Below are 113932 nucleotides of genomic sequence, written 5' to 3' on the forward strand. Positions count from 1 at the left end.
GGCAGCGGCCCTCGGGCCGCTGCCTGAGAAGCGACGGTGCGTTTCTTCTTCATCGGCATATCCATGACTTTTACCTCACCTCTCATAATATGCCTCGCCCACAGAATTACGGATAGGTCCGGCGATGCAGCAGCTGAGCTGCCAGCCTACTGAGTCGGTTCAGAATTGTCGTATGGACGGTAGGTCGAATCCGCTTCAGGGTTGCTCCTTTTTCACGGAGGGGTAATGAGGCGCTCGCTAATAACATTTTTTTCAATTGCTGCCGCATCATCAACGGCATGGGCTGCTTCGGCTGATCTGGTCCGAACTGGGCCGATCCGAACGCCTTATGGGATGGCCACTGGATGCATGTACTTGACGGACGCAGGACAAACAGTGGTGCTGTCTGTCCCTGCGGGTTCTGGGTGCAGTCCGAGAATCTATTCGAGAGCGCCATCCATGGCTGAAAGCGCAAACGACTTCAACCGCGCTAGAGACGCTTCGTTGTCGAGCGGAACGACGGCACAAGGGATGATGATGGACAACTATCAGCGAAGCATGCACATTCAACAGTGCATGCAAGCCGGTAACTGCTAACAAAGGCTACGCAACACCGACCCCGCCAAAGCGGGGTTTACTCTTTGGTGTAGGCGCATCAACTGCATTACATGCCTCCACTGACGGCATTGGTTTCCGCCAACCCCCACACCTCCCCCGTGCTAGCATCATCAAACCACCATTCCGAACACGGCAACGGAGGCAGCCATGACTACCTTGGCGATAGACGGCGTGCGCTGGGTCAACGATCGCGTGACCAACGTGCGCTGGGGCAGCTTCGATTCCGCGACCAACGACTGGGCCGCGCCCACCACCATCGTGGAAGTGCAGGAGGTCGTGGACGCCATCAAGAGCGGCAAGGAGGTCCGCACGCTCTTTACCCTCGGCGGTCGCACTTTTCTCGGTCCGAAAGTCAGCTCGCTGCCCTACGCGAACGGCCATATCGGCATCGAAGCGCGCGTGCAAGACGGGCAGATCGAAAAATCGCTCGAGGATTTGCCGCCAGTCTGACGGCGCGCCGCACGCATTGAAAGCACACGGAGAAGGGCGTTGAACCGGGAGCAGGCGCTTCGCTTCGAAAGCGAATTCATGCCGCGTATCGCCGAGCGAGTGGCGGCGCTGCTTCACGGCGTGCGCGTCGATATCGTTCCCGGCGAATATCCGCACCAGCCTGCCAAATTGCACCTCAGCGCTCAAACTCCACCGCATGCGGACGACGAGCGCGCGCGTGCTTATCCGTTGCCGCTCAACATCTTTCTCACGTGGGACGACGAGGAGATCGAGCGTCTCATGCATCCTCACGGGGAGGCGCGCTTTATGCGCTATCTGGACGCACTCGACATCAAGTTCGCGGCCTGGCAAGGCGCACGCGATGTCGATATGGTCACGCGCTCGCAGGCCGAGACTTCCGTGCTGCTTGGCGGTCTGGATTTCGAAGCCTAAGCGACGTTCGTCGTCACCGCGCGTGTCGTGGTTCCACCAAGGAGGAGGTCAGGATGACATCGTCAAAAGAAGGCAACGTCCGCGCGTTCGTGCAGACGGCCGAGTAAGCGGGCGGATTCGTCTGGGTACTCGTGCTAGTCGATTTCGAAGCGCGCGAAGTGAGACGCGCGCTCGTATCGGAAGAGAACTTTGCTACCGCCGATGCCGCGCGCGACGCCGGCAACGATCAGCTAAAAGGCATGAGCAACGATCGCTGAGGCTAGCATTGGCAATACGCACGGTTCGCAGCCGTGCGCCGCTAAACTCGTTCGACAATTCCGCACGTTTTCCTCGATTTACCCGTACGGCATTGCTCGCAAAGCCCGCCATACTGCCTTCACACTGATCAACGTTCAAAGGAGAACGTCATGAATCGCTTCGAAGGCAAGACAGTTCTGGTTACGGGCGGCAACAGCGGCATTGGTCTGGCGGCGGCGCAGGCATTCGCCGCGGAAGGCGCGCGCGTCGTCATCACGGGTCGCGACGAAGTCTCTCTCGCCAAGGCGCGCGAGACGCTCGGCGCTAACGCCGTCGCCATACGCAACGTCACGGGCACCATCGCCGCCGCGCAGGAACTCGCGCGGCATCTCGGCGACGCGCACATCCGGCTCGACGCTGTGTTCGTCAATGCGGGCGTCGCCACGTTCGCTCCGTTCGTCGACATCGACGAGAAAGCGTGGGACGAAACCTTCGCGATCAACGTGAAGGGTCCGTATTTTCAGATTCAGGCGCTCGTGCCGCTACTGAACGAAGGCGCATCCATCGTGCTGAACGGTTCGATCAACGCGCATATCGGCATGCCCGCTTCGTCGATCTATGCCGCGAGCAAGGCAGCGCTCATCTCGCTTGCGAAGACGCTCTCGGCGGAATTGCTGCCGCGCGGCGTGCGTGTGAACGTGGTGAGCCCCGGTCCCATCGCGACGCCTTTGCACGACAAGCTCGGCCTCGCCGATGAAGCCGCCGCGCAACTGCAAAGCCAGATTCCGCTCGGGCGCTTCGGCAAGTCGAGCGAAGTGGCGGCGACGGTGCTGCTGCTGGCGTCGGCGGAGGCGGGGTTCATCGTGGGCTCTGAACTAGTGATCGATGGCGGGATGAGTCAGCTTTGAAGCCGGTGCGGTGATCGACGGCCGCGCGTGGTTGCGCGGTCATGTCGTGCTGCCTGCGAACCGGGACACGACGCGCCTCGGACTGCTGGCAGAATCGACTGTTCTCGAAGCCACGATCAAAATCAGCGTCACATGAGCCATCCACCCGAAGAAGACCACGGCAGCACCCGCGAAGCACGCTTTCGCCGCTACGACGCCGCGGGCGAAGCGTCCGTCCGCGCCGATCTCGACGAAGCCGCCACGAGCGACCCCGAAGCCGCATCCAAACGCGCGTGGTTGCACGGCAAGGAGGTCGCGCATCAGGACGAGCAGTTTCGCGCGATGTTCGCATCCGTCAATTCGGCCAACGACGCCGCGCAACTCGCCCGCGAATCCGCGCAGGCATCGCGCCGTTCGGCCTTTTGGACGATGATCGCGGCAATCGCGGCCACGGCCGGTGTGATCGTCAACGCGGCGATCGCGCTTGGCTGGCTCGACTGGCTCAAACGCTAAGGCGCTAAGGCGCGAAGGCGCGAAGGCGCTGAATCGTCGATGCCGAAGCTTAGGGCATCGCCGGCTGCAATTCGCCCCAGCTCACGAGAATGCTTTGGATGCTTCGTGCATAGGCATCGCGATGTTTCGGCGATTCCGAGTGATAAGCGCCAATCGCGCGCCACGTGTTGCCGTACTTGACCATCTTTTGCTTGAGCAGCCACGCCGCGACGAACACGTTTACGCACGGATCGGCGAGCGCGCGATGCGGAATGCCCTGGCGCGCCAGGTCGGGAAAATGAATCGAATTGATCTGCAACTGGCCGACATCGATGGAACCGTTGGCGTTGCGGTTGACTGCGCTGGCGTCGCCTTTCGACTCGCGCCAGGCAACCGCGCGCAGCACGAGCGGATTGACGCCCTGATACGCGCCCGCCAGTTCGAAACAGTCATCGGCGTGCACAGCGCCGGATGCAAGCGACAATCCGAGCGCCGCGCAGGCGGCGAGGGCAAGCCGCGTGGCGGCTATCGCTGGTGGAAACATGAATCGTGGCTCCCGTGTTGGTCTTATACGAAGCGGTCGATAGGCGTTTGTTGTCCGCCCATCTGGCGTTCAGCGGATCAACGCGGCGTCCAGCCGCTGTTCGATGTCTTTCATATAACTGCGCGATTCGCCCGATACCACGAGACGCGGTTCGGGACCGTCGCATCGGCAATCCGCGACCGGGCGCGCCTTTCTGCTCTTTTTCGCGGATGGCTTGGCGGGAAGTTCGTCGTCGCCGGTCGAAGGCGGCAGCATGGCGAGCGTCGGCAGCGGCGGATACACACGCGGCGAGCCGGGCATGAGCGCGGCCAAGGTTTGTACGCCGGGCGCGCTGACATCGAGCGGACCGGCGGATGCGGTCGCAAAAACCAGCAAGCCGCCGATGACCAAGAGAGTGCGTCGCATGATGTCAGCCTCCTTGCGTTGGTTTGATCGACACGCTGTACGGCTCGCGCGCGCCGGCGGTGCGGTTCTCGAGGCTCAGCCGGACGGTGCGTTTCGCCGGCACGCCTTTCCAGATCGCCTGATTGATATAGGGCAAATCCTGCGCGAGCGCGGTGACGAGAATGGTGGTCGGCTGCTTCTGCGCGGCTGCAAGCGAGCCGGCTTTGGTGAGAATTGCGCTGAGTTGCGCATCGCGGGCGCCGAGGGCATCGGCGGGAATCTCGAAACTGATGATGCCCGTGGCGACCGGCGGCTTATCGGTCTGCGCGACCGGATTAGCGGCCGGCAGCGGCGCGCAGCCGGTCAAGAAACTGACAACGACGATAGATAGAAAAGAAACGGCCCACTTCACAGGCGGCTCCCGAAAGGATCATGGTGATATGCAAGTTTTCGGCGTAGGGGCCGGTGGTCTTGATAGCCAGGCGCAAACGTTGAGCGATTTAGGAAGACTTGACTCGGGAAACCGGAATTTCGGGAATGAGACTCGTAGGAATTGCCGGGTTCGCGCGGGAAACGGCGTTCAACGCATCGGCTTGCATCGACGATCGGAGGATCAGAAACACCACCAGGCGCGCACGCTCGGTTCGCCGTCGAGTGCGCGCACGAAGTCGTCGGCGAAGGCATCGCTCGCGGCTTTCCATTCAGGCGTGCCGGTGGGCAGGTCGTTCGGATTCTTCAGCCCGCGCGCGTGACGGATGACGGCTACGGCTTCGCTGAGAGCGGCGATGGAGTCGAGACTGTGCGTGTTCATAACGCGGATTACGGCGCGTCGGAGCGAAACTTGAGGCCAGGCAAAGGTCGCTCAGGAGATCACCGCAAAAAACGCGGCCTTGATCTCGACGGCGTCGCTCCGAACCCAACACAGGACGAATCCGTCAAACCTTCCCCTTATGCCCCGACACGAGCGCTCCCGCATCGCGCTTGAGGCTGAACAGATCCACGACGCCGATCAATCCCACCAGCCCGACGATCAAAAATGCCACGCTGAAATCTTCCGTCGCGATGGACTGCGCGTCGTGCCCATGCAGCCATTCGGCAAAGCGCAGGGCAATGGCGCCGACCGCGACGCCTACGCCCATTGTCATCTGAAAGAGCGTGCTCGATAACGCCGATGCCGCGCTCATCTGCGATTTCGGCACATCCGCGAAACTCAGCGTATTGAGCGCCGTGAACTGCAAGGAGCGCGACAAGCCGCTCGCGAACAGCACGGCGACGATCACGAACGTCGGCGTCGATGCCGTGAGCAAGCTCATCACGGCAAGCGAAAGCGCGGCGATCACGCCGTTGACGATCAGCACCGGCCGGAAGCCGAAGCGCCGCATTACGGGCGTGGTGATGAGCTTCATCGAAAGATTGCCCGCGAACACCGCGAGCGTGAGCAGGCCGGATTCGAAGGCGTTCAGCCCGAAGCCGACCTGAAACATCAGCGGTAGTAAAAACGGCGCCGCGCTGATGGCGATGCGAAACAGCGACCCGCCGCCCATCGCCACGGCAAAGGTCCTTACCTTGAGCGCCGACAGATCGACGACCGGATGCGCCGCGCGCCGCAAATGCCACCACGACGCGACGCTCGCCACCACGCCGACGATCACGAGCACGCCGGCGTAGCGCCACGACGTCTCGTTGCGGCCGATCAACTCCATCGCATAGAGCAGCGTCGTGCAGGCGATTCCGCACAGCGCGAAGCCGACGAGGTCGAAGCGGCGCTTCGCATCCGCGCGCACGTTGTCGATGAAGCGCAGCGTGAGCAAGAAACCGATGATGCCGAGCGGCACATTGAGATAGAAGATCCAGCGCCACGACGAATACGTAGTGATGAAGCCGCCGAGCGGCGGTCCGATCACCGGCGCGACGAGCCCCGGCCAGGTGATGATGGCGATGGCGCGCATGAGGTCGTTCTTCGGCGTGGCGCGCAGCACGGCCAGGCGTCCGACCGGCACCATCATCGCGCCGCCGATGCCCTGCAAGACGCGCGCCGCCGCGAACGCGGGCAGGGTCGAAGTCGTCGCGCACAGCACGGAAGCGGCCGTGAAAACGGCGATCGCGCTGCCGAACACCGTGCGCAAACCGAAGCGGTCGGCGGCCCAGCCGGAAATCGGGATGAACACCGCGAGCGTCAGCAGATACGCGGTGATGCCGAGACTCATCTCGGCCGGATGCACGTTGAACGAATGCGCCATCTGCGGCAGCGCGGTCGCGATGATCGTGCCGTCGAGGTTCTCCATGAAAAACGTGGCCGCGACCAGCGTAATGATGAGCGATGAGCCTCGCTGCGCGCGTTCGTTGTCAGTTTGAGCAGCGGGAAAGGGCATCGGCTGAGACTTCCTTGTGCAAAATGGGTAGGTTCGGATGCGCTGCAAAGCCGTGACGCGGCCCGCTATTTTAGCCACGACAGCAGATCTCGCACGGCTATGGTAATTTTTGCGGTTGCGGCCCGCCGTTCGACTGCATCGCCGACGAAAGGCCGACAGGACGCCAACGCAACGCCAACACAATGGCAACAAGAGGGAACGCAATGAAGTATCGGAAGCTGGGAGATTCGGGTGTCGACGTGAGTCTGATCGGGCTTGGCACCATGACCTGGGGCGAGCAGAACACCGAGAGCGAGGCGCATGAACAGATCGACTACGCGCTCGCTCAAGGCGTGAATCTGATCGATGCCGCCGAAATGTATCCGGTCCCGCCGCGCCCTGAAACGCAAGGCCGCACCGAGGAGTACATCGGTACGTGGCTCGCGAGGAACGGCGGCAAGCGCGCCGATATCGTGCTTGCCACCAAGATCGCCGGGCCCGCGCGCCAGCCGCACAATCCGCGGCACATCCGCGGCGCGGGCAACCAGTTCGACCGCAAGAATATCGTCGAAGCCGTCGACAGCAGCCTCGCGCGCCTGCAAACGGATTACATCGATTTGTATCAGCTGCATTGGCCCGACCGCAGCACGATGACCTTCGGCCGCCCGAACTATCCGTATATCGACGATGAATACACGGTGCCGATCGAGGAAACGCTCGCCGCGCTCGGCAAACTCGTCAAGGCCGGCAAGATTCGTCATATCGGGCTGTCCAACGAAACGCCGTGGGGCGTCGCGCAATTCTTGCGCGCGTCGGAAAAGGCGGGCTTGCCGCGCGTCGTCAGCATTCAGAATCCGTACAGTCTCGTGAACCGCGTGTACGAACTCGGGCTCTCCGAATTCACGCACAAGGAAGGCGTGGGCCTGCTTGCTTATTCGCCGATGGCCTTCGGCTGGCTTTCGGGCAAATACGAAGGCGGTGCGCGCCCGGCCGGCGCGCGCATCACGCTATTCGAGCGCTTTCAGCGTTACAGCAAGCCGCAGGCAATCGCTGCCGTCACTTCCTATGTCGAACTGGCGAAGCGCCACGGTTTGACGCCCGCGCAGTTGTCGCTGGCGTTCGTCAACAGCCGTCCGTTCACGACGAGCACGCTGATCGGTGCGACGTCGATGGCACAGCTGAAGGAAAACATCGACAGCGTGAACGTCGAACTTTCCGACGAAATCATCGCCGAGATCGAAGCGCTTCATGAACGTCAGCCTAACCCGGCGCCTTGAACCGTCCTTCCGGTCACGCCTTTGCCGCGCCTTAAACCGTTTGCGAACAAGGCCTTGGCGCGAAACCTGATGGCCTGCGCGCGGATGTGTCACGATTGACCGTTCGCGCGCACGCAATATCGGCGATGCGCGCTTCGCTTACTTAGCCCTTGCCTTACTTTTGCAAAGCTTCAAGGATGCATTGCGTCCGTATCCTGCCGTAACGCCGCCGCTTGTCCGCGCCCCGGAATCACCGCCAGATAAGGGCGACGGCGCGCCCCACGTGTCACTTGCGATGCAGTGCCGGCTGTAAGGCACTACACTTGCTCGATGGTCCTGGTTGCCCGCTGCGGCGCCCTCAGCCACAGCGCGCCCTTAGCAAAGGAGTCGTCGCTCATGTCTCAAGCAACGCCGAAGTCTTCCGCCGATCTTGACACGCTCACGATCAATACCATCCGCACGCTGTCGATGGACGCCGTGCAGAAAGCCAATTCGGGTCACCCCGGCACGCCGATGGCGCTCGCGCCAGTCGCGTTTCACCTGTGGCAGAACCATCTTCGCTACGATCCCGACGCGCCGCTCTGGCCGAATCGCGACCGCTTCGTGCTGTCGGTCGGGCACGCGTCGATGCTGCTCTATTCGCTGCTGCATCTGTCCGGCGTGAAGGAAGTCGACGAGTTCGGCAAGCCAACCGGCAAGCCGGCCATCTCGATCGACGATATCAAGAATTTTCGTCAGCTCGACAGCAAGACGCCGGGCCACCCGGAATACCGCATGACGACCGGTGTCGAAACCACGACCGGACCGCTCGGTCAGGGTCTCGGCAACAGCGTCGGCATGGCGATGGCCGCGCGCTGGAAAGAAGCGCACTTCAACAAAAGCGATTCGCCGCTATTCGATTACCGTGTCTACGCGCTTTGCGGCGACGGCGACATGATGGAAGGAATCTCGCACGAAGCGGCATCGATCGCGGGGCACCTAAAGCTGTCGAACCTCATCTGGATCTACGACAGCAATCGCATCACGATCGAAGGACACACCGACCTCGCGTATAGCGACGACGTCGAAGCGCGCTTTCACGGCTACAACTGGAACACGCTGCACGTCGACGACGCCAACGACGCCGCCGCGCTCGAAGCGGCCATCAACAAGGCGAAGGCGACCACCGACAAGCCGACCCTGATCGTGGTGAAGAGCATCATCGGCTGGGGCGCGCCGAACAAGCAGGACACGGCGGCCGCGCACGGCGAACCGCTCGGCGCCGATGAGATCAAGGCTGCGAAGCGCGCGTACGGCTGGCCGGAAGACGCGCAGTTCCTCGTGCCCGACGGCGTGGTGCAACATTTCGCCGATGGCATGGGCGCGCGCGGCAAGGCGGCGCACGAAGCCTGGAAGAAGCAGTTCGATTCCTACGGCAAGGACTACCCGGATCTCGCGAAGCAACTCACGCTGATGCTCGAAGCGAAGCTGCCGGAAGGCTGGGAAAAGAGCATTCCGACCTTCGAGCCGGACGAAAAGGGAATCGCCACGCGCGAGTCGTCGGGCAAGGTGCTGAACGCCATCGCGCAGTCCATTCCCTGGCTGATCGGCGGCGCGGCGGACTTGTCGCCATCGACGAAAACCAATCTGAAGTTCGACGGCGCGGGCAGTTTCGAGGCAACGAGCTACGACGGCCGCAATCTGCACTTCGGCATTCGCGAGCACGGCATGGGCTCGGTTGCCAATGGACTCGCGCTGTCCAACATGCGGCCGTATGCGTCGACGTTCCTGATTTTCAGCGACTACATGAAGCCGCCGATCCGCCTCTCCGCGATCATGGAACTGCCGGTGGTCTACGTGTTCACGCACGATTCCATCGGCGTGGGCGAGGACGGACCGACGCACCAGCCGATCGAACAACTCGCTTCGTTGCGCGGCGTGCCGGGCCTCACCACGCTGCGTCCCGCCGATGCCAATGAAGTCGGCGAAGCATGGCGCGTCGCGCTGTCGTATCACAAGGAGCCGTCGTGCATCGTGCTGACGCGTCAGCCGCTGCCGACCTTCGATCGCAAGAAATACGCGTCGGCTGAAGGCGTGCGGCGCGGCGCTTACGTGCTTGCCGACACCGAAGGCGGCAAGACGCCCGAAGTGCTGTTGCTTGCCACCGGCAGCGAAGTCGCGCTGTGCGTGGGCGTCTACGAGAAGCTGAAGGCCGAAGGCATCGCGGCGCGCGTCGTATCGATGCCTTCGTGGGACCTCTTCGAGAAACAGGACGAAGCCTACAAGGAATCGGTGTTGCCGAATGCGGTGAATGCTCGCGTTGCGGTCGAACAGGCCGGCACGCTCGGCTGGGACCGCTACGTCGGCCGGCTCGGCACCGTGCTCGCCATGCATACGTTCGGTGCGTCCGCACCGTTGAAGGCGCTTCAGGCCAAATTCGGCTTTACGCCGGAACGCGTCTACGAGGAAGCGAAAAAGCAGATCGAACGCGTCAAACACAACGGCAAGGAGTAACGGACATGCAGATTGGCATCGTGGGACTGGGGCGCATGGGCGGCAACATCGGACGCCGCCTGATGCGCGACGGGCATCAATGCGTCGTCTACGATCACAGTCCGCAAGCAACCGACGCACTCGCGAGCGAAGGCGCGACCGGCGCGAAGGATCTCGGCGATCTGGTCGCAAAACTTGCCACGCCGCGCGTCGTCTGGCTCATGCTGCCCGCCGGCAAGATCACGGAGGACACGCTCAACGATCTCCGGCAGATTCTGAGCCCGGACGACGTGATCATCGACGGCGGCAACAGCTTCTACAAGGACGATATCCGCCGCGCCGCCGAGCTGAAAGCGCAGGGCCTGCATTACGTCGATGTCGGCACGTCAGGCGGCATCTGGGGCTTGGAGCGCGGCTACTGCATGATGATCGGCGGCGATGACGCGGTGGTGAACCGTATCGATCCGATTCTCGCGACCCTTGCGCCGGGACGCGGCGACATTCCCTTGACGCCCGGCCGCGACGGACGCGATGCGCGTGTCGAGAACGGCTACATGCATTGCGGACCGGTCGGTTCGGGACATTTCGTGAAGATGGTGCACAACGGCATCGAGTACGGATTGATGCAGGCGTATGCCGAGGGCTTCCATATTCTGAAGCACAAGGAGTCGACCGAGTTGCCGGAAAACGAGCGCTACACGCTCGATCTGGCCGACGTCGCGGAAGTCTGGCGGCGCGGCAGCGTGGTGTCGTCGTGGCTGCTCGATCTGACCGCGGGCGCGCTTGCGGGCGATGGTTCGCTCGAACGCTACTCGACCGAAGTGGCCGATAGCGGCGAAGGGCGCTGGACGATCGAAGCGGCCATCGAGGAAGCGGTGCCGGCGCAAGTGTTGTCAGCGGCGCTTTATACGCGCTTCCGGTCGCGCGATGCCGAAGCCTTCCCCGAGCGCATGCTTTCGGCAATGCGCTTCGGCTTCGGCGGCCACAAAGAGTTCGGCGTGAAGTAAATCCGTGGTTGTCTGTCGGGATAAAGGGCGATGATTCATCGCCCTTTATTTCATCATGCGGCGGCGAAACAGCCACGCGCACAGGAAGAACGGCACAACCGAATACGCCGCGAGTACCGCGAGATGCAACGCGAGTCCGTGCACGGGCCGGCCGAGCATGGCGGCGCGGATCAACTCGACCGCGTGATAAAGCGGCAGCGCCTGCGTCACATGCTGCGCAAAAGCAGGCAATTGCGCGACCGGAAAGAACACGCCGGAGAGCAAGAGCATGGGCGTGAGCGCGAGCGTCTGATAGAACATGAAGAAGTCGTAGCTCGGCGCAATGGCTGTGACGATCATCGCCGTGCTCGCGAATGCGAGTCCCGTAAGCACGATGATGGGCAGCGCGAGCAGCATCGACGGAAAACTCGCATAGCCAAGCGCGCCCGCCACCAGCATGATCGCCACGCCCGACAAGACCGATTTGCTCGCGGACCAGATCACTTCGCCGAGCACGATGTCGCCGAGCGTGAGCGGCGTATGCATGATCGCTTCCCACGTACGCTGCACGTGCATGCGCGAGAAACCGGAATACATGGCCTCGAAACTCGCGGACATCATCACGCTCGACGCCACCGTGCCCGCCGCCAGAAACGCGATGTACGACACGCCGTCGACATGGCCGACCATCAAGCCGAGACCGAGGCCTAGCCCGAAGAGATAGATCATCGGATCGGCGAGATTGCCGATCATCGATGCAATGGCGAGCTTCTTCCACACCAGATAATTGCGCCGCCATACCGACATCCAGTTGCTCGCGTTGGCGGGAAGCGCGTTGCTCATGGGCGAGAGCGTATCGGCGTGTTTGGCTCGCAGGCGTGTTTTCTCGATGCTTGCGCCTGATCGATCGAAAGTGTCCATCGCTTGATTAGTCCACCATCTCGCGCCCGGTCAGGCGCAGAAAAACATCTTCGAGATTCGCCGGACGATGCAGATAGCGCACGTCCGTCCGGCCCTTCACGCGCGCATGCACGGGCTGCGGGTCGTCGACATAGCAGAAAAGCGTTTCGCCGCTGATCTCCGTGCGCGCGACGAACGGTTCCAGTTCGGCGGCCAGCGCCTGTGGATCGGGTCCGAAGATTTCGATGACGTCCGAACCGATCACCGATTCGATCAACTCGCGCGGCCTTCCTTCCGCGAGCTTGCGGCCTTCCTCGATCACGCAAAGCCGGTCGCACAGGCGTTCGGCCTCTTCCATGAAGTGCGTCGTGAGCAGAATGGTTTTACCGCGCGAAAGCAACGAGCGCAGGCGTTCCCAGATCAGATGGCGCGCTTGCGGATCGAGACCGGTGGTGGGTTCGTCCATCACGAGCACGTCGGGATCGTTGACGAGGGCGCGCGCCAGCGTCAACCGCCGCCGCATGCCGCCCGACAGTTCGCCGACGCGCGCTTGGGCCTTGCTTTCGAGGCGCGCGAATTCGAGCAACGAAGGCACGATGGCTTCCATGCGCGCACCTGTCAAGCCGAAATAGCGGCCGAAGACGAGCAGGTTTTCGCGCACGGTGAAGTCGGGATCGAGGTTGTCGAATTGCGGCACGACGCCCACGCGTTGCCGCGCGAAGCGTGCGCGCGCTGGCACGGGTTCGCCGACGAGACGGATCGTGCCGCTGTCGGGCGATGTAATGCCGAGCAGCATCTTGAGCGTCGTCGTCTTGCCCGCGCCGTTCGGGCCAAGCAGGCCGAAACATTCGCCAGGCTGAACGTCGAACGACAAGCCATCGACGACACTTCGCTCGCCGTAATGTTTTCTGACTTCGCTGAATTCGATCGCTGGCGCCGCGTTCGAGTTCGCGCCAGCTCGGTGATTTATGTCGGTCATGCGGCGGTCCTGCGAGGAGAAAACTCAGCCGGCTAGTGTAATCCAATGCACCAGCGCGGCGCTTTGCATGCAAGCGCATGCATCGTTCCTGTGATCGAAGCGTGCATCGCGTCTTCCTGTTGTTTTGGCAAATGGCGCCGCGCGCTTGTCTGGCAAGGCGCTCAGGCCTCTGGCACGGTGTGCGCTAGCGCTTGTTGCCATGTAAGCGTTTTCCATCGTTGCCACGCATGAGGCGACCTACCATGATGAAGATGCGCCGCACTCGATTTGCCGACACCATCGGCTACGCGGCAGGGAGATCATGATGTCAGGCTATCGAAAAATCCTGTTGTGCTACGACGGCTCCAGAGAGGGCCGCAAGGCGTTGCGTCAGGGCGCGAATCTCGCGCTTGCCTTGAACGCGGAGACGCACGTGCTGGCGGTGGTGGATATGCGTTCGAGCATTGCGCAAAGCGCCGGTCTTCTGACCGACATGGCATGCGGACGGTTCGAGGATGCCGCACGCGATATCCTGCAAGAAGGCGTGGAGTGGCTGCGCGAACGCGGCTTGCAGGCGCAGGGCCATTTCGCATTCGGGCATCCGATCGATGAAATCGCCACGCTGGCGGAAAGTCTTAAGGTCGATCTGGTCGTGGTCGGCCATCGATGCCGCAGCGGTCTCGCGCGCTGGTGGATGGGCGCGGGCAACACACCGCTGCTCGATCGCGTGTCATGCAGCATATTGGTTGCGGTTTGTCAGGCAGGTGAGTCGGCCGAAGCGGAAGATGAGGCGGCTTATGCGGCGAAGCCGGACCGGGCCGAAGTAAGTGTTTGAGGATAGGTTTGCGCGATGAGGCTGGCCTGCGTCGGGCCAGTGCTGTTTTGCGCTATCAGCGCCAGTTGCCTTAGCCTTGAATGACGGCAGCGCACGCTTAACGCCGCAAGAAATCCATGAAGCGCTTACCGGCACTTTAATGGTTGTCCAACAACGAACTCACCCGTTCAAATCAACCGCGACCAGCTTCCACGTTATCAACCCGTACCGATGAAAGATCGCTGAGTACCGCGCATCGCCGGCACCGTGCTGGTAGGTCACCACGAACGTATCGAAGCTGCGATATCCGGCCGTGGTCTGCGGTGGTTGTCGCGGCGGTTCTTGAGTCGCAGCAATGCCCGATGCCGCTTCCGACGGCGGTGAACTCGCCGCCGCCTGACCGTCTCGAACCGGTGGCACGACATCCGGTGGATGCTCGCCTGGATCTCCCCGCGGCGGAATGCCATTCAAAATCGCGGCGACGCCTTCGGGCGTAGCGTAGGAATCCACCAGCGGCCCTACGAGCGCCGCGCCGATCATTGCACCGATGATCGCGAGCGGATTGCCGCTCTTCTGGATATCGACGCGCCGCGTCAGCAGTGCGCCGACTTGCTCTTTGAGACTTTCACGCAGTGCGGGGAAGTCGACGTATTCGTTGACGGTCTGTGCATTGCGTGCATCGGCCGCGTGCTTGACGCGGTTCAGCGCGATATAGGGCGACGCATAGACAAGGCTTAACCCTGCAACGATGAAGAGAATGACGAGCGCGGCGACGAAATAACGCGTAGTGCGGGACATGCGAAGGAACGACCCCTGGCGTGACATGGGTGACATGAAAGAACGATTGACCATGTTCACGCCGGATATATCCCGAGCTTCATTCCTTGCAGCCGATAGATTGCGGACTGCCTGCATTGCACATAACTCAAATTCACTCGGCAAACGCTCTACCGCGCTCAGGCCAGGATGCCGCTGCTAACGCCGGCGCGTTCCTCGTCGATACACCGGTCGATCATGCGCGACACCTCGCCGATATTGCCGACCATGATTACCCGCGACTCACTGCGATACACCCGCACCGGCGCGCGCTGTTCCGATTCCGCATGCACCGCGCTATTGAGCGACACACGGGCGAAGGCGGGTTGACGCGACGGCAACGCGGGCATCTCGTCGAAGAGATCGGGCGCCGCTTCAGGTCGCGCCACGGCGCATGAGATCAGCGAGCGCAAATGACGCAGACGGCCAAACTGACGAAAGGGCAGCAAACGGGCGAAACGTTCCATGATGACTCTCCAGACGGCGGACGACAGACGACAGACGATAGGACGCACCGCGGCACGCCGCGAGCGGTGGCCGTCATGCTTGTAATTTTCGAAACGTGCCGCGTCGCGCGAGGGCGAGGAGGCGAAGCGGGCGGCGATGTTGACGCGCCGCGCGCCCGAGTCGTGCGTTAGAACTCGCCGGAGCGGATGAGCCCGACCGCGATTCCTTCCAGCGCGAAGTCGCCGCTGCCGGAGCGCACGAAGATGTTTTCGTAGTCGGGATTCTCCGCGACCAATTCCACGCCATCTGGCCGGCGCTTCCAGCGCTTCACCGTGACGTCGTCGCCAATACGCGCGACCACGATCTGCCCGTCTTTCGCTTCATTGCGCTTCTGTACGGCAAGCAGGTCGCCGTCGAGAATGCCCGCGTCGCGCATGGACAAGCCGCGCACCTTCAGCAAATAGTCGGGCTTGCCCGAAAAGAACGCAGGGTCGCACGCGTAGTGTTGCGAAATATGCTCCTGCGCAAGGATGGGGCTGCCCGCCGCAACGCGCCCGACCAGCGGAAGCGACAACTGCATGATGCTCTGATGCGGCAAGGTGAACTGATGCGGAAGATCGTCCGAACGGTCGATGCGCGCGGAGCCTCCCAACAGGCGGATGCCACGCGACGAACCCGCCGCGAGTTCGATCACGCCCTTGCGCGCCAGTGCCCGCAGATGTTCCTCGGCGGAGTTCGCGGAGCTGAAGCCAAGCTCGGCAGCGATCTCGGCACGCGTGGGCGGAAAGCCCGTGCGGTCGATGGCTCGCTGGATGAGCTCGAACACTTGCTGCTGTCGCGCGGTAAGTTTTGAGGGTTTGGTCACTTGCTGGAGCCTCGGCGCACTGTATGGATGGACAGATGACTGTATTTTTATACAGTATTTCGCGCTTTTCAAGCTTTACTTGAAGTTCATCGCCAGATCCTTTACTGACAAGGCTGCAGCGCGCTCAAACAGTCGCTATTCGTCCCTCGGACTGCGAAAAACCTCGCTTTAGCACTTTTGCATCTAAAAAAGTGAGAAACAATTATTTCTAATCATATAAGCTCGCCTTTAGACTGATTCCGTCAATTCGATAAGACGGAGAACGGGGAATGCATAGCATCAGGGCTGGATTGAAGGGCGGCGCGAAACAAATCTTTGCCGCGCTGGCGATCACGGCGGCCAGTTTCGGAATCTCGGCCACCGCGCACGCGGACACGTCGTTTCTGAACGTCTCGTACGATCCGACGCGCGAGTTGTATCAGGACTTCAACCAGGCCTTTGCGAAGAAGTGGACGGCGGACACCGGCGAAACGGTCACCTTCAAGCAATCTCATGGCGGTTCCGGCGGCCAAGCGCGCGCGGTTCTAGACGGGCTTCAGGCAGACGTCGTGACGCTTGCGCTTGCATACGACATCGACGCGCTCGCCTCCAAGGGCATCGTCGGGACGGACTGGCAGAAGCGTCTGCCGGACAATGCATCGCCGTACACGTCGACCATTGTGTTTCTAGTGCGCAAGGGCAACCCGAAGGGCATCAAGGACTGGGACGATCTCACCAAGCCGGGCGTGTCGATCGTCACGCCGAACCCGAAGACCTCGGGCGGCGCGCGCTGGAACTATCTGGCGGCGTGGGCGTATGCGCAACACAAGCCCGGCGGCAACGAAGAGACCGCGAAGGAGTTCGTGACCAAGCTCTACAAGAACGCAGGCGTGCTCGATTCCGGCGCACGCGGCGCGACTACCAGCTTCGTGCAGCGCGGTCAGGGCGACGTGCTGATCGCATGGGAAAACGAGGCGTTCCTGTCACTCAAGGAATTCGGTCCGGAGAAGTTTCAGATCGTGGTTCCTTCGGTGAGCATTCTGGCCGAGCCGCCGGTGGCGGTGGTGGACAAGGTCGTCGACAAGCACGGCACGCGCAAGCTGGCCGAAGCGTATCTGAAGTATCTGTATAGCGACGAAGGCCAGCAGATCGCGGCGCGCAATTTCTATCGTCCGCGTTCGGACAAGGTGCCCGCCGAGCTGACCAAGCAGTTCCCCAAGCTCAAGCTCTACACCATCGACGACACCTTCGGTGGCTGGACCAAAGCGCAGAAGACGCACTTCGCGGACGGCGGCGTGTTCGATTCGATCTATCAGCCGCAGTAAGCAGGCAAGAGACCGGGCGCCGCGAGGCGCTCGAGTCGCAATGAAAGCGGCCGCAAAGACGGCCGCGCATGACGAGACTAAAAGACAGTGCGCTTATCCCCCGGCGCGAAGGCAGGACGATCAAGGATGAAGCAAAGATGACAACGTTCACTTTCCGAAAGCCGAGTGCGTTACCCGGCTTCGGGCTGACGATCGGCATCACGGTGGCTTACCTGAGCCTCGTGGTGCTGATTCCGCTTGCGGCGACCTTCGCCAAGACCGCGACGCTCGACTGGGCGCAGTTCGTTCGCGCCGTCACCGGGCCGCGTGTGCTGGCGTCGTATCGACTCACGTTCACGGCGGCGCTCGGCGGGGCGGTCATCAACGCGATCTTCGGCTTCCTGGTCGCATGGGTGCTCGTGCGCTACACGTTCCCGTTCAAGCGTGTCGTCGATGCCATCGTCGATCTGCCGTTTGCGCTGCCGACCTCCGTTGCCGGCATTTCGCTTGCCGCCGTGTACGCGAGCAACGGCTGGATCGGGCAGTATCTCGCGCCGCTCGGCATCAAGGTGGCGTTCACGCCGCTCGGCGTGCTCGTGGCGCTGACGTTCATCGGCTTGCCGTTCGTCGTGCGCACGGTGCAGCCGGTGCTCGAAGACTTCGAGCGCGAGCAGGAAGAAGCCGCCGCATGTCTCGGCGCCACGCGCTGGCTGACGTTTCGCCGCGTCGTGTTGCCAGCGCTCTTTCCCGCGCTTCTGACCGGTTTCGCGCTTGCGTTCGCGCGCGCGCTCGGCGAATACGGTTCGGTCATCTTCATCGCGGGCAATGTCCCAATGAAGTCGGAGATCACGTCGCTGCTCATCATCACCAAGCTCGAACAGTACGACTATGCCGGCGCGACGGCCATCGCCGTCGTGATGCTGTGCGTGTCCTTTCTCATGCTGCTTCTCATCAACACGCTGCAATGGTTCCTGCAACGCCGCACGAGCAAGACGGGCGCGGCGCCCGTGGTGGCTGCGGGGCCCTCGCTGCATGCCGGCACTCCGGGCGGAGGTCACGCATGAGCACGCCAAACAGCAAGGCGCTTCCCGTGAACACCGCCGCGCGCGGTGAGACCAACCGGCTCAATCCCGTCACCGAACCGCGCGCCGTGCGCTGGATACTCACGGGTATCGCGCTCGTGTTTCTCGCGCTGTTTCTGGTCGTGCCGCTCGTGGCCGTGTTCGTGCAGGCCTTCGCGAAGGGCATCGACTATTACTTCGATTCGCTCAAGGACCCGGACGCGTGGTCGGCCATCAAGCTCACGCTCTTGACCGCCGCGATTGCCGTGCCGCTCAACGTGGTGTTCGGGCTCGCGGCATCGTGGGCCATCGCCAAGTTCGAGTTTCGCGGCAAGGCGCTTCTGACGACGCTCATCGACTTGCCGTTCTCGGTGTCGCCCGTGATCTCCGGCCTCATCTACGTGCTCATGTTCGGCGCGCAGGGCTGGTTCGGACCGTGGCTGATTTCGCACGATGTGCAGATCATCTTCGCGGTGCCGGGAATCGTGCTCGCGACCATCTTCGTGACGTTCCCGTTCGTCGCGCGCGAACTGATTCCGTTGATGCAGGCGCAAGGCAACGACGAGGAAGAGGCCGCGCACGTGCTCGGCGCGTCGGGCTGGCAGATCTTCCGGCGCGTGACCTTGCCCAACGTGAAGTGGGGCCTGCTCTACGGCGTGATTCTCTGTAACGCGCGCGCGATGGGCGAGTTCGGCGCGGTCTCGGTGGTCTCGGGCCACATTCGCGGCCAGACCGACACCATGCCGCTGCACGTCGAGATTCTCTACAACGAATACAACTTCTCGGCCGCCTTCGCGGTGGCGTCGCTGCTTGCATTGCTCGCACTCGTCACGCTCGGGCTGAAGCTGCTCGCGGAGCGCCGCATGACGGCCACGCTGAGCGACGTGAAGGCAACCGTATAAATGGAAGGCGTGGATCAATCATGAGCATCATCGTTCGCAATCTGCAGAAGCGCTTCGGCACCTTCACCGCGCTCGACAACGTCACGCTGGATTTTCCGTCGGGCGAACTCGTCGCGCTGCTCGGACCTTCCGGCTGCGGCAAGACCACGCTCTTGCGCGTGATCGCCGGCCTCGAATATGCCGATGCCGGTCAGGTCGTGCTCAACGGCGAGGACGTTGCCGAAGTGGGCGCGCGTGAGCGGCAAGTCGGCTTCGTGTTCCAGCATTACGCGCTGTTCCGCCACATGACCGTGTTCGAGAACGTCGCCTTCGGCTTGCGCGTGAAGCCGCGCCGCGAGCGGCCAACGGAGGCCGTCATCCGCGAGAAGGTGCATGAATTGTTGAAGCTCGTGCAACTCGACTGGCTCGCGGAGCGCTTTCCGTCCGAACTGTCGGGCGGTCAGCGTCAACGTATCGCGTTGGCGCGAGCGCTTGCCGTCGAACCTAAAGTGCTGCTGCTCGACGAACCCTTCGGCGCGCTCGACGCCAAGGTGCGCAAGGAATTACGTAGCTGGCTGCGCCGTCTGCACGACGATCTGCATATCTCGACGCTCTTCGTCACGCACGACCAGGAAGAGGCGCTCGAAGTGGCGGATCGCATCGTCGTGATGAATCACGGGCGCGTGGAGCAGGTGGGCAGCCCGCAAGACGTGTATGACCATCCGCAGACCTCGTTCGTCTACGAGTTCCTCGGTGCGGCCAATCGCCTGCAAGGTCATGTCGATGCCAACGGCTTCGTCGCCGATGGCGCCACGCAGGCCATTGCCGTGCCCGCGCATTTCAGCGGCCGCGCGCTGGCCTACGTGCGTCCGCACGATCTGGCGATCTATCCCGTCGATGGCACGCATCGCGACGGCATCGTGGTCGGCGTGCGGCGCGTGGTGACGCTCGGCGGCTCGGTGCGCGTGGAACTCGAAGGCAACTCGGGGCGCATTCTCGAAGCGGAACTCGACCGCGAGTCGTGGCGCACGCTGCGACTCGACGTAGGCGACGGCGCGACCGCCGTGCCGCGCGCGTTGCGCGTCTTCCCGGCAGGCGATGCGAACGGGGCACAACAAACAAAAGCAACGGCATAAAGAGAGGCTGAAATGAACTTCCAGCAATTGCGCTTCGTGCGCGAAGCAGTGCGTCAGAACATGAATCTGACCGAGGTCGCGAACGTGCTCTATACGTCGCAGTCTGGCGTGTCGAAGCAGATCAAGGACCTCGAGGACGAACTCGGCGTCGATATCTTCATCCGACGCGGCAAGCGTCTGACCGGCCTTACCGAGCCTGGCAAACAGGTGCATCAGTTGATCGAGCGCATGTTGCTCGACGCTGAAAACCTGCGCCGCGTCGCGCGCCAGTTCGCGGATCAGGACAACGGCCATCTCGTCGTGGCGACGACGCACACGCAAGCGCGTTACGCGCTGCCGAAGGTGATCCGCCAGTTCACGGAAGTGTTCCCGAAGGTGCATCTCGCGCTGCGTCAGGGCAGTCCGCAGCAGATCGCGCAGATGATCATCAACGGCGAAGCGGATATCGGCATCTCGACGGAAGCGCTCGACCGCTATCCCGACATCGTCACCTTCCCGTGCTACTCGTGGCATCACACGGTCGTCGTGCCGAAGGGCCATCCGCTCGTCGGACTCGAGAACATCACGCTGGAACAGATCGCCGAGTATCCGGTCGTTACTTACGATCAGGATTTCACGGGACGCTCGCATATCGACCAGGCCTTCGCGAGCGCGGGTGCCATTCCCGATATCGTCCTCACCGCCATCGATGCCGACGTGATCAAGACGTATGTCGAGCTTGGCATGGGTATCGGCATCGTCGCGGCGATGGCGTATGACCCGAAGCGCGACAGCGAACTCGTCGCGCTCGATACGCAGCATCTGTTCGAGGCGAGCACGACGCGCGTCGGCTTGCGCAAGGGCGCGTTCTTGCGGGCCTACGCTTACCGGCTGATCGAGATGTTCGCGCCGCAACTCGACGAGGCGCAGATCGCGGCGCAACTGCGCGAAGCGGCTTGAGCGAGTTCAGGTTCATCCCGGCTGATTTACAATCGCCGGCATGAACACTTCTCTCGATACCTTGCCGCGCCTCGCCGTTCTCGCGACGGGCGGCACCATCGCCGGACAAGCTGGCGATGCATCCAGGACAGCGGGTTACAAAGCAGGCGTGGTCGGCGTCGACAAGCTGCTCGAAGCCGTGCCCGCGCTCGGCTCGGTCGCGCGCATTCACGCGGAACAGATTGCGAGCATCGACAGCAAGGACATGACGCCCGCGCTGTGGACGACGCTTTCGCGGCGGATCGATGCACTGCTCGCGCAAGACGATATCGATGGCGTGGTCGTCACGCACGGCACGGACACGCTCGAAGAGACCGCTTACTTGCTGCATCTGACGGTGAAGAGCGCGAAGCCGGTCGTCCTGACCGCGGCGATGCGGCCCTCCAGTGCGCTGTCCGCCGATGGTCCGTTGAATCTGCTCAACGCGCTCACGGTCGCCGCTTCGAGGCAGGCGGCGGGGCAGGGCGTGCTGATCGCGTTCAATAATTTGATCCACAGCGCACGCGAAGTCACGAAGACGAGCACCTATGCCGTCGATGCCTTCCGTTCGCCCGAAGCGGGCGCGCTCGGTTTCGTGCAGGACGGACGCGTCGAGTTTCAACGCACGGTCGTGCGGCCGCACACGCTCGCGAGCGAATTCACCGTGCCGCAAGACTGGCCGATGGTCGAAATCGTCGCGAGTTATGCGGGCGTATCGCGCGTTCCGGTCGATGCGCTCGTCGGCGCTGGCGTGAAGGGCATCGTGCTTGCGGGTACCGGCAACGGCTCCATGAGTTCGACGCTCGCGCAAGCCTTCGCCGATGCCATTGGGCGAGGCGTGGCGGTGGTGCGTTCGTCGCGCGTTGGCTCGGGTCATGTGATGCGCAACGGCGCCGCACCCGACGATGCGCTCGGCACCGTCAGCGCGGGCACGCTCAATCCGTACAAGGCGCGCGTGCTGTTGCAACTGGCGCTTGCGAGAGGCGTGAGCGATGCGCCCGGCCTGCAGCGCATCTTCGAGACATACTGAAACCGAAACGAAAAACGCGAACCGGAGTTCGCGTTTTTCGTTGCTTCAGCTTGCAGCCGGAATGCGTAGCACCTGTCCCGGATAGATCTTGTCCGGGCTCTTGAGCATGGGCTTGTTGGCTTCGAAAATGACATCGTTTTTCGCGCCGCTGCCGTAATACTTCTCCGCGATTTTCCAGAGATTGTCGCCGGCCACGACCGTATGAAATTGCGACTCCGGAGCGGACGATGGCACGGTCAGTTGGTCATCCACCTTGTCCACGTGCTGCACGTTGCCTGCCGCGACGAGGATCTTCTCCTTCGTGGCCTGATCCGCCGCTTCGCCCGATACGGTGACCGTGTGCGACGCGCCGTCGTACTTCACTTGCAGATCCTGCGCTTCGAGCCCTTGCGAACGAATGTACGTCGCGATGGCTTCGCCGGCCTTGAGATTGAGCTCCGCGACATCCACGGCCGCAGGCGCGGCCTGCGCGGTTTGCGAGGTTGCACCAAAGAGCTTCTCGCCTGCTTCCTTGATAAAGCTGAGGATTCCCATTGCTGAACTCCTTAAGTGTCGATGGTGAGCGCTTGCGCCAGGGCAAGGCTTCGTTAGTCGCATCACTTCAAGGATAGTTCGGAGATTGTGACAATGGCTGGTTCATGCGCGATCCAACAATCCGACGCGGACACCCGACGGAAAACCGTCTGACCGACCAAGGCTTACCCGGCTCGACCGACGGGTGCCGCTCTCGGACCCCACTTGCCGCCCTCAGCCCAGAGCGGCATTTGTCCCGCGTGCCCATACGCGGGACGCCCCACGGTACCGGTCGTTCAAGCCGCGGCTTTCGCCTTCTGCGGTTCTTGAGCAACCTGGAAGTTCGACATGATTTCAAGCGCCCGCACGAGTCCCGAGTGATCCCAGGCTTTGCCGCCATTGGCCGCGCACACGCTGAACAACTGCTGCGCGCTCGCGGTGTGGGGCAGGGCGAGACCCATCTTGCGCGCGCCTTCGAGCGCAAGATTCAAGTCCTTCTGATGCAGTTCGATACGGAAGCCCGGGTCGAACGTGCGCTTCGTCATGCGCTCGCCGTGCACTTCGAGAATGCGCGACGCGGCGAACCCGCCCATTAATGCCCGGCGCACGCGTTCCGGATCGGCGCCCGAACGCGAGGCAAACAACAAGGCCTCGGCGACGGCTTCGATGTTGAGCGCGACGATGATCTGATTCGCCACCTTGCAAGTCTGACCCGCGCCGTTGTCGCCGATGAGCGAGATGTTCTTGCCCATGAGATCGAACAGAGGCTTCGCGATATCGAACGATTTCTGCGGGCCACCCACCATGATCGTGAGCGATGCCTCGCGCGCGCCGACTTCGCCGCCGGATACGGGCGCATCGAGATAGTCGCAGCCGAGCGCGTTGATCTTCTTCGCGAAGTCCTGCGTATCGAGCGGGTTGATCGAGCTCATGTCGATCACGAGCTTGCCCTTCGTGAGGCCGTTGGCCACGCCGTCATCGGCGAAGAGGACGTTGGCGACATCGGGCGTGTCGGGCACCATCGTGATGACGATCTCGCTCGCTTGCGCCACGCCGGTGGAATCGGCCGCGACTTGCGTCTGTGCGCGGATGTCGTCGGGCACCGGAAACTTGCCGTTCACGACGAGCTTGTGACCGCCCTTCAAAAGGTTGCGCGCCATGTGCGCGCCCATGATGCCAAGGCCGATGAATCCAATGGTTGCCATACTCTCTTGCTCTCCTTGTGTCTCGGGTTTTAAGCGGCGGCGCGCGGCTTTGCGGCGGCGATCGTGCGAAGCCAGCCAAGGCCCGCTTCGGTGCTTGCAAGCGGCTTGTATTCGCAGCCGATCCATCCTTCGTAGCCGATCGAATCAAGCAGATCGAACAGGAACGCGTAGTTGATCTCGCCCGTGCCCGGTTCGTTGCGCCCCGGATTGTCGGCGAGCTGGATATGCGCGATCGATGGCAGGTTCTTCTTGATCGTCGCGGCCAGTTCGCCTTCCATGCGCTGCATGTGATAGATGTCGTATTGCAGGAACAGATTGTCCGAGCCGACCGCGCGGATCACGTCGAGCCCTTCGGACGAACGGTTCAGCGCGAAGCCCGGAATATCGTAGGCATTGCACGGCTCGACCAGCAGGCGGATGCCTTCCTTCTTCAATGCATCGGCGGCGAAGCGCAGGTTTTCGATGATCGTCGTGCGCGCCTGTTCCTTCGATACCCCCGCCGTCGGAATGCCAACGAGGCAGTTCACTTGCGGCACCTTCAGCGCCTTCGCGTATTCGATTGCGCGGGGCACGCCTTCACGGAACTCGCTCACGCGATCCGGCAGGCAGGCGATGCCGCGTTCGCCCGCTTCCCAGTTGCCCGCGGGCAGGTTGTGCAGCACGATCCGCAGGTCGTGTTCCTCGATGCGTGCTTGCAAATCGCCGGTCGAGTACGCATACGGAAACAGGAACTCGACCGCCTTGAAGCCCGCCTTCGACGCCGCCGCGAAGCGGTCGAGGAAAGGGACTTCGTTGAACAGCATGGTCAGGTTCGCGGCAAATTTCGGCATGTCTTTATTCCTGATGGTCGGTCAGTTCTAGGACGCTCAGTCGAGCGGCGTCACGGTCACGGCGGTCGGCGCATCGGCGCGCGTTTCGGCGAGCTCCTCGAACTCGTTGATCGCGTCGATCTCGGTGCCCATCGCGATGTTGGTCACGCGTTCGAGAATCATCTCGACCACGACCGGCACCCGATGTTGCGCCGCGAGCGCCTGCGCCTGTTTCAACGCCGGCGCGATGTCTTCGGGCTTGTGCACGCGCAGCGCCTTGCAGCCGAGACCCTCGGCGACCGCGACGTGATCCACGCCGTATCCTTCGAGCTCCGGCGCGTTGATGTTGTCGAACGCGAGCTGCACGCAGTAGTCCATGTCGAAGCCGCGCTGCGCCTGACGAATCAGACCGAGATACGAGTTGTTCACGACCACGTGCACGTAAGGCAGCTTGAACTGCGCGCCCACGGCGAGTTCCTCGATCATGAACTGGAAGTCGTAGTCGCCCGAGAGCGCGACGATCTTGCGTTGCGGGTCCGCGGCGCGCACGCCGAGCGCGGCGGGAATGGTCCAGCCGAGCGGGCCGGCCTGGCCGCAGTTGATCCAGTTACGCGCCTTGAACACGTGCAGGAACTGCGCGCCCGCGATCTGCGAAAGACCGATCGTCGAGACGAAGCAGGTGTCGCGATCGAACGCGAGATTCATCTCTTCGTAGACGCGCTGCGGCTTCATCGGCACGTTGTCGAAGTGGGTCTTGCGCAGCATCGTGCTCTTGCGTTGCTGGCAGTCCTTGACCCATTGCGAACGGTCCGCAAGCTTGCCCGCGGCTTTCCATTCCTTCGCCACTTCGACGAAGAGTTCGAGCGCGAACTTCGCATCCGACACGATGCCGAGGTCCGGTCCGAACACGCGGCCGATCTGCGTCGGCTCGATATCCACGTGCACGAACTTACGGCCCTTGGTGTAGACCTCGACGCTGCCCGTATGGCGATTCGCCCAGCGATTGCCGATGCCAAGCACGAAGTCCGACGCGAGCATGGTCGCGTTGCCGTAGCGGTGCGACGTCTGCAGACCGCACATGCCTGCCATCAGCGGATGATCGTCGGGAATCGCGCCCCACGACATCAAAGTCGGGATCACGGGTACGCCGAGCGTTTCGGCGAACTCGACGAGCAGATCTTCCGCCGCTGCGTTCAGCACGCCGCCGCCGGAAACGATCAAGGGCTTCTCGGCGTCGTTGAGCATCGAGAGCGCTTTTTCGACTTGAGCGCGCGTGGCTTTCGGCTTGTAGATCGGCAGCGGCTCGTAGGTGTCGATATCGAACTCGATCTCGGCGAGCTGCACGTCGATCGGCAAGTCGACCAGCACCGGACCCGGACGGCCCGAGCGCATCAGATGGAACGCCTGCTGAAACACGCGCGGCACGAGCGCCGGTTCGCGCACGGTGACGGCCCACTTGGTGACGGGCTTGGCGATCGATTCGATATCGACGGCCTGGAAGTCTTCCTTGTACAGACGCGCACGCGGCGCCTGGCCCGTGATCGCGAGAATGGGGATCGAATCCGCCTGAGCCGAGTAGAGGCCCGTGATCATGTCCGTGCCCGCCGGCCCCGACGTACCGATACAAACGCCGATATTGCCGGGAGCCGCGCGCGTATAACCTTCGGCCATGTGCGAGGCGCCCTCGACGTGGCGCGCCAGCACATGGCTGATGCTGCCGGCTTTTCTGAGCGCCGAGTAAAACGGGTTGATGGCGGCGCCGGGCACACCGAACGCGGTGTCGATGCCTTCCTTCTCCAGCACGAGGACGGCTGCGTCGACGGCTCTCATCTTGGGCATGGTTGTCTCCTTCCAGGGGTCTCTATTCGGGGTTGCTGTCTTGGTCGTGCGCATGGCAGCAGGCTTCCGATGCACTTTAGGCGCGTGCAAAAGGTTTGATAAGATCAACCGGAGTCGTTTTTTACCAAACAAAAAGTATCGAATGAGGCCGGAGACAAAGAGATGGACCGCTTCAAGCAGATCGAAACCTTCGTGCGCGTGGCCGAAGCCGGCAGTCTTGCGGCGGCGGCACTGGAAGAGGGCGTGTCGCCGGTGATCCTGGGCCGCCGCATCGACGCGCTCGAAAAGCGCCTAGGCGTCAAACTGATGTATCGCTCGACGCGCAGGCTCGTCGTGAGCGAAGAGGGCGCGGCGTTTCTCGACCGCTGCAAGAATCTGCTCGCGGAGTGGGATCAGGCCGAGAACGAACTCGCGGCCGGCCGGCGCGCGGTGGGCGGGCATCTGATCGTGTCGGCGCCGGCGGCGTTTGGGCGCATGCATGTCGCGCCGCACGCGCCGCTTTTCCTCGTCGACAAACCGGAATTGCAGATGTCGTTCAATCTGACCGACCGCGTCGTCGATCTGGTGCGCGAAGGTTATGACTTGTCGATCCGCATCGGCGGGGCGGTGGACCCGAACTTCGTCGCCGTGAAGCTCGCGAGCAACCGCCGCGTGGTTTGCGGCACGCCCGCGTATTTCAGGAAGCACGGCCGGCCGAAGACGCTCGAAGACTTGCCGAATCACAACTGTCTTGCGTTCAATCTGCAAGGCGGACAGAACCGCGGCTGGTACTTTCGCCGTAACGGCAAGCTCGTGACGGTGCGCGTGACCGGCAATCTCGACTGCAACGACGGCGAGTTGCTGCATCGCTGGGCGTCGGAGGGGCTCGGGCTCGGCTGGCGTTCGACCTGGGAGATTCAGCGTCAGTTGGCGTCGGGCGAACTCGAAACCGTGCTGGACGACTTCGAGCTGCCCGACTACGACATCCTCGCGGTTTATCCGCAGCAGCGCTACGTTCCGGCGCGCGTGCGCTACTTTATTGATTATTTGAAGGAAATTTACGCGCGGGACGGTTATTGGAGCCGTCCGCTCGCGCTTCCCGGCGAACCATTGCCCGCCGGGACACACGCAGCTTGAGCGTCGCTCGCGCGGCTTTGTGCGGCTCGTGCGGCTTTGTGCGGCCACGTTGTAACTGCTTGAAATCATGGCCAAAGTCTTTCGGAAACCGCCGATTTGGCTTGCCTTGGGGAAGGCATCGCGTTATAGTCTTGGGCTTCTCACTTGCCGCACCGGTCCGACGCCCGGGTGGCTTTAATCCAAAAGTTCAGCACAAGGAGTGAATATGCGTCATTACGAAATCGTATTTATCGTGCATCCCGATCAGAGCGAGCAAGTGCCCGCCATGATCGAGCGCTACAAGAGCACGATCACCTCGCACGGTGGCCAGATCCACCGTATCGAAGACTGGGGCCGTCGCCAACTGGCCTACATGATCGAGAAACTCGCGAAGGCTCACTACGTTTGCATGAACATCGAATGCGATCAAGCTACGCTCGAAGAACTCGAGCACGCATTCAAGTTCAACGACGCCGTTTTGCGTCACCTCATCGTCAAGATGAAGAAGGCCGAAACCGGCCCATCGCCGATGATGAAGGAAGTGCAGCGCGAAGAAGCCAAGAAGGCGGCCTCGCAGCCGTCCGAAGCGCAGGCTTAAGGCGAAGATTTTCGTCAGCCACCAGGAATTAAGTGAACAGGCTGCAACTGACAGCAAGCGTCGTGGAACGCGAACCGGTGCGATACACGCCCGCCGGCGTACCAATCGCAAGCTGCACGTTGCATCACCGAACGGAAGTCGTCGAAGCGGGCATTGCCCGTCAAGTCGAACTGACAATGCCGGCCGTAGCCGCCGGCGAGGTGAGCGGCAGACTGGAAAGCTGTCAGATGGGCGTGGAAACACGCTTCACCGGCTTTCTGGCTAAAAAAAGCCGCAACGCACGAACCCTGGTGTTTCACATCACAGAATTGCAGGACATTGGAAAGGACTGAACATGCCCCGCCCGACTGGTAAGAAATTCGACAAGCGTCGTCAGCAACAAAACCCGCTCTTCAAGCGCAAAAAGTTCTGCCGTTTCACGGCAGCCGGTGTCGAGTACATCGACTACAAAGACACGGAAACGCTGAAGGACTTCGTCGGCGAAAACGGCAAGATCACGCCGGCTCGTCTGACTGGCACGAAGGCGCACTATCAGCGCCAGCTCGACACGGCAATCAAGCGCGCGCGTTTCCTCGCGCTCCTGCCGTACACCGACCTGCACAAGGCCTAATCAGACGACGCATAAGGAACAAGCCAAAATGCAAATCATTCTTTTGGAAAAAGTCGTCAACCTGGGCAACCTGGGCGACATCGTCAAGGTCAAGGACGGCTACGCACGTAACTTCCTGATCCCCGGCAAGAAGGCTCGCCGCGCAACGAAAGACGCAATCGCCGAATTCGAAGTGCGCCGCGCCGATCTCGAAAAGGTTGCCGCTGAAAAGCTGGCTTCCGCGCAAAAGCAAGGCGAAAAGCTGAACGGCTTCACGGTTCAGATCTCGCAGAAGGCAGGTGTGGACGGCCGTCTGTTCGGCTCGGTCACGAACGCCGACATCGCCGAAGCACTGAAGGCTCAAGGCTTTGCAGAAGTGGAAAAGGCGCAAGTGCGTCTGCCGCAAGGCCCGCTGAAACTGGTGGGTGACCACGCTGTTCAAGTGGCGCTGCATACGGACGTGCTGGTCGACGTCACGGTGTCGGTGCTGGGCGAGCACGCCTAAGGTCGCTGCGGACCGCTGGTAAGGCTTCACCCCCAGCCAGCCGAGTCCGGCAGAAAAGAAGGGCAGGAACCGTTTCAGGTTCCTGCCTTTTTTATTGTCCGCTTGCGTCTATTTCATCGATAATTCCACCCCATGAACGCTCCGTCCAAAGACCCGCAACTCGACGCGCTGAAGGTTCCGCCGCACTCGATCGAAGCTGAGCAATCGGTGATCGGCGGTTTGCTGCTGGACAACGCGGCGTGGGACCGAATCGCCGACGTGATGTCGCAAGGCGATTTTTATCGCTATGATCATCGGATCATCTACGAGCACATCGGCAAGCTGATCTCGACCACCCGGCCCGCCGACGTCATTACCGTCTACGAAGCGCTCAACATGGCCGGCAAGGCCGAGGAAGTGGGCGGGCTCGCGTATCTGAATGCGCTTGCCCAGAACACGCCGAGCGCAGCGAACATTCGCCGTTACGCGGAAATCGTGCGCGATCGCGCGGTGCTGCGCCGCCTGGTCTCCGTCGCCGATGAAATTTCCGCCGATGCCTTTAATCCGCAAGGCAAGGAAGTGCGCCGGATTCTGGACGAGGCGGAATCGCGTGTGTTTTCCATCGCCGAGGACGGGGCGCGCGGCACGCAGGGCTTTCTGGAAATCGGACCGCTGCTTACGCAAGTTGTCGAGCGCATCGACACGCTTTACCACACGGCCAATCCGAGCGATGTCACGGGCACGCCAACCGGTTTCGTCGACCTCGACCGCATGACGTCGGGCATGCACGGCGGCGAATTGATCATCGTGGCCGGACGTCCGTCGATGGGTAAGACGGCGTTCTCGATGAACATCGGCGAATACGTGGCGGTGGAGTATGGTCTGCCCGTCGCCGTTTTCTCGATGGAAATGCCCGGCACGCAACTGACCATGCGTATGCTCGGCTCGGTCGGCCGGCTGGATCAACACAGAATGCGTACCGGCCGCCTCACCGACGAAGACTGGCCGAAGCTCACGCACGCGGTTCAGAAAATGAGCGAGGCGCAGCTTTTCATCGATGAAACGGGCGGCCTGAACCCCATGGAACTGCGCTCGCGCGCGCGGCGTTTGTCGCGGCAGTGCGGCAAGCTCGGGCTCATCATCGTCGATTATTTGCAGCTGATGTCCGGCTCCGGCGGCGGCGAAAACCGCGCGACCGAAATCTCGGAAATCTCGCGTTCGCTCAAGGGGCTCGCGAAAGAACTCGACGTGCCGGTGATCGCGCTTTCGCAGTTGAATCGCGGTCTGGAACAGCGCCCCAACAAGCGTCCGATCATGTCGGATTTGCGGGAATCCGGCGCTATCGAGCAGGACGCGGACGTGATTCTCTTCATCTACCGCGACGAAGTTTATAACCCCGACAGCCCGGACAAGGGCACGGCGGAAATCATCATCGGCAAGCAGCGTAATGGTCCGATCGGGCCCGTGCGGCTGACTTTTCACGGCCAATACACGAAGTTCGACAATTTCGCCGGCGCGCAGAGTTTTTACGGCGAATAACGCCCGAAGCCGCGCGCATCCCTTCTGCTCGATGTCAAGACTTCGTGTCGACACGCGCCGCGCGGCGCTTCGCGCGCGGTGCGTGGGCTGCCGGGCGAAGGTACAATATGTCGGTTTGATGTCTGTCTCATTGACCCATTTTTCGGGATTTTCATGTTCGGTCGTTTCATGCCCACCGAGGGCAAATTCTTCGAGATTTTCAACGCGCACGCGAAATGCATCATCGATGCAAGCCGCGAGCTCGAATTGCTGATCGATAACCTCGACGAAGCCGAGGTCCACAAGCAGAACGTCCAGACGGCCGAAAAGCGCGCCGACAAGCTCACGCACGAAACCATCGATCTGCTGCACAAGACTTTCATCACGCCGCTCGATCGCGACGAAATCCACAAGCTCATCACGACGATGGACGACATCCTCGACTTGATGGAGGACGTCGCCACGGCCATTTCGCTCTACGACGTACGCGCGGTGACTTCCGAGGCGAGCCAGCTCGCGCACATCTGCACGGCGACGTGCCTGCGTGTGCAGAAGGCTGTGGAATTGCTCGCGGACATGAAGCGCGCGAGCGAAATCCTGAAGATCTGCGAAGAAATCGACCGCCTGGAATCCGACGCCGACCGCGTCTTGCGCTCCGCCATGTCGAAACTTTTCCGCGAGGAAGACGACGTCAAGACGCTGATCAAGCTGAAGGCCATCTACGAGTTGCTGGAGACGATCACCGACAAGTGCGAAGACGTCGCGAACATCATCGAAGGCATCGTTCTGGAAAACGCCTGACCACGCCGGCCATGCCCGCCAGCGCGTGATCAAAGCTCCGTGCGGCGGGTCAAGAGGACAAAACCGGCGCTTTTCACAGCTGGTCAAAACAAAAGCAACCGATGCATTCGATTCAACTCGCCATCTGGGCAGTCGCCTTGCTCGTCATAGTCGCGCTCGCGTTCGACTTCATGAACGGCTTTCACGACGCGGCCAACTCCATCGCCACGGTGGTCTCCACCGGCGTGCTCAAGCCGCAACAAGCGGTCGCTTTCGCGGCGGCGTTCAACGTCATCGCGTATTTCATCTTCCACCTGAAGGTCGCGGCGACCGTCGGCAAGGGAACGATCGATCCCGATATCGTCGACCACTACGTGATCTTCGGCGCGCTCGTCGGCGCGATCGGCTGGAATATCGTCACATGGCACTACGGCATTCCGTCTAGCTCGTCGCACGCGCTGATCGGCGGACTCGTCGGTGCCGCGCTCGCCAAGTCGGGCTGGGGATCGCTCAACATGGACGGTCTTCTCAAGACTGTCGCGTTCATTTTCATTTCGCCGCTGCTCGGCTTCGTGCTCGGCTCGTTTTTCATGCTGCTCGTGTCGTGGCTGTATTTCCGCACGCCGCCATCGAAGGTAGATAGGCGCTTCCGGCGCTTGCAGCTCATTTCCGCCGGGCTCTATTCGCTCGGCCACGGTGGGAATGACGCGCAGAAGACCATCGGCATCATCTGGATGCTGCTGATCGCGACTGGCTACGCTTCTTCCGCGGCAGATGCGCCGCCTATCTGGGTTATCGGTTTGTGTTACCTGTCGATGGGTCTTGGCACTTTGTTCGGCGGCTGGCGCATCGTGCGCACCATGGGTCAGAAGATCACCAAGCTCAAGCCCGTCGGTGGTTTTTGCGCGGAAACGGGCGGGGCGATCACGCTCTTCGTCGCATCGTTCCTCGGCATTCCAGTGTCCACCACGCATACGATCACGGGCGCCATCGTCGGTGTGGGCGCGACCCAGAAATTCAGCGCGGTGCGCTGGGGCGTCGCGGGAAATATCGTGTGGGCGTGGATCTTGACTATTCCGGCATCCGCGGTGCTCGCGGCGGTCGGTTGGTGGATCGGCCACCGTATCTTGTAGCCGGTTTCTTCAGCGGCCCCGTTCACGACGGGGCCGTTTTGCATCTGTCGCAAATCGATTGCCGCGCTCGGCGGCGTCGCTCTCAGATGATCGGCGACGACACTCCGTCCATCGGAATGATTGCGCCCGATACATAACTCGCGCGACGGCTCGCCAGGAACAGCGCGACGTCGGCGATTTCCTCGGGTTTCGCGTAGCGGCCTAGCGGCACCTTCGACTGGCTCTCGGCGAGCACGGCGTCGCGTGTCGTGCCTTGCCGTTCGGCTTCGAGCGCGAGGGCTTCCTCGACGCGTTCGGTGAGCGTCGATCCCGGATTGATCGCGTTGATGCGAATGCCGAGCTTGGCATAGTGATGCGCAAGGCCGACGGTATTGAGCATGAGCGCCGCATTGGCCGCGCCGCCCGCGATATGAATGTCCGATGCGATTTTCCCGCCCATGCCGACGATATTCACGATCGCGCCCGGCTCGATGTTCGGATCGCCGCGCAAGCGTTCGGCCATGCGCTTTAGCACCACTTGCTGCGGATAGACGTAGGAGAAGTATTTCGCGTCCATCGCGGCTTTATACGCGGCAGCGTCGAGCGTGTCGGGATCGTACCGGCGCGCGGCGCCGGCGCTGTTGATCAGGATGTCGATGGGGCCGAGCGCGGCGCTCGCTTCCTCGACGACATCTTCGGCGCTGTGCGCTTCGTGCAGATCGGCGCGGGCGAGATGCACGTGATGACCTTCTTTCGCGAGTTGTTCGCGGGCGCGCGCGAGGTTGGCGGCATCGCGCGAGACGATCGCGACTTTTGCGCCTTCGCTTGCAAAGGCTTTCGCGCATGCGAAACCGATTCCCTTGCTGCCGCCCGTGATCAGGACGACTTTCCCGGCAAGACCCAAGTCCATGGTGATTGGCTCCTTCTGATTGCGCCGCCTGTCGCGGCGGGATCTAGTCACGATAGCAGAGAGGGGCGACGACTGTGGATGGCGATGGAGTTGCGTTTCGCTCGGTTCGATATGTATCGGAAGCGCTTGAGCCGCGCGCGGCGTTGCCGTAACCGAAGCGCTATTTCTATCCATAAAGCCTAAATCCGGCGATATAGGGCAACGCGGACAGAACAAAACGGCAGACGCGAACAGCGCGACGAAGAGATTCCGGCCTCAAAGTCGGTGTTCGGGACGCGGCCGCGCGCCTTGAATCTCGTGTAAGTCTCAGTTGCTGCCGGTGGCGAAGCGCGCGATGGGATCGTCAGCTTGGTTCGGACGCGGCGCGGTAAGCGAGCCGGTCGATGCGCGGATGACGTGCGCGGGCGGATCGGCGGGATCGCTCGTTGCCTGCGCCGCGCGCGCTTGCTTGCGTGCGGCGTTCGATGTCGGCGGCGGCGGTTCGAAGGCGTCAGCGGCGGCTTGGATGGGATCGGGGGAAGCGTTTGCCGAGCCTGCCACCGCGGATGGCGCGATTGCACCGGCAAGGCGGGCTTGGCGTTGTGCGGCGCTCAAGGCGGGCGGCGGAGGTTCGAAGGCGTCGGCGCTGGATCGTGCGGTATCGGTGGTTGCACCTGCCGCAACCGCTTGACGCTGCGCCGCGCTCAAAGTAGGTGGCGGCGGCTCGAAGGCATCGGTACTGGATTGTGCAGTACGGGTAGCCGCGAGTGCCTGCCGCTGCGCCGCTGTCAAGGTCGATGGGAGCGGCTCGAAATCATCGGCATTCGATCGCGCGGAACTGGCCGTCGCGCCGGCCGCAAGCGCCTGCCGCTGCGCCGCACTCAAACTGGATGGCGGCGGCTCGAACGCATCGGCGTTGGATCGTGCGGCATTGGTCACCGTGCTTCGCCGTTCCCCCGCATTCAATGCCGATACAGGCGGTTGATATGCCTCGTTACTCGTCCCCGCCGCGCTTTCCCGAGCATATGAATCGGTAGGCGTCGAAGATAACCGTCCATTAGCCGAAGCCTGAGCGCTCGCACCCGCCGCCGTCGGCACGTCAGATCCAGCAGGCGACGCCAAGTACGTCGGCGCATCGAAAGGCGCGGGCCCGCTCTTCGGCGGCGCAACGCGCCGGATTCCGTCGAAACGCTTTGCCCAATAAGGATTGGTCAAATAATCGAGCCGGACCGTCCCGCCCGTCGACGGCGCATTCACGAACCGCAACTTGCCGACATAAATCCCGACATGCGAATGCGCCCGCCCCGTCGTGTTGAAGAAAATCAGATCGCCGGGCGCAACGCCGTCCGGCTCGATCGATTCCCCGCGCCCGCTCATCTCGGCGGTCGTTCGCGGCAGATTCACCGACGCCGCGCGATCCACCACGTAGCGTACGAGTCCGCTGCAATCGAAGCCCGCTTCCGGCGTATTCCCACCCCATCGATACGGCACACCCACGAGCGCCATCGCCTGAATCGAGATTTCCTCGCGCCCGACGCTATGGTCGACGAAAGTCGGGAAACCAGGAGGCGGCTTGTACGTGCGATTCGCGGCTGTCGACGATGCCGCCGGCTTGCGCGCGCTCTCCTGCGGCACGCTTCCACACGCGGCGAGCAGAACGGAGACAAGAAGCGGCAGCCAGATTCGACGCATTGCAGACGGCGAGCAGCATCTCGCCAAAAGAGGGCAGTCTGTCGATACTAGACCGCCGAACGGACGTGCGGCAAGTTTTCCTGAGACATCACATGAAGTTTGCGTCGTAAGTGTTGCAGTGGCGAAACGATCGGACGAATAGAAACGGCCCGGCGAATCGCTTCACCGGGCCGTTTCGTCAAGTCAAAAGCGCTTACAAAATATCCGACGCGTAATCCGCCAGACGCGAGCGCTCGCCGCGCGCAAGCGTCACATGGCCGCTATGCGTCCATCCCTTGAAGCGATCCACCACGTACGTCAGGCCGGAACTGCCTTCAGTCAGATAAGGCGTGTCGATCTGCGCGATATTGCCCAGGCAAATGATCTTCGTGCCCGGACCCGCGCGCGTGACGAGCGTCTTCATCTGCTTGGGCGTGAGATTCTGCGCCTCGTCGATGATCACGTACTTATCCACGAACGTCCGGCCGCGCATGAAGTTCATGCTCTTCACCTTGAGACGCGAGCGAATCAGTTCTTGCGTCGCCGCGCGGCCCCATTCGCCGGCGGCATCGTCGGTTTTCTGCAGGACTTCGAGGTTGTCGTCGAATGCGCCCATCCACGGCTGCATCTTCTCTTCCTCGGTGCCCGGCAAAAAGCCGATGTCCTCGCCCACCGGCACGGTCGCGCGCGTCACGATGATTTCGTTGTAGCGCTTGTCGTCGAGCACTTGCGCCAAGCCGGCGGCAAGCGCCATGAGCGTCTTGCCGGTGCCGGCCTGACCGAGCAGGGTGACGAAATCGACCTCCGGGTTCATCAGCAAGTTGAGCGCGAAGTTCTGCTCGCGATTGCGCGCCGTGATGCCCCACACGTTGTTCTTGTGATGGCCGTAGTCGCGCAGCGTCTGCAAGAGCGCCGTCTTGCCGTTCAACTCGCGCACCACCGCATGGAACGAGGGCTCGCCGTTCTGCGGCTCCAGATAGACGAACTCGTTGACGAGCATCGACGAACACAGCGGACCAGTCACGCGGTAATACGTGGTGCCGGTTTTCGTGTCCTGCCAGCTCTCCATGCCCTTGGCGTGCTTGGTCCAGAAGTCCTGCGGCAGCGCGCGTACGCCCGAATAGAGCAGGTCCTTGTCTTCGAGAACCTGATCGTTGAAGTAGTCTTCGGCGGGCAAGCCGAGCGCATGCGCCTTGATACGCATGTTGATGTCTTTCGACACCAGCACGACCTGTCGGTCCGGGCGCTCTTTCTGCAACGCGCGCACGACGCCGAGAATCTGGTTGTCCGCCTTGCCGACAGGCAAGCCTTCGACCGGTTCGATATCGGTGAGCGTCGTCTGGAAGTAGAGCCGTCCGAGCGCGTCGCGATTACCCTGCGCGGCGAGCGGCAGCCCCGCCGACATCTCGCCCGCGTGCGCGACGAGCGCGTCGAGCGTGCGACTCACCTGACGCGCATTGCGCGCGACTTCCGACATGCCCTTCTTGTGATTGTCGAGTTCTTCGAGCGTCATCATCGGCAGATAGACGTCGTGCTCCTCGAAGCGGAAGAGCGAGCTCGGATCGTGCATCAGCACGTTGGTATCGAGCACGAAAAGCTTGTGCAATTCGGCTTCCTGCACGCCGCGCTGACGGCGTTTGTTCTGCGCGGCCGGCTCTTTCGCGGCGCGCGCGGCGGTCGTGGCCGCGGGCGCGACGGGTGCATCCGCGCGGCCGGTACGGGCTTCGCGCGCGGCGGGTTCGGCAGGCGTTGCGGGCGCGGCTTCATCGGCTGCCTGACGCGCGTTCGGCGCCGGCTGCAGGAGCGCGGCGGTCTGTTTGGTGCGGCGTGCGCGCGTGGCGGGTGCGGGCGCGGCGGGCATGACGGCTTCGCTCGGCGCTTCGAGCGGAATCTGGGTCAGCACCTCGCTCGCGATGGAACGCAGCGTATGCGCGGCATTCGCCGCGGGACGCTCGGCGGCGACGGTCTGGACCGCGCCGTTTTCCTCGTCGCCGGATGACGACGTCTGTTTCTTCTGCTTCGACGGCCGGGCTTTGGCTTTGTATTCCTCAGCCGGGAGGAGATGGCCGAGCTTGGCCGGGGCGGTAGGCAAAGGCATGGTGTTCCCTCGAAAGGAATCGGGTCGTATATTGCGCGCCGCCTGTCGCATTCTGCTCGTTCGCCCTCGCAGCGAATCGTGGTTCGCAGTCTGCGTCCGGCGGCGCGCTTCGTTTGTCGAAAACGCCGGTTCGCCTAAGTTTCGATCTGCTCCTTGAGTGTGCGTCCACTGGTGTTGTGCGAAGGTCCGGAAAACCTCGTGGCCGACTGTGGCATTCGCGCGACGCCAATAAAAAAGCCGCCGTCCCGACTACCGGAACCAGCGGCTGACTTCGAGTCTGGTGCGCTGTACCGCCGTAGATGCCTCGCATAGCCCGGGCTCCTGCCGATTGCGCCTAAAGGCGTACGGCAGCTTTCGCTCGGTAGAAGGTCATGGGGTTGACAGGCGCTCATTGCGGACCAATATAGCGCGCCTCAAATTGCTTGTACAGCCTCGACGATGGCCTCGACGTGCCCCGGCACCTTGATGCCTCGAAACTCGCGGCGCAGCACGCCTTTTGCATCGAGCAGAAACGTGGAACGCTCGACACCGCGCACTTCCTTGCCATACATCTTTTTCATTTTGATGACATCGAAAAGCGAGCAGATGGCTTCGTCGGCGTCCGATACCAGCGTGTACGGCAGCTCCAGTTTGGCCTTGAAGTTGTCGTGCGATCTCACGCTGTCGCGCGAGATGCCAACCACTTCCGCGCCAGCGGCCTGGAATTGATCGTAGTAGTCGCGAAATTGCAGGCTTTCCGTCGTGCAGCCGGGCGTGTTGTCCTTGGGATAAAAGAACAGCACGACTTTCTTGCCGCGCAGGTTCGAGAGCGTGAACTCGCCGCCGGTGGCAGGTGCGGTGAAGTCGGGAACGGGCTGATCGACTGCGACTGACACGAAGTTTCTCCTTTGTCGGCCAGGGTCGGGCGCGTAGCCCAACCTTGGTCAGATGTTGTTTATTTGAAGCAGAGGGACTAGCAAGCAGAAGCGGATCAGCCCGGCTGAACGATCAATTCGCCGGCGCGGCCAGGGATCTCGCCCCACGTGACAGGGTACGTGGGCAGGGAAGCGCGGTCCAGCGTCGCATGATAGTCGCCCATCGTGGCGAAGCTGTGTCCCTGCGCGCGCCAGCCCGCCAGCAGTTGCTCGAACACCGGCGCGAGCTTCTGGCCTTCGAGTTCGGCGTGCAGCGTGAAAACCTGGTCGCGCGGATTGTTCTGCGTGTGACGCAAGAGATGCGCGGCCACGTTGGTCGTGTCGACACCATCGACGCCGAGGATCTCATCGAGGGTCGGCAGGGTGGTCGGCATCTGAATGTGATCGAGCGTGCGGCCATTGAGCACTGGAATATACGGCGTATGGCCGCGCCCGTCGGATGCGTAGCGCATGCCCCAGGCGTCGATCTGTTCGAACGCGTAGCCGTTCATCTGCCAGCCCGCCGCGCCGTGCGTGACGGGCGGCGCGCCGAAAATCTCGATGAAGCGCGCATGGCTTTGCTGCATCTGCGACACGGTCCACGCCTGATCGCGCGCGCGCACGTTGTCCTGCCAGTAAACGTGATCCCACGTATGGATGCCGCATTCGAACCCGGCTTCGTGGATGGCGCGCATTTCGGCCTTCGCCTCGCGGCCGATATCCGGCCCTGGCAGCAGTACGCCGTACATCAGCGTCTTCACACCGTAATGCTCGACGACAGACGTGCGCGACACCTTCTTGAGAAAGCCCGGCCGGAATACGCGGCGCAGCGCCCAGCCGGTGTGATCCGGCCCGAGGCTGAACAGAAACGTCGCGCGGGCGCTGTATTTGTCGAGCAATCTGCCGAGATTGGGCACGCCTTCGCGCGTGCCGCGCAGGGTGTCGACGTCGATCTTGAGAACGATACGGGCCACGCGCCGTTCCTTAAGACTGCTCGACGAGCGCGCGAGCTTCGCCGACGAGCGTGCGATACGCTTCGAAAATCTTGCGCAGCGCGTCGTCCATGCTCGCTTCCGGCTTCCAGTCCAGTTCCTGCATGGTGTTGTCGATCTTCGGCACGCGGTTCTGCACGTCCTGATAGCCCGCGCCGTAGTACGCGCCCGACGAAGTCTCGACGAGCTGCACCTTCTTCGCGGTCTCCGCGTACTCGGGATACTCGGCGGCGAGCGCAAGCATCTTGTGCGCGAGTTCGCGCACTGAGAAGTTGTTGACCGGATTGCCGATGTTGTAGATCTTGCCCGACGCCATGCCGTCCTTGTTTTCGATGATCTTCATCAGCGCGCCGATGCCGTCGTCGATATCCGTGAACGCACGCTTTTGCGCGCCGCCATCGACGAGGCTGATGTTCTCGCCGCGCACGATGTGTCCCAGGAACTGCGTGACCACGCGCGACGAACCTTCCTTCGCGGTGTAGATGGAGTCGAGGCCCGGGCCGATCCAGTTGAACGGGCGGAACAGCGTGAAGTTGAGGCCTTCCATGCCGTAACCCCAGATCACGCGGTCCATCAACTGCTTCGAGCAGGCGTAGATCCAGCGCGGCTTGTTGATGGGGCCGTAGGAGAGTGTGGAGTTCTCCGGATCGAACTGCTCGTCGGCGCACATGCCGTACACCTCGGAGGTCGACGGAAACACGAGGTGCTTGCCGTACTTGACCGCCGACCGCACGATTGGCAGGTTGGCCTCGAAGTCCAGTTCGAACACGCGCAGCGGCTGCTTCACGTAGGTCGCGGGCGTGGCAATGGCGACGAGCGGCAGAATCACGTCGCACTTCTTGACGTGATACTCGACCCACTCCTTGTTGATGGTGATGTCGCCTTCGAAGAAATGCATCCGCTCGTGATTCGCGAGGTCGCCCAGGCGATCGGTTTGCATGTCCATCCCGAAGACTTCCCAGTCGGTCGTTTCGAGGATGCGCTTGGAAAGGTGATGGCCGATGAAGCCATTGACACCCAGGATGAGAACTTTTTTCATGAATGACGAGAGGATTGAATGATTCGGCCGAATTCGGCGGGTTCGACGGTGCGCTCCTCGCCCACGGGCTGCGCTTCGGCATTCAATGGCCGATGACGCAACTCGTGCACGGCGACGACGCGGCCATCGCCGCAGACGCCAAACAGCGCATTATCCGCCAGCGTCAGGCCGCAGGGCAAATCCCTGAGCGCGGCGAGCCGCTCGCGCGTAACGCCGGGCGCACCGGTTTCAGGAACGAGCCGCGCCCGCGCGACGATGAAGCGCTCGCCGCCCATGTCCGTGAACGCGCCGGGATAGGGCGGCGCCACCGCGCGAATCAGGTTGTAGACGCGTTGTGCGTTCGCCGTCCAGTCGATGCGGCCATCTTCCGGTTTGCGCCCGCCGTAGTAGCTGCCGGCGGCGAGATCGTTCGGCAGACGCGGCGCTTCGCCGGCAAGCAGGGCGGGCAGTACGCGCCAGAGCGTTTGCTCGGCGGCGACCACGGTTTTGTCGAAGACCTGAGCGGCGGTGTCATCCGGCAGGATAGGCACGGACGTCTGCGCGAGGATCGCGCCGGCGTCGGGCTTTTCGGCCATTTCGTGCAGCGTCGCGCCACTTTCGGTTTCGCCGTTGAGCACCGCCCAGTTGGTCGGCACGCGGCCGCGATATTTCGGCAACAGCGAGCCATGCATGTTGTACGCGCCGCGCCTGGCCAACGCGAGCAGCGTCACGGGCAGCATGTGCCGGTAGTAGAACGAGAAGATGAATTCCGGCGCGGCGCGGGCGACTGCGTCGTGCACGTCGGGCGCTTCGGGATCGGCGGGCGTGATCACGTCGATGCCATGTTCCGCCGCGACCTGCGCCACGCTGCCGAACCAGATGTTCTCGCTTGCGCTGTCCTCGTGCGTCACGACGAGCCGCACGTCGACGCCGCGCGCGAGCAGCACCTGCAGGCAGCGCACGCCGACATTGTGATAAGCGAATACGACGGCGCGCGGCTTCATCGGCCTTCGTCCTCGCGATCGGCGACCGCCAGATGGATCACTTGCTGGCGCGGCTGGCTGGCCGTGGGCAGGCCGTCGCGCTGCTCAAGGATGGTCTGCACGAGATAGCGCGGACGCGCGCGCACTTGCTGATAGATCCGGCCGATATATTCGCCGAGCAGGCCGAGCGCGAAGATGATCACGCCGAGCATGAAAAACGTGATGGCGAAGAGCGTGAACACGCCCTGAACTTCCGCGCCGAACATAAAGCGGCGTATCAACAGCAGCAGGAACAGGCCCGCCGATCCGACCGAAAGGATCACGCCGATGAACGACAGCCATTGCAACGGCACGACCGAAAAGCCCGTCACGAGGTCGAAGTTCAGCCGGATGAGGCTATAAAGCGAGTACTTGGATTCGCCCGCGAAGCGCTCTTCGTGCGCCACGCCCACTTCGATCGGGTTCTGTGCGAAGGTGTAGGCAAGCGCCGGAATGAACGTGTTGATTTCGCCGCAGCGGTTGATCGTGTCGATGATATGCCGGCTGTACGCGCGCAACATGCAGCCCTGATCCGTCATGCGAATCTTGGTGATGCGCTCGCGCAGACGGTTCATGGCAAGCGATGCCTTTTTGCGCCACAGGCTGTCCTGCCGTTGTTCGCGAATGGTGCCGACGTAATCGTAGCCTTCACGCATCTTTTCGACGAGCTTGGCGATTTCCTCGGGCGGATTCTGCAAGTCGGCGTCGAGCGTGACGACGATCTCGCCGCGCGATTGCTCGAAGCCCGCGAGAATCGCCATGTGCTGACCATAGTTGCCGTTGAGCAGGATCACGCGCGTGGTGTCCGGACGCACGTGGAACTGCTGCGCGAGCAGCGCGGCCGACTTGTCGCGGCTGCCGTCGTTGATGAAGATCACCTCGTACGATGCGTCGAGCGCATCGAGCGCCGGATAAAGGCGCTCAAAGAGGGCGGCGAGGCCGGCTTCCTCGTTGTAGACCGGAATGACGACCGTTACCTCGGGTGCCGTCGCCGCGAAATCCGTATGACTCATGTTGCGCTGGGTGTCCTTGTTAGGCATGCAGTCTGGCGTGCTGCGCACAGATCTCGTCGATGGAAGTGACCACGTGCGCGATGTCCTCCGCGCTCATTTGCGGGAAAAGCGGCAACGTCACGTTGGATGCGCCGAAGTGCTCCGCGTGCGGGAACATGCCTTCCTTGAAGCCGCGCTCGCGATACAGCGTGAACAAATGCAGGGCCGGATAGTGCACGCCGGTGCCGATGCCGCGCTCCTTCAGCTCGCCCATGAACTGCGCGCGCGTGAGATTCAGTTGATCGAGCGGCAGCGTGACCTGAAACATGTGCCAGTTACTGTCCTTAAAGTTGCGCGGCGGCAAGCCTAAACCGAGTTTCACGGCCGCGCCGCCGTCGAACGCATCGAAGTAAAGCTGCGCCAGTTCGCGCCGCCGTTGCGTGATGCTTTCCACCTTGCGCAGCGACCCGAGACCCACGCGCGCCGCCACATCCGTCAGGTTGTACTTGCCGCCGAGCACGTCGCAGTCCATGCCGTCGAAACCCGTGCGCGTGATGCCCTGCAGGCGATACTTCCGCGCGAGTTCGGCTTCGTCCTCGTCGTTCAAGACGAGCGCGCCGCCTTCGATCGACGTCACGTTCTTGTTCGCGTGAAAGCTGAACGAAACGAGATCGCCGAACGCGCCGATGCGCTTGCCGTTCCAGCTCGAACCGAACGCCTGCGCCGCGTCTTCGATCACGCGCAACTTGTGGGCGCGCGCGATGGCGTAAAGCCGGTCCATATCCACCGGCAGGCCGCCCAGAAACACCGGCATGATCGCCTTCGTGCGCGGCGTGATGGCGCGTTCCAGCAAGTTCAGGTCCATGTTGCGCTTGGCCGAGTCGATATCGACCAAAACCGGCGTGGCGCCGACTTCGATGATGACGTTCGCCGTCGATACCCAAGTCATCGCCGTCGTGATGACTTCGTCGCCCGCGCCGACGCCTGCAATTCGCAGGCCGATTTCCATCGTGCAGGTGCCTGAGTTGAACGCGCGCACCGGCCTGCCGCCGACGAACGCCGACAATTCCGCCTCGAACTGCTGGTTCTGCGGGCCCGTCGTGATCCAGCCGGAACGCAGCACGTCGGCGACGCCCTGAATGGTTTCTTCATCGATGTCGGGCTTGACGAAGGGCAGGAACGGCCGCGATGTCTGAGTCATGGACTATTTGCTTAAGAAAATGGAGTTGATCTGATGTATTGGCGGCACGAGTGAATTCAACGCCGGTCGCGGCGCCTAACCGCGCGCCAGCACGACCACGCCGAGCAGAATGATGCCGATGCCGATCAGCCGCTGCAGCGAGAGCACCTCGCCGAACAAATACCATGCCGCGAAGGCGTTGACGACATAGCCGAGCGAGAGCATCGGATAGGCGATCGACACATCCACGCGCGACAGGCCGACGATCCACACGCCCACGCTCAGCACATAGCAGGCAAGGCCGCCGATGATCGGCCATTGCGTCGCGATCCTGAAACCGACCGGCAGAATGTTGCTCGCCGTGAGTTCGAAATGCCCGACGGCGTTGACGCCCGCCTTCAGCAGCAACTGCGCGCACGCGTTCAACAATACGCCGATGAGGATACAAGCGAAGGAAATCGGATTCATTGCGGATTAGTCGCGGGTTGGCGCCTGGTTGATCGTGCCGACGGTCTTGCTGGTCTCACACGATAAGGAAAAAGCCGGGCCGCCACAACGGGGTTGGCCGAACGGTCGTGCAATCCGTTTGCGCGCGTGGCACGCACTGTGTCAGACGTGGTGCCGCGCGAGGTGGCAGAGTGCGCCATCACGGTTGCGGTTTCTCGACGATCACACGGCGCGCGTCGCGGGCGATGACCTGCATCGGCACATGGCGGGCGGCGAGGTCGTCGTAGCGGCCAGGCGGCATCAGCGCGAGCGCATACGGTTGCGAGTCCCAAAGCTTGACCCATTGGTCGATGCTCGGCACCCACTTCCGCGGCTCCGTCTGCACGCCGAAGGTGAGTTCGTCGGCTTCCTGCACCATGATCATCGGCTGATCGAGATAGAACGGCATGGTGTGATCGAGCTTGGCGATCGAGTAAAAGGGCGTGCCGGGCGGGAGTTTCGCCATCGCGGCTTTCACGGCTGGCACGAGCTTGACGCCCGAGCTGTCGGTGCCGAAAACGTCGTGACCCGTTCCCGCGATGGTACCGAGCAGCAGCCACGCCGCGCCCAGCCCTGCCGCGCCCGCAAGCACGTTCCGGCGATTGAGCCAGAGCGCCGCGAGCGTCACGACGAACGCCACCGCCAGTCCCGCATAAACCCATATCTGGAACGCGCGATACAGCGCATTGGGCGTATTCGCGCTGCCCGCCCGGCCGATGAAGATCGCGCCGAACGCCGCGGCGATCAGGAACACCGCATAGCCGATCAGATGCATGCGATAACGCGGCTTCGTCAGCGACGGCAGATAAAGCCCGAAGACGAGCGCGAGCGCCGGTGCAATCGGCAAGACATAGGACAGCAGCTTCGAATGCGAGGCGCTGAAGAACAGAAAAATGAACGCGGACCAGACGAGCAGCATGGTCACGGGCGCGAAGCCGTTGGGCTGGCGCGGCGTCTTGAGACCGTGGCGCACGCTCTGGAACGCGATCGACAGCCACGGCAGAAAGCCGACGATGAGCACCGGCACGAAGTAATAGAACGGTCCGGGACGGTTCTGCTCGGGCGTCAGATAGCGCTTGAACTGCTGCACGATGAAGAAGAAATTGAAGAACTCGGGGTTCTTCATCTGCACGAGCACGAACCACGGCGCGACGACGATCAGGAACACGATCAGCCCGCTGCCGATATAAAGCCGCTTCCAGAGCGCCCAGTCGCGCGCCACGAGCGAGTAGATGATCAGCACCGCGCCCGGCAGGATTACGCCGACGAGCCCCTTGGAGAGCATGGCCGCGCCCATCGCCGCCCAGCAAAGCCACATCCAGAGCCGCACCTCGCGCACGGCCAGCCCTGGGCGTTGCGCGAGCAAAAGCGCGCAGAGCGTGAGCCCCATCCAGAACGACAGGCCCATGTCGAGCGTGTTGAAGTGGCCCATCAGGTTCCAGTACGGGCAGGTCGCGAGAATCACGGCGGCCGCGAAGCCCGTCATCGCGTTGAAGACCCGCGCGCCCGTGTAGCCGACCATCAGCACGCCCGCGAAGCCGCAAAGCGCCGTATAGAACCGCGCCTGCCATTCGCCGACGCCGAACCACGCAAAGGTCAGCGCGTTCGCCCAGGTCTGCAGCGGCGGTTTCTCGAAGTATTTGTAGCCGTTGTAGCGCGGGGTGATCCAGTCGCCGGTGACGAACATTTCGCGCGCCATTTCGGCGTAGCGGCCCTCGTCGCTCGGCACGAGATGCCTGAGCCCGAGCGGCCCGAACCAGATGACGGCCAGCGCGACGACGAGAAGAATGAGTGAGAGACGCGTGAGCGGTAGCCGCGAAGGCGTATCGTTCATGAAGTCGACCTGTTCGATGCCGCCATGCGCGGCGCTTGTGAATGAGTGGCGCAACCGGCCGCGCGGGGCGCGAAGCCGTCGCTTGCGTGCAGGCTCGCATGAGCGCCGGACTGGCCGTGGCGCACGCCGTGTTACCGCCTTTCAGGCTCGGCGCAACGTTCGCCGGGCGGGAGTGTATCGCACTGCCAGGCCGGATTCGTCAAATTGGCGCACGCCGGGCGTCGCGACGCCAGCGCGTGCGCCAAAGAGGCGCCTGTCGCCGAAGTATTGCGGCGCATCCTTAGCCGAGCCTTAGTTTCCGCTCATTCCTCGATCAGCAGTGCGGCGGCCACGCGCCGGCCTTCGGACATCAATATGTTGTAGGTGCGGCAGGCAGCGCCGATATCCATCGTTTCCACGCCAATACGATGCTTGGTCAACGCCGCCGTGAGCCGCGGATGCGGAAAGCGCAATCTGGAACCGCTGCCGAAGATGACCACTTCGGGCGCGGCTTTCACGAGTTCCTCGAAATGCTCGGGCGCGAGCGCGTCGAACGATGCCACCGGCCATTTGACGACGGGCGCCTCGGGCATGACGATCACGCTGCCCTCATGGCGTTCGAGATTGATTGCGACGAAGTCGTCTCCGTAGCTCGTGATGGTGTTGAGCGCGCCGCTGGAGTCTTGATGAAGTTTCAAAACGATGGTCCGGCAAGGAAAGGAGTGAAACCCGACATCCGCCGAACGCGGCTGAAAAAAGCGCGAGAAGGCGGCGGAAAACGCACCAAAAGGCGCTTCGCGCCAGTGTTTGGTGCATTGCGGAACCGGGCCATAATCAGTAAATTATAACTTTCCAGCCGCGCGGACCGCTCGTGCGGCCCCCGTTGCGCTCGCGTGCCGCCAAAAGCCGCCTTCGACACGCAATCCGTACCCGTTACGCCTGCGCCCCTATCCGGCGCGGTGTTCCTCGCCCAGGGTTCGAAATCCCGAGAAGCGGCGGCAGTCCAGTAACATGCCGTAGTCTGCCGCAGCTCGTCGCCATCCCGCGTCACTTCGTGTCATCCCGCTTCGCGTGCGCGTTCCGGAAGCGGACACGAACCGCCGGAGCATCGACCGAGGCACCTGCTGCATCGAAACGCCGAAACGACAGAACGCCAGAACGAATCCTTAAAAACGAATCCACCAGACAGCCCAAACACAAGAGCCGCGCCCGTGAAACCGATTCTCAAATCCAACAAGCTGCAAAACGTCTGCTACGACATTCGCGGGCCCGTGCTCGAACACGCGAAGCGTCTCGAAGAAGAAGGGCATCGCATCATCAAGCTCAATATCGGCAATCTGGCGCCGTTCGGTTTCGAAGCGCCGGACGAAATCATTCAGGACATGATCCGCAATCTGCCGGGTTCGTCGGGCTATTCGGATTCGAAGGGCGTATTCGCCGCGCGCAAGGCGATCATGCATTACACGCAGCAAAAGGGCGTGACGGGCGTGACGCTCGACGACATTTTCATCGGCAACGGCGCGTCGGAACTCATCGTCATGGCCATGCAGGCGCTTCTGAACGATGGCGACGAGGTGTTGCTGCCCGCGCCCGACTATCCGCTCTGGACGGCCGCGGTAAGTCTTTCGGCCGGCACGCCGCGTCACTACATGTGCGACGAAGGCAATGGCTGGATGCCCGATCTCGACGACATCCGCTCGAAGATCACCGCCAACACCAAGGCGCTCGTCGTCATCAACCCAAACAATCCGACGGGCGCGCTGTATTCGGACGAACTGCTGCTCGAACTGATCGACATTGCGCGCGAACACGGCCTGATCATTTTCGCGGACGAGGTCTACGACAAGATCGTCTACGACGGCATGACGCACACGTCCATGGCCGCGCTTTCCGAGGACGTGCTCACCGTCACGTTCAACAGTCTCTCGAAGAGCTACCGTTCGTGCGGTTATCGCGCGGGCTGGATGGCCGTGTCGGGCCTCATCGAGGAAAATCGCCGTCGCGCGAAAGACTATCTCGAAGGTCTGGGCATTCTCGCGTCCATGCGCTTGTGCCCGAACGTGCCTGGCCAATACGCCATCCAGACGGCGCTCGGCGGTTATCAGAGCATCAACGACCTGATCGTGCCGGGCGGGCGGCTGTTCAAACAGCGCGAGCTCGCCTATGACATGCTCACGGCCATTCCGGGCGTCACGTGCGTGAAACCGCAGGCCGCGCTGTATATGTTCCCGAAGCTCGATCCCAAGATGTACCCGATCGAAAACGATCAGCAATTCATCACCGACCTGCTCCTCGAAGAACGCGTGCTGCTCGTGCAAGGCACGGGCTTCAACTGGCCGACGCCGGATCACTTCCGCGTGGTCTTCCTGCCGAACCTCGACGATCTGGCCGACTCGATCAACCGCATCGCGCGCTTTCTCGACGGCTATCGCAAACGTCACTCCGCTTAACTTTTCTTAGAAGACTCACGCTGTATGGAACCGATCAAAGTAGGACTGTTGGGCTTCGGCACGGTTGGCAGCGGCACCTTCACGGTGCTGCGCCGCAATCAGGAAGAAATCAGGCGCCGCGCGGGACGAGGCATCGAGATCACGCGCATTGCCGTGCGTACACCGTCGAAGGTGCAAGCGGCAGCGGACGTGGCGGTCACCGACGACTTCCTCGCCGTCGTCGACGACCCGGCGATATCCATCGTTTGCGAAATGATCGGCGGCACGGGCTTCGCGCGCGAATTGGTGCTGCGCGCCATCGCCAACGGCAAGCACGTGGTCACGGCGAACAAGGCACTGCTCGCGGTGCACGGCACGGAGATTTTCGAAGCCGCGCACGCAAAGGGCGTGATGGTTGCGTTCGAAGCAGCGGTGGCGGGCGGCATTCCAATCATCAAGGCGCTTCGCGAGGGCCTGAGCGCGAACCGTATCGAATATATCGCGGGCATCATCAACGGCACGACGAACTACATTCTTTCGGAGATGCGTGACCGCGGGCTGGACTTCGCGACCGCGTTGAAGGGCGCGCAAGATCTGGGTTACGCGGAGGCCGATCCCACTTTCGACATCGAAGGCGTCGACGCCGCGCACAAGGTCACGATCATGAGCGCGATCGCGTTCGGCGTGCCGGTGCAGTTCGACCGCGCGTACGTGGAAGGCATCAGCAAGCTCGCGGCCATCGACATTCGTTACGCGGAGGATCTCGGCTATCGCATCAAGCTGCTCGGCATCGCGCGGCGCACGGAGAAGGGCATCGAGTTGCGCACGCACCCCACGCTGGTGCCGGCCAAGCGTCTGCTCGCCAACGTCGAAGGCGCGATGAACGCGGTCGTCGTGCATGGCGATGCGGTCGGCACCACGCTCTACTACGGCAAGGGCGCGGGCGCGGAGCCGACGGCGTCGGCCGTGGTCGCCGATCTCGTGGATGTCACGCGTCTGCATACGGCCGACCCGGAGCATCGCGTGCCGCATCTGGCCTTCCAGCCGGGCAGTCTGGCGAACACGCCCATCTTGCCAATCGACGAAGTGACGAGCGGCTATTACTTGCGTTTGCGTGTCGCCGACGTGACGGGCGTGCTTGCCAACATCACGCGCATTCTCGCGGACAAGGGCATCTCCATCGACGCGTTGCTGCAGAAGGAATCGGAAGACGTCGGCGGCGAGCACAAGGGCGAGACGGACATCATCCTCATCACGCACGAGACGGTGGAAAAGAACGCGAACGCGGCGATCGCCCAGATCGAAGCGCTTTCCACGGTCGTCTCCAAGGTGACGAAACTGCGCATGGCAACGCTGAATTAAGCACAGGAACGCGACATGAACTACATCTCGACGCGCGGCGCCGGCTCGAACGAGCGCCACACGTTCTCGGACATCTTGCTCGGCGGTCTCGCGAAGGACGGCGGTCTGTATCTGCCGGCGGAATATCCGCGCGTATCGGCCGATGAACTCGCGCGCTGGCGCACGCTGTCGTATGCGGATCTCGCCTTCGAAGTGCTGTCGAAATTCAGCGATGACATTCCCGCCGACGACCTGCGTTCGCTCACGCGCAAGACTTACGTCGCGCAGGTCTACAGCAACGTGCGCCACGAAGAAAGCGCCGCGCAGATCACGCCGCTGAAGACGCTGGGCGTGGAGAACGGCACGCCGCTGTCGTTGCTCGAACTGTCGAACGGTCCGACGCTCGCCTTCAAAGACATGGCAATGCAACTACTCGGCAATCTCTTCGAGTACGCATTGGAAAAGCACGGCGAAACGCTCAACATTCTCGGTGCAACGTCGGGCGATACCGGCAGCGCCGCCGAATATGCCATGCGCGGCAAGACCGGCGTGCGCGTGTTCATGCTCTCGCCGCATAAAAAGATGAGTGCGTTTCAGACGGCGCAGATGTTTTCGCTGCAAGACCCGAACATCTTCAACCTCGCGGTCGAAGGCAATTTCGACCATTGCCAGGACATCGTGAAGGCCGTATCGAACGATCACGCCTACAAGGCGAAGCACAAGATCGGCACGGTCAATTCGATCAACTGGGCGCGCGTGGTCGCGCAAGTCGTGTACTACTTCAAGGGCTATTTTGCCGCGACGAAGAGCAACGACGAGCGCGTGTCGTTCACGGTGCCGTCGGGCAACTTCGGCAACGTCTGCGCGGGGCATATCGCGCGCATGATGGGTCTGCCGATCGATCAGCTCGTGGTCGCCACCAACGAAAACGACGTGCTCGACGAGTTCTTCCGCACGGGCATCTATCGCGTGCGCGGCGCGGACGAGACGTATCACACGACCAGCCCGAGCATGGATATTTCGAAGGCGTCGAACTTCGAGCGTTTTGTGTACGACCTGCTCGGCCGCGACCCGGCGCGCGTGCTGCAACTGTTCCGCGACGTCGACGAGAAGGGCGGCTTCGATCTCGCGGCGAGCGGCGACTTTGCGCGGGTGAAGCAATTCGGCTTCGTGTCGGGCAAGAGCGATCACGACGACCGCGTGAAAACCATTCGCGATGTGTTCGAGCGTTACGGCACGATGATCGACACGCACACCGCCGACGGCGTGAAGGTTGCGCGCGAGAACCTCAAACCCGGTGTGCCGATGATCGTGCTCGAGACCGCGCAGCCGATCAAATTCGGCGAGACCATCCGCGAGGCGTTGAACCGCGAGCCGGAGCGTCCCGTCGCGTTCGTGGGACTTGAAAAACTGCCACAAAGGTTCGATATCGTTCCTGCGGATGCAGCCGTGGTGAAGGCGTTTATCGCTGAACGGACTTGAAGCGCATCCGCCGCGCGCGGATCGAGAGCGGTTGAGCGCGGGGCGCGGCCGGTTCGGCCGGCGCCCCGATGTTTTTTGATCCGCGTAATCTGCCGGAATGCCAAGGCTCATGCCGCTCCCCGCCAGAATCGCCACCAAAATCTGCTAAAATCATAGGTTTTTCGCCGTACATCATTCAAAGGACGCGCCGTGCTGTCTACCGCCAATATCACCATGCAATTCGGGCCCAAGCCCCTCTTCGAGAACATCTCGGTCAAGTTCGGCGAGGGAAACCGCTATGGCTTGATCGGCGCGAACGGCTGCGGCAAGTCGACCTTCATGAAGATCCTGGGCGGCGATCTGGAGCCGAGTTCGGGCAACGTCATGCTCGAGCCGAACGTGCGTCTGGGCAAGCTGCGTCAGGACCAGTTCGCGTATGAAGACATGCGCGTGCTCGATGTGGTCATGATGGGTCACACCGAAATGTGGGCCGCGATGACCGAGCGCGACGCGATCTACGCGAACCCCGACGCCACCGACGACGACTACATGCGCGCCGCCGACCTCGAAGCGAAGTTCGCCGAATACGACGGCTATACGGCCGAAGCGCGCGCGGGCGAATTGTTGCTTGGCATCGGCATCGATATCGCCGATCACAATGGCCCGATGAGCAACGTTGCGCCAGGCTGGAAACTGCGCGTGCTGCTGGCGCAGGCGCTGTTCTCGAAACCGGACGTGCTTTTGCTGGACGAGCCGACCAACAACCTGGACATCAACTCGATCCGTTGGCTGGAAGACGTGCTCAACCAGTACAACTCGACGATGATCATCATCTCGCACGATCGACACTTCCTGAACCAGGTCTGCACGCACATGGCGGACATGGATTACGGCACGCTCAAGCTCTGGCCGGGCAACTACGACGACTACATGCTGGCGAGCACGCAGGCGCGCGAGCGTCAGCAGAACGCGAACGCGAAGGCGAAGGAACGCGTGGCCGACCTGCAGGACTTCGTGCGCCGCTTCTCGGCGAACAAGTCGAAGGCGCGTCAGGCGACCAGCCGTCTCAAGATGATCGACAAGATCAAGATCGAGGAATTCAAGCCGTCGTCGCGGCAGAATCCGTTTATCCGCTTCGAGTTCGAGAAGAAGCTGCACAACATCGCGGTGGTGGCCGAGGGCATCACGAAGAAGTACGACCGCCCGATCTTTCAGAACTTCAGCCTGAGCGTGCAGCCGGGCGAGCGGATCGCCATCATCGGCGAAAACGGTGCGGGCAAGACCACGCTTCTGAAGTCGCTCAGGGGCGCGCTCGACCTGGACGGCGGCCGCGTGAAGTGGGCGGAGAACGCGAACGTCGGCTACATGCCGCAGGACACTTACGAAGAGTTTCCGAAGGACGAGACGCTGACCGACTGGGTCGACCAGTATCGTCAGGAAGGCGATGACGACCAGATGGTGCGCGGCACGCTCGGGCGCCTGCTCTTCAACGCGGACGACATCAAGAAGAACGTCAAGGTGCTGTCGGGCGGCGAGAAGGGCCGCATGATCTGGGGCAAGCTCATGCTCGGCCGCCATAACGTGCTGCTCATGGACGAGCCGACCAACCACATGGACATGGAGTCCATCGAATCGCTGCAGATTGCACTCGACAAGTTCGAAGGCACGCTGATCTTCGTGTCGCATGACCGCGAGTTCGTGAGCGGGCTGGCGAACCGCATCATCGAAGTGAAGACGGATGGCACATTGCGCGACTTCGGTGGGAATTACGAGGACTTCTTGTCGAGTCAGGGCATTCAGTAAAGCCGCAGTCGGCATTGCAAACAAAAGCCGCGCATACAGACGTATGCGCGGCTTTTTCATTGGTTATGGCGCTGGTTTTGTTGTGTCGGGAAACCAGCAACCCCGCATCGGCAGCCCATCCCGGGTTTCGCCATGACTGAGTCGGATGCTGCTCGTCCGGGTCCGCCAAAACCATTTTAGCCGAGCCGGTTCACGTTGGCTTCCTGAACCGCATCGCCGTCCCTTCACGTCTGATCCGCTCCCACACGGCCTGCTTCTCGGCATCGGAAAGAAACACCCAATTCGACACTTCACCCGCCGTGCGGCCGCAGCCTTTGCAAATGTCGTCGAAAAGCGTGGAGCACACGCCGATGCAGGGACTATCAGGAAGATCGTGGAGATTCGAAGACATGGATTCGTTGATTGGCGCGCGCCACGACCAAAGCCATGACGCGCGCATTGAAAGACATTAGCGGGCAATACTGTAGCCTATTCGCGCGATCCAGTGACGCCGCTGGTTGTAATCGAGGATATCTTCGCCGTAACCGTTGAAGTAGCTCGCAAACACATAACCGCCCCATGCGCTGCCGATCAGCTTCGCCAGCGGGTAGGTGAGCTGCGAATCCACGCTGCCATACCAGTGCTTCGTGCCCTTGCGCAAGGTCGTTGCGAGCTGCCACCCATCCGGGCTGCCGTATTTGACCAGGAAGTCGGTGTAGCCGCGATAATCCGCGATGTCGTGATTCCCGCTTCTCGACAAGTAGTAATAGATCTTTGGCGAGATGGTCAGATGCTCGCCGTTCAGGTCGCCAAAATCCCACGTCGGCCGCACGAACATGATGTTGATCGCGCGCGATTCGTCGCCGCTCTTGCCGTTCGATTCATGCCCGATACCCGCCGCCACGCCCATGCGCGTGAACAACGGACTCTTCACGCCCGTGTCTTCCACGTAGTAGAAAAGCTGCGGCTGATAGCTCGTATCGCGAAACGGGACGGACGGCGCGGAGAGGTTCCAGATGGTCGTCTGCGTGTACGCAAAGTAGAGATTGTCGAGGAAGCCGCGCGAGCGCGGGTCGTCCGGCAGATGCAGCCGGTATTTGAAGCTGAACTGGAACTTGGCGAGGTTGTCGCCGTTTTCGCCATCGGCGAAGTACATCGGCTCGAAGGTCGAAAGGCGGCCGGACAGCATAGTGTCGATGGTCGTCGTCGGCACGGCCGTCGTGTTCGCGGCGGCGGTGGCGGTGGCCATTTGCGCGGGCGTCGTCGCCTGCGCTTCGCGTTTCTCGGCGGCGACCACCTGCGTCTGCGTATTGCCGCGGTTGAGTGTGACGAGCATGGGTGAAGCATCGAAGCCGACCGGATCGATCTTCATCGTGCCGCGCGCGCTTTCGGGCCACGCAGCCGTAAAGCGCACCCGGCGATACTGCCCAGGCGCGAGGCGCACATGGTCTGGCACCTTCGGATCGCGGGCGAGCGTGAGTGGCGCAGGCGGCAGATCGCCATTGGTGAGATTCACCGTCAGTTGCTTCGGCACATCGATGGAAAGCGGTTTGCTACCGTCATCGGTATAAAGCAGCGTGATTTCGAGCGGCTGCGACGCCGCCGCTTCGCGTGCCGGTTGCAGCACGGAGACAGTGGCATGCGCCGTGCTCGCTGCACTGAGCGTGGCAAGTGCGAACGTCGCGGCGCGAAGACGGCGCCGAGCGCCGGTTTGGGCATGAGCCGCACGAAGGAGTGTCGGCAAAACAAACGAATTTGGACGATGCATCGGGTAGTTTGGCGTTTTGTTGTCGGGGTGTGCGGCAGGGCTGCTGACGCGGCGCGCTGTGCCGAGTCAATGGTCGGGCACTCGCACTATCGCGCTTGCAGGCATTTTCTTGCTCAAGCCCGCGGGAGGATTGCCCAGGCGCCGACGCCGATACCAACGCCTTTCGCTCAGACCGAACCCACCATCTGCCACAACAGCGCGCCATTGAGTGCAAGAATCAGTCCTGCACAAGCCCAGGCAAGTGCAAGCGGCACGCGGGCGACGCGCCAGCGTCCCATGAGACCGGCATCGGAAGCGAAGCGCACGAGCGGAATCACTGCCAGCGGTAATTGCAGACTCAGCACGACCTGAGTCGCGACGAGCAGTGTATTCGAACCGTGCTGCCCGAAGCTCGCGACGGCGAAAAGCGCTGGGCCGATGGCAAGCGAGCGCGTCAAAAGCGCCCGCGCCCAGCGCGCCATCTTCAGCTGCAGGAAGCCCTCCATCACTGCCTGACCGGCGAGCGTGCCCGTGACCGTCGCGTTCAAGCCGCACGCGAGCAGGGCGGCGGCGAACGCAATGCCCGCCCAGTGGCTTCCCACGAGCGGTGCGATGAGCCGATGCGCGTCCGCGAGATCATCGACATCGAAGTGGCCGCTTGCATGAAACACCGACGCGGCCACCACCAGTAACGACGCATTGACGATAAACGCCAGCCCGAGCGATGCGAACGTATCGATATTCACGCCCTTGAGCGCGCGGCCGATGGTTGCGTCGTCGTGGTGAGGGGCGTGTTCCTTCACCAGCGCCGAGTGCAGATAAAGGTTGTGCGGCATGACGGTCGCGCCCAACACTCCGGCGGCGAGCCAGAGCATGCCGGCATCGCGCAGAAGCTCGCGCGGGGGCGCGAAGCCACGCAAGGCATCGCTCCAGACGGGATGCGCCAGCGCCAGTTCGACGACGAAACAGAAGCCGACGAAAAGGATCATCGCCGTGATGGCACGCTGGAGCGGCCGCTGTCCACGGCTTTGCAACGCGAGCATGATGAAAGTGCCGACCGCCGAGAACAACACGCCTGCGGTCAGCGAGACGCCGAACAGCATCTGCAAGGCGACCGCGCTGCCGACGACTTCGGCCACGTCGCACGCGATGATGGCGATTTCGCACGCGAGCCACAGCACGAGCGTCGTGCGGCGGCTATAGCGCTCGCGGCACAACTGCGCGAGATCGCGGCCGGTGACGACGCCCACGCGCGACGCCACCCATTGCAGCAGCATGCCCATGAGACTCGCGAGCAGCACGACGAAGAGCAACTGATAGCCGTAACGCGCGCCACCCGCCAGCGCCGTCGCCCAGTTGCCCGGGTCCATGTAGCCGACCGCGACGAGCGAACCCGCGCCGACGAACGTGTACCAGCGGCCGCGCGGCGCGCGGGGCCGGTCTTGACGATTGCCGGATTGAGGCGGTACGTCGGGCTCGGTAGCCGAAAGCTGCGCAAGCGCGGACGGATTGGTGTTCATGCGGTCGGTTGCCTTGAATAGCGTTGCAACAGCGCTGTCGTGTCACGGCTTCTGAAGCCGCGGCACGAGCGCACGCGTTGCCGGTTGAGAATGCGTGGGAAAAATCAACGCACATCCGAATTGGCTAGCAACGAGTGTTCCGCTGGCTATTCGTCAGGCAAGGAATTGGGCTCAACCCGTGCCGTCGCGCCGCTCTTCTGTCTTTACGAGCGACGGTCGCACCTGGATGCCTCAAGTCCCTTCCATCGATAATGACATTTCGCGATGCTTTCGCGGCGTGGTTCCCTTTGACGAGTGTGGTTTTATCAGGTGTCGCACGGCGTCATTAGACGCTAAAATGCGCGCACTTTCGGTACAGCAGATCGATGAACCGTGGCACGGGCAGGCCTTATGACCAGGCGGCTGCCCTCGACGCACGTGAGATTCGCGCGACAAGCCGGACATTATTTTTGTCGTGCTTCGGTTTAATGGTAGTTTTCGGGTTTTTATGGGGTTCGCGGGCCGTTCCTTGAGAGCTGGGCCCGACACGACGCCGTCGACAGTCGGAACAAGGGAGAAACGAGATGAACGAGAAACTGGCGGCCCCCGTGGCCAAGCTGGCCAAATTCGCGGGCGCGCTGGCGTGCGCGGCGACGCTGTTGCCGCTGATGTCCCTCACGGCATCGGCGAAAGACACGCAGCTCAACGTGTACAACTGGTCGGATTACATCGCCAAGGACACGATCCCCAACTTCACCAAGCAAACCGGCGTCAAGGTGAAGTACGACAACTACGACAGCGACGACACGCTGCAGGCCAAATTGCTGACGGGCAATTCGGGCTATGACATCGTCGTGCCGACGAGCAACTACGCGGGCAAGCAGATCGCGGCAAACATCTTCGCGCCGCTCGACAAGTCCAAGCTGCCGAACCTCAAGTATCTCGATCCCGAATTGATGAAGCTCGTGGAAGGCGCGGACCCCGGCAACAAGTACACGGTGCCCTGGGCGTACGGCACGACCGGCCTCGGCTATAACGTCGACAAGGTAAAGAAAATACTCGGCGCGAACGTCGAACTCAATAACTGGGACATTCTCTTCAAGCCCGAGAACATTTCGAAGCTGAAGGCGTGCGGCGTGTCCGTGCTGGATGCGCCCGACCAGATGTTCGCCGCCGCGCTGCATTACATCGGAAAGGACCCGATGAGCACGAATCCCGCCGATTATCGCGAGGCGCTCGCGATGCTCAAGAAGATTCGCCCGTACATCACGCAATTCAACTCGTCGGGCTATATCAACGACCTGGTCGGCGGCGACGTGTGCTTCACCTACGGCTGGTCGGGCGATGTCGTCATTGCCAAGCATCGCGCCGTGGACGCGAAGAAGGCTTACAAGATCGAGTACTACATTCCGAAGGGCGGCGCGCCGGTGTGGTTCGACGTGATGGCCATTCCGAAGGACGCGAAGAACAAGGACGCCGCGCACGAGTGGATCAACTACATCGAGACGCCGCAGGTGCACGCCGCGATCACGAATGCGGTGTATTACCCTAGCGCGAACCTCGAAGCGCGCAAGTACGTCGACAAGGACGTGGCGAACGATCCGGCTGTCTATCCGCCGCAGGATGTCATCAAGACGCTGTTCCTGCTCAAGCCGTTGCCGCCCGAAATCCAGCGTCTGCAGACGCGCTTGTGGACCGAACTCAAATCCGGCCGCTAGTTTGCAAAAGCGGGTTATGCTTTGAACCGACGAAGCCCCTGGACCTCCGGGGGCTTTGTTCGTGATCGTCGCGTAGCCGGGCAGACGAAGTCATCGATGAAGGACAAGTTGCGGGAGTCGAACAGGCAATCATGAGTGAGCAGTCGAGCGCGTTGAAGGCAGCGCCTAATTCCGGCAGACAAGCGCCGGACAATTTTCCGTCCACCGGACTCGTGTCGGACGACAACTTCGTGCAGGTCGTCGGCGTCGTGAAGAAGTTCGGCGAGACGGTGGCCGTGAGGGGCGTCGACCTGTCGGTTGCGAAGGGCGAACTGTTTGCGCTGCTCGGCAGTTCCGGCTGCGGCAAGTCCACGCTGTTGCGCATGCTCGCCGGGCTCGAGACCGTCACCGAAGGGCAGATTCTGATCGAAGGCGAAGACCTCGCGCAGATGCCGCCGTATCGCCGGCCGGTGAACATGATGTTTCAGTCCTACGCGCTCTTTCCGCACATGAGCGTGGAATCGAACGTCGCATTCGGTTTGAAGCAGGAAGGCGTGCGCGGTGGCGAACTCAAGGAGCGCGTGCAAGCCGCGCTCGAACTCGTGCAGATGGGCCAGTATGCGAAGCGCAAGCCGCATCAGTTGTCGGGCGGCCAGCAGCAGCGCGTGGCGCTCGCGCGCAGCCTCGTCAAGCGTCCCAAGCTGCTCTTGCTCGACGAACCCATGTCCGCGCTCGACAAGCAGATTCGCCAGCGCACGCAGATGGAACTCGTCAACATCCTCGATCAGGTGGGCGTCACCTGCATCATGGTCACGCACGATCAGGAAGAGGCGATGACCATGGCCGGGCGCCTCGCCGTGATGAGCGAAGGGCGTATCGTGCAGATCGGCACGCCGCACGAGGTCTACGAGTATCCGAACAGCCGCTTCTCGGCGCAGTTCATCGGTTCGACCAATCTCTTCGACGGCAACGTGGTCGAGGACGAGCCAGACCATATCTTCGTGGAGTCGCCGGAACTGCCGGTCAGGCTCTATGTGAACCACGGCATTACCGGGCCGCTCGGCATGCCGGTGACCATCTCGGTGCGCCCGGAACGTATCGCGCTCATGAGAAAGCCGCCCGAGGGCGCGTTCAACTGGGGCCGCGGGCATGTGACGAATATCGCTTACATGGGCGGCTACACGCTCTATCACGTGACGCTCGAAAGCGGCAAGACGGTAGTCGCGAACGTATCGAGCCTCGCGCTCGGCGAAATCGATTCCCCCACTTTCGACGATGAAGTCTACGTGCGCTGGAGCGCGTCGGCGGGCGTGGTGCTGACGGCATGATGACGAAACTGCTCGACCGCATGGGCGTGAGCGGCCGCACCGCGGTCATCGCCGGGCCGTTCCTGTGGCTGTTGCTGCTATTTTTCGTGCCGTTCCTGCTCGTCGTGAAGATCAGCTTCGCGGACAGCCAGCTCGGCATTCCCCCGTACACGGATATCGTGGCGTTGAAAGAGGGTGTGCTGAATATCGCGCTCGATTTCTCGCACTACGCGTTTCTCGTCACCGACAGCCTGTACTTCGCGACCTACATGAATTCGCTGCTGGTCGCGGCGGTTTCGACCTTGCTGTGCCTCGTGATCGGCTATCCGATGGCGTATTACATCGCGCGGGCGAATCCGGCCTCGCGCAATCTGCTGATGATGGCCGTCATGCTGCCGTTCTGGACGTCGTTCCTGATACGCGTCTACGCGTGGATCGGCATTCTCAAGAACAACGGCTTGCTCAACAACTTCCTGATGTCGATCGGCCTCATCCATTCGCCAATCGAGCTTTATCACACGAATGTCGCGGTTTATATCGGCATGGTGTATTCGTACTTGCCGTTTCTCGTCATGCCGCTTTACGCGCATCTCGTGAAGATGGATCTCACCTTGCTCGAAGCCGCTTACGATCTCGGCGCCAAGCCCTGGAAGGCGTTCCTGCAGATTACCTTGCCGCTGTCGAAGAACGGGATTATCGCCGGATGTCTGCTCGTGTTCATTCCGGCGGTGGGCGAATACGTCATTCCCGAGCTGCTCGGCGGCGCGGATACCTTGATGATCGGCCGCGTCATGTGGAACGAGTTCTTCGATAACGCCGACTGGCCGATGGCATCCTCAGTCACCTGCGCGATGGTGCTCCTCCTGCTCGTGCCGATGGCGCTTTTCCAGCACTTCCAGGCGAAGCAACTGGAGGAGAAACGATGATCAAGCCGAGCCGTCCGCTGCAGATCACCGCGCTCGGAATCGGGTTCGCGTTTCTGTATATCCCCATCCTCAGTCTGATCGTTTATTCGTTCAACGAGTCGCAGCTCGTCACCGTGTGGACGGAGTTTTCGCTGCGCTGGTACAAGGCGCTCTGGTACGACGACGAGCTTATCGCGGCGGCATGGCTGTCGTTGCGCATCGCGTTTCTGACGGCGTGCGCGTCGGTCTTGATCGGCACGTGGGCGGGGTTCGTGCTCGCGCGCATGGGACGCTTTCGCGGCTTCACGCTCTACACGGGCATGATCAACGCGCCGCTCGTGATTCCCGAGGTCATTCAGGGCATCTCGTTGCTGCTGCTTTTCGTGGAGATGGCCAAGCTGATCGGCTGGCCGGCGGGGCGCGGGCTCTTCACCATCTGGATCGGCCACGTGATGCTGTGCATCTCGTATGTGGCGATCATCGTGGAGTCACGCGTGCGGGAGCTGAATCCGTCGCTGGAAGAGGCCGCGCTCGATCTCGGCGCGACACCGCTGCGCGTGTTCTTCGCGATCACGCTGCCGCTGATATCGCAGGCGCTCGTGGCGGGTTGGCTGCTGTCGTTCACCTTGTCGATCGACGATCTCGTGCTTTCCGCGTTTCTGTCGGGACCGGGATCGACCACGCTGCCACTCGTCGTGTTTTCGCGCGTGCGGCTTGGGCTGAATCCGGAGATGAATGCGCTCGCGACGTTGTTCATCGCGCTGGTGACGGTCGGGGTGATCGCCGCGAATTACTTCATGCAGCGCAATGAGCGCAGAAGGCTGGCCGAGGTGCTGTGAACGCAGGCGCGTTAGTCTGCTCTCGTTGACGAGGAACCGCGAGAGCCGCGCTTTTCCGCGTGTTCGCCTGAACACGGCAAGCGCCGCTTAAAGCCGCTTTTTACCTACGATGTCACTGTGAGCATCGAGCAATTGCCAGCAATTGCCAGATGCTTCAGTTCCACTCAGCGCCTGCAATGGCACTTCACGTACTCGCCAAATGCGTCGCGAACGTCGCCGGGTCCGTGTTGGTTCCGCACAGCAACACGCCCACGCGCTTGCCTTGCAGACGCTCGCGCAACGGTCCGAGCAGCGCGGCGGTCGCTGCCGCGCACGCCGGTTCCACAGCCAGCTTCAGTTCGTTGAACAACTGCCGCATGCCGTGCCGCAACGCGTCGTCCGATACGGTGACGATCTCGTCGATATGTCGCCTGCACAGTTCATAGCTGTATTGCTCGGTATGCGGCGCCATCAATGAATCGGCGATGCTGTGCAGGGAACTCAGCTTGATCGTGTGATTGGCGGCGAAGCTGCGGCTCATCGCATCCGCGCCTTCCGGTTCCACGCCATAGACATGCAGCGAAGGGTTGGCGAGACGCATGGCGGTCGAAACGCCGGCGGACAGCCCGCCACCGCCGATTGGCAGGATGACCGCATCGAGATCCGGCGCCTGCGACGTCCACTCGTAACCGAGCGTCGCCGTGCCCAGCACCGTTCGATAACCATTGAACGGATGCACGAAGAAGCGTCCTTCCTCGGCCTCGATGCGCCGCACGATCTCGAAGGCCTCGATCACATTTTCCGCCAGCACGACTTCCGCGCCGAAGCGCCGGCAAAGCGCGATGCGCGTCGGACTGGCGTTCTTCGTGATGACCACCTTCGCGCCCACTTCCATGCGCTGCGCCGCGTAAGCCACCGCGACCGCATGATTGCCCGCCGACACGCACGTCACGCCTGCCGCGCGTTCGCTGTCGGTGAGCGCGAGGATGTTCGAGAACGCGCCACGCGCCTTGAACGTGCCGCTTGCCTGCAGCAGCTCGAACTTGAACGTGACGGGTGTGCCTTCGAGCGTCGGAAAATCGTGCCGCTCGAAGATCGGCGTGCGCGCTACCCAGGGCGTGAGCGCCATATGCTGCTCGGCGATCTCGTCGAGGGTCGGAATGGGCGTGCCGTCGATCGTATGGTCGGAATGCGTTGCTGTGGACATGGCTCGATGGATCGTGCGACGGTCGATGACTAGCGCGCCTGGGCTTCGACCGACATGCTATGGATGAACTTGCCGAGAAACGCTTCGCAAGCGACGAGTTGGTCGAGCGACACGTATTCGTTCGCCTTGTGCGCCTGTTCGATGTTGCCCGGTCCGCACACGATGCTCGGCACGCCCGCAATCGCGAAAAGTCCCGCTTCGGTGCCGTAAGCGACCTTGCGCTTCTCCTGATTCTCGGTGAGCGCGCGCACGAGTTGCGTGATGGCGGCCTGCTCGGTGGCGTCGAGTCCGGGCGCGGCGGCGATCTTCGAAAATTCGATGGCCGCGTTCTCGTGCTCCTTCTGCATTTTCGGCAAGAGCGTGTCGCGCGCGAACGCTTCGATGCGCTTGAAGATAGGGTCCGGATCGATGGTCGGCAGGTTGCGGAATTCGAAGTCGAAAGTGCATTCCGCGGGCACGGTGTTGAGCGCGTTGCCGCCCTTGATCGTGCTCGTCTGCGCGGTGGTGAAGGGTACGTCGTAGAACTCGTCGAACGGGCCCTTGGCGCGGAATTCATCGGCGACGTCGCGAATGAAGCAGATGAGGCGCGCGGCGTACTCGATCGAATTCAGCCCCTTCGGCGTAAGCGACGAATGCGCCGCAAAGCCACGCACGCAGCAGCGGAACGCGTTGATGCCCTTGTGCGCGATGACCGGGCGCATGGAAGTCGGTTCGCCGACGATACAGCCATCCGGATTGACGCCGCGCTTTTGCAAGTCGGCGATCATGAGCGGCGCGCCCGCGCAGCCTACTTCTTCATCGAACGAAAGCGCGAAGTGGATCGGCTTGGCGAGCTTTGTCGCCTGCATCTTCGGCAGCATTGTGAGCGCCGCGCCGATGAACCCCTTCATGTCGCAGGTGCCGCGACCGTAGAGCAGACCATCGCGGATTTCGGGCTTGAAAGGATCGCTTTTCCAATTTTGACCGTCGACCGGCACCACGTCGGTGTGTCCCGACAGCACGATGCCGCCGTTTGTCTGACCGTCGTGCGCGGGCACCGTGGCGAAGAGATTGGCCCACTGGCCGCGTGAATCGGTCGTGATGCTGGCTTCGACACCCGCTTTGCGCAGTTCGTCGCGCACGGTTTCGATGAGGCCGAGGTTGGGATTGCGGCTGACTGTATCGAAGGAAACGAGACGTTCGATCCAGGGTAAGGATTGAGGCGTGGCGGAGGTCGTGGCTTGTTGCGCCTCAGCGGCGATTTGGGACATTTTTCGCTCCTGCGGGGTAGAAGCCGATCATAGCCGAAACCACGCTTGCTGACCTTCTGGTCAATATATGCGCTGCGGCATGGCTCCCGTCGCTGCCTTTCAAAGAGCGGCAATGACGGGGTGCGTCGGGCGGGGCGCTTGACCCTTCTTCCGGTCGATGCGCGCGCCGTGTCTCCCGTCGATACCAACGCGCCGGATGAACCTAGCGCGCCACGGCCGCCGACTGCCGCACCGGCGCGCCGAGCGCGCGCAACGTTTCCTTCACCGTGGCAATGCGCACCGCGAGATCGGGGCTGCGCGTTTCGATGCGCAACTTGTCCTGTCCCGCGAGCTTGATGTGCTTGTTCTTCTGCACCATCTCGATGATCTTCATGGCATCGACAGGCGGATTCGGCACGAACTGCAAGCCGATGGAACTCTCGTTGGCGTCGATCTTCGAGATACCGAGCGGCTTCGCCGCAAGCCGCAACCGATGCGTCTCCACGAGCGCATGCGCTTGCGGCGGCAACTTGCCGAAGCGGTCGACGAGCTCTTCGAGAATGCCGTCGATGGCATCGCTCGATTCGCAGTTCGCAAGCCGCTTGTAGAGCGAAAGACGCTCTTGTACGTCCGCGCAATAGTCGGCGGGCAAGATGGCCGGTGCGTGCAGATTGATCTCGGTCGTGGCGGCGAGCGGCGCGTTGAGATCCGGCTCGCGGCCTTCCTTCAGTGCGCGCACGGCGTCGTTGAGCATATCGGTGTAAAGCTGAAAACCGATCTCGTGAATCTCGCCCGATTGCTTGTCGCCGAGCACTTCGCCCGTGCCGCGAATCTCGAGGTCGTGCATGGCCAGATAGAAGCCCGAGCCGAGTTCCTCCATCTGCTGAATGGCTTCGAGCCGGCGCTGCGCCTGCTTGGTCAGCGACTGCGGGTCGTGCACGAGCAGATACGCATAAGCCTGATGGTGCGAACGCCCGACACGCCCGCGCAACTGGTGCAGTTGCGCGAGTCCAAACTTGTCCGAGCGATGCATGATGATGGTGTTCGCGCTCGGCACGTCGATACCCGTTTCGATGATGGTCGTGCACAGCAGCACGTTCGCGCGCTGGCCGACGAAATCGCGCATCACGCGTTCGAGTTCGCGCTCGTGCATCTGGCCGTGCGCCACGGCAATGCGCGCTTCGGGCACGAGTGCTTCGAGCATGGAACGGCGATTCTCGATGGTTTCCACTTCGTTATGCAGGAAGTAGACTTGCCCGCCGCGTTTCAGCTCGCGCAGCATGGCTTCGCGAATGACGCCGTCTTCCTCGCGTCGCACGAAGGTCTTGATGGCAAGGCGCTTCTGCGGCGCGGTCGCGATCACGGAGAAGTCGCGCAGGCCTTCGAGCGCCATGCCGAGCGTGCGTGGAATGGGCGTCGCGGTGAGCGTGAGTACATCCACTTCCGCACGCAACGCCTTGAGCGCTTCCTTCTGCCGCACGCCGAAGCGATGTTCCTCGTCGATGATCACGAGCCCGAGCCGCTTGAACTTCACATCCGACGACAACAGCTTGTGCGTGCCGATGACGATATCCACACTGCCTTCGTTGATCTGCGCGATCGACTGCGTGACTTCCTTCGAACTCTTGAAGCGCGACAGTTCGGCAATCCGCACGGGCCAGTCGGAAAAGCGGTCGGTGAAAGTCTGCGTATGCTGTTCGGCGAGCAGCGTGGTGGGGGAAAGTATCGCCACTTGCTTGCCCGCCATCACCGCGATGAACGCCGCGCGCAAGGCCACTTCCGTCTTGCCGAAGCCGACATCGCCGCACACGAGCCGATCCATCGGCTTGCCGCTCGTCATGTCGCCGATGACCGCGGCAATCGCGGCGCCCTGGTCGGGCGTTTCCTCGAAGCCGAAGCTCTCGGCGAACTTCACGTAGTCGCGTGGATCGAGCTTGAACGCGTAGCCTTCGCGCGCGGCGCGGCGGGCGTAGAGGTTGAGCAGTTCGGCTGCGGTATCGCGAATCTGCTGCGCGGCCTTGCGTTTGGCTTTTTCCCATTGGCCCGAACCGAGCGTGTGGAGCGGGGCGCTTTCGGGATCGGCGCCGCTATAGCGCGAGATCACATGCAACAACGCGACGGGCACGTAGAGCTTGGCGTCGTTCTGGTATTCGAGGTGCAGAAACTCGGTTTCGCCTTCGCCGAGGTCCATGGACACGAGACCCATGTATCGGCCGATGCCATGCTGCGCGTGCACCACCGGATCGCCGATTTTCAATTCGGCGAGATCGCGCACCATCGAATCGACATTGCTCGCCTGTTCCTGGCGGCGGCGTCCTGCGCGGCGCGCGAGCGGCCCGTAGAGCTCGGTCTCGGTGACGATAGACAGCTTCGCTTCCGGCAACGAAAAACCGTTCGCGAGCGGCGCTATGCCGAGCGTGAATTTGGCATCCGCGCCGAGCCATTCCTGGAACGTGTCGCGCAGTTCGCCGCGCAAGCCGTTATCGACGAGCAATTGCTGGATGGCTTCGCGCCGTCCCGCCGATTCCGCGACCAGCATCACGCGGTTTTCGGTCTGCTCCAGATAATGGCGCAGCGCGAGCAACGGTTCGTCCGCGTGGCGGTCGATAGCAAGCCCTGGCAGCGGCACGGCCCAGCCGCCTTCGGGCGACGCCGGGAACTTCAGTTGCGCGAATGGCTTGGCGAACGTGAAAAAGTCGTCGTCGCTGAGAAAGAGGCGGCGCGGTTCGAGCAAAGGCCGCTCGCGGTCATGCGAAAGAAAGTTGTAGCGCTGCTTCGTGTCGGCCGTGAAGCGTTTGATCGCGGCGTCCATGTCGCCGACGAACGCGAGTTGCGAGTTCTCCGGCAGATAGTGAAAGAGGGTTGCGGTGTCGTCGAAAAAGAGCGGCAAGTAATATTCGATGCCCGCCGACGGCACGCCGCTGCCGATGTCCTTGTAAATCTGCGAGCGGCTCGGATCGCCCTCGAACACTTCGCGCCAGCGGCTGCGAAACGCGGTGCGCGCGGCTTCGTCGAACGGAAATTCGCGGCCCGGCAAGAGGCGCACGTCGCGCACGGGATACAGGCTGCGTTGCGTGTCGGGATCGAAGGCGCGGATGGAATCGACCTGATCGTCGAACAAGTCGAGGCGATACGGCAGCGGCGAGCCCATTGGATAAAGGTCGATCAGCGAGCCGCGCACGCAATATTCGCCGGGACGCACGACCTGACTCACGTGCTCGTAACCCGCGAGCGTCAACTGCGCCTTGAGCTTGCTTTCGTCGAGGCGCTCGCCCTGCGTAAATGAAAACGTGTAAGCCGCGAGAAACGACGCGGGCGGCATGCGATAAAGCGCCGTGGTCGCCGGCACGAGCAGGATGTCGCAACGTCCTTCGCCGAGATCGTGCAGCGTCGCGAGACGCTCGGACACGAGGTCCTGATGCGGCGAGAACGTGTCGTACGGCAGCGTTTCCCAGTCCGGCAAGAGACGCACGCGGGCATCCGGCGCGAAATAGGGGATTTCGGTTGCGAGGCGTTGCGCATCGACCGCGCTTGCGCAGAGCACCGTCAAGAGCCGCACGGACTCGCGATTTGCCGTGTAATAACGCGCGATGGCGAGGGCATCGGATGAACCGGGCGCGCCGTCGAAGACAAAGCGCTGACCCGCCTTCACGAGCGGGATGGGAGAACTGGACTGCGCGTTGACGGCTTTCGAGGACATATATATGCAATTAACCGTCGGCTCTTTCGCCCTCTTCGAGGACGGGCCGGACGTGGTCGCTAAAGACCTATTATAAAATCCGGGCTCCACTTTGACCTGGCTCAGTGATCTGCCCGTGACTACGACTGCAAATTCGTCAAATGCGCCGTCTACTGCGCCAACGATTTCACCCGCCACTACCTCGCGCCTGTTCGCGCTGATTCCGTGCGCCGGCAACGGCAGCCGCTCTGGCGCACCCATGCCGAAGCAATATCAGACCGTCGCGGGCCGCCCGATGCTTGGGTACACGTTATCCGCCTTCGACGCGTGTTCCGAATTCTCGCAGACCCTCGTCGTACTCGCTCCCGACGATCATCACTTCGATGCGCGCCGCTTTGCCGGCCTGCGCTTCGCGGTGCAGCGCTGTGGCGGGGCTTCACGACAGGCATCGGTGTATAACGGTCTCGTCGCGCTGGCCGATTTCGGCGCACGCGACGACGACTGGGTGCTCGTCCACGACGCCGCGCGTCCCGGCATCACGCCGGAACTGATTCGCAAGCTCGTCGGCGCCCTGCGTCACGACGCCGTGGGCGGCATTCTCGCATTGCCGGTCGCGGATACGCTGAAACGGATCGCACCGAGCATGCCCGATGCAGCGGATGACCACCCGCGCGTCGCCCGCACGGAATCGCGCGACGGGCTCTGGCAGGCGCAAACGCCGCAGATGTTCCGCCTCGGCATGTTGCGCGAAGCGATCGAACGTGCGCGTCACGACGGTCACGATCTCACGGACGAAGCGAGCGCAATCGAATGGCTCGGCCACTCGCCGCGATTAGTTCAGGGCAGCCTGCGCAACTTCAAGGTGACCTATCCGGAAGACTTCGCGCTCGCGGGCGCGATGCTCGCCACGAAGGCCTGACGGCTCCGACACACACTTTCTACAGCAAGGTTGCATCGATGGATTTCAGAATCGGACAGGGATACGACGTACATCAGCTCGTCGAGGGCCGCCCGCTTATCATCGGCGGCGTGACGATTCCCTACGAACGCGGCCTGCTCGGCCATTCGGACGCGGACGTGCTGCTGCACGCCATCACCGACGCGCTCTTCGGCGCGGCATCGCTTGGCGATATCGGCCGGCACTTTCCGGATACCGCGACGGAATTCGCCGGCGCCGACAGCCGCGTGCTGCTGCGCGAAGCGTTCAAGCGCGTGTCGGAAGCGGGTTTCGCCATCGCCAATATCGACAGCACGATCATCGCGCAGGCGCCGAAGCTCGCGCCGCACATCGAGGCGATGCGCGCGAATATCGCGGAAGACCTGGACTTGGCCGTCGATCGCGTCAACGTGAAAGCGAAGACCAACGAAAAGCTCGGCTATCTCGGCCGCAAGGAAGGTATCGAGGCGCAGGCCGCGGTGCTGTTGCGGCGCACGTCGATCGATAGTTGAAGTCGAACGCCACGCGCGCGTGGCGTCAAGGGCTTACTTCGCCTCGGCCTCGATGGCGAGCGCCACCGCGTTGATCACGGCCGCGATGCGCCCGACATCGCGCAACTGGGTCGTCGACATGCCTTCGGTGACGAGATTCTGGTAGTGCGACTTCACGCAGAAGTGACACTTGCCGATGATCGACGCCGCGAGCGCGTACATCTCGAAGCGCCGCTTGTCCACGCCGCCGTGCGATGCATACGCGTTCATGCGCAGTCCAGCCGGCTGCGTCTTGAGATCGGCGTTGTCGGCCATCTCCAGGTACGGATACCAGACGTTGTTCATGCCCATCAGCGCGGACGCCGTGAGCGCGGCATTGACTTCTTCCGGCGCCATGACACCCGACTCGCGGATGATATTCACGATCTTCGTCGCCTTCGCGGCATACGCGGCGGCGAGCGCGACGCCGACCGCGTCGTTGCCTTCCAGCGACGAACGGGCGATCGTCCCGTCGACATTCAGGCGAATGTCTTTCGCGTAGTCCGGCACCAGCTCCTTGATCGATGACAGGAATTCCATGCGTTCTCCTTATTCGATGGCGTCAATAAAGCCCGCCGGCTTCCAAGCGGGCGCTCGAAAGAGGGCGGGCTACGGGCGTTGCCTCAGGCGCTTAAAGGCTCGTGCGATCAGAGCGTCGAGCCGCCGACCGCGCGATTGCACGGGCAGAGTTCGTCCGTTTGCAGGCCGTCGAGAATACGCAGCACTTCTTCCGGATTGCGGCCGACGTTCAGGTTATTGACCGAGACGTGCTGAATGACGTTGTCGGGATCGACGATGAACGTCGCGCGCAGCGCCACGCCGGCTTCCTTGTCGCGCACGCCGAGCTGGTCGATGAGTTCGCCCTTCACGTCGCCGAACGAGTAGTGGTTCAGCTTGTTCAGGTCCTTGTGCTCACGACGCCATGCGAGCTTGACAAACTCGTTGTCGACGCTGCCGCCGAGCAAAATGGCGTCGCGGTCTTCGAAGTCCTTCGCCAGCTTGCCGAACTCGACGATTTCAGTCGGGCAGACGAACGTGAAGTCCTTCGGGTAGAAGTAGATGATTTTCCACTTGCCCGGAAACGACTGCTCGGTGATTTCTTCGAATGCCGACTGGCCGTTTTCTTCGTGGTGATTGAAACCCGGCTTGGCAGCGGTGACGGTGAATGCTTCGACTTTATCGCCAACGGTCTTCATGCAGTGACTCCTGTGTTCGTTGAAAGGACAAACGCAAAATGAGGCTACTGAATCTTCGTAACGCGGACATGAAAACAATCGTCATGCCATCGCGCTGCACAAATCCATATTAAGCGTATCACTAAATCGAAGCAATAGTATTTGACTATAACTTCGAATAGTTTTTGACGAATTTCCAGGAAACGCGGGAGGTGTCAGACGCCGTCGAAACGTGCGCCCTTCATCACCGGGAAATCGATGGTGACTTCGAAGCCCGCAAGCGGCGTGCGATTGCGCAGGCGCAACGTGCCGCGCTGACGCGAGACGAGCCGCTGCACGATCGCCATGCCGAGACCCGTGCCGTTCGCTTGCGTGCGCGCGGCGTCGACACGATAGAAGGGCCGTGTGATGAGCGCGACCTGATCGTCGGGGATGCCGCGGCCTTCGTCCATCACCGAGAGTTCGACCTTGCCATGTGTGACGCGCGTAAGCACGGTGATCCGCGCGATGTCGTCCTGCTCGCTGCGCCCGTACTTGCGCGCGTTTTCGAGCAGATTGCCGACCACGCGGCGCGCATCCGTCGGGTCGCCTTCGATCACCGCGCCGGGCGCGAGGTCGGTGCGCATCACGACGCCTTCGTCGGCCTGGAAGCGCGCGACGAGTTCGCTCGCGATCATCGAAAGATCGACGGCCTCGGGCATGCGCTGCATCGGCCGCGCGTAGTCGAGGAAGCGCCCGATGATCATGTCCATCTGTTCGATGTCGTCGATCATCGCGAGCTTGGTGGCCTCGTCCGACGGGCTCATTTCGGTTTCGAGCCGCAAACGCGCGAGCGGCGTGCGCAGATCGTGCGAAATGCCCGCGAGCATCAGCGCGCGGTCCGCTTCGAGCTGTTCGAGGTCTTGCACCATCTGGTTGAAGCTTCGATTGGTTTCCGCGGCGACGCCCATGCCGCGCTCCGGCAACGGCTCGGGCGATTGTCCCGAACCGACCTTGCGCGCGGCGAGCGCCAGTCGCGCGAACGGCCGGTTCACGAGACTCGTGATGAACGCCGCGCCGAAGAGCGACAGCGCGAGCGCGAAAACCCCCCAGCCGGCCCATTGCAGACCGGTGACGGTATCCAGTTGATCGCGGTCGAGCGCGACCCAATAGTCGTCGTCGTCGATCTTGAAGCTGATCCACACGCCGGGAATCTCGTTCACGGATTGCGCGATGATCGTGTCGTTGCCAAGGCGTCCGCGCACGTCGCGCTCGATCAGACGGTTGAGCGATTCATCCGGCTGCAAGCGGTATTTGTCGGTGGTCTCACGCGGATACACGCGCACGCCTTCGTTGCTCTCCAGATCCTGCAGGAGCGCGCGACGAAGATCGGGATCGGAATAGAGCAGGGCCGTGCGCGTGAGCTTGACCACGGCGACGAGCTGAAGCGCCACGCGCTGCGCGCGAGGCTCCCGCTCGATCACTCGAAAGCTCTGGAACCATGCCGTGAGACTGACCGCGATGAGCAGCGCGATCAGCGCGAAGGTTCGCCAGAACAGGCCGCCGAACGCAAGCGCCAGTAGCCGCCTGTCGATGCGCATGGGTCTATCGGGTTCGGCTCGATGGAGGAAAAAAAGCGTGGCGGACTCGCGTCAAAGCATGAGGCATCAGGCCGCGCCGTCGGGAATGAACACGTAGCCCAGGCCCCACACCGTTTGGATGAAACGCGGGCTGCTCGGGTCCGGCTCGATCAGCTTGCGCAGGCGGGAAATCTGTACGTCGAGACTGCGGTCGAACACTTCGTATTCACGGCCGCGCGCGAGTTCCATCAGCTTTTCGCGCGAGAGCGGCTGACGCGGATGCCGTGCAAACACCTTTAGCACCGAGAATTCGCCCGTGGTCAGCGGAATTTCCTGGCCGTTCTTGGTAAGCGTGCGCGTGGCGAGATTCAGCGCGAATTCACCGAACTCGAATACCTCGGTGGTTTCGGACGGCGCGCCCGGCAACTCCGACGGCGTCTGGCGGCGCAGCACCGCGTGAATGCGCGCGACGAGCTCGCGCGGATTGAACGGCTTCGGCAAATAGTCGTCCGCGCCCATTTCCAGACCGACGATGCGGTCCACGTCCTCGCCCTTGGCCGTCAACATGATGATCGGCGTGCGGTCGTTGCTGCCGCGCAGGCGGCGGCAGATGGAAAGACCGTCTTCGCCTGGCAGCATGAGGTCGAGCACGAGCAGATCGAAGCGCTCGCGCACCCAGAGTTTGTTCATCGACGGCGCGTTTTCCGCGACATACACGTTGAAGCCTTGCTCGCCCAGGTAACGGCGCAGCAAATCGCGCAGGCGCGGGTCGTCGTCGACGACGAGAATTTTGGATGGGTTCTTGGTTTCCATGGCGGCATCTTAGCGCGTTTGTTCAATCGTCGAGTTTGTAACAAAAGCGAGTGTAACAGTCCGTTACAAAATTTACGGCGACTGTGGCACGCCCAAAAGGTTCTATGCGTACACTCCCTTACCTAAGCCCGCCATTCGGTAGATACTCCATTAGACCAGCGCGTCATTTGGCCGGACCAAGCCTTTTGAGACGTGCGCTAAAAGAATGAGGCTGTCCGGTTGTCGAGCAACGAAGGGAAAAACATGTTGGGAGCGCGGCAACGCGGACCCGTGCGCGTCGAGCGCATCTTCAAGCTAACGCTTCTCGCCAGCGCGCTCTGCGCCATCCTGAGCACGCACCATGTTTTCGCCCAGACGCCGGCCTTCGCGCGTCCCTCAACCGCTTTCGACACCACGTCCGACACCCGGCCGAATCGCTTCGACGGCCGTATGATTCGCGCGCAGCAGCGCTCGTCCAAGACCGGCAATCTTCCCGACCGCGACACTAAAGCCGCCACGATGCAGCCTGTTCAGCAGGTCGATCAGGCACCGCCCGCGCGTCCTCCGCGCCATACCGTCATGACCGCCGATGAGCGGCGCCTCTTGCGTCAACATATCGAAGAGGCCGTGCGCGATCTCTACAAGCGTTGAGCGCGAGCCGCGATGAACCGACGCCGCTTCATGCAGATTGCCGGCGCGCTTGCAGGTGGCGCGAGCGCGGACGGATTCGCCACGGCGCGTGCGCGACGTTCGATCAAGACGTTGGTGCTCGTCGAACTCAGCGGCGGCAATGACGGCCTCAACACGGTCATCCCGAGCAACGATGATCGCTATCGCGCGCTCAGGCCGACGCTTGCGATCCCGCGCGAGCATGTCTTGCATCTTGATGAGCAAACCGGGCTGCATCCTTCCTTGCTCGCGTTGATGCCGGCTTGGGAAGCGCGCGAATTCGCCATCGTCCAGGGCGTGGGGTATGCGAGCTCCAGCCGCTCGCATTTTCGCTCCCGCGAAATCTGGGATACGGCTTCGAGCGCCGCCGAATATCGCCGTGATGGCTGGCTTGCGCGTTCGGACGCAACGCGTGCGAGCGTCGTTGGCACGGCGGAGGCGGGGCCTTTCGCAAATGCCAGCCGCGCGGTCGAATGGATCGGGCAGGCACGCGCTTCGTTTGCCGCTTCATGCGATGCGGCGTCGCGTTTCATCGTCGGGCGCGCTGAACGTGACAAGGTCGCGCTCGTGCGTCTTACGCTACCGGGGTTCGATACGCATGAGCATCAGGCGGCCAAGCACGCGCGTGTGTTGGCGCAGCTTGCGGACGGGCTCGCTTCGTTGCGACGCGCGTTGATCGCGTCGGGCGACTGGCGCGGCACGCTCGTGATGAGTCATTCGGAGTTCGGGCGCTCCGCTCGTGAAAACGATGCGCGAGGCACCGATCACGGCGCGGCCGCACCGCAGTTTGTGTTGGGTGGAAGCGTGAGCGGCGGGCTGTATGGGGCAGCGCCACGTTTGGATGACTTGGACGTCGATGGCGGCGTGAGCGTCGGCATCGACTTCAGGCGGGTTTATGCGACGGTTCTGAGCGCGTGCGCGGAGCTCGAATCGGTGGCGAGCCTGAGGCCGACTTTAGACGCGCTGCCATTGATTCGGGCGTAGACGTTATTGCTATGTCCTAGCGGTCTTCCGTTTCCGGCTCGCGCCATTGAAGAGCTGCCGCTCACGCGTTCGACCCGATCGCTAGCCGCATTGGGCCTCCTGCGCAAACGCTGCGGTTTCTTCGCGTGCATTGGCCGTTTGCAGGTCAAATGGCGGAGGCGGTATTCACGAGCGCCTTCGAATCGCGGTGACGACGTCAGCCCGTTGCGACCCGCGTCCAATCGACGCGCCGAAGAATCAACAGCAATGAAAAGCGCTGTCCACGCACCTATCGCGTCCGCCAGGTAATCCAGAGCTTCCGAATTGGCGTTAGCGCTATCCGCTGGTGCAGCACCTGAAAACCCTCGCGCTCGATCTCGTCGAGCAGCGCAAGCGACAGCGCCGCCTGCGAGCGCAAAACACGTTGCGATGAACGCTCGGCCGGCGGTATTGCGGCAAGCGCATCTTCAAGCGCACGTCGGGCGCGTTCGGTCTGGAAGCGCATCAGTTCCGTGAAGCTATCGCTGTATTTGCGATTGATGATGTCCGCCGCCGTCACGCCAAAGCGCTGCAGTTCGTCGATAGGAACGTAGATGCGTCCATGTCGCGCGTCGTCGCCGATCTCCTGCACGCGCTCGGCCAGCAAGAGCGCCGAGCCGAGCGGCGGCGCCCACGACGCGGCCTGCGCCGGATCGCGCGCGGTCGCACGCGCGACCGCCGTTCCGAACGCGCCGCCAGTCTGCTCCAGATAGCGACGCAGTCCTGGCCAGTCCAGATAGCGCGCCTGATCGAGATCCATGCCGAAGCCATCGATCAGCGCGCGGCCCGCATCTTCGAGCACGGGTTGCGCCGCGGACGGTGCGTGCGCCAGCAAGGCTTTCGTCACGGGATGCGTGGGTTCACCGGCATCGAGCTTGCCTAGTTCGTTTTGCCACCACGCGTGCTTGGTCCGCCCGATGGTCGGGTCGCTCGTTTCCTTCACGGTCTCTTCGAGTTCGCGCCGCAACGCATAGAGCGCGCTCAAAAGCGGCTGACGCGCCGTGGGCGCGCGACGGAGCGCGTAGTAAGTGCCCGAGCCTTCGGGCGCGGCTTTTTGCTGGCAATAATCGTCGAAATTCACGAACTGAGCTTGTGGGGTAGGCCAAGTGGGGCGGGGCGTCCGGCTTTGATTGTTCTGACGCATGAACGTGACGCGACGCCTATTTTATCCGCCCGCGAAAGGCTCCGCTGCCAGGCGCGGCGAACGTCTTCCCGATGCACGGTGATCGACGCGGATGTGCGCCGACCCACCGACGCCGTTTTCGCGCCGCGCAACACTGGGCGCTCGTGAACGAACCGCGCGCGCACCGGAGGCTGCCATGGCCCTCAGCAAGACCGAGAACAAGCAGTTTGGAGACAGATGCCTGCCGTTTCTCCTGAGAAGCGTGGCAAGCGATTTCGGCTTCGATTTTCGAGTGTGTCCGCGTCAGATGCACGTCTCGCCGACCATGGGACTGCACATCACGGCCAACCGCGCCAGCGATGCAAAGCTGTCTTATCCGCTGAACGTTTTCGTGTTCCTGCCGCCATCTAGCGTGCGGCAGTTTCTGTCGCATATCGACAGGCCGATTGCGGCAGCGCAAGCAAGCGAAAGGATGCCTGACGAGATCAAAAAGCTGATGGGGCAATCGGGTATCGATTTCGCCGGACGCTCGCAGGCCAAAGGCGAAGTGGTCATGGTGGAGTTGGGCGGCGTGTCCGTCTGACGATGCACGCTGCGGCTTCTTGCACTCAATCGCGCGCCGCAATTTGACGAGCCGCGCCGGAGGAGATGCTTGAACCGTGAACGGATGCGTGAGCCCTGAATCGTTCGCTGTCGGGTGGCTCACAACAGACGCGACTATCCTCGAACCCGGCAACAATCGACGTCGAGGATTCCTGAAGATTCAATGCTTTCCCTGAGCTAAAATCACGCCCCTAGAAAGCTGTCACGGATTTTCCCAGACATCACCAGACGAATGCGTTAGAATCTCGGGCTCGACACACTGGACCGGTGTCGAACACGGCGAAACAGCGCCGGGCGCTTTGCGGCGCCACGCAACCAAGGTTGCGCGGCAAAACGAAACCCCGCTCGAAGTCGTGCTGCGAGGATGGCGAAATTGGTAGACGCACCAGGTTTAGGTCCTGACGCCAGCAATGGTGTGCGGGTTCGAGTCCCGCTCCTCGCACCAAACAAACCCCTTTGTTTTTGAAAGGGGTTTTTTGTTGGCGCTTGCCATTTCGCAAGCACCGACCCCTCACTTCGCTCCAAACCTCAACCGCGTCAACTGCTCCGCTTCGTTCGCCAGCAAGCGCGCGGCATCACGAATCGCGACATCGAGCGTGATCGGGCCGGGCGCGGGCGAAAAGCATCCGCTGAAAAACTCCGACAGACGCGGCAGCGCCGCCGAATCCACCGCGCCCGACAAAAGCGTCGCCGGCACGCCTGCGTCCCGCGCGTGCTTGCAGGCGATGAACGGCGCCTTGCCGTGCAACGTCTGCACGTCCGACCGGCCTTCGCCGGTGATTAGCCAGTCAGCGCCCTCGAGTGCCGCATCCAGTCCGATCTCTCGCGCAACCACTTCGGCGCCGGTTTCGAAGCGCGCGCCCAGCATATGCAGCGCGAAACCCAGGCCACCCGCCGCGCCCGCGCCCGGCTCGTCGCGCTTGACGATTCCCATCGCCGGTTCGAGTCGATCCGCGAAATGCGCGAGGGCGGCATCGATGGTCGCCACTTGCTCCGGCGTCACCCCCTTCTGCGGACCGAAGATCGCGGTCGCGCCGTGCTTGCCGGTGAGCGGATTATCGACGTCCGACATGCCGATGAACTCCGCTTCCTTCACGCGCGGATCGAGCCCCGACGCATCGATACGCGCGATCTTCGCCAACGCCGACGGCACCGGCTCGAGTTCGCGCCCGTTCGCATCGAAAAGCTTCAAGCCCAGCCCGACGAGCAGACCCGCGCCGCCGTCGTTCGTGCTGCTGCCACCCAGCGCAACGTAGAACGTGCGCGCGCCCGAATCGAGCAGGGCGCGAATCGCCTCGCCCATGCCAAGCGTGCTGCGCTCCGTGACGGGCGTCGCCATGCCGTCCGGGTCCGTGATGCCGACTACTTCGGCCGTCTCGATGATCGCGCCGCCATCCGCCAGCAATCCGGTCGCCGCGTCGCGCCGGGCCGAAGCCGCGCCGCGCACGTTGAGCAGACGTCGTTCGCCGCCTGCGGAGAGCATGGCGTCGAGCGTGCCTTCGCCGCCATCGGCCATTGGATGAGTGCGTATTTCGGCATCCGGTCGCGCGCGCAAAATGCCCTCTGCAATGGCGTTGGCAACGCCCTCGGCGGAAAGCGAACCCTTGAACGAATCGGGCGCGATGACGACGACAGGGGCAGACGTGGCAGACGTGACGTTAGGCATGGTGTCTCGAATATTTTCTGTGTGAGTGGACGTTGAAAAAGCCGAAGCGAAGCCCGATCTATGCGCATTGCATCGCGCGTCGCCATGCGTATGGCGCGTGCGCTTCATGCGTTGAGGTAATCGAGCGCGCAACGCAACGCGCGCTCTTTTCGCTTCTCGTGAATCACGCGCCGGCAAGCTTATCAGCGCTCCGCCCGCAGCAAAATAGCGAAGGTGCGATAACCGCCATCGCAGTGTCGCGCCGATAGACTCAAAATGTGTATTTCGAGCGGAATTGCGCTGAAAAACCGTGCAAATCGCTCGAAACGGGCCAAGCGGGTTTCGTGGTCAGAGGCCGCGCGATTTGTTTGCTAGAATACTTGGCTCTGCCGGCTGACTCGGCGTTGGCGAACATCTGGCGGTCGCGAGATGCGCTCCCTTGTCTCGACATGGCGGCGCGTTTTCGAAGCCCGACATCGCACCCGGCGCGGCTCATGCAGAACTCATCCGGACCCGCGCAACCAGAACCGCGGAAGAACCGAACACCGAACACCCGAATACTCTAGGACGATTGAAGCCATGGCTAACGTAGTTGAAAACCTCGGCAAGCTCGAACGCCGCGTCACCATCTCGCTGCCGAAAGACACCGTGCAGAAGGAAGTGGACTCGCGCATCCGCCAGTTGGCCAAGACCGTGCGCATGCCGGGCTTCCGCCCGGGCAAGGTGCCGCTCAAGATGGTCACGCAGCAATACGGCGGTCAGGTCGAAGCCGAAGTGCTGAGCGACAAGGTCGGCAAGGAATTCTTCGACGTCACGCGCACCGAAAACCTGCGCGTCGCGGGCCAGCCGAGCTTTGCGCCGAAGGTCGAAGCCGCTGCGGAAGACTACGCATTCGACGCCACTTTCGAGGTGTACCCCGAAGTGAAGCTCGGCGACGTTGCCACCGCTGAAATCGAACGCACCGTCACGACCATTTCCGAAGCCGAAGTCGACCGTACGCTCGACATCCTTCGCAAGCAGCGCGTGCACTTCCACGCGCGCGGCGAAGGCGGCGAGCATGGCGACGGCGGCGCGGACACGGCGGCCAAGGAAGGCGACCGCGTCACGCTGGACTTCATCGGCAAGCTCGACGGCGTGCCGTTCGAAGGTGGCAGCGCGGAAGACTTCGCGTTCGTCTTGGGCGAAGGCCGCATGTTGCCGGAATTCGAACAAGCAGCGACCGGCCTGAAGGTCGGCGAAACGCGCGAGTTCGACCTTACGTTCCCCGAGGACTATCACGGCAAGGACGTCGCCGGCAAGACCGCGCAGTTCGCCGTCACCGTGAAAAAGATCGAGTGGCCGCATCTGCCGGAAATCGACGCGGAATTCGCGAAGTCGCTCGGTATCGAAGACGGCGATCTCACGAAAATGCGCGGCGAGATCAAGGACAACCTCGAGCGCGAAGCAAAGCGCCGCACGCAGCAGATCGTGAAGAATCAGGTCATGGACGCGTTGCTCAAGATTTCCGAACTCGACGTGCCGAAGGCGCTGATCGAACAGGACCAGGAACGTCTCGTCGAAATGGCGCGCCAGGATCTGCAACAACGTGGCGTGCCGAACGCTGCCGACGCACCGATCCCCGCCGAAATGTTCGCTGAACAAGCCGAGCGTCGCGTGAAGCTGGGCCTCGTGCTGGCAGAACTGGTGAAGGCCAACGAACTGCAGGCCAAGCCCGAGCAGATCCGCGCGGAAGTGGACGAATTCGCCAAGAGCTACGAAGACCCGAAGGAAGTCGTCCGCTGGTATTATTCGAATCAGCAGCGCCTCTCCGAAATGGAAGCGTACGTCGTTGAAAGCAACGTCGTCGATTTCGTTCTCGGCAAGGCCAAGGTGACCGACAAGGAAGTCAGCTTCGAGGAACTGGCCAGCGCAACGGCGCAAGCCTGACGCGTAGAGCCCGGGGGCGTGCGGGTCGTCGGACTGACGGCCCTCACGCCTTTTTTGCATTAAAGTTTGTGCGTACGCATGCCGTTCTACCGGATGCTCCTTCGTCGATCAGTATCCCTATTCCGAACAAGGAAATTGCATGACCTTTCGCGCTGAATTGCTCGACACACTGGCGTCCCACGCATCGCGGGACTTCGAAGCCCAGGCGCTCGGCCTCGTTCCGATGGTCGTGGAAACCAGCGGCCGCGGCGAGCGTGCCTATGACATCTATTCGCGCCTCCTGAAAGAGCGCGTGGTGTTTCTCGTCGGCGAAGTCAATGATCAGTCGGCGAATCTTGTCGTCGCGCAGTTGCTGTTTCTCGAGAGCGAAAATCCGGACAAGGACATCAGCCTCTACATCAATAGCCCGGGCGGCTCGGTTTCAGCCGGCATGGCGATCTACGATACGATGCAATTCGTCAAACCCGACGTCACCACGCTTTGCATGGGGCTCGCCGCAAGCATGGGCGCGTTCCTGCTGGCGTCGGGCGCAAAGGGCAAACGCGTCGCGTTGCCGAATGCGCGCGTGATGATTCACCAGCCGCTCGGTGGCGCGCGTGGTCAGGCGTCGGACATCGAAATTCAAGCGCGGGAAATCCTGTACTTGAAGGAGCGTCTGAACCAATTGCTGTCGCATCACACGGGTCAGCCGGTCGAGCGCATTGCACGCGACACCGACCGCGACAACTTCATGTCGGGCGATGACGCGCAAGCGTACGGCATCGTTGACCAGGTTTTGCACAAGCGTCCTTAAGGCGTCCGGAACGACGCCGCGCCGGCTTCCACGAAACACGAAGCCGGCTGTTGCGAGTGGCGCATGCGGCGTCACGCGAAACGCGCCAAAACGCGCTTCGGACGGGCCACACAGGCGAAACTGCGTGGCCGGATCGAAGGGCGTATCATGTAACAAGAGTGTCCGGAGGCTCACACATTTATGGCGGACAAAAAAGGTTCCAGCAGCGAAAAGCTGCTGTATTGCTCGTTTTGCGGCAAGAGCCAGCATGAGGTGAAGAAGCTCATCGCTGGGCCGTCCGTGTTCATCTGCGATGAATGCATCGACTTGTGCAACGAGATCATTCGCGACGAAGCGGCCGGCGCGGCAGAAGAGGCCGGGCTGACCAAGTCCGACCTGCCGAGCCCGCAGGAAATCAGCGACATCCTTAATCAGTACGTCATCGGCCAGGAACGCGCGAAGAAAATTCTCGCTGTGGCCGTGTACAACCACTACAAGCGACTCAAGCACCTCGACAAGAAAGACGAGATCGAGCTGTCGAAGAGCAACATCTTGCTGATCGGGCCGACCGGCTCCGGCAAGACGCTGCTCGCGCAGACGCTTGCACGCATGCTGAACGTGCCGTTCGTCATTGCCGACGCTACCACGCTGACCGAAGCCGGTTATGTCGGTGAAGACGTCGAAAACATCATCCAGAAGCTGCTGCAGAACTGCAATTACGAAGTCGACAAGGCGCAGCGCGGAATTGTTTATATCGACGAAATCGACAAGATCAGCCGCAAGTCGGATAACCCGTCCATCACGCGCGACGTGTCGGGCGAGGGCGTCCAGCAGGCGCTGCTGAAACTTGTCGAAGGCACGATGGCTTCGGTGCCGCCGCAAGGCGGGCGCAAGCATCCGAACCAGGACTTCATTCAGGTCGACACGACCAACATCCTGTTCGTTTGCGGCGGCGCGTTCGACGGGCTCGAGAAAGTCATTACCGACCGTACGGAAAAAACCGGCATTGGCTTTGGCGCGAGCGTGAAGAGCAAGCAGGATCGCGATGCTGGCGAAGTACTGCGGGATGTGGAACCGGAAGATCTGATCAAGTTCGGTCTTATTCCCGAACTGATCGGCCGTCTGCCGGTTGTGGCCACGCTCGGCAAGCTTGACGAAGCCGCGCTCGTGAAGATTCTGATCGAGCCGAAAAATGCGCTGGTGAAGCAATATCACAAGCTCTTTGCCATGGAACGCGTGGAACTGGAGATTCGTCCGGCGGCACTGCAGGCCATCGCGCAAAAAGCCATTCGTCGCAAGACGGGTGCGCGCGGGTTGCGTTCGATCTTGGAACAAGCGTTGCTCGATGTCATGTACGAGCTGCCGACCATGAAGGGCGTTTCGAAGGTGATCGTCGACGACAACACGATCGACGGCGACGGCAAGCCGTTGCTCATCTACGAAGACGCACCGAAAGTAGCAGGGTCGAACTGAAGCAGGCTGTGTCCCGGCGAAAGGCCGTTCATGGCAACGTGAACGGCCTTTGTTTATTTTTTCGGTTTATTGTGGACGTTACTGACCAGGTCGTCGACTAACGACTTTTCCCTTCCGATAAAGGCTTGCAATAGCTCTTAACGGCCTTACTTACGAACGAACCGATTCCATTAATGGGGAAATGAAATGTCAGGAACCCAACTCCTCCCGCAGGAACGCATCACGTTGCCGCTGCTCCCGCTGCGCGACGTAGTCGTTTTCCCGCATATGGTGATTCCGCTCTTCGTCGGGCGGCCCAAGTCGATCAAGGCGCTCGAAGCCGCGATGGAAGGTGGCAAGCACATCATGCTCGTCGCCCAGAAAACGGCGGCGAAGGACGAGCCGACCGAAAAGGACATGTACGAAGTAGGGTGTGTCGCCAACATCCTGCAAATGCTCAAGCTGCCGGACGGTACCGTGAAGGTGCTCGTCGAAGGCTTGCAGCGCGCAAAGACGCTGTCCATCGAAGAACAGGAAACGCAGTTTTCCTGCGATGTGATGCCGCTCGAACCCGACCACGCCGACAGCGCCGAGACTGAAGCGCTGCGTCGCGCGATCGTGTCGCAGTTCGATCAGTACGTGAAGCTCAACAAGAAGATTCCGCCCGAGATCCTGACGTCGCTGTCGGGCATCGACGAAGCGGGTCGTCTCGCGGACACCATCGCCGCGCATTTGCCGCTCAAGCTCGATCAAAAGCAGCACATCCTCGAGATGTTCCCTGTGATCGAACGCCTCGAGCATTTGCTCGCGCAACTCGAAGCTGAAATCGACATCCTCCAGGTCGAGAAGCGTATCCGTGGCCGCGTGAAGCGCCAGATGGAGAAGAGCCAGCGCGAGTATTACCTGAACGAACAGGTCAAGGCCATCCAGAAGGAATTGGGCGAAGGCGAAGAGGGTGCGGATCTCGAAGAACTCGAGAAGCGCATCACGGCCGCGCGCATGCCGAAGGAAGCCAAGAAGAAGGCGGACGCCGAGCTCAAGAAGCTCAAGCTCATGTCGCCGATGTCGGCTGAAGCCACTGTCGTGCGCAATTACATCGACACGCTTATTGGTCTTCCGTGGCGCAAGAAGAGCAAGGTCAACAACGACCTGACCAATGCCGAGCGCGTGCTCGACGAAGACCACTTCGGTCTGGAAAAAGTCAAGGAACGCATTCTCGAATATCTCGCGGTTCAACAGCGCGTGGAGAAAGTGAAGGCGCCGATTCTGTGCCTCGTCGGGCCTCCGGGCGTCGGCAAGACGTCGCTTGGGCAGTCCATCGCTCGTGCGACGAATCGCAAGTTCGTACGCATGGCGCTTGGCGGCGTGCATGACGAGTCCGAGATTCGCGGGCACCGTCGCACGTATATCGGTTCCATGCCCGGCAAGATTCTGCAAAGCCTGACCAAGGTCGGCGTGCGCAATCCGCTCTTCCTGCTCGACGAAGTCGACAAGATGGGGATGGATTTCCGCGGCGATCCTGCATCGGCGTTGCTCGAAGTGCTGGACCCGGAACAGAACCATACGTTCGCGGACCATTACATCGAAGTGGATTTCGACCTGTCGGACGTGATGTTCGTCGCGACGTCGAACTCGCTCAATATACCGCCGCCGCTGCTCGACCGGATGGAAGTCATCCGCCTTTCGGGTTACACGGAAGACGAGAAGGTCAGCATTGCGCAGCGTTATCTGTTGCCGAAGCAAAAGCGCAACAACGGTCTGAAGGACGGCGAGATCGAAGTGGCGGAACAAGCCATCCGCGACATCATTCGCTACTACACGCGTGAAGCGGGCGTGCGTTCGCTCGAACGTGAAGTGTCGAAGATCTGCCGCAAGGTCGTGAAGATGCTGTTGCTGAAGAAGGCCGAAGGCGCGGTGAAGGTCGATGGCACGAACATCGACACCTTCCTCGGCGTGCGCAAGTACGACTTCGGTCTGGCCGCGAAGGAAAACCAGATCGGTCAGGTGACGGGTCTTGCGTGGACGGAAGTCGGCGGCGATTTGCTGACGATCGAAGCGGCGGTCATGCCCGGCAAGGGTGGCGTGATCCGCACGGGTTCGCTCGGCGACGTGATGAAGGAATCCGTCGAAGCGGCGCGCTCGGTGGTGCGTTCGCGTTCGCGTCGTCTCGGTGTGTCGGACGAGGCCTTCGAGAAGAAGGACATCCACATTCACGTGCCCGAAGGTGCGACGCCGAAGGACGGTCCGTCCGCCGGTATCGCCATGACGACGGCGCTGGTTTCTGTGCTGACCGGTATTCCGGTTCGTGCGGATGTAGCGATGACGGGCGAAATCACGCTGCGCGGCGAAGTGCTGCCTATCGGCGGGTTGAAGGAGAAGCTGCTGGCGGCGCATCGCGGCGGCATCAAGCTCGTGCTGATCCCTGAAGAAAACACCAAGGATCTGGCCGACATTCCGGACAACGTGAAGAACGCCATCGAGATCATTCCGGTTCGCTGGATCGATCGCGTGTTGGAACTGGCGCTCGAACGCGCGCCGGCACCGTTGCCGGAAGAAGAAGCCAAGCCGCCAGTGGCCGCTGAAGCGAAGAAAGATGGTCCGGCTGTCGGCGAGTTCGTGAAGCACTGAGCACGCTTCATTGACGCTGCCGCACTTACGGCCCAAGTCGTAAAAAAAGACCCCGCAGGTTCACGCTTGCGGGGTCTTTTTGTTTGCGTCGACGAATTCGAGCAGTGCTTCCAAAGCAGATGAAATCAGGCGCAACCCTCGTTGACACTCCCGTTTCGGCTGCGTTTAATGGCCGCGCATCGAATCGAAAATTCGATGCTGCTCGTTTCGATGCGAAACGACATCGCCTACATCGTGCCATTACAGATTCGGGGATCACAATGAACAAGACTGACCTGATCGACCATATCGCGGAGCAAGCCGATCTTTCAAAGGCGGCAGCGGGGCGTGCACTCGAAGCCGTGATCGGCGGCGTGAGCGCGACCTTGAAGAAGGGTGGAACGGTGACGCTCGTGGGGTTCGGAACCTTTGCCGTGGGCAAGCGCGTGGCGCGTACGGGACGCAATCCGCGCACGGGCGCGGCCATCAAGATCAAGGCGGCCAAGGTGCCGAAATTTCGGCCTGGCAAAGCGCTGAAGGATGCGCTAAACTAGCGGACTCGCTGGATACGGCAACTCTTACATGAGCTTCTGGTCAGCACGGAGTAGCAAAAAGCAGCAACGCTTGAACCGCGGAACGGGTGCTTAGCTCAGTTGGTAGAGCGGCGCCCTTACAAGGCGTAGGTCGGGAGTTCGAGCCTCTCAGCACCCACCAGTTTCCGGTTCACAGCAGTTTGGGTTGAGCATCAACCAAGGAGCGGTAGTTCAGTTGGTTAGAATACCGGCCTGTCACGCCGGGGGTCGCGGGTTCGAGTCCCGTCCGCTCCGCCAGGATCGACTGAAAGAGTCCCGCAAGTCACAAGCTTGCGGGACTTTCTCTTTTCCGCTTCTTGATTAAGATTCCGAAGCAATTTACAGCGTCGACGCGTCTCGTGCATCGCCAAATTTGCAGGCATTGCGATAATGCCGCCGAATCTTCCGCATGAACGGTTAAGCCTTTGAGTACGAAGGATTTTCCGCTTCCTGGAACATAGATGGACCACCAAACGCGGCTCCCACCGGAAGCCTTACACCCCGACTTGTCGCCTTTTCCCCTCGCGCTGTTGTAATATCGAGCGTTTTGTTCTAACCACGCAGCGCTACGCATGCTCGACTTCTTCCGTAATCACCAGCGCCTGATGATGGCCCTGCTGATCCTGATCATCGTGCCGGGTCTCGGCATTGTCGGGATTCAGGGCTTCAGCAACTTTTTCGACGAAAGCGCTTACGTCGCCAGCGTGAACGGTCACAAGATCACGCGCCCCGAATTCGATAACGCCTTCCGCCAGCAGGTGGATCGCGCGCGCTCCATGCTGGGCGCTCAGTTCGACGCCCGCATGTTCGACACGCCCGAAGCGCGCGCCGCCATGGTCGACAGTCTCGTGCAACAGCGCGCGCTGTCGGACGAGACGCAACGCCTGCATCTGACCGCATCCGACGACGCCGTGCGTCGCGCGCTGCTGTCCGATCCGATCGTCGCGTCGCTGCGCAAGCCCGATGGCTCCGTCGACATCGAGCGTTACAAGGAAATGCTCGCCATGCAGGGCATGACGCCCGCGCAGTACGACGAGCGCATGCGCTACACAATCGCAAATCAGCAGATCCCGGCAAGCATTCAGGAGTCTTCGTTCACCTCGAAGTCGCTCGCGCAGAGCTTGACCGAATTGTCCGAGCAGCGTCGCGCGGTGCAGGGCATGTCGCTGCGCGCGGCGGATTACGCCGCGAAAGTTCAACCCACCGACGCGCAACTGCATTCGTACTACGACGCGCATCGCAATGACTTTGCCACGCCCGAGACCGCGACCATTCAGTACCTCGTGCTGTCGCCGTCCACGCTCGCGGCGGCATCGAAGCCGAGCGACGCCGATCTCAAGAAGTTCTACGACGACAACATCCAGCGCTACCGCACGGAAGGTCAGGTGCGCGCGAGTCACATCCTCGTGAACGCGCCGAAGGACGCCAGCGCGGCCGACAAGGCGAAGGCGAAGCAGAAGGCCGAACAACTGCTCGCGCAAGTGAAGGCGCATCCCGATCAGTTCGCGCAAGTAGCGGAGAAGAATTCGGAAGATCCGGGCTCGGCGTCGAAGGGCGGTGACCTCGGTTACTTCGCGCGCGGTCAGATCGCGGGCGGCAAGGCTTTCGACGACGCCGCGTTCAGCCTGAAAAAGGGCGAAGTGAGCGATATCGTCGAGTCGGACTTCGGTTACCACATCATTCAGGCAACGGACGTCAAGCCGTCGGTTACGCAGTCGTTCGACGAAGTGAAGGAAGCGCTCGCGAAGGACTACGCCGCGCAACAGGGCAGCAAGGGCTTTGCAGAAGCAGCGCAAGGCTTCACCGACACCGTCTACGAACAGGCGAAGTCGCTGCAGCCCGCGGCCGACAAATACAAGCTCACGGTTCAGACCGCTACGGTCGGTCCGAAGCCCAACACGCAATTGCCGCAGGACAATCCGCTCAACAATGCGAAGTTTCTGGCGGCCGTGTTCTCACCGGACTCGGTGAAAGATCACAACAACACCCAAGCCGTCGATGCAGGCAACAACACGCTGATCGCCGCGCGCGTGACCGACTACAAGGCTTCGACCGTTCCCGCGTTCGACGCCGTGAAGGACGCGGTACGCACGAAGGTCGTCGCGCAAGACGCAGCTGCGATGGCGCTCAAGGAAGGCCAGACGAAGCTTGCCGATCTGCAGAAATCGAAGTCGACCGATGGCTTTACGTCACCGATCATCGTCTCGCGCAACGACGCGCAGGGCTTGCCGCCTGCCGCGTTGAGCGCGATCTTCAAGGCGGATGCCTCGAAGTTGCCCGCGTACGTCGGCGTCGATCTCGGCACGGACGGCTATGCGATCTATCGCGTCAACGGTATCGAGAAAGCCAACGCGGTGGCCGCGGATCGTCTCGCCGGCGCGCAGCAGCAGATCGCGCAGGTCTATGCTCAAGCCGAGATGGAAGCGTATATCGACTCGTTGAAGGCGCGCTCGAAGGTCAAGCTGAGTCAGGCGCCGGTGCCCGCGGCCAATCAATAAGAAGCAGTAAAACGTCAGTCGCACAAAAAAGCCCCGTGTCCGAAAGGACGCGGGGCTTTTTCATTGCTGCCCGATGTAACCAGCAACAGTGTCCTTACAGGCAAGCCTGAATGTCGCCCGTCGCCTGGCTGCCAGCGGCACCCGATGCGCGGAAACCCACCCACGAGCCCGGACCGGACCACTTCGGACGCACCACGGCGGCCGCGCCATTCGGCGGCTGCTGACCCGGCACATAGACATCGACGGCCTGATCGTTGGCAAGCGTATCTTGCGACACGACTTGCTGTTGCGTCTTGTCAGCCCATGCATGCGAGACGCATTCGGCGACCGCCTTGGCCGGCTTGTCGCTCATGCCGACTTGCTGCACGCCTGCGGGCGGCTGAGCGGCACATGCCGAAATCGCGATGGTCAATGCAACCAGAGGGAAGTATTTCACGTGACCTCCTTGTAGAGCGCTCTCTTGCGAGCGGGGTTATAAGAGTTACGCGAAAGTCTCAGATAACTGAATCTTGGCCGTGTTCCGCGTTTGTTGGAAAAGCTGTCGCGGCTGGCGTCTTCGTTGTTACGACGCACTTGCGCCCAGCAAGGGTTTCAAGCTTGGCCAGACGTTTTCTAATAGCAATGGCTGGGCCTGCACCGTCGGATGAATCTGGTCCGACTGGAACATCGTCGGCTTGTTTTCGATCCCGGCAAGCAGGAAAGGGACGAGCGCCACATTCTTGTCCTTGGCGATGCGTTCATAGATGGCGTGGAACTTTTGCGAATAGTCGGGGCCGTAATTGGGCGGAACGTACATGCCGATGAGTAAAACCTTCGCATGCGCCGCCTGCGATGCCTCGACTATTCCACGCAGATTCGTCTCGGTGGTGGCAAGCGGCACGCCGCGCAAGGCATCGTTCGCGCCGAGTTCCACGACTACCACCGCCGGCTTGATACGCGTGAGCACGGCGGTCAATCGCGCGCGTCCGCCGCTCGTGGTGTCGCCGCTGATGCTCGAATTGGCGACGCTATAATCGAGACGCTCTTTCGCAAGCCTTTGGCGCAGCAGATTGACCCAGCCGGTATCGCGAGGCAATCCGTATTCGGCGGAAAGGCTGTCGCCGAGCACGACGATTGCAGGCTTGTTCGTCGCTGCGTCTTGTGCATGCAGCGCGGAACTTGCCGCAAGCATTGTCAAGGCGACGCAAGCACGCGTGCTCCAGTTCTTTTTCAGGGTGTCCATGCAAAACAATATCGAGCCGGTCATCGAAGTTCGGGGTTTAAGCAAGCGGGTGAAGGACGCAACGGGCGAGCTCACGATACTCGATCAGATCGATCTGTCCATCGCGAAGGGCAGCAGCGTGGCGATCGTCGGGGCATCGGGCTCGGGCAAGTCGACACTGCTCGGCCTGCTCGCGGGTTTGGACAGCGCGAGTGCGGGCTCGGTTCGTTTATTGGGCAAGGAGCTTTCCACGCTCGATGAAGACCAGCGCGCCGCGCTCAGAAGCGGCGCGGTCGGTTTCGTGTTCCAGTCGTTCCAGTTGATGCCGCATCTCACCGCGCTCGAGAACGTCATGCTGCCGCTCGAACTGCGCGCGGAGTTGCCGCACGATCAGATTGCCGCACGCGCGCGCTCGCTGCTCGATCAGGTCGGTCTCGCGCAACGCACGGCGCATTATCCCAAGCTGCTGTCCGGTGGCGAACAGCAACGCGTGGCGTTGGCGCGCGCCTTCGTCACGCATCCGGCGGTGCTGTTCGCCGATGAACCCACCGGCAGCCTCGACGCCGCCACGGGCTATGCCATCATCGATCTCATGTTCGCGATGAACGAACGCAACGGCGCGACGCTCGTGCTCGTCACGCACGACGTCGAACTCGCCGAACGTTGCGATGCCACCGTGACAATCGAAGCAGGGCGGCTCGTCAATGGCCTGAGCGTATAAAAAAGCCCGCATCGGCCGATGCGGGCGATGCGGGCTTTAACGACGCAACCAGCCGTCAATACTTCAGAGCCTTGCGCGCGCGCTCGATCAACGCGGAGGTCGAGGCATCGTGCTTCTTCGGATCGGCGCTCGCGGCGGTGATATCCGCCTCGACCACCTTGCCGAGAATCTTGCCGAGTTCCACGCCCCACTGATCGAACGAGTTCACGTCCCACACCGCGCCCTGCACGAGCACCTTGTGTTCGTACAGCGCGATGAGCGCGCCGAGCGCCTCGGGCGTGAGCGCATCGAGAATGATGGTCGTGGTCGGCCGATTCCCCGGAAAGCTCAAATGCGTGGCAAGTTCTTCCTTGCCCGGACCCGCGACCTTCTTCGCCTCTTCGAGCGTGCGGCCGAGCATCAGCGCTTCGCTTTGCGCGAAGCAGTTGGCGAGCAGCTTCGCATGGTGATCGACGAGCGGATGCTCAGGCGTGAGCACGGCGATGAAATCGATCGGGATGATGGTCGGCCCTTGATGCAGCATCTGGAAAAACGCGTGCTGGCCGTTCGTGCCGGGCTCGCCCCAGATCACGGCAGCGGTCGGGTAATCGACCATGCCGCCTGCCAGCGTCGCCGACTTGCCGTTGCTTTCCATCTCCAGTTGCTGAAGATACGAAGGCAGATAGTGCAGCGCCTGCGAATAAGGCGCGATCAGATCGCTCTGCGAGCCGAAAAAGTTGCGATACCAGATGCCGATCATGCCCATCAGCACGGGCAGATTCTTGTCGAGCGGCGCTTCGCGGAAGTGTTGATCCATCGCGTACGCGCCTTCCAGCAGCGCGTCGAAGTTCTTCGGTCCGACCGAGATCACGATGGACAGGCCCACCGCCGACCACAGCGAATAGCGCCCGCCGACCCAGTCCCACATCTCGAAGACGTTTTCTTTCGCGATGCCGAACTTGACCACTTCCGCCGGGTTCGCCGAGACGCCGACGAAGTGCTTCGAAAGCTCGCTTTCCGGGCAGCCCTGCTTCAAGAACCAATCCCGCATGGAGTGCGCATTGGTCATGGTTTCGAGCGTTGTGAAGGTCTTGGAGACGATGATCGCGAGCGTCTCTTCGGCATCGACTTGCTGGAGCACGTTCCAGAGATCGGCGCCATCGACATTGGAGACGAAATGCGTGTCGAGTTCTTTCGATGCCAGATGATGCAGCGCGTGCACGACCATCTTCGGCCCGAGGTCCGAGCCGCCGATGCCGATGTTCACCACATGGCGGATACGCTTGCCGGTATAGCCGGTCCACGAGCCGTCGCGGACCTTGTCGGCGAACGCGGCCATTTTCGCGCGCTCGGCGCGGACCTGTTCGGCGAAGGGCGCGTCGTCGGATTGCGCGCGCAGCGCCGTATGCAGCACCGCGCGATGTTCCGTGATATTGACGATATCGCCCGCGAACATGGCATCGCGGCGCTCGGTCACCTTCGCCTCTTCGGCGAGTTGAATGAGCAGCTTGAGCGTGGCGTCGGTGATGCGGTTCTTGGAGAAGTCGATGCTGATACCGCCGCCGTCGAACGTGAAGCGCTCGGCGCGCGTGGGCGCGGTGTCGTTTTGCGGCGCGAACCAGTCGCGCAGGCGCTCGCCGGAGATGGCATCGTAGTGCGATTGGAGCGCCGACCAGGCGGGTAGCGATTTGAGCGTCATAACGGTTCGATAGTCCTGAGTGACAAAGGAAACGTTCGTGCAGAGGCGGCTTGGCGGGAGGCGTCAGTCAGTTCGTGAACGCGACCAGCGGTGCCGCGGATGCTCGAATGTAAGAAGCAAGAGGCAGTATAGCGACGATGCATGAACGAATGCTTGCAAGGCGTCATCGCGGCGCCGTGCAAGCCTCGGACAAATTAGGCGCGCTGCTGCCGTTTATAGAAGCGCCGATTGATGAGACTGCGCACGGCAGGCGCAAGTTCGCCCGCCGTCAGTCCCGCAGGCCCGGTGCCATCGCTCGCCAGATGCTCGGCGGCCTGCCCGTGAAAGTACACGCCTGCCAGCGCCGCCTCATACGCAGGCAACTTTTGGGCGAGCAATGCTCCGATCAATCCGCCGAGCACGTCGCCGGTGCCACCGGTGGCGAGTCCTGCGTTTCCGGTCGGATTGATGGCGACGCGGCCATCCGGCGACGCGATGACCGTGCCCGAGCCTTTCAGCACGATGACCGCCGAATAACGCGTTGCCAACCGACGCGCGGCCGCGATGCGGTCCGCCTGAACCGCCTTTGCATCGGTTTGCAAGAGCCGCGCGGCTTCTAGCGGATGCGGCGTGAGCACGCACGGATCGCCCCTGGCGCCGCGTCCCGCGACTTCTGCGGCGAGGGCGTCGTCCTTCGAGACGAGATTGAGCGCATCGGCGTCGAGCAGCTTGGCGGCGTCGAGCTTCAGGACATCGGCGAGCACTTTTCTCGCGCGGTCGCTCTTGCCCATGCCGCAGCCGATCGAAAGCGCGTCCATTTTTTCGAGCGCGAAGTCGTCGACGTGATGCAGCATCAGTTCGGGATGCGGCGGATCGTAGGACGGCGCACCTTCGCCTAGAAACGCCACGTTGACCTTGCCCGCGCCGCCGTAGAGCGCCATGCGCGCGGCGAGGATGGGCGCGCCGCACATGCCGGTATCGCCGCCAATCACGGCAAGCGTGCCGAATGTGCCCTTGTTGGTCGCATTGTCGCGCGGCGGCATGTGGGCCGCGAAAAGGGCCGGCACGTTGAGCACGATGGAAGGCGCGGCGGGCGGCTCGATGTCGAGCGTGGCGACGTGCAGCGTGCCGCACAGATCGCGGCCTTCCGCCGTGAAATGGCCCGGCTTCGCGCCGATGAACGTGATCGTCTCGTTCGCGCGCACGCTTGCGCCACCCGCGACGGGTGCGCCGGTGTCGCTGTCGAGACCGCTCGGGACGTCGAGCGCGAGCACTCGGCCGTGGTCGCGGCTGTCGGCATCGCGCGCGCTTTGCGACAGACGTGTCGCGATGCCGGCGAACACGCCGTCCAGCACCCGTGTCAGGCCGATGCCGAACATGCCGTCGACCAGCCAGCCGAATTCATCGAACGATGCGGGGACTTCGGTGTCGATCGTCACGCCTGCGGCACGCGCCGCTTCGAGCGCCCAGCGGGCGTCGTCGGGCTTGACCTCGACCGGCATGCACACGCGCACCGTCACGCCCGCGCGGTGAAGCCGCTCGGCCATCACGAGCGCATCGCCGCCGTTGTTGCCGGGGCCGGCGACGATCCAGACGGGCTTCTTCGTATGAAAGTCGCGCGTATCGAGCAGAAGCTGTGCGGCGGCGGCGCCTGCGCGGGCCATCAGCGTGTGAGGCGGCAGCGCGGCGGCGGCGCGCGCTTCGAGCGAACGCAACTCCGTGAGCGTCAGGAGCGCGAGGGCATCGTCGCGGGGCGTGAAGTAGGGCGTTCGGGAATCGGTCATGTCGACGATGATAGGCGTGCAGCGAACATTGCGTCGATTCGCACCGTTCGTGCCTGAAGCATGTGGCGATTCGGCTCGACCAGGATCGCAAGTTTCGTGAGTCGCTCAAAGACGCGCGCGGCTCGCACAAACCGAATGCCAGGCCGACGCAGCTACGAGCACCGCGCCACGCGAGCACGGACACTCACCCTTCAAAACCGCTCGATACTCAACGCCGCAAGCGTCTGTTCCGGAACCTCGGACGTCACATCGGACAGGAGGTCCGCCACCACCTTCGCCGACCCGCACGCGAGCCCCCAGCCCGCCGGACCATGCGCCGCGTTCACGAACACACGCGGATGCCGTGTCGCGCCGACTGCCGGCAGGCCATCGGCGGAAAAGAGGCGCAGGCCTTCCCACGGACGCGCGGCCGAGACGCGTCCCGCGCCCGGAATCCAGTCGTGCGTGCCCTGACCGAGCACGTCGAGGGCACGACGGGCGAGGCTCGCATCGAGCGGCTTGTCGGCCTTGGACGCGCTCTGGAACACGCCCGCGCCCGCCACGCGCAGACGCTGGTTCACACGTGTCATCGTGATGCGCTTCATCGAATCGACGACCGTCAGATGCGGCGCGCGCTCTTCGTACGCAATCGGCGCGGTGAGCGTATGCATGCGCAGCGGATAGAGCCACGGCGTGGACTTCCTGACGAGCGCGGGCGTCTCGGCTCCCGCCGCGACCACGACGGCGTCCGCCGTGATCAACTCGACATTTTCGTTGCGCTTGGTGCGGCTCGCTTCCGGATCGGCGAGTTCGACGGCCGCGCGCTTATCGTCCAGACGCAGCGCCGTCACCGTGCGATTCATGCGGAACTGCACGCCGCCGTCTTCGAGCACCTGCTTCAGTTGCTTGGTGAAGAGCGGGCAATTGGCCGTGCGCTCCTCGGGCAGCAAAACGCCGCCCGCGAATTCGGGATATTCGGGCACCGAATGCTCCGCCGCGACGCATTCCTCAGGCGTCAGCACGCGATGCGGCACCTTGAACTGCCGCAACAGATCGATGGCCGGTTGCGCTTCCTCCAGCTCGCGCGCGTGACGAAACACGTGCAACATGCCGCGCCGCTGTTCGAATTCGAGTTGCAGTGCGCTCTCGATTTCCGCGACGGTACGGCGCGACAACGCGACGAGCGGTTCCAGCAACGCATATTGCGCCGCGAACGCGTCCGGCTCGCGCAGCATGGCGAGTTGTTTCAGAAAATCGCGCACGGCGCTATGAAAGCCGGTCTTCACGACCATGCCGTTTTGCTTCGCGCGGTTCGACGACATGAAGGTCGGTCCGAACCAGACGTCGAGCGGAGAGGGGAGAAGCGCGCCGCCCTGGCCATAAGTGGCGCCTTGGGCGACGGTCGCGTAGCGCTCGACCACGCAGACGCGATGCCCGGCCGCATGCAACTGGTAAGCGGTGGCGATGCCGGCGATTCCTCCGCCGATAACGATGACATCCATGACTTTTTTGCCCGAAGGCGCGAACTTGCGCCGCATACCGCGCCGCAAGCTCGGGCGCGCCGCGCATGTCGACGATGAGACGGCGGGCGCGGCAGACTCGCCACACCCGAAGAAAGCGCGCCATGATAGCGCCAAATGAGCCGCGCCGGGACCATAGGTGCCAGATCGCAGCATGTCCGTCGCGAACGTTTCTGCACTGCGTACACTGCAGGATCGATTTCAGGATAAGCCATGCGTCACGTTTGCGGCGGGATGCGCACGCGCGACGGGCAATGGCGCCGGTCGGGCCGGCCGAATTTGAGACGCATCCGGGGTATAATCGCGGTCTTCCTTTCGCCTCACGTCGCTCATCCACGCTCGTGGCCGTTTCCGGCGTTTCGAGCGCGGCACCTAGCGGCACACAGACGTCATCGACGCACCGTCACAATGGCCCACTTCTCGTGTTTCCCCGGCGCTTCGGCCCTCTCCGATTTCCGTCAGACCCGCCTCCTCGAGACGCTCGCGCGCATCGACGCGAACATCGTCGGCGTGCGCGGCCAGTTTCTGCACTTCGTGAATTCGGCCGAACCGCTTTCCGATGAGGACAGCAACAGCATCCACGCGCTGATGCACTACGGTGCGCCGCTCGAAGAAGGCAAGGAACGCGGACACGCCGAAACGTTTCTGGTCGTGCCGCGTTTCGGCACGGTGTCGCCTTGGGCGAGCAAGGCAACCGACATCGCGCATCATTGCGGCCTCACGCAAGTGCGGCGTATCGAGCGCGGCGTCGAATACACGGTCGTCCTGAAGAGCGGTCTGCTCGGCGGCAAGAAAATCCTGTCGGACGAAGCGCGCGCCGCCGTTGCCGACGCGTTGCACGACCGCATGACCGAAAGCGTCGCGGCCTCGCGCGATCAGGCGCTGCATCTCTTCGACGAACTGCCCGCCAAGCCCTTGCAGACGGTCGATATCATCGGCGCCGGGCGTTCGGCGCTCGAAGCGGCCAACGCGGAACTGGGCCTCGCGCTCGCGGAAGACGAGATCGTCTATCTCGTCGATGCCTTCAAAAACCTCAACCGCAATCCGACCGACGTCGAACTGATGATGTTCGCGCAGGCCAACAGCGAACATTGCCGCCACAAGATTTTCAACGGCGAATGGACTATCGACGGCGAGAAGCAGGATCTGTCGCTCTTCGCCATGATCCGCAACACCGAGAAGCTGAATCACGAAGGCACGATCGTCGCGTACTCGGACAACTCGGCGATCATGGCGGGCGGCGTCGCGGAGCGCTGGTTTCCGCGCGGCGAGAGCGAGCAGTATCAGCGCAAGGTCGAGTTGACGCACACGCTGATGAAGGTCGAAACGCATAATCACCCGACCGCGATCTCGCCGTTCGCGGGCGCGGCAACGGGCTCGGGCGGCGAAATCCGCGACGAAGGCGCGACGGGTCGCGGCGCGCGTCCGAAAGCCGGTCTCGCGGGCTTCACGGTATCGAACCTCGACTTGCCCGATGCGCGTCAGAAGTGGGAAAACGCCCGCGATGCCGCCACGCCGCTCGTCTCGCGCAATCCGTCGGAAACGCATGAGGCGTATGGCCGGCCGGATCGCATTGCGTCGCCGTTGCAGATCATGATCGACGGGCCCATCGGCGCGGCGGCATTCAACAACGAATTCGGCCGTCCAAACCTGGGCGGCTACTTCCGCACCTTCGAGCAGAACGTCGCGGGCCGCGTGCGCGGCTATCACAAGCCGATCATGATCGCGGGCGGCATCGGCAATATCTCGGACCAGCACACGCACAAGAACGATCTGCCGGCGGGCACGCTGCTGATCCAGATCGGCGGACCGGGCATGCGCATCGGCATGGGCGGCGGCGCGGCGAGTTCGATGGCCACGGGCGCGAACACCGCCGAGCTGGACTTCGATTCCGTGCAGCGCGGCAATCCTGAAATTCAACGCCGCGCGCAGGAAGTCATCAACTCGTGCTGGCAACTGGGCGAGCACAACCCCATTCTGTCGATTCACGACGTCGGCGCGGGCGGCATTTCGAATGCGTTCCCCGAACTCGTCGATGGCGCGGGAAAGGGCGCGCGCTTCGAACTGCGCAAGGTACAGCTCGAGGAAAGCGGACTGTCGCCGCGCGAAATCTGGTCGAACGAAGCGCAAGAGCGCTATGTGCTGGCCATCGCGCCCGCCGATCTGCCGGCCTTCGAGGCAGTCTGCGAGCGTGAACGCTGCCCGGTGGCAGTGGTTGGCGTGGCGACGGACGAGCGCGACCTCGAACTCATCGACGATGAAAACGAAGGTCAGGAACCCGTCGACATGCCGATGGATGTGCTGCTCGGCAAGCCGCCGAAAATGCATCGCGACGTTGCGCGCGAACATCCGAGCTTCACGCCGGTCGATGTCACCGGCCTGCAGCTTTCGGAAGTCGCCGTCGATGTGCTCAAGCACCCGACCGTCGCGAGCAAGTCGTTTCTCATCACCATCGGCGACCGTTCGGTGGGCGGCACGACGGCGCGCGACCAGTTCGTGGGCCCGTGGCAAGTGCCGGTGGCCGATTGCGCCATCACGACCATGGACTACGCGGGCTATCGCGGCGAAGCCATGACGATGGCCGAGCGCACGCCGCTCGCCGTCATCGACGCACCCGCATCCGGCCGCATGGCAGTGGGCGAAGCAGTGACGAATATCGCTGCCGCGCCGATCGAATCGTTGAGCAAGCTCAAGCTCTCCGCCAACTGGATGGCCGCGTGCGGCAGCGCGGGCGAAGACGCGGCGCTCTACGACACGGTGAAGGCCATCGGCATGGAACTGTGCCCGGCGCTCGGCATCAGCATTCCGGTCGGCAAGGATTCGCTGTCGATGCGCACCAAGTGGCAGGACGCACGCGGCGGCTCACGGGAAGTGGTGTCGCCGGTGTCGCTCATCATCTCGGCGTTCGCGCCGGTCGAGGACGTGCGCCGTCAACTCACGCCGCAACTCGTCGCGGAGTCCAATACGGTGCTGATCGCCATCGATCTGGGGCGCGGGCGCAATCGCATGGGCGGCAGCATCCTCGCGCAAGTGACGCAGCAAGTGGGCGATGCCGTGCCCGACGTCGACGATCCCGAAGACCTCAAGCGCTTCTTCGCGTCCATTCAGGCGCTCAACGCCGACGGCAAGCTGCTTGCCTATCACGACCGCTCGGACGGCGGCCTGTGGGCGACGGTCTGCGAGATGGCGTTCGCGGGGCACGTGGGCGTGTCGCTCAACGTCGACATGCTGACACTCGATGCCGACCACGAATCCGATTACGGCGACGCGAAAGACTGGACCAAGCAGACGAGCGGCCGGCGCGACGACCGCACGATCCGCGCGCTGTTCACGGAAGAACTCGGCGCGGTGGTGCAAGTGCGCGCGGCGGATCGCGATGCCGTGCTCGGCGCGTTGCGCGGGCATGGTTTGTCGGCGTGCGCGCATGTCATCGGCAAGCCGAACGAGCGCGACACGGTCGAGATCTATCGCGACGCGAAGAAGATTTTCGATGCGCCGCGTACCGAGTTGCAGCGCGCATGGAGCGAGGTGAGCTGGCGCATCGCGCGTCTGCGCGACAACCCCGCTTGTGCCGACGCCGAATACGACGCATTGCTCGATGCCGGCGATCCCGGCTTGTCGCCCGTGTTGACCTTCGATCCGGCGGAAGACGTCGCCGCGCCGTTCATCGCGACGAACACGCGTCCGCGCGTGGCGATCCTGCGCGAGCAGGGCGTGAACTCGCATCTCGAAACCGCGTATGCATTCGACCGCGCGGGCTTCGATGCACATGACGTACATATGAGCGATCTGCTCGAAGGCCGCGCGACACTCGCCGACTTCGCGGGCGCGGTGGCGTGCGGCGGCTTCTCGTATGGCGACGTGCTGGGTGCGGGCGAAGGCTGGGCCAAGACCATTCGCTTCAACCCGCGTCTTTCCGATATGTTCGCCGCCTTCTTTAGCCGCGCCGATACCTTCGCGCTCGGCATCTGCAACGGCTGCCAGATGATGTCGAACCTGGCGTCGATCATCCCCGGCGCCGAGGCGTGGCCCAAGTTCACGCGCAACAAGTCCGAGCAGTTCGAAGCGCGCTTCTCGCTCGTGGAAGTGGAGAGTTCGCCGTCGATCTTCTTTAGCGGCATGGAAGGCTCGCGCATTCCGGTTGCGGTCGCGCACGGTGAAGGTTTCGCCGATTTCTCGCAACAGGGCGATGCCGCGAAGGCACTCGTCGCCATGCGTTTCGTCGATCATCACGGCCGCGCGACGGAGCAGTATCCGTTCAACCCGAACGGCTCGCCGCAAGGCATCACGTCGGTCACGACGCCCGACGGCCGCTTCACCGTTTTGATGCCGCATATGGAGCGCGTGCATCGCAATGTGCAGATGAGCTGGACACCGGATGACTGGACCACTGACGGCAGTCCGTGGCTGCGCGTGTTTCAGAACGCGCGGCGGTTCATGGGTTGAGGATGGGTTGTATCGGTGGGATGAGAGCACCCCGAAGTGGTTTTTCGGGGTGTTTTTTTGTCGATTGCAGATAGGCGAGGTACCGTGACCGACGTGTGCAGGCACACTGTTTGTGCAAGGCAGGCAAACACACGCCCTCACGCGACTGCCCTTTGTCGCGGGTCCGTCTCCGCGCGGATTGCCTTGACTTTGTCTGCTAACGGGCGATTGCGATCGGGACAACCTTGCGATTGGGCATCGCATCGTAGGTGCGTCCGTTAAGAAGCCTTCCGGTCATGTCCTTTCGAACTCCGCCCCATTGCTTAAAGAAGAAAGCCGTATGCTGGGTGCGGCACTGACGCCGAATGGATTGGACCCAGTCCTCTTGCATGGGTCTTGCTCCACGGCCCGACTCACCGCCGACAATTACCCAGTCTATCTTTCTCAATGGCAGATCTTCGAGCGGTCCAATCAATGGCTCGCATGAGAGGAATTTCACCTGTGCCGGGGTTGCGGCCAAATGCGTGATCCTCTGGACAACTCGGTTATCCTCAACGCTTACGCCCATCCAGACGTTCGACGGCCATGGGAGGGATGGCGCTAACTCAAGCAAGCGCGCGGAGCGTTTGGTGAGCACCTGATAGGTATGCTGCGGAGTGGCAACCATTGTCGCGAACACGCGCTGAATGAAGTCGAGAGGCACAGCCTCTTGAAACAGATCACTCATCGAATTAACGAAAACGGTGCGAGGTTTTTTCCATTTGAGCGGAAGTCCGATAAGGTCCTCATGCAACGTAGGGGCGAACTCGTTCTCATAGCGTGCGCTACCCATAGCCTTTAGCCTGGCCGCCATCCTTTCGGCATAGCAATGTTTACAACCTTGGCTAATCTTCACGCATCCCGTGACGGGATTCCAGGTCATCTCAGTCCATTCGATGCCGGTTTTCGTCGCCATCGTCTTGCCCTATCTGAAAATTGTTAGCCTCGGAGTGTAGGAGTTTAGAAAGACCCGAACAAGTCCCTCTGATCTTTATTCTCTCGTCCTACATCGTTCCAAAGCTTCTGAGCATGAATATGTCGACTTAGCAGAATTAGTCGATACAGTGGGCCGTTTTTGCTGTTGACTAGTAATGGCTTCGTGCTCGCCGCAGTCATTCGAGTGTTGTTCAAGACAATTCTTTGCCAGTAGTCAAGAAATGCGCCGACAAAGGCGGTACGAGGTAGCCGACTTAAGTCGATCGCTTCTCTCCATCCGGGCGCGATACATTCAAGTCGCGTCCCATCTTTCGCAGCTTCAAGATCGATGTTGCGTTGGATGTCCATCACGCTGAAATGCACGAGTATGTCGATGTTCGGATGTGCGGCGAGCGCCAGAATAATTTCGAAATCGAGATGCTTTGCGTTAAACGGATCGAGAAAAGCCAGATGAAGACCCCGCGGCAGATCGGAAACGATCTCGTGAACGGTCTTAGTGGCTGCACCCACGTAAGGACGGACCTGGCCGCCAAGTTTCGTTAGGCGTTGCTCGCATACCTTCACGGACTCGGCGCTTAAGTCGCCTATAAAAATGTTGTGGAAGGGTGCTTTTCCATAAGCGCACGATGTCTTCCATGCTGCCAACGCACCGCCGTCGCGGAAGGCGCCATGCTCTCGCTCGACAACTCGGCCCGGGCCGCAAAAAAGGTCGATATATGACGACCCCGGAAAACGCGCCCGCGCGCCCCACGATGCGCCTACGTAGTCAGTCAGCTTTTCATGCTTGCCTTGAGCCCAGCTACCGACAACCATCGCCGGCAGACCATCGGCCGGGTCGACCCTCACTTTCTCATTCATGATTTGATCCTCTCTCGCTGACGAATAAGGCATCGATCATGTGAAGTTTTAGCTTCGAATGGAACTCGAAAGCTCTTAAATCAGGGGGCTGTTGGTGCGCTTAAAGCAAAAACGCCCCCGATCGCAAGATCGGAGGCGCTACGCGAAAAACCCTGCAGCCAACAGCGCGCTTATTTCACCACTGCCTTCTTCCGCAACCCTTCCTCGAACGCCTGCAGCTTCTCCTGCTGAATCTGCTGCGCGATCTGCGCTTTCACTTGTTCCAGCGGCGGCGGGGCGACGTCGCGGGTATCGTCCAGACGGATGATGTGCCAGCCGAATTGCGTCTTCACCGGCTGCGGCGTTACTTCACCCTTCTTGAGCTTCTCGGCGGCGGCGCCGAATTCCGGCACGTAGGCTTGCGGCGCGGACCAGTCCAGATCGCCGCCGTTCTTGCCCGATCCCGGGTCCTTCGAGTATTGCTTCGCCAAATCCTCGAAGCTCGCGCCGCCCTTGATCTTCGCGATCAAGTCCTTCGCCTGCGCTTCGCTTTCTACCAGGATGTGATGCAGATGCAGTTCCTTGCCGCCGCCCGTCTGCTTCACGAGTTGCTCGTAGCGCGCCTGGATCTCGGCGTCGGTCGGCGTGTTCTTCTTGACGAAGTCTTCGATCATCGCGCGCAGCACGACCGTCTGTTGCGCGACCGCGATCTGCGCCTTCACGTCGGGACGCATGGGCAGGCCTTCGCGCGATGCTTCCTGCATCAGGATTTCGCGGTTGATGAGTTCCTCGCGCACCGCCTGTTGCAATTGCGGCGAATCCTGCTGACCCTGCTGGACGAGTTGCTTCACGAGCGCATCGGCGCGCGACGTGGGAATCGGCGTGCCATTGACGACGGCGATGTTCTGCGCAAACGCGGGAGCCGCGGCGAACGCAGCCAGCAAGACCCAGACGCGGGTTTTTTTCAAAGTCATCGGAGGTTCCTAACTGAGCAACGAGCGACCTCGAAAGGCGCTTGATTGAGAGGTTGATCTGGAAGAAGCTGAGTGATTCGACACGCGGGAGAGGCGAGGCAAAAGCGCGGCAATCAGGCGCCAAAGCCCGCGCGGAGTCTATTCGAATTGTTCTGCGAACTCTTGCGGCGTATAAGCTCGGATGGCCAGTGCGTGCACGCCATGCTGCATTTCCGCGGCCAGCGCATCATACACCAGTCGATGCCGCGCCACTCGCGCGCGGCCCGCGAAGCATTCGGCGATGACCGTGACCGTGTAATGACTGCCCGAAGCCGCGCCGGCATGCCCGGCATGCGCCGCGCTGTCGTCTTCGATATGCACGGTTTGCGGTTCGAGCGCCGCTTCGAGGCGCGCTTCGAGATGCGCGATCTTGTCGGCCGCGCTCGCGTTCGGAAAATCGAAGGAAGCGTTCATTGACCATCCTCCTTCATGTATTTGGCGAGCCAGAAGCTTTGCGCGACGATAAACGCCACGAGACATCCCGTCGCGCCGAAGAGCTTGAAGTTGACCCATTGGTCGGTGGTGAAGTGAAACGCCACCACGAGATTGACGATACCGAGCAGCGCGAAAAACACCGCCCACGCCACGTTCAATTGTCCCCACACGCGATGCGGCAGGACGATCTGCTTGCCCATCATCGCTTCGATGAGGTTCTTTTTGAAGCCGAGTTGCGCGACGATCAGCGCCACGGCGAAGAGCCAGTAAAGCGCGGTGGGCTTCCATTTGATGAAGGTATCGTTGTGCAGCACGAGCGTCGCGCCGCCGAACACCACGACCACGCCGAGACTCACCCACAGCATTGGATCGACCTTGCGATGGCGGAACGCCACCCACGCAATCTGCACGAGCGTCGCCGCGATGGCCACGGCAGTTGCCGTATAGATGCCCCAGATCTTGAATGCGACAAAAAACAGGATGATCGGAAACAGATCGAACAGAAATTTCATTGGCGTGGCGATGAGGTGGGCAGCGAGCAGGCTGCGGCGCGCGAAACGAACGCCCGCTCTCGAGAAGCGGGCGTTCCATGCGGCAGAAAATTATGCACGGGCTTATTGATTAGCCCGCCACAACCCGCCCGCGCTTACTTGGATTCGAATTGTAGCGCAGCCGAGTTGATGCAATACCGCAAACCGGTGGGCGCCGGGCCGTCTTCGAAGACGTGGCCGAGGTGCGCGCCGCAGTTCTTGCACTGCACTTCGATGCGCAGCATGCCGTGCGAGCGGTCGGTCTTCTCTTCGATCACTTCGCCGTTGATCGGCTTGAAGTAGCTGGGCCAGCCGCAGCCCGCGTCGAACTTGGTCGCGGATTCGAAAAGCGGCGTGCCGCAACACACGCAGTCATACACGCCGCGCTCGAAGTGGTCCCAGTATTCGCCGGAGAACGGGCGCTCGGTCGCCGCGTGGCGCGTGACCTGATACTGCATGTCGTTGAGTTCGTTGCGATACGCCGCATCGTCCTTTTGCAGCGGATACGCCGTGGCGCCAGTGTTGTCGATGGTGTCGTCTCTGCTCATATCATTCCTTTTATCGGCCGAAAGTCGGAAAAACGGATCAGGCCAGCTATTTTGGGGCGATCCTAAGAAGAACAACTCACTTCCAGATCGCTCGCCCAGTCGGGCGGCAGGCCGGCGTAGGCTTCGTATTCGGGTTGTTCGTCGTAGGGACGGCGCAGCACGTCGAGAAGCCGCGCCACTTCGGTGTAATCCTTTTCGCTCGCCTGGCGAATCGCCTGTTCGGCCAGGTGATTACGCAGCACGTACTTCGGATTCACACGATTCATCGCGGCCGCGCGATCCGTATCGTCGCGCGTTTCGTGCGCGAGACGTTCGCGATACTGCACCGCCCACGCGTCGAAAGCGGCGCGGTCGAGAAAGAGGTCGCGCACGGGCGAATCGTTCGAGGTATCGGATTTCGCGAGCTTCGACAAGTTCCGGAACGTGAGCGTGAAGTCCGCGCGGTTCGCGTGCATGATTTCGAGGAGACCGTTGGCGAGTTTGTCATCGCCTTCGCGCGCGATTTCGAGGCCGAGCTTGGCGCGCATCTTCGCTTCGAACACAGGGCCGAAGCGCGCCTTGTAGCGTTCGAGAACCTTCTGCGCTTCCTCGACCACGCGTTGCGCACGGCCTTCTTCCGGCAGGTTCGCGCCGACGAGCGGAACCAGCGCCTGCGCCAGACAAAACAGGTTCCAATAGCCGACCTGCGGCTGACGGCTGTACGAATAGCGCCCTTGCGTGTCCGTGTGGTTGCAAATGTGATGCGCGTTGAAGCCATCCATGAAACCGAACGGGCCGTAGTCGATCGTGAGACCGAGAATGGACATGTTGTCGGTGTTCATCACGCCGTGACAGAAGCCGACGGCTTGCCACTCCGCCATCAGATCGGCGGTGCTGCGCACGGCTTCGTCTAGGAGCGCGAGGTAGGGATCGTCGGCATCGCGGCAATGCGGATAGAAGCGCTCGATCACGTGATCGGCAAGCGCTTTGAGATCGTCGACGCGGTCGTTCGAATAGAAGTGTTCGAAATGCCCGAAGCGCACGAAGCTCGGCGCGACGCGCGTGACGATCGCCGCTGTTTCCATGCTCTCGCGCCGCACCGGCATATCGGAGCCGACGATGGCGAGCGCGCGCGTCGTGGGAATGCCCAGATGGTGCATGGCTTCGGAGCACAGGAATTCGCGGATCGACGAACGCAACACGGCGCGGCCATCGCCCATGCGGGAATACGGTGTGCGGCCCGCGCCCTTCAGCTGAAGTTCGAAGCGTGTGCCGTCATGGTCCCGATCGGTGTCTGGCTCGATCTCGCCGAGTGTAAGTGCGCGGCCATCGCCCAATTGACCTGCCCACACGCCGAACTGATGCCCCGAATAGACCGCTGCGTAAGGCAGGTCGCCGGCGGGCCATTCGTGCGTGGGATTGCCGGCGAAGTATTCGGCAAAGCGCTTTTGCTCGCTGCCTTCCGCGACATCCGGATCGATGCCGAGCATGTCCGCCGTTTCGCGCGAGATCGCGACGAGATAAGGATCGGGCACCGGCGTGGCGGGAAGGCGCGTGAGGAACGCGGCCCCGAGCGCCGCGAACGAGCCGGGCTGGCCAACCTTGATCGCGGCGGCGATGGCGTCCATGGAATCAGCGCCGGAAGCCTTCTCGCCGGACGCTGCACGCACGGCATTGCTTGGGGAAAACGACATATTGAGCGCCTTTTGGTTAAACGATATTGTAAATCCGCGCCCGCGGGCCTGCAGGGCCGCGCCCGGCCGGGCATCGGGCGGCGCAAAGCCAATGACCGATCCAATGACTCGAGCCCAGACTCGCCAACCGACTCACCGAGGAAATCACCCATGACGTCGCCGCTTTACGGCCAGATGATGGAAATACCGTTGCTCGCGTCGTCCCTGTTGTCCCATGCCTCGCGCCACTTCGGCGATACGGAAATCGTGTCGCGGCGTATCGAAGGCGATATCCATCGCTACACCTACCGCGATTGCGAGAAGCGCGCGAAGCAACTCGCGCAGGCCTTGATCGCGCTCGGCGTGGAGCAGGGCGAGCGCATCGGCACGCTGGCCTGGAACGGCTACCGGCATCTGGAGTGCTATTACGGCGTGGCGGGCATGGGCGCCGTGTGCCACACCATCAATCCGCGTCTCTTTCCGGATCAGGTCGCGTTCATCATCGATCATGCCGACGATTCGTACGTCTTGTTCGACATGACCTTCGCGCCGCTCGTCGAGATGATCGCGCCGCAGTGTCCGAACGTGAAAGGCTGGATCGCACTCGGCGATGCCGCCTGCATCGAGCAGCATCTTTCGAACCTGAGCGTACCGGTGATGAGCTACGAAAGTCTCGTCGGCGAACAGGATGGCGTCTACGAATGGCCGATGCTCGATGAACGTCAGGCATCGTTTCTTTGCTACACGTCGGGAACGACAGGCAATCCGAAGGGCGCGCTGTATTCGCATCGCTCGACGGTGCTGCATGCTTATGGCGCGGCCTTGCCCGATGCGATGGGCGCGTCATCGAGCGATTCCATCCTGCCCGTCGTGCCGATGTTCCACGTCAACGCGTGGGGCATTCCGCATGCGGGGCCGCTCGTCGGCGCGAAGCTGGTGTTCCCCGGTAAGGACCTCGACGGCAAGTCGCTCTACGAGTTGATGGAAGCGGAAGGCGTCACCTATTCGGCGGGCGTGCCGACCGTATGGCTGGCGCTCCTCGCTTACATGAAGCAGAACGATTTGCGCTTTTCGACGTTGAAGCGCACGGTGATCGGCGGCTCGGCGTGTCCGCCCGCCATGCTGAAGACCTTCGAGGAAGACTACGGCGTGCAGGTGATTCATGCGTGGGGCATGACGGAGATGTCGCCGCTCGGCACGCTCGCGCGGCTGAGTTTCCGGCAGAAGCAGCGTTCGGCCGAGGAACAGCGCATCTCGCTCGAAAAGCAGGGGCGCGCGCTCTTTGGCGTCGATATGAAAGTGGTCGGCGACGACGGCCACGAACTGCCGTGGGACGGCCAGTCGTTCGGCGATCTGCACGTGCGCGGACCGTGGGTCATCGACCGCTATTTCCGGCGCGACGAGTCGCCGCTCATCGACGGCTGGTTTCCAACGGGCGATGTCGCGACCATCGACGCCGATGGCTTCATGAACATCACCGATCGCAGCAAGGACGTGATCAAGTCGGGCGGCGAGTGGATCAGTTCGATCGATCTGGAGAACATCGCGGTGTCGCATCCGCAGGTGGCGGAGGCGGCGTGCATTGCGTGCTCGCATCCGAAGTGGACGGAGCGGCCGATGATCGTCGCCGTGCTGCGTCCGGGCGCGACCGTCACGCGTGAGGATTTGCTTGCGCATTTCGAGGGCAAGGTCGCGAAGTGGTGGATTCCGGACGATGTCGTGTTCGCCGACGAGTTGCCGCATACGGCGACGGGCAAGCTGCAGAAGGTGCGGCTGCGCGCGTTGTATCGGGAGCATGTGCTGCCGGAGAAGGGTGAGAAGACATCTTGATGCCAGCGCTTCCGGCTGACCTCGCGCCCCGGTCGATCCGGGGCGTTTTCATTCGCCGGACGACGCGCATTTGAACGATCGTTCTCCTTTGTGTATTCTGCGTCGATCACTCACAATAACCTCGCCAAAGACGCGCGAACGGGAGACATCTTCATGGCTGTGCACTTCACGATCCACGACGGCGTCGCCGTCATCACACTCGACAACCCGCCGGTGAACGGCCTCGGGCACGCGACACGGCTTGGCATCGTGGAAGGCATCGAGCGCGCGCGTGACGAAGACAACGTGCGCGCCATCGTCGTGATCGGCGCCGGCAAGGCGTTTTCGGGCGGCGCGGACATCACCGAATTCAATACGCCGAAGGCGACGCAAGAACCGACGCTCAAGACGGTCATCGAAGCAATCGAGGGCAGCGCGAAGCCGGTGATCGCGGCGATTCACGCCGTGGCGATGGGCGGCGGCCTCGAACTCGCGCTCGGCGCGCATTACCGCGTGGCGTCGCCCGGCGCGCAGATCGCGCTGCCCGAAGTGAAGCTCGGCCTCCTGCCCGGCGCGGGCGGCACGCAACGGCTGCCGCGCGTGGTTGGCGTCGAAAGGGCACTTGGCATGATCGTGTCAGGGACGCCGGTATCATCCGAACGACTCGCGAATACCGCGCTCTTCGACCAAATGATCGAAGGCGACTTGCTCGATGGCGCCGTGCGTTTCGCTCAGCACGTCGCCAAGCGTGACAGCAAGCACCCGCAAGTGCGCGAACGCCCCATCGAACACACGGATGCCGATCGAATCATCCGGGCCGCGCGCGCGAACGCCATCGCGACGGCGAAGCATTTTCCGGCACCGCACAAGTGCATCGATGCCATCGAAAAAGGCCTGAAAGAAGGCTTCGAACGCGGGCTCGCCTTCGAGCGCGAATGCTTTCTCGCGCTCGTGCAGACACCGGAAAGCCGCGCGCTGCGGCACGCGTTCTTCGCCGAACGCGCGGCGTCCAAGATCGCGGATGTGCCGTCGAACACGCCCGTCAGAAAGATCGAGCGCATCGGCGTGATCGGCGCGGGCACGATGGGTGGCGGCATCGCCATGAACTTCATCAACGCGCGATTTTCCGTCGTGTTGCTCGAAACGAAACAGGACGCACTCGACCGGGGTTTGGCGAACGTGCGCCGCAATTACGAAGCGCAAGTGAAGAAGGGCAAGCTCACGCAAGACGAGGTCGATGAACGCATGGCCCTCATTCAACCGACGCTCGATTATGCGGACCTCGCGCACGCGGACTTGATCATCGAAGCGGTATTCGAAGACCTGGGCGTGAAGGAACAAGTCTTCCGCCGCCTCGATGAAGTCGCGAAGCCCGGCGCGATTCTCGCATCGAACACATCGACGCTCGATCTCGACAAAATCGCCGCGTTCACGAAACGTCCGGGCGATGTCATCGGCACGCACTTCTTCAGTCCCGCCAACGTGATGAAGCTGCTCGAAGTGGTGCGCGGCGCGAAAACGGACGAGGACGTGCTCGCCTCCGTCATGCAACTCGCGCGGAAGATCAGGAAGACGGCCGTGGTCTCGGGCGTATGCGATGGCTTCATCGGCAACCGCATGGTCGAACAGTACTTGCGGCAGGCGCTTTTCATGCTGGAGGAAGGCGCGCTGCCCGCGCAGATCGATCGTGCAATCGAAAATTTCGGCTTCGCCATGGGGCCGTTTCGCATGAGCGATCTTGCGGGCAACGACATCGGCTGGGCCATTCGCAAGCGCCGTTATGTCGAGCAGCCGGAGTTGCGCTATTCGAAAATCGCGGATCGGCTGTGCGAAGCGGGCCGCTTCGGACAAAAGACCGGTGCAGGATGGTACGACTACGAGCCAGGCAAGCGCGACGCGCTGCCATCACAAGCGGTCGACGACATGATCGTCGCGTATTCGAAGGAAGCAGGCATCGAAAGACGGCGTATCGCGGACGATGAAATCGTCGAGCGGCTCATGCTCGCGCTCGTCAACGAAGGCGCGCGTATTCTCGAAGAGGGCATCGCTTCGAAGGCCTCGGATATCGACATGGTCTATTTGACGGGTTACGGTTTCCCGCTCTGGCGCGGCGGCCCAATGTTCTACGCCGACACCATCGGCCTTGCCGCCGTGGAACGCGCCATGCGCCGCTACGCGCAACAGCCCAACGGCGACGCATGGCAGCCCGCCGCCCGCGTGACGCAACTCGCGGCGGTCAACGGCCGGTTCAACCCTTGAAGATGAGCATGATGAAACCCGTAGAAGACGTTTTACTCGTCGTGGACGTGCAGTACGATTTCATGCCCGGCGGCGCGCTCGCCGTGAAGGAAGGCGATGAGGTGGTGCCCGTCATCAACCGCCTGGCGCGCGCGTTCTCGCATGTCGTCCTGACGCAGGACTGGCATCCGCGCTCGCATGTCTCGTTCGCGGCGAATCACGAAGGACGGGCGCCCTTCGACATGATGACAATGCCTTACGGCGAACAGGTGCTGTGGCCGGTGCACTGCGTGCAGGACACCGAGGGCGCGGCGCTACATCGCGGCCTGCAACTACCGCACGCGCGGCTCGTGATCCGCAAGGGGCATCACGAACATGTCGACAGCTACTCCGCGTTTCTCGAGGCGGATCGCGTGACACCCACGGGTCTTGCAGGCTATCTGCGCGACGTCGGTGCGAAGCGCGTATGGGTCGCGGGACTGGCGACGGATTATTGCGTTGCGTGGTCCGCGTTGGATGCGCGTCGCGCGGGCTTCGAAGTGAGCGTGATAGAAGACGCGTGCCGCGCGATCGATCTCGACGGCTCGCTGGATCGAGCGTGGCGCGAAATGCGCGACGCGGGCATCGAATGCATACGCTCCGATTATTTGCTCGCGTGAGCCTCCGAAGCTACCGGCGAATCTTTGCTACGCTTCTGCCTTCATCGTTTTCTTGACCAGGAGTTGCCGTGTTACGTCACATCGTCATGTGGAAGCTGAAGGAGTCGGCGGAAGGCGCGAGCCGCGCGGAGAATGCGCAGAAGCTCAAGGAGAAGCTCGAAACCTGCCGTAGCATCGTTAAGGGGCAGGGACACTTCGAGGTCGGTACGGCGCAACCGGGTTTCGACTGCACTTACGATGTCGTGCTCGTCTCCGACTTCGACGACAAAGCGGCGCTCGTTGCCTATCAGGTGCATCCGAAGCACGTGGCGCTGAAAGACTTCATTGCCGCGGTGCGCGAAGACCGTCAATGCGTCGACTACGAAGTGTGACGACCATGACCGACAAGCCACATGACGTCGCCATCGAAAGCCCGTTCATCGATTCGCTCGGCGTGGAATTGGTCAAGGCCGCCGACGGCGAAGCGGAAGTGCGGCTCGCGCTCGAAGATGCGCATTTGAACACGTGGGGCATCGCGCACGGCGGCGTCACCATGACCTTGCTCGATTCCGCGCTGGCACTCGCCGCGCGCAGTCTCGCGGGCAATGGCATCGGCGTCGTTACCGTCGAGATGAAGGTGAACTTCATGCAGCCGGGACGCGGTGAATTGCGCGGCATCGGGCGCGTGCTGCATCGCTCCACCACCATGGCGTATTGCGAAGGCGAAGTGCGCGACAGCGAAGGGCATTTCGTCGCCAAGGCGCTAGGCACGTTCAAATACATGCGCAGGCTCGCAGTGGGCCGCGATATCGTCAAACAGAAAATGCGTTCCGATCCCAAGGCCACGCCGGGACCGAGCGACGCTTGATTCATTCCGAACAGGAGGATTCGCAATGGCAGACGCTCAGAAGAATCGTCAGGTTTTGCTGGTATCGCGACCGGAAGGCGAGGCATCGACCGACAATTTCAGGCTCGTCGAAACACCGCTTGCGCCGCTGCGGGAAGGCGAGCTGCGCGTGCGCAATCACTATCTGTCGCTCGATCCGTACATGCGCGGGCGCATGAGCGATGCCAAGTCATACGCCGCGCCGCAGGCTTTGAACGAAGTGATGATCGGCGGCACGGTCGGTGAAGTGGTCGAGTCGCGCAATCCGAAGTTCAAGGTCGGCGACAACGTGGTCGGCATGTACGGCTGGCAGGAATACGGGACATCGGACGGCACGGGTCTTTATGCCGTCGATACCACGCACGTTCCGCTGTCCGCGTATCTCGGCCCGGTCGGCATGCCGGGCGTGACGGCCTGGTATGGCCTGAATCGCATCATCGAACCGAAGGCTGGCGATACGGTCGCCGTGAGCGCGGCAAGCGGCGCCGTCGGCAGCGTGGTCGGGCAACTGGCGAAGGCGGCGGGCTGCCGCGTGATCGGCATTGCGGGCGGCGCCGAGAAGTGCCGCTATGTCGTCGAGACGCTGGGCTTCGACGCGTGCATCGACTACAAGGCGGGCCATTTGTACGACGAGCTGAAAGCCGCGGCGCCGGATGACATCGACGGCTATTTCGAAAACGTCGGCGGCGAAGTGCTCGATGCCGTGTTGCCGCGCATGAACGCACACGGGCGCATTGCGTTGTGCGGCATGATCTCGGGCTACGACGGCAAGCCATTGCCGCTGCAGGCGCCGCGCATTCTGCTCACGCAGCGTCTGAAGCTGCAGGGTTTCATCGTGAGCGAGCACATGGAATTGTGGCCGCAAGCGTTGAAGGAACTCGGCGAACGCGTCGCGACCAAGAAGCTGATCTACCGCGAGACCATTGCGCAGGGACTGGAAAATGCGCCCGAAGCGTTCCTCGGTCTTTTGCGCGGAAAGAACTTTGGCAAGCAGCTCGTCAAGCTCATCTGACGCGCCGAGTACCACACCACGCGAGAAAGGAGCCCGCTTGGACCGCTTCGAAGGAAAAGTCGCCGTGATCACTGGCGCGGCGAGCGGCTTCGGCCGCGAGTTTGCGCTAAAGGGCGCGGCGTTCGGCATGAAGCTCGTACTCGCCGATATCGACGCCACCGCGCTCGATGCCACCGTGACATCGCTGCGCGAACGAGGCGCCGAGGTGCGCGGCGTGCGAACGGACGTCTCGAATCCCGCGGACGTCGATGCGCTCGCCCGCGCTACGCTCGATGCCTTCGGCGGCGCGCATCTGCTCTTCAACAACGCGGGCGTGGGCGCTGGCGGCTTCATCTGGGAGAGCAGCGCGAACGACTGGCAATGGGTCTTCGGCGTCAACGTGATGGGTGTTGCCAACGGCATTCGCGCGTTCACGCCGATCATGCTGGCCCAGAACGAACCGGCGCATATCGTCAACACGGCTTCGGTCGCGGGGCTGCTCGCCGCGCCCGCAATGGGCGTCTATAACGCGTCGAAGCATGCGGTCGTGGCCATGACCGAGACGCTTTATCACGATCTGCGGCTCGCGCGCGCGTCGGTCGGCGTGTCCTTGTTGTGTCCGGCGTTCGTGCCGACCGGTATCGCCGATGCCGAACGCGCGCGGCCCGGCGCGCTCGTCAACGACGAAGAGATGACGGCGTCGCAGAAGCTCGCGGCGCGGCAACTGGCAAAGGCGGTGGAGCACGGCAAGCTATCGGCGCGGGATGTCGCCGAACTGACCTTCGACGCCATCCGCGCGAATCGTTTTTATGTGGTCACGCATCCGAACATCATGCCTTCGGTTCAGCTGCGGCTGGACGACATCGCGCAGCTGCGCGACCCGAGCGATCCCATGTCGCTCAAGTCGCGTTGACCTCGGCATCGGCATGACAATGCAGCTCAATCCCCAGGTCGCGCAAGTCTTGCAGATGATCGCACGCGCGAGGCGCACGCCTTATCACACGCTCACGCCGCAAGAAGCGCGCGCCGCCTATGCGATGAGCGCGCCCATTCTCGATGTCGCGCCGTTGCCCATGGCGCGTGTCGAAGATCTTCCCGTTCCTATGCGCGATGGCGGGTCCATTCGTGTGCGTGCGTATTATCCGATCGAGCCGAATTGGGCGGAGCCGCTTGGCGCGCTCATGTATCTGCATGGCGGCGGCTTTACGGTGGGAAGCATCGAGACGCACGACGCGCTGTGCCGCAAGTTCGCGCATGACGTGTGCTGCGCGGTGGTATCGGTCGATTACCGGCTTGCGCCCGAACACAAGTTTCCGGTCGCCGTGAACGATGCCTTCGACGCCTTGCAATGGCTCGCGCGCGAGGCGTCCACGTTGGGGATCGATCCGGCTCGCATCGCGATTGGTGGAGACAGCGCGGGCGGCACGCTCGCGACGGTGTGCTCGGTGCTGGCGCGCGATGCAGGCATCGCCTTGCAATTGCAGATGCTGATTTATCCGGGGACGAGCGCGTGGCAGCGAAGCGAATCGCATGCGCGGCTTGCCGAAGGGTACTTGCTGAGCGCAGAGACGATTCAATGGTTCTTCGAGCAGTACGTGCGCGATGAACGCGACCGGGACGACTGGCGTTTTGCGCCGCTGGATGCGGCGGGCGGGCAGCCGGATTATCGTGGCGTGGCGCCGATGTGGATCGCGGCCGCGGATCATGATCCGCTTTACGATGAAGATATCGCTTACGCGGAGAAGCTTTCAGCGCAGGGCGTGTCGGTGGAACTCATGCGATATGAAGGGATGATTCACGAGTTCTTCAAGATGGGCGGGTTTGTTCGCGACGTGGCGCGGGCGCATGCGGATGCGGTGGCTGCGTTGAGGAAGGCGTTGGGGTGAGGGCTTGATTAGATTCTGAAAAGTACCTGGCAAATTTATCGCCATTGCGATTACCGCGATAGTGCTCTTTCTGTTGAAACGTGGGTCGCGGCGATCATGCGTCACGCCACCTCAAACCTGAACGCCCGCACAAAATCCCCCGGCCGCACGACCTTGTGCGAACCGTCATCGTCACTGCGTTCCTTGACATGCAGCTCAATACCATGCGACAGCGGCAACACTTGCAACGCCGTCGTCCCGCGCGTGCCGTATCCATCGCTCTCGATAAACGCCGCCGACAACACGCGTTCACGCTCGATGGAAAGGCCAGTGGATGGCAAGACGTGATCGTCGGCGATACGCGGGTCACGCAAGGTTTCGATCAGCTCGTCGAGCGATGGCCGCTCATCGGCGTGAATCAAATCGCGTAAAGCATCGCGCTGGGCGACGAGCTTCGGCCACGGCGTATTCAGCAAGCTGTTCGACAACCCATGCACGCCCGCTTCGAGCAAAACCGGCTCGGCATCGGCGCGATTGCCATACCACCCGAGCTCACGTCGTGTGAAATCCCCGCACAGCAAATTGAAGCCGTTGTACCGATGACCTTCCAGGGCAACGCGCTTCAGATACGTCAAAGGCTCGACGCGCTCGCCCGTCATATATTCGCTGACCAACGCGCCACGCGTGGGCGCATCCGGCCGAATCTCGCTCGGCGCGCGATAGTTCGTCAGCGCGGCAAAGCGCCCGTCGCGCGTTACGCCAAGCCACGTGCCGCCGCCCGTCAGATCTCGGCCCGCGAGCACGCCGGGCGCGTCGGTCCACCAATGCATCGGGTCGGTCTCGCGGCGGAAGAACTCGTCGCGATTCGCCGCCAGCGTCAGCAGCGCGCGGCCGTTGGCGGGCGCGGCCTGGGGTTGCCAGTCGAAGACGATCAGGCACATGGCGTTCAGGCGTCGGCAGGAAAGGCGTAGGGCAGCGGCACGAATTCGAGCGCGGGGCCATCGGCGGCGCCGACGTGCACCGAACCGTTATCCAGCGACGCCAGCTTGATCTCGACGAGACAATCCACGCCGCCGCCTTCGGCCGGCGCCACGTTAACCACCATGCCGCAAGGCTGACCGGGATCGGCCGAATGGAACAGCTCGGCGCCCGGCGTGGCCGATTCGCCGTGCGCGAGCGCCGTGCGTCGCTTGATCGTGCCGCGATATTGGCTGCGCGCGACGATCTCCTGTCCCGGATAGCAACCCTTCTTGAAGTTCACCGCGCCCAGCACGTCGAAGTTGACCATCTGCGGGACGAACTGCTCGGTCGTCGCCTGCGTGATGCGCGGCTCGCCCGCGTGGATGTCGAGCCAGTCCCACAGCGCCGGTCCCGCGCGCCGCAACTTCTCGCCGAGCTCGGGCAGTCGTGCTTCGATATCGGCCCTCGGGCCG

The 113932-nt window shown here is 62.2% G+C and carries 105 protein-coding genes and 3 tRNA genes (1 of these 108 cut by a window edge); 56 read left to right on the top strand and 52 right to left on the bottom strand.

Annotation, left to right across the window (positions count from 1 at the left end; translation table 11 throughout):
- Nucleotides 1-744 precede the first annotated feature (744 nt).
- The 5 genes from NCR98_RS06610 to NCR98_RS06630 all read left to right on the top strand — a co-directional run bounded on the left by NCR98_RS06610 (nt 745) and on the right by NCR98_RS06630 (nt 3116).
- Nucleotides 745-1047 (top strand): hypothetical protein, encoded by a 303-nt coding sequence (locus NCR98_RS06610; RefSeq protein ID WP_244825265.1) that lies wholly within the window; start codon nt 745-747, stop codon nt 1045-1047.
- 39 nt (nt 1048-1086) lie between these two features.
- Nucleotides 1087-1479 carry a DUF5594 family protein gene (locus NCR98_RS06615; protein WP_250525820.1) on the top strand — a complete coding sequence of 131 codons (393 nt, stop codon included), beginning with the start codon at nt 1087-1089 and terminating at the stop codon, nt 1477-1479.
- A 131-nt stretch (nt 1480-1610) separates the two neighbouring features.
- Entirely contained in the window at nt 1611-1736 is a 126-nt protein-coding gene (locus NCR98_RS33655) for a hypothetical protein (protein WP_502799724.1), read from the top strand.
- A 150-nt stretch (nt 1737-1886) separates the two neighbouring features.
- The gene (locus NCR98_RS06625; protein ID WP_244825261.1) at nt 1887-2624 is read left to right on the top strand and encodes an SDR family oxidoreductase; all 738 of its coding nucleotides are present in this window, start codon (nt 1887-1889) and stop codon (nt 2622-2624) included.
- A gap of 132 nt (nt 2625-2756) precedes the next feature.
- Nucleotides 2757-3116 (top strand): hypothetical protein, encoded by a 360-nt coding sequence (locus NCR98_RS06630; RefSeq protein ID WP_244825260.1) that lies wholly within the window; start codon nt 2757-2759, stop codon nt 3114-3116.
- A gap of 49 nt (nt 3117-3165) precedes the next feature.
- Here NCR98_RS06630 and NCR98_RS06635 read toward each other — a convergent pair whose 3' ends face one another.
- From NCR98_RS06635 to NCR98_RS06655, 5 genes are all read right to left on the bottom strand, one after another.
- A complete protein-coding gene (locus tag NCR98_RS06635) occupies nt 3166-3639 on the bottom strand; it encodes a lytic transglycosylase domain-containing protein (protein ID WP_250525821.1) in 474 nt (157 codons plus the stop codon).
- Nucleotides 3640-3708: 69 nt separating this feature from the next.
- Nucleotides 3709-4044, bottom strand: a complete 336-nt coding sequence (locus NCR98_RS06640) for a hypothetical protein (protein WP_250492342.1) — start codon at nt 4042-4044, stop codon at nt 3709-3711.
- A 4-nt stretch (nt 4045-4048) separates the two neighbouring features.
- A complete protein-coding gene (locus NCR98_RS06645; protein ID WP_250492343.1) occupies nt 4049-4435 on the bottom strand; it encodes a hypothetical protein in 387 nt (128 codons plus the stop codon).
- Between the two features lie 201 nt (nt 4436-4636).
- Complete coding sequence (locus tag NCR98_RS06650) at nt 4637-4834, bottom strand: hypothetical protein (protein WP_244825252.1); 198 nt, start codon at nt 4832-4834, stop codon at nt 4637-4639.
- Between the two features lie 124 nt (nt 4835-4958).
- Complete coding sequence (locus tag NCR98_RS06655) at nt 4959-6395, bottom strand: DHA2 family efflux MFS transporter permease subunit (RefSeq protein WP_250525822.1); 1437 nt, start codon at nt 6393-6395, stop codon at nt 4959-4961.
- 203 nt (nt 6396-6598) lie between these two features.
- On the opposite strand from NCR98_RS06655, the gene NCR98_RS06660 reads away from it, so the two are divergent.
- The 3 genes from NCR98_RS06660 to gnd all read left to right on the top strand — a co-directional run bounded on the left by NCR98_RS06660 (nt 6599) and on the right by gnd (nt 11109).
- Nucleotides 6599-7651 (top strand): NADP(H)-dependent aldo-keto reductase, encoded by a 1053-nt coding sequence (locus NCR98_RS06660; RefSeq protein ID WP_250525823.1) that lies wholly within the window; start codon nt 6599-6601, stop codon nt 7649-7651.
- Between the two features lie 375 nt (nt 7652-8026).
- Nucleotides 8027-10123 (top strand): transketolase, encoded by a 2097-nt coding sequence (tkt, locus tag NCR98_RS06665; protein ID WP_244825247.1) that lies wholly within the window; start codon nt 8027-8029, stop codon nt 10121-10123.
- Nucleotides 10124-10128: 5 nt separating this feature from the next.
- Nucleotides 10129-11109, top strand: coding sequence for a phosphogluconate dehydrogenase (NAD(+)-dependent, decarboxylating) (gene gnd, locus NCR98_RS06670; RefSeq protein WP_250464758.1), 981 nt, complete (start codon nt 10129-10131; stop codon nt 11107-11109).
- 45 nt (nt 11110-11154) lie between these two features.
- Here the strand turns inward: gnd and NCR98_RS06675 are convergent, their stop codons facing one another.
- Entirely contained in the window at nt 11155-11931 is a 777-nt protein-coding gene (locus NCR98_RS06675; RefSeq protein WP_250464888.1) for an ABC transporter permease, read from the bottom strand.
- Between the two features lie 85 nt (nt 11932-12016).
- Nucleotides 12017-12967 carry a nodulation factor ABC transporter ATP-binding protein NodI gene (nodI, locus tag NCR98_RS06680; protein WP_250525824.1) on the bottom strand — a complete coding sequence of 317 codons (951 nt, stop codon included), beginning with the start codon at nt 12965-12967 and terminating at the stop codon, nt 12017-12019.
- A 304-nt stretch (nt 12968-13271) separates the two neighbouring features.
- On the opposite strand from nodI, the gene NCR98_RS06685 reads away from it, so the two are divergent.
- Nucleotides 13272-13781 (top strand): universal stress protein, encoded by a 510-nt coding sequence (locus NCR98_RS06685; protein ID WP_250464890.1) that lies wholly within the window; start codon nt 13272-13274, stop codon nt 13779-13781.
- Between the two features lie 159 nt (nt 13782-13940).
- Here the strand turns inward: NCR98_RS06685 and NCR98_RS06690 are convergent, their stop codons facing one another.
- The 3 genes from NCR98_RS06690 to lexA form a co-directional block, all read right to left on the bottom strand.
- Nucleotides 13941-14558 carry a DUF2939 domain-containing protein gene (locus NCR98_RS06690; RefSeq protein WP_250525866.1) on the bottom strand — a complete coding sequence of 206 codons (618 nt, stop codon included), beginning with the start codon at nt 14556-14558 and terminating at the stop codon, nt 13941-13943.
- A 158-nt stretch (nt 14559-14716) separates the two neighbouring features.
- A complete protein-coding gene (locus NCR98_RS06695; RefSeq protein ID WP_244825242.1) occupies nt 14717-15043 on the bottom strand; it encodes a hypothetical protein in 327 nt (108 codons plus the stop codon).
- A gap of 167 nt (nt 15044-15210) precedes the next feature.
- Nucleotides 15211-15888: a transcriptional repressor LexA gene (lexA, locus tag NCR98_RS06700; RefSeq protein WP_250464764.1), complete on the bottom strand. Its 678-nt coding sequence runs from the start codon at nt 15886-15888 to the stop codon at nt 15211-15213.
- 269 nt (nt 15889-16157) lie between these two features.
- Between lexA and NCR98_RS06705 the strand changes: the two genes are divergently transcribed.
- The 6 genes from NCR98_RS06705 (at nt 16158) to NCR98_RS06730 (ending at nt 22236) form a co-directional block, all read left to right on the top strand.
- On the top strand, nt 16158-17192 hold the full coding sequence (locus NCR98_RS06705) for a sulfate ABC transporter substrate-binding protein (RefSeq protein ID WP_250525825.1): 1035 nt from the start codon (nt 16158-16160) through the stop codon (nt 17190-17192).
- A 137-nt stretch (nt 17193-17329) separates the two neighbouring features.
- Nucleotides 17330-18235 (top strand): sulfate ABC transporter permease subunit CysT, encoded by a 906-nt coding sequence (cysT, locus tag NCR98_RS06710; RefSeq protein ID WP_244825239.1) that lies wholly within the window; start codon nt 17330-17332, stop codon nt 18233-18235.
- On the top strand, nt 18232-19134 hold the full coding sequence (gene cysW, locus NCR98_RS06715) for a sulfate ABC transporter permease subunit CysW (RefSeq protein ID WP_244825238.1): 903 nt from the start codon (nt 18232-18234) through the stop codon (nt 19132-19134). Before cysT ends, cysW begins: the two co-directional genes overlap by 4 nt.
- Before the next feature lie 20 nt (nt 19135-19154).
- Nucleotides 19155-20249: a sulfate/molybdate ABC transporter ATP-binding protein gene (locus NCR98_RS06720; protein ID WP_244825237.1), complete on the top strand. Its 1095-nt coding sequence runs from the start codon at nt 19155-19157 to the stop codon at nt 20247-20249.
- A gap of 12 nt (nt 20250-20261) precedes the next feature.
- Entirely contained in the window at nt 20262-21188 is a 927-nt protein-coding gene (locus NCR98_RS06725) for a CysB family HTH-type transcriptional regulator (RefSeq protein ID WP_244825235.1), read from the top strand.
- A 40-nt stretch (nt 21189-21228) separates the two neighbouring features.
- Entirely contained in the window at nt 21229-22236 is a 1008-nt protein-coding gene (locus NCR98_RS06730) for an asparaginase (protein WP_250525826.1), read from the top strand.
- 45 nt (nt 22237-22281) lie between these two features.
- On the opposite strand, the gene lysM is transcribed toward NCR98_RS06730, so the two are convergent.
- The 4 genes from lysM to gcl form a co-directional block, all read right to left on the bottom strand.
- Entirely contained in the window at nt 22282-22770 is a 489-nt protein-coding gene (gene lysM, locus NCR98_RS06735; protein WP_244825232.1) for a peptidoglycan-binding protein LysM, read from the bottom strand.
- A gap of 275 nt (nt 22771-23045) precedes the next feature.
- Nucleotides 23046-23954: a 2-hydroxy-3-oxopropionate reductase gene (locus NCR98_RS06740; protein WP_244825230.1), complete on the bottom strand. Its 909-nt coding sequence runs from the start codon at nt 23952-23954 to the stop codon at nt 23046-23048.
- Nucleotides 23955-23983: 29 nt separating this feature from the next.
- Nucleotides 23984-24784 carry a hydroxypyruvate isomerase gene (gene hyi / locus NCR98_RS06745; protein ID WP_250464776.1) on the bottom strand — a complete coding sequence of 267 codons (801 nt, stop codon included), beginning with the start codon at nt 24782-24784 and terminating at the stop codon, nt 23984-23986.
- A 36-nt stretch (nt 24785-24820) separates the two neighbouring features.
- Nucleotides 24821-26602: a glyoxylate carboligase gene (gcl, locus tag NCR98_RS06750; protein WP_250525827.1), complete on the bottom strand. Its 1782-nt coding sequence runs from the start codon at nt 26600-26602 to the stop codon at nt 24821-24823.
- Between the two features lie 162 nt (nt 26603-26764).
- Between gcl and NCR98_RS06755 the strand changes: the two genes are divergently transcribed.
- From NCR98_RS06755 to NCR98_RS06790, 8 genes are all read left to right on the top strand, one after another.
- Nucleotides 26765-27718: a LysR family transcriptional regulator gene (locus tag NCR98_RS06755; RefSeq protein ID WP_250525828.1), complete on the top strand. Its 954-nt coding sequence runs from the start codon at nt 26765-26767 to the stop codon at nt 27716-27718.
- A 205-nt stretch (nt 27719-27923) separates the two neighbouring features.
- On the top strand, nt 27924-28295 hold the full coding sequence (gene rpsF, locus NCR98_RS06760; RefSeq protein WP_061117413.1) for a 30S ribosomal protein S6: 372 nt from the start codon (nt 27924-27926) through the stop codon (nt 28293-28295).
- Nucleotides 28296-28327: 32 nt separating this feature from the next.
- Nucleotides 28328-28627 (top strand): primosomal replication protein N, encoded by a 300-nt coding sequence (gene priB, locus NCR98_RS06765; RefSeq protein ID WP_244825224.1) that lies wholly within the window; start codon nt 28328-28330, stop codon nt 28625-28627.
- A gap of 2 nt (nt 28628-28629) precedes the next feature.
- Complete coding sequence (rpsR, locus tag NCR98_RS06770; protein WP_060857153.1) at nt 28630-28905, top strand: 30S ribosomal protein S18; 276 nt, start codon at nt 28630-28632, stop codon at nt 28903-28905.
- 28 nt (nt 28906-28933) lie between these two features.
- Nucleotides 28934-29389, top strand: coding sequence for a 50S ribosomal protein L9 (rplI, locus tag NCR98_RS06775; protein ID WP_244825222.1), 456 nt, complete (start codon nt 28934-28936; stop codon nt 29387-29389).
- A 132-nt stretch (nt 29390-29521) separates the two neighbouring features.
- Nucleotides 29522-30907, top strand: a complete 1386-nt coding sequence (locus NCR98_RS06780) for a replicative DNA helicase (protein WP_250525829.1) — start codon at nt 29522-29524, stop codon at nt 30905-30907.
- A gap of 153 nt (nt 30908-31060) precedes the next feature.
- On the top strand, nt 31061-31687 hold the full coding sequence (locus NCR98_RS06785; protein WP_244825219.1) for a DUF47 domain-containing protein: 627 nt from the start codon (nt 31061-31063) through the stop codon (nt 31685-31687).
- 101 nt (nt 31688-31788) lie between these two features.
- Nucleotides 31789-32799, top strand: a complete 1011-nt coding sequence (locus tag NCR98_RS06790; protein WP_244825217.1) for an inorganic phosphate transporter — start codon at nt 31789-31791, stop codon at nt 32797-32799.
- 82 nt (nt 32800-32881) lie between these two features.
- Here NCR98_RS06790 and NCR98_RS06795 read toward each other — a convergent pair whose 3' ends face one another.
- From NCR98_RS06795 to NCR98_RS06850, 12 genes are all read right to left on the bottom strand, one after another.
- The gene (locus NCR98_RS06795) at nt 32882-33688 is read right to left on the bottom strand and encodes an SDR family oxidoreductase (RefSeq protein ID WP_244825216.1); all 807 of its coding nucleotides are present in this window, start codon (nt 33686-33688) and stop codon (nt 32882-32884) included.
- 306 nt (nt 33689-33994) lie between these two features.
- Complete coding sequence (locus NCR98_RS06800; protein WP_250525830.1) at nt 33995-35359, bottom strand: NlpC/P60 family protein; 1365 nt, start codon at nt 35357-35359, stop codon at nt 33995-33997.
- Between the two features lie 193 nt (nt 35360-35552).
- Nucleotides 35553-37436 carry a PhoH family protein gene (locus NCR98_RS06805; RefSeq protein WP_244825213.1) on the bottom strand — a complete coding sequence of 628 codons (1884 nt, stop codon included), beginning with the start codon at nt 37434-37436 and terminating at the stop codon, nt 35553-35555.
- A 413-nt stretch (nt 37437-37849) separates the two neighbouring features.
- Nucleotides 37850-38311, bottom strand: a complete 462-nt coding sequence (locus NCR98_RS06810) for a peroxiredoxin (protein ID WP_250525831.1) — start codon at nt 38309-38311, stop codon at nt 37850-37852.
- A gap of 95 nt (nt 38312-38406) precedes the next feature.
- The gene (locus NCR98_RS06815; RefSeq protein WP_250492352.1) at nt 38407-39303 is read right to left on the bottom strand and encodes a polysaccharide deacetylase family protein; all 897 of its coding nucleotides are present in this window, start codon (nt 39301-39303) and stop codon (nt 38407-38409) included.
- A gap of 10 nt (nt 39304-39313) precedes the next feature.
- A complete protein-coding gene (locus NCR98_RS06820) occupies nt 39314-40360 on the bottom strand; it encodes a bifunctional UDP-4-keto-pentose/UDP-xylose synthase (RefSeq protein ID WP_244825208.1) in 1047 nt (348 codons plus the stop codon).
- Complete coding sequence (locus NCR98_RS06825) at nt 40357-41343, bottom strand: formyltransferase (protein WP_250525832.1); 987 nt, start codon at nt 41341-41343, stop codon at nt 40357-40359. The genes NCR98_RS06820 and NCR98_RS06825 overlap by 4 nt, the downstream gene beginning before the upstream one ends.
- Nucleotides 41340-42374, bottom strand: a complete 1035-nt coding sequence (locus tag NCR98_RS06830) for a glycosyltransferase (RefSeq protein WP_244825206.1) — start codon at nt 42372-42374, stop codon at nt 41340-41342. Before NCR98_RS06830 ends, NCR98_RS06825 begins: the two co-directional genes overlap by 4 nt.
- 19 nt (nt 42375-42393) lie before the next feature.
- Nucleotides 42394-43554, bottom strand: a complete 1161-nt coding sequence (locus tag NCR98_RS06835) for a DegT/DnrJ/EryC1/StrS family aminotransferase (protein WP_250525833.1) — start codon at nt 43552-43554, stop codon at nt 42394-42396.
- Nucleotides 43555-43629: 75 nt separating this feature from the next.
- Nucleotides 43630-44001: an SMR family transporter gene (locus NCR98_RS06840; RefSeq protein ID WP_244825204.1), complete on the bottom strand. Its 372-nt coding sequence runs from the start codon at nt 43999-44001 to the stop codon at nt 43630-43632.
- Between the two features lie 178 nt (nt 44002-44179).
- A complete protein-coding gene (locus NCR98_RS06845; protein ID WP_250464788.1) occupies nt 44180-45853 on the bottom strand; it encodes a glycosyltransferase family 39 protein in 1674 nt (557 codons plus the stop codon).
- A 302-nt stretch (nt 45854-46155) separates the two neighbouring features.
- Nucleotides 46156-46530 (bottom strand): Mth938-like domain-containing protein, encoded by a 375-nt coding sequence (locus NCR98_RS06850; RefSeq protein ID WP_244825202.1) that lies wholly within the window; start codon nt 46528-46530, stop codon nt 46156-46158.
- Nucleotides 46531-47043: 513 nt separating this feature from the next.
- Here NCR98_RS06850 and NCR98_RS06855 point away from each other — a divergent pair.
- The 4 genes from NCR98_RS06855 to NCR98_RS06870 all read left to right on the top strand — a co-directional run bounded on the left by NCR98_RS06855 (nt 47044) and on the right by NCR98_RS06870 (nt 52866).
- The gene (locus NCR98_RS06855; RefSeq protein WP_244825201.1) at nt 47044-48282 is read left to right on the top strand and encodes a pyridoxal phosphate-dependent aminotransferase; all 1239 of its coding nucleotides are present in this window, start codon (nt 47044-47046) and stop codon (nt 48280-48282) included.
- 24 nt (nt 48283-48306) lie between these two features.
- Nucleotides 48307-49623: a homoserine dehydrogenase gene (locus NCR98_RS06860; protein WP_244825200.1), complete on the top strand. Its 1317-nt coding sequence runs from the start codon at nt 48307-48309 to the stop codon at nt 49621-49623.
- 15 nt (nt 49624-49638) lie between these two features.
- Nucleotides 49639-51084 (top strand): threonine synthase, encoded by a 1446-nt coding sequence (gene thrC / locus NCR98_RS06865; RefSeq protein ID WP_250525834.1) that lies wholly within the window; start codon nt 49639-49641, stop codon nt 51082-51084.
- A 189-nt stretch (nt 51085-51273) separates the two neighbouring features.
- Complete coding sequence (locus tag NCR98_RS06870) at nt 51274-52866, top strand: ABC-F family ATPase (RefSeq protein ID WP_250464797.1); 1593 nt, start codon at nt 51274-51276, stop codon at nt 52864-52866.
- Between the two features lie 190 nt (nt 52867-53056).
- On the opposite strand, the gene NCR98_RS06875 is transcribed toward NCR98_RS06870, so the two are convergent.
- The 3 genes from NCR98_RS06875 to NCR98_RS06885 all read right to left on the bottom strand — a co-directional run bounded on the left by NCR98_RS06875 (nt 53057) and on the right by NCR98_RS06885 (nt 56112).
- Complete coding sequence (locus NCR98_RS06875; RefSeq protein WP_244825197.1) at nt 53057-53257, bottom strand: DUF1289 domain-containing protein; 201 nt, start codon at nt 53255-53257, stop codon at nt 53057-53059.
- Between the two features lie 57 nt (nt 53258-53314).
- The gene (locus NCR98_RS06880; RefSeq protein WP_370652115.1) at nt 53315-54613 is read right to left on the bottom strand and encodes a phospholipase A; all 1299 of its coding nucleotides are present in this window, start codon (nt 54611-54613) and stop codon (nt 53315-53317) included.
- 167 nt (nt 54614-54780) lie between these two features.
- Complete coding sequence (locus NCR98_RS06885) at nt 54781-56112, bottom strand: Nramp family divalent metal transporter (protein ID WP_250525836.1); 1332 nt, start codon at nt 56110-56112, stop codon at nt 54781-54783.
- A gap of 563 nt (nt 56113-56675) precedes the next feature.
- Here NCR98_RS06885 and NCR98_RS06890 point away from each other — a divergent pair.
- The 4 genes from NCR98_RS06890 (at nt 56676) to NCR98_RS06905 (ending at nt 60839) form a co-directional block, all read left to right on the top strand.
- Nucleotides 56676-57809, top strand: coding sequence for a polyamine ABC transporter substrate-binding protein (locus NCR98_RS06890; RefSeq protein ID WP_250464805.1), 1134 nt, complete (start codon nt 56676-56678; stop codon nt 57807-57809).
- Between the two features lie 131 nt (nt 57810-57940).
- Nucleotides 57941-59116 (top strand): ABC transporter ATP-binding protein, encoded by a 1176-nt coding sequence (locus NCR98_RS06895; RefSeq protein ID WP_244827941.1) that lies wholly within the window; start codon nt 57941-57943, stop codon nt 59114-59116.
- On the top strand, nt 59113-60021 hold the full coding sequence (locus NCR98_RS06900) for an ABC transporter permease subunit (RefSeq protein WP_250525837.1): 909 nt from the start codon (nt 59113-59115) through the stop codon (nt 60019-60021). The genes NCR98_RS06895 and NCR98_RS06900 overlap by 4 nt, the downstream gene beginning before the upstream one ends.
- Nucleotides 60021-60839: an ABC transporter permease subunit gene (locus NCR98_RS06905; protein ID WP_250525867.1), complete on the top strand. Its 819-nt coding sequence runs from the start codon at nt 60021-60023 to the stop codon at nt 60837-60839. Before NCR98_RS06900 ends, NCR98_RS06905 begins: the two co-directional genes overlap by 1 nt.
- Before the next feature lie 184 nt (nt 60840-61023).
- Here NCR98_RS06905 and NCR98_RS06910 read toward each other — a convergent pair whose 3' ends face one another.
- The 3 genes from NCR98_RS06910 to mfd all read right to left on the bottom strand — a co-directional run bounded on the left by NCR98_RS06910 (nt 61024) and on the right by mfd (nt 66954).
- Complete coding sequence (locus NCR98_RS06910; protein WP_244827939.1) at nt 61024-62025, bottom strand: threonine/serine dehydratase family protein; 1002 nt, start codon at nt 62023-62025, stop codon at nt 61024-61026.
- Nucleotides 62026-62054: 29 nt separating this feature from the next.
- Nucleotides 62055-63275, bottom strand: a complete 1221-nt coding sequence (gene argE / locus NCR98_RS06915) for an acetylornithine deacetylase (protein ID WP_244827938.1) — start codon at nt 63273-63275, stop codon at nt 62055-62057.
- Nucleotides 63276-63477: 202 nt separating this feature from the next.
- Nucleotides 63478-66954 carry a transcription-repair coupling factor gene (gene mfd / locus NCR98_RS06920; RefSeq protein WP_244827937.1) on the bottom strand — a complete coding sequence of 1159 codons (3477 nt, stop codon included), beginning with the start codon at nt 66952-66954 and terminating at the stop codon, nt 63478-63480.
- Nucleotides 66955-67192: 238 nt separating this feature from the next.
- On the opposite strand from mfd, the gene ispD reads away from it, so the two are divergent.
- Complete coding sequence (gene ispD, locus NCR98_RS06925; RefSeq protein ID WP_250525838.1) at nt 67193-67852, top strand: 2-C-methyl-D-erythritol 4-phosphate cytidylyltransferase; 660 nt, start codon at nt 67193-67195, stop codon at nt 67850-67852.
- Nucleotides 67853-67890: 38 nt separating this feature from the next.
- On the top strand, nt 67891-68382 hold the full coding sequence (ispF, locus tag NCR98_RS06930) for a 2-C-methyl-D-erythritol 2,4-cyclodiphosphate synthase (RefSeq protein WP_244827936.1): 492 nt from the start codon (nt 67891-67893) through the stop codon (nt 68380-68382).
- Between the two features lie 33 nt (nt 68383-68415).
- On the opposite strand, the gene NCR98_RS06935 is transcribed toward ispF, so the two are convergent.
- The 4 genes from NCR98_RS06935 to ompR form a co-directional block, all read right to left on the bottom strand.
- Complete coding sequence (locus NCR98_RS06935) at nt 68416-68940, bottom strand: carboxymuconolactone decarboxylase family protein (RefSeq protein ID WP_244827935.1); 525 nt, start codon at nt 68938-68940, stop codon at nt 68416-68418.
- A gap of 107 nt (nt 68941-69047) precedes the next feature.
- Entirely contained in the window at nt 69048-69596 is a 549-nt protein-coding gene (locus NCR98_RS06940; RefSeq protein WP_244827934.1) for a peroxiredoxin, read from the bottom strand.
- Nucleotides 69597-69790: 194 nt separating this feature from the next.
- Complete coding sequence (locus NCR98_RS06945) at nt 69791-71155, bottom strand: ATP-binding protein (RefSeq protein WP_244827933.1); 1365 nt, start codon at nt 71153-71155, stop codon at nt 69791-69793.
- A 66-nt stretch (nt 71156-71221) separates the two neighbouring features.
- Nucleotides 71222-71947 carry an osmolarity response regulator transcription factor OmpR gene (gene ompR / locus NCR98_RS06950; protein ID WP_008349770.1) on the bottom strand — a complete coding sequence of 242 codons (726 nt, stop codon included), beginning with the start codon at nt 71945-71947 and terminating at the stop codon, nt 71222-71224.
- Between the two features lie 270 nt (nt 71948-72217).
- Between ompR and NCR98_RS06955 the strand changes: the two genes are divergently transcribed.
- Nucleotides 72218-72577 (top strand): hypothetical protein, encoded by a 360-nt coding sequence (locus NCR98_RS06955; RefSeq protein WP_250525839.1) that lies wholly within the window; start codon nt 72218-72220, stop codon nt 72575-72577.
- A gap of 12 nt (nt 72578-72589) precedes the next feature.
- Nucleotides 72590-73579 (top strand): DUF1501 domain-containing protein, encoded by a 990-nt coding sequence (locus NCR98_RS06960; protein ID WP_250525840.1) that lies wholly within the window; start codon nt 72590-72592, stop codon nt 73577-73579.
- A 268-nt stretch (nt 73580-73847) separates the two neighbouring features.
- On the opposite strand, the gene NCR98_RS06965 is transcribed toward NCR98_RS06960, so the two are convergent.
- Nucleotides 73848-74678 carry a squalene/phytoene synthase family protein gene (locus tag NCR98_RS06965; protein ID WP_250525841.1) on the bottom strand — a complete coding sequence of 277 codons (831 nt, stop codon included), beginning with the start codon at nt 74676-74678 and terminating at the stop codon, nt 73848-73850.
- Between the two features lie 238 nt (nt 74679-74916).
- Between NCR98_RS06965 and NCR98_RS06970 the strand changes: the two genes are divergently transcribed.
- Complete coding sequence (locus NCR98_RS06970; protein ID WP_250525842.1) at nt 74917-75303, top strand: hypothetical protein; 387 nt, start codon at nt 74917-74919, stop codon at nt 75301-75303.
- 378 nt (nt 75304-75681) lie between these two features.
- Nucleotides 75682-75768 (top strand) — tRNA-Leu (locus NCR98_RS06975).
- A gap of 66 nt (nt 75769-75834) precedes the next feature.
- Here the strand turns inward: NCR98_RS06975 and NCR98_RS06980 are convergent.
- Nucleotides 75835-76989 carry a glycerate kinase gene (locus tag NCR98_RS06980; protein WP_250525843.1) on the bottom strand — a complete coding sequence of 385 codons (1155 nt, stop codon included), beginning with the start codon at nt 76987-76989 and terminating at the stop codon, nt 75835-75837.
- Between the two features lie 558 nt (nt 76990-77547).
- Between NCR98_RS06980 and tig the strand changes: the two genes are divergently transcribed.
- From tig to NCR98_RS07020, 8 genes are all read left to right on the top strand, one after another.
- Complete coding sequence (gene tig, locus NCR98_RS06985; protein WP_250509030.1) at nt 77548-78894, top strand: trigger factor; 1347 nt, start codon at nt 77548-77550, stop codon at nt 78892-78894.
- Nucleotides 78895-79033: 139 nt separating this feature from the next.
- On the top strand, nt 79034-79687 hold the full coding sequence (gene clpP, locus NCR98_RS06990; RefSeq protein ID WP_244827926.1) for an ATP-dependent Clp endopeptidase proteolytic subunit ClpP: 654 nt from the start codon (nt 79034-79036) through the stop codon (nt 79685-79687).
- Between the two features lie 180 nt (nt 79688-79867).
- Nucleotides 79868-81139, top strand: coding sequence for an ATP-dependent Clp protease ATP-binding subunit ClpX (gene clpX, locus NCR98_RS06995; RefSeq protein ID WP_244827925.1), 1272 nt, complete (start codon nt 79868-79870; stop codon nt 81137-81139).
- Between the two features lie 186 nt (nt 81140-81325).
- Entirely contained in the window at nt 81326-83746 is a 2421-nt protein-coding gene (gene lon / locus NCR98_RS07000) for an endopeptidase La (RefSeq protein WP_244827924.1), read from the top strand.
- Nucleotides 83747-83865: 119 nt separating this feature from the next.
- Nucleotides 83866-84279: an HU family DNA-binding protein gene (locus NCR98_RS07005; RefSeq protein WP_502799725.1), complete on the top strand. Its 414-nt coding sequence runs from the start codon at nt 83866-83868 to the stop codon at nt 84277-84279.
- Nucleotides 84280-84363: 84 nt separating this feature from the next.
- Nucleotides 84364-84439: transfer RNA gene (locus NCR98_RS07010), tRNA-Val, on the top strand.
- 39 nt (nt 84440-84478) lie between these two features.
- Nucleotides 84479-84555 (top strand) — tRNA-Asp (locus NCR98_RS07015).
- Between the two features lie 314 nt (nt 84556-84869).
- Nucleotides 84870-86795, top strand: a complete 1926-nt coding sequence (locus NCR98_RS07020; RefSeq protein ID WP_250525844.1) for a SurA N-terminal domain-containing protein — start codon at nt 84870-84872, stop codon at nt 86793-86795.
- A 94-nt stretch (nt 86796-86889) separates the two neighbouring features.
- Here NCR98_RS07020 and NCR98_RS07025 read toward each other — a convergent pair whose 3' ends face one another.
- Nucleotides 86890-87231 carry a hypothetical protein gene (locus NCR98_RS07025; protein ID WP_250525845.1) on the bottom strand — a complete coding sequence of 114 codons (342 nt, stop codon included), beginning with the start codon at nt 87229-87231 and terminating at the stop codon, nt 86890-86892.
- 126 nt (nt 87232-87357) lie between these two features.
- Entirely contained in the window at nt 87358-88017 is a 660-nt protein-coding gene (locus tag NCR98_RS07030; RefSeq protein ID WP_502799726.1) for an arylesterase, read from the bottom strand.
- Here NCR98_RS07030 and NCR98_RS07035 point away from each other — a divergent pair.
- Nucleotides 88016-88717 carry an ABC transporter ATP-binding protein gene (locus NCR98_RS07035; RefSeq protein WP_244827920.1) on the top strand — a complete coding sequence of 234 codons (702 nt, stop codon included), beginning with the start codon at nt 88016-88018 and terminating at the stop codon, nt 88715-88717. The two genes, NCR98_RS07030 and NCR98_RS07035, sit on opposite strands and share 2 nt — an antisense overlap.
- A 55-nt stretch (nt 88718-88772) precedes the next feature.
- Here NCR98_RS07035 and pgi read toward each other — a convergent pair whose 3' ends face one another.
- The 3 genes from pgi to NCR98_RS07050 all read right to left on the bottom strand — a co-directional run bounded on the left by pgi (nt 88773) and on the right by NCR98_RS07050 (nt 93639).
- The gene (pgi, locus tag NCR98_RS07040; RefSeq protein WP_250525846.1) at nt 88773-90395 is read right to left on the bottom strand and encodes a glucose-6-phosphate isomerase; all 1623 of its coding nucleotides are present in this window, start codon (nt 90393-90395) and stop codon (nt 88773-88775) included.
- 194 nt (nt 90396-90589) lie between these two features.
- Nucleotides 90590-92158, bottom strand: a complete 1569-nt coding sequence (locus tag NCR98_RS07045; protein ID WP_250525847.1) for an NAD(P)H-hydrate dehydratase — start codon at nt 92156-92158, stop codon at nt 90590-90592.
- Nucleotides 92159-92349: 191 nt separating this feature from the next.
- Nucleotides 92350-93639, bottom strand: a complete 1290-nt coding sequence (locus tag NCR98_RS07050; protein WP_250464831.1) for an FAD-dependent oxidoreductase — start codon at nt 93637-93639, stop codon at nt 92350-92352.
- On the opposite strand from NCR98_RS07050, the gene NCR98_RS07055 reads away from it, so the two are divergent.
- Together NCR98_RS07055 and purL are read left to right on the top strand one after the other, a co-directional pair.
- Complete coding sequence (locus NCR98_RS07055; protein ID WP_250464833.1) at nt 93638-93778, top strand: hypothetical protein; 141 nt, start codon at nt 93638-93640, stop codon at nt 93776-93778. The two genes, NCR98_RS07050 and NCR98_RS07055, sit on opposite strands and share 2 nt — an antisense overlap.
- 287 nt (nt 93779-94065) lie before the next feature.
- A complete protein-coding gene (purL, locus tag NCR98_RS07060) occupies nt 94066-98103 on the top strand; it encodes a phosphoribosylformylglycinamidine synthase (protein WP_250525848.1) in 4038 nt (1345 codons plus the stop codon).
- Nucleotides 98104-98299: 196 nt separating this feature from the next.
- Here the strand turns inward: purL and NCR98_RS07065 are convergent, their stop codons facing one another.
- The 7 genes from NCR98_RS07065 to NCR98_RS07095 all read right to left on the bottom strand — a co-directional run bounded on the left by NCR98_RS07065 (nt 98300) and on the right by NCR98_RS07095 (nt 104093).
- Nucleotides 98300-99037 carry a DUF5131 family protein gene (locus NCR98_RS07065; protein WP_250492371.1) on the bottom strand — a complete coding sequence of 246 codons (738 nt, stop codon included), beginning with the start codon at nt 99035-99037 and terminating at the stop codon, nt 98300-98302.
- 44 nt (nt 99038-99081) lie between these two features.
- A complete protein-coding gene (gene tcmP / locus NCR98_RS07070) occupies nt 99082-99915 on the bottom strand; it encodes a three-Cys-motif partner protein TcmP (RefSeq protein ID WP_250492372.1) in 834 nt (277 codons plus the stop codon).
- A gap of 170 nt (nt 99916-100085) precedes the next feature.
- On the bottom strand, nt 100086-100868 hold the full coding sequence (locus NCR98_RS07075; protein ID WP_244827914.1) for a peptidylprolyl isomerase: 783 nt from the start codon (nt 100866-100868) through the stop codon (nt 100086-100088).
- A 138-nt stretch (nt 100869-101006) separates the two neighbouring features.
- Nucleotides 101007-101321, bottom strand: a complete 315-nt coding sequence (locus tag NCR98_RS07080) for a BolA family protein (protein ID WP_244827913.1) — start codon at nt 101319-101321, stop codon at nt 101007-101009.
- On the bottom strand, nt 101318-101854 hold the full coding sequence (locus NCR98_RS07085; protein ID WP_244827912.1) for a septation protein A: 537 nt from the start codon (nt 101852-101854) through the stop codon (nt 101318-101320). Before NCR98_RS07085 ends, NCR98_RS07080 begins: the two co-directional genes overlap by 4 nt.
- Nucleotides 101855-101988: 134 nt before the next feature.
- Nucleotides 101989-102420 (bottom strand): peptide-methionine (R)-S-oxide reductase MsrB, encoded by a 432-nt coding sequence (gene msrB / locus NCR98_RS07090; RefSeq protein WP_250525849.1) that lies wholly within the window; start codon nt 102418-102420, stop codon nt 101989-101991.
- Between the two features lie 62 nt (nt 102421-102482).
- Nucleotides 102483-104093: a protein adenylyltransferase SelO gene (locus NCR98_RS07095; protein ID WP_502799728.1), complete on the bottom strand. Its 1611-nt coding sequence runs from the start codon at nt 104091-104093 to the stop codon at nt 102483-102485.
- Between the two features lie 150 nt (nt 104094-104243).
- Here NCR98_RS07095 and NCR98_RS07100 point away from each other — a divergent pair, with 150 nt between their 5' ends.
- The 8 genes from NCR98_RS07100 to NCR98_RS07135 all read left to right on the top strand — a co-directional run bounded on the left by NCR98_RS07100 (nt 104244) and on the right by NCR98_RS07135 (nt 112520).
- Nucleotides 104244-105902, top strand: coding sequence for a 3-(methylthio)propionyl-CoA ligase (locus NCR98_RS07100; RefSeq protein WP_250525850.1), 1659 nt, complete (start codon nt 104244-104246; stop codon nt 105900-105902).
- 153 nt (nt 105903-106055) lie between these two features.
- Entirely contained in the window at nt 106056-108140 is a 2085-nt protein-coding gene (locus NCR98_RS07105) for a 3-hydroxyacyl-CoA dehydrogenase NAD-binding domain-containing protein (protein ID WP_250525851.1), read from the top strand.
- 11 nt (nt 108141-108151) lie between these two features.
- The gene (pncA, locus tag NCR98_RS07110; protein ID WP_244828030.1) at nt 108152-108778 is read left to right on the top strand and encodes a bifunctional nicotinamidase/pyrazinamidase; all 627 of its coding nucleotides are present in this window, start codon (nt 108152-108154) and stop codon (nt 108776-108778) included.
- A gap of 68 nt (nt 108779-108846) precedes the next feature.
- Nucleotides 108847-109149 carry a Dabb family protein gene (locus NCR98_RS07115; RefSeq protein ID WP_244827908.1) on the top strand — a complete coding sequence of 101 codons (303 nt, stop codon included), beginning with the start codon at nt 108847-108849 and terminating at the stop codon, nt 109147-109149.
- Between the two features lie 5 nt (nt 109150-109154).
- Nucleotides 109155-109625 (top strand): PaaI family thioesterase, encoded by a 471-nt coding sequence (locus NCR98_RS07120; RefSeq protein ID WP_244827907.1) that lies wholly within the window; start codon nt 109155-109157, stop codon nt 109623-109625.
- Between the two features lie 25 nt (nt 109626-109650).
- The gene (locus NCR98_RS07125) at nt 109651-110655 is read left to right on the top strand and encodes an NADP-dependent oxidoreductase (protein WP_250509023.1); all 1005 of its coding nucleotides are present in this window, start codon (nt 109651-109653) and stop codon (nt 110653-110655) included.
- A 37-nt stretch (nt 110656-110692) separates the two neighbouring features.
- Nucleotides 110693-111547 (top strand): SDR family oxidoreductase, encoded by an 855-nt coding sequence (locus NCR98_RS07130; protein WP_250525852.1) that lies wholly within the window; start codon nt 110693-110695, stop codon nt 111545-111547.
- Nucleotides 111548-111566: 19 nt separating this feature from the next.
- Nucleotides 111567-112520 carry an alpha/beta hydrolase gene (locus NCR98_RS07135; protein WP_250525853.1) on the top strand — a complete coding sequence of 318 codons (954 nt, stop codon included), beginning with the start codon at nt 111567-111569 and terminating at the stop codon, nt 112518-112520.
- Between the two features lie 101 nt (nt 112521-112621).
- Here NCR98_RS07135 and NCR98_RS07140 read toward each other — a convergent pair whose 3' ends face one another.
- Nucleotides 112622-113440, bottom strand: a complete 819-nt coding sequence (locus NCR98_RS07140; RefSeq protein ID WP_250525854.1) for an NRDE family protein — start codon at nt 113438-113440, stop codon at nt 112622-112624.
- A gap of 5 nt (nt 113441-113445) precedes the next feature.
- A protein-coding gene (ygfZ, locus tag NCR98_RS07145; protein ID WP_250525855.1) for a CAF17-like 4Fe-4S cluster assembly/insertion protein YgfZ crosses the window boundary here: on the bottom strand, nt 113446-113932 show its 3' portion. Its footprint extends 524 nt past the window's final position; the window shows 487 of its 1011 coding nt (coding positions 525-1011); its start codon lies beyond the right edge, outside the window; the stop codon is at nt 113446-113448.

The sequence above is a fragment of the Caballeronia sp. GAWG2-1 genome, assembly GCF_023631405.1.
In the GTDB taxonomy this organism is placed as follows: domain Bacteria; phylum Pseudomonadota; class Gammaproteobacteria; order Burkholderiales; family Burkholderiaceae; genus Caballeronia.

Excerpts from the sequence above, each read along its gene's own strand:
- NCR98_RS06900 (WP_250525837.1), top strand. The coding sequence starts at position 59,113 with ATGATGACGAAACTGCTCGACCGCATGGGCGTGAGCGGCCGCACCGCG.
- NCR98_RS07080 (WP_244827913.1), bottom strand. The coding sequence starts at position 101,321 with ATGAACGCTTCCTTCGATTTTCCGAACGCGAGCGCGGCCGACAAGATC.
- msrB (WP_250525849.1), bottom strand. The coding sequence starts at position 102,420 with ATGAGCAGAGACGACACCATCGACAACACTGGCGCCACGGCGTATCCG.
- NCR98_RS06660 (WP_250525823.1), top strand. The coding sequence starts at position 6,599 with ATGAAGTATCGGAAGCTGGGAGATTCGGGTGTCGACGTGAGTCTGATC.
- NCR98_RS07140 (WP_250525854.1), bottom strand. The coding sequence starts at position 113,440 with ATGTGCCTGATCGTCTTCGACTGGCAACCCCAGGCCGCGCCCGCCAAC.
- NCR98_RS07045 (WP_250525847.1), bottom strand. The coding sequence starts at position 92,158 with ATGACCGATTCCCGAACGCCCTACTTCACGCCCCGCGACGATGCCCTC.
- NCR98_RS06675 (WP_250464888.1), bottom strand. The coding sequence starts at position 11,931 with ATGAGCAACGCGCTTCCCGCCAACGCGAGCAACTGGATGTCGGTATGG.
- NCR98_RS06780 (WP_250525829.1), top strand. The coding sequence starts at position 29,522 with ATGAACGCTCCGTCCAAAGACCCGCAACTCGACGCGCTGAAGGTTCCG.
- NCR98_RS06960 (WP_250525840.1), top strand. The coding sequence starts at position 72,590 with ATGAACCGACGCCGCTTCATGCAGATTGCCGGCGCGCTTGCAGGTGGC.
- NCR98_RS07085 (WP_244827912.1), bottom strand. The coding sequence starts at position 101,854 with ATGAAATTTCTGTTCGATCTGTTTCCGATCATCCTGTTTTTTGTCGCA.
- pncA (WP_244828030.1), top strand. The coding sequence starts at position 108,152 with ATGAAACCCGTAGAAGACGTTTTACTCGTCGTGGACGTGCAGTACGAT.
- NCR98_RS06705 (WP_250525825.1), top strand. The coding sequence starts at position 16,158 with ATGCATAGCATCAGGGCTGGATTGAAGGGCGGCGCGAAACAAATCTTT.
- hyi (WP_250464776.1), bottom strand. The coding sequence starts at position 24,784 with ATGCCGAAATTTGCCGCGAACCTGACCATGCTGTTCAACGAAGTCCCT.
- NCR98_RS07020 (WP_250525844.1), top strand. The coding sequence starts at position 84,870 with ATGCTCGACTTCTTCCGTAATCACCAGCGCCTGATGATGGCCCTGCTG.
- tig (WP_250509030.1), top strand. The coding sequence starts at position 77,548 with ATGGCTAACGTAGTTGAAAACCTCGGCAAGCTCGAACGCCGCGTCACC.
- NCR98_RS06820 (WP_244825208.1), bottom strand. The coding sequence starts at position 40,360 with ATGAAAAAAGTTCTCATCCTGGGTGTCAATGGCTTCATCGGCCATCAC.
- NCR98_RS06695 (WP_244825242.1), bottom strand. The coding sequence starts at position 15,043 with ATGGAACGTTTCGCCCGTTTGCTGCCCTTTCGTCAGTTTGGCCGTCTG.
- NCR98_RS06625 (WP_244825261.1), top strand. The coding sequence starts at position 1,887 with ATGAATCGCTTCGAAGGCAAGACAGTTCTGGTTACGGGCGGCAACAGC.
- NCR98_RS06755 (WP_250525828.1), top strand. The coding sequence starts at position 26,765 with ATGGACCGCTTCAAGCAGATCGAAACCTTCGTGCGCGTGGCCGAAGCC.
- NCR98_RS07005 (WP_502799725.1), top strand. The coding sequence starts at position 83,866 with ATGAAATCAGGCGCAACCCTCGTTGACACTCCCGTTTCGGCTGCGTTT.
- NCR98_RS06910 (WP_244827939.1), bottom strand. The coding sequence starts at position 62,025 with ATGTCCACAGCAACGCATTCCGACCATACGATCGACGGCACGCCCATT.
- ompR (WP_008349770.1), bottom strand. The coding sequence starts at position 71,947 with ATGGAAACCAAGAACCCATCCAAAATTCTCGTCGTCGACGACGACCCG.
- NCR98_RS07065 (WP_250492371.1), bottom strand. The coding sequence starts at position 99,037 with ATGGCGACGAAAACCGGCATCGAATGGACTGAGATGACCTGGAATCCC.
- lon (WP_244827924.1), top strand. The coding sequence starts at position 81,326 with ATGTCAGGAACCCAACTCCTCCCGCAGGAACGCATCACGTTGCCGCTG.
- nodI (WP_250525824.1), bottom strand. The coding sequence starts at position 12,967 with ATGACCGACATAAATCACCGAGCTGGCGCGAACTCGAACGCGGCGCCA.
- NCR98_RS06840 (WP_244825204.1), bottom strand. The coding sequence starts at position 44,001 with ATGAATCCGATTTCCTTCGCTTGTATCCTCATCGGCGTATTGTTGAAC.
- NCR98_RS06740 (WP_244825230.1), bottom strand. The coding sequence starts at position 23,954 with ATGGCAACCATTGGATTCATCGGCCTTGGCATCATGGGCGCGCACATG.
- rplI (WP_244825222.1), top strand. The coding sequence starts at position 28,934 with ATGCAAATCATTCTTTTGGAAAAAGTCGTCAACCTGGGCAACCTGGGC.
- NCR98_RS07075 (WP_244827914.1), bottom strand. The coding sequence starts at position 100,868 with ATGACTTTGAAAAAAACCCGCGTCTGGGTCTTGCTGGCTGCGTTCGCC.
- NCR98_RS06630 (WP_244825260.1), top strand. The coding sequence starts at position 2,757 with ATGAGCCATCCACCCGAAGAAGACCACGGCAGCACCCGCGAAGCACGC.
- NCR98_RS06895 (WP_244827941.1), top strand. The coding sequence starts at position 57,941 with ATGAGTGAGCAGTCGAGCGCGTTGAAGGCAGCGCCTAATTCCGGCAGA.
- NCR98_RS06730 (WP_250525826.1), top strand. The coding sequence starts at position 21,229 with ATGAACACTTCTCTCGATACCTTGCCGCGCCTCGCCGTTCTCGCGACG.
- NCR98_RS06640 (WP_250492342.1), bottom strand. The coding sequence starts at position 4,044 with ATGCGACGCACTCTCTTGGTCATCGGCGGCTTGCTGGTTTTTGCGACC.
- NCR98_RS06635 (WP_250525821.1), bottom strand. The coding sequence starts at position 3,639 with ATGTTTCCACCAGCGATAGCCGCCACGCGGCTTGCCCTCGCCGCCTGC.
- NCR98_RS06945 (WP_244827933.1), bottom strand. The coding sequence starts at position 71,155 with ATGCGCATCGACAGGCGGCTACTGGCGCTTGCGTTCGGCGGCCTGTTC.
- gnd (WP_250464758.1), top strand. The coding sequence starts at position 10,129 with ATGCAGATTGGCATCGTGGGACTGGGGCGCATGGGCGGCAACATCGGA.
- NCR98_RS07100 (WP_250525850.1), top strand. The coding sequence starts at position 104,244 with ATGACGTCGCCGCTTTACGGCCAGATGATGGAAATACCGTTGCTCGCG.
- mfd (WP_244827937.1), bottom strand. The coding sequence starts at position 66,954 with ATGTCCTCGAAAGCCGTCAACGCGCAGTCCAGTTCTCCCATCCCGCTC.
- NCR98_RS06845 (WP_250464788.1), bottom strand. The coding sequence starts at position 45,853 with ATGAACGATACGCCTTCGCGGCTACCGCTCACGCGTCTCTCACTCATT.
- tkt (WP_244825247.1), top strand. The coding sequence starts at position 8,027 with ATGTCTCAAGCAACGCCGAAGTCTTCCGCCGATCTTGACACGCTCACG.
- NCR98_RS06935 (WP_244827935.1), bottom strand. The coding sequence starts at position 68,940 with ATGGAATTCCTGTCATCGATCAAGGAGCTGGTGCCGGACTACGCGAAA.
- NCR98_RS07105 (WP_250525851.1), top strand. The coding sequence starts at position 106,056 with ATGGCTGTGCACTTCACGATCCACGACGGCGTCGCCGTCATCACACTC.
- NCR98_RS06800 (WP_250525830.1), bottom strand. The coding sequence starts at position 35,359 with ATGCGTCGAATCTGGCTGCCGCTTCTTGTCTCCGTTCTGCTCGCCGCG.
- ispF (WP_244827936.1), top strand. The coding sequence starts at position 67,891 with ATGGATTTCAGAATCGGACAGGGATACGACGTACATCAGCTCGTCGAG.
- pgi (WP_250525846.1), bottom strand. The coding sequence starts at position 90,395 with ATGACGCTCAAATCGCTACCCGCCTGGTCGGCGCTCCAATCGCACTAC.
- NCR98_RS06685 (WP_250464890.1), top strand. The coding sequence starts at position 13,272 with ATGTCAGGCTATCGAAAAATCCTGTTGTGCTACGACGGCTCCAGAGAG.
- NCR98_RS07050 (WP_250464831.1), bottom strand. The coding sequence starts at position 93,639 with ATGGATGTCATCGTTATCGGCGGAGGAATCGCCGGCATCGCCACCGCT.
- NCR98_RS06890 (WP_250464805.1), top strand. The coding sequence starts at position 56,676 with ATGAACGAGAAACTGGCGGCCCCCGTGGCCAAGCTGGCCAAATTCGCG.
- NCR98_RS06795 (WP_244825216.1), bottom strand. The coding sequence starts at position 33,688 with ATGGACTTGGGTCTTGCCGGGAAAGTCGTCCTGATCACGGGCGGCAGC.
- rpsR (WP_060857153.1), top strand. The coding sequence starts at position 28,630 with ATGCCCCGCCCGACTGGTAAGAAATTCGACAAGCGTCGTCAGCAACAA.
- NCR98_RS06860 (WP_244825200.1), top strand. The coding sequence starts at position 48,307 with ATGGAACCGATCAAAGTAGGACTGTTGGGCTTCGGCACGGTTGGCAGC.
- NCR98_RS06720 (WP_244825237.1), top strand. The coding sequence starts at position 19,155 with ATGAGCATCATCGTTCGCAATCTGCAGAAGCGCTTCGGCACCTTCACC.
- NCR98_RS06825 (WP_250525832.1), bottom strand. The coding sequence starts at position 41,343 with ATGAAGCCGCGCGCCGTCGTATTCGCTTATCACAATGTCGGCGTGCGC.
- NCR98_RS07035 (WP_244827920.1), top strand. The coding sequence starts at position 88,016 with ATGCAAAACAATATCGAGCCGGTCATCGAAGTTCGGGGTTTAAGCAAG.
- NCR98_RS06790 (WP_244825217.1), top strand. The coding sequence starts at position 31,789 with ATGCATTCGATTCAACTCGCCATCTGGGCAGTCGCCTTGCTCGTCATA.
- NCR98_RS07120 (WP_244827907.1), top strand. The coding sequence starts at position 109,155 with ATGACCGACAAGCCACATGACGTCGCCATCGAAAGCCCGTTCATCGAT.
- NCR98_RS06835 (WP_250525833.1), bottom strand. The coding sequence starts at position 43,554 with ATGACTCAGACATCGCGGCCGTTCCTGCCCTTCGTCAAGCCCGACATC.
- NCR98_RS06830 (WP_244825206.1), bottom strand. The coding sequence starts at position 42,374 with ATGAGTCATACGGATTTCGCGGCGACGGCACCCGAGGTAACGGTCGTC.
- NCR98_RS07055 (WP_250464833.1), top strand. The coding sequence starts at position 93,638 with ATGACTTTTTTGCCCGAAGGCGCGAACTTGCGCCGCATACCGCGCCGC.
- NCR98_RS07135 (WP_250525853.1), top strand. The coding sequence starts at position 111,567 with ATGCAGCTCAATCCCCAGGTCGCGCAAGTCTTGCAGATGATCGCACGC.
- NCR98_RS07095 (WP_502799728.1), bottom strand. The coding sequence starts at position 104,093 with ATGTCGTTTTCCCCAAGCAATGCCGTGCGTGCAGCGTCCGGCGAGAAG.
- NCR98_RS06885 (WP_250525836.1), bottom strand. The coding sequence starts at position 56,112 with ATGAACACCAATCCGTCCGCGCTTGCGCAGCTTTCGGCTACCGAGCCC.
- NCR98_RS06725 (WP_244825235.1), top strand. The coding sequence starts at position 20,262 with ATGAACTTCCAGCAATTGCGCTTCGTGCGCGAAGCAGTGCGTCAGAAC.
- ispD (WP_250525838.1), top strand. The coding sequence starts at position 67,193 with ATGCCGAAGCAATATCAGACCGTCGCGGGCCGCCCGATGCTTGGGTAC.
- NCR98_RS06655 (WP_250525822.1), bottom strand. The coding sequence starts at position 6,395 with ATGCCCTTTCCCGCTGCTCAAACTGACAACGAACGCGCGCAGCGAGGC.
- NCR98_RS06940 (WP_244827934.1), bottom strand. The coding sequence starts at position 69,596 with ATGAAGACCGTTGGCGATAAAGTCGAAGCATTCACCGTCACCGCTGCC.
- NCR98_RS06805 (WP_244825213.1), bottom strand. The coding sequence starts at position 37,436 with ATGCCTTTGCCTACCGCCCCGGCCAAGCTCGGCCATCTCCTCCCGGCT.
- rpsF (WP_061117413.1), top strand. The coding sequence starts at position 27,924 with ATGCGTCATTACGAAATCGTATTTATCGTGCATCCCGATCAGAGCGAG.
- argE (WP_244827938.1), bottom strand. The coding sequence starts at position 63,275 with ATGTCCCAAATCGCCGCTGAGGCGCAACAAGCCACGACCTCCGCCACG.
- thrC (WP_250525834.1), top strand. The coding sequence starts at position 49,639 with ATGAACTACATCTCGACGCGCGGCGCCGGCTCGAACGAGCGCCACACG.
- clpX (WP_244827925.1), top strand. The coding sequence starts at position 79,868 with ATGGCGGACAAAAAAGGTTCCAGCAGCGAAAAGCTGCTGTATTGCTCG.
- NCR98_RS06980 (WP_250525843.1), bottom strand. The coding sequence starts at position 76,989 with ATGCCTAACGTCACGTCTGCCACGTCTGCCCCTGTCGTCGTCATCGCG.
- lysM (WP_244825232.1), bottom strand. The coding sequence starts at position 22,770 with ATGGGAATCCTCAGCTTTATCAAGGAAGCAGGCGAGAAGCTCTTTGGT.
- cysT (WP_244825239.1), top strand. The coding sequence starts at position 17,330 with ATGACAACGTTCACTTTCCGAAAGCCGAGTGCGTTACCCGGCTTCGGG.
- NCR98_RS06785 (WP_244825219.1), top strand. The coding sequence starts at position 31,061 with ATGTTCGGTCGTTTCATGCCCACCGAGGGCAAATTCTTCGAGATTTTC.
- clpP (WP_244827926.1), top strand. The coding sequence starts at position 79,034 with ATGACCTTTCGCGCTGAATTGCTCGACACACTGGCGTCCCACGCATCG.
- NCR98_RS07030 (WP_502799726.1), bottom strand. The coding sequence starts at position 88,017 with ATGGACACCCTGAAAAAGAACTGGAGCACGCGTGCTTGCGTCGCCTTG.
- NCR98_RS06875 (WP_244825197.1), bottom strand. The coding sequence starts at position 53,257 with ATGTCTTCGAATCTCCACGATCTTCCTGATAGTCCCTGCATCGGCGTG.
- cysW (WP_244825238.1), top strand. The coding sequence starts at position 18,232 with ATGAGCACGCCAAACAGCAAGGCGCTTCCCGTGAACACCGCCGCGCGC.
- tcmP (WP_250492372.1), bottom strand. The coding sequence starts at position 99,915 with ATGAATGAGAAAGTGAGGGTCGACCCGGCCGATGGTCTGCCGGCGATG.
- NCR98_RS06650 (WP_244825252.1), bottom strand. The coding sequence starts at position 4,834 with ATGAACACGCACAGTCTCGACTCCATCGCCGCTCTCAGCGAAGCCGTA.
- purL (WP_250525848.1), top strand. The coding sequence starts at position 94,066 with ATGGCCCACTTCTCGTGTTTCCCCGGCGCTTCGGCCCTCTCCGATTTC.
- NCR98_RS06880 (WP_370652115.1), bottom strand. The coding sequence starts at position 54,613 with ATGCATCGTCCAAATTCGTTTGTTTTGCCGACACTCCTTCGTGCGGCT.
- NCR98_RS06610 (WP_244825265.1), top strand. The coding sequence starts at position 745 with ATGACTACCTTGGCGATAGACGGCGTGCGCTGGGTCAACGATCGCGTG.
- gcl (WP_250525827.1), bottom strand. The coding sequence starts at position 26,602 with ATGCCCAAGATGAGAGCCGTCGACGCAGCCGTCCTCGTGCTGGAGAAG.
- NCR98_RS06970 (WP_250525842.1), top strand. The coding sequence starts at position 74,917 with ATGGCCCTCAGCAAGACCGAGAACAAGCAGTTTGGAGACAGATGCCTG.
- NCR98_RS07125 (WP_250509023.1), top strand. The coding sequence starts at position 109,651 with ATGGCAGACGCTCAGAAGAATCGTCAGGTTTTGCTGGTATCGCGACCG.
- NCR98_RS06690 (WP_250525866.1), bottom strand. The coding sequence starts at position 14,558 with ATGTCCCGCACTACGCGTTATTTCGTCGCCGCGCTCGTCATTCTCTTC.